General features: G+C 70.5%; 101 protein-coding genes, 2 tRNA genes and 2 pseudogenes (2 of these 105 only partly in view). 38 read left to right on the plus strand and 67 right to left on the minus strand.

Annotated features, from left to right (window positions below; all coding sequences use genetic code 11):
* Positions 1-2,287 carry the 5' portion of a leucine--tRNA ligase gene (gene leuS, locus AW274_RS05610; RefSeq protein ID WP_062429928.1) on the minus strand. The gene continues 167 nt to the left of window position 1, outside the view, so 2,287 of the gene's 2,454 nt are visible here — the first part of the coding sequence; the start codon lies at positions 2,285-2,287; its stop codon lies beyond the left edge, outside the window.
* A gap of 512 nt (positions 2,288-2,799) precedes the next feature.
* Between leuS and AW274_RS05615 the strand changes: the two genes are divergently transcribed.
* Entirely contained in the window at positions 2,800-4,560 is a 1,761-nt protein-coding gene (locus tag AW274_RS05615; protein WP_157519792.1) for a hypothetical protein, read from the plus strand.
* Here the strand turns inward: AW274_RS05615 and AW274_RS05620 are convergent.
* Together AW274_RS05620 and AW274_RS05625 are read right to left on the minus strand one after the other, a co-directional pair.
* Complete coding sequence (locus AW274_RS05620; RefSeq protein ID WP_439648744.1) at positions 4,557-5,813, minus strand: cytochrome P450; 1,257 nt, start codon at positions 5,811-5,813, stop codon at positions 4,557-4,559. The two genes, AW274_RS05615 and AW274_RS05620, sit on opposite strands and share 4 nt — an antisense overlap.
* Positions 5,814-5,856: 43 nt before the next feature.
* Positions 5,857-7,398, minus strand: coding sequence for a GMC family oxidoreductase (locus AW274_RS05625; RefSeq protein ID WP_062429932.1), 1,542 nt, complete (start codon positions 7,396-7,398; stop codon positions 5,857-5,859).
* 106 nt (positions 7,399-7,504) lie between these two features.
* Between AW274_RS05625 and AW274_RS05630 the strand changes: the two genes are divergently transcribed.
* Together AW274_RS05630 and AW274_RS41095 are read left to right on the plus strand one after the other, a co-directional pair.
* Positions 7,505-9,028: a long-chain-fatty-acid--CoA ligase gene (locus AW274_RS05630; RefSeq protein WP_062429934.1), complete on the plus strand. Its 1,524-nt coding sequence runs from the start codon at positions 7,505-7,507 to the stop codon at positions 9,026-9,028.
* A gap of 132 nt (positions 9,029-9,160) precedes the next feature.
* Positions 9,161-11,680, plus strand: a complete 2,520-nt coding sequence (locus tag AW274_RS41095) for a PQQ-dependent sugar dehydrogenase (protein WP_198169021.1) — start codon at positions 9,161-9,163, stop codon at positions 11,678-11,680.
* A 51-nt stretch (positions 11,681-11,731) separates the two neighbouring features.
* On the opposite strand, the gene AW274_RS05645 is transcribed toward AW274_RS41095, so the two are convergent.
* The 3 genes from AW274_RS05645 to AW274_RS05655 form a co-directional block, all read right to left on the minus strand.
* Positions 11,732-12,991, minus strand: a complete 1,260-nt coding sequence (locus AW274_RS05645; RefSeq protein ID WP_062429939.1) for an SAM-dependent methyltransferase — start codon at positions 12,989-12,991, stop codon at positions 11,732-11,734.
* 7 nt (positions 12,992-12,998) lie between these two features.
* Positions 12,999-14,357 carry an FAD-binding oxidoreductase gene (locus AW274_RS05650; RefSeq protein ID WP_062430147.1) on the minus strand — a complete coding sequence of 453 codons (1,359 nt, stop codon included), beginning with the start codon at positions 14,355-14,357 and terminating at the stop codon, positions 12,999-13,001.
* 126 nt (positions 14,358-14,483) lie between these two features.
* Positions 14,484-15,467 (minus strand): 2-hydroxyacid dehydrogenase, encoded by a 984-nt coding sequence (locus tag AW274_RS05655; protein WP_062429941.1) that lies wholly within the window; start codon positions 15,465-15,467, stop codon positions 14,484-14,486.
* 85 nt (positions 15,468-15,552) lie between these two features.
* On the opposite strand from AW274_RS05655, the gene AW274_RS05660 reads away from it, so the two are divergent.
* A complete protein-coding gene (locus AW274_RS05660; protein ID WP_062430148.1) occupies positions 15,553-16,659 on the plus strand; it encodes a CaiB/BaiF CoA transferase family protein in 1,107 nt (368 codons plus the stop codon).
* Complete coding sequence (locus AW274_RS05665) at positions 16,659-17,318, plus strand: nitroreductase family protein (RefSeq protein WP_062429942.1); 660 nt, start codon at positions 16,659-16,661, stop codon at positions 17,316-17,318. The genes AW274_RS05660 and AW274_RS05665 overlap by 1 nt, the downstream gene beginning before the upstream one ends.
* Here the strand turns inward: AW274_RS05665 and AW274_RS05670 are convergent.
* Positions 17,300-17,761 (minus strand): GyrI-like domain-containing protein, encoded by a 462-nt coding sequence (locus tag AW274_RS05670; protein WP_062334974.1) that lies wholly within the window; start codon positions 17,759-17,761, stop codon positions 17,300-17,302. The two genes, AW274_RS05665 and AW274_RS05670, sit on opposite strands and share 19 nt — an antisense overlap.
* Positions 17,762-17,833: 72 nt before the next feature.
* Here AW274_RS05670 and AW274_RS05675 point away from each other — a divergent pair, with 72 nt between their 5' ends.
* The 4 genes from AW274_RS05675 (at position 17,834) to AW274_RS05690 (ending at position 22,141) form a co-directional block, all read left to right on the plus strand.
* A complete protein-coding gene (locus tag AW274_RS05675; protein ID WP_062429944.1) occupies positions 17,834-19,273 on the plus strand; it encodes a GuaB1 family IMP dehydrogenase-related protein in 1,440 nt (479 codons plus the stop codon).
* A 63-nt stretch (positions 19,274-19,336) separates the two neighbouring features.
* Positions 19,337-20,005, plus strand: coding sequence for a YflT domain-containing protein (locus tag AW274_RS05680; protein WP_063813073.1), 669 nt, complete (start codon positions 19,337-19,339; stop codon positions 20,003-20,005).
* Positions 20,006-20,163: 158 nt separating this feature from the next.
* On the plus strand, positions 20,164-20,538 hold the full coding sequence (locus AW274_RS05685) for an FKBP-type peptidyl-prolyl cis-trans isomerase (RefSeq protein WP_030454703.1): 375 nt from the start codon (positions 20,164-20,166) through the stop codon (positions 20,536-20,538).
* Between the two features lie 82 nt (positions 20,539-20,620).
* Positions 20,621-22,141 (plus strand): ATP-dependent DNA ligase, encoded by a 1,521-nt coding sequence (locus tag AW274_RS05690; RefSeq protein ID WP_062429945.1) that lies wholly within the window; start codon positions 20,621-20,623, stop codon positions 22,139-22,141.
* A gap of 319 nt (positions 22,142-22,460) precedes the next feature.
* Here AW274_RS05690 and AW274_RS05695 read toward each other — a convergent pair whose 3' ends face one another.
* Positions 22,461-23,000, minus strand: coding sequence for a DUF1707 and DUF4870 domain-containing protein (locus tag AW274_RS05695; RefSeq protein ID WP_232319984.1), 540 nt, complete (start codon positions 22,998-23,000; stop codon positions 22,461-22,463).
* A gap of 190 nt (positions 23,001-23,190) precedes the next feature.
* Between AW274_RS05695 and AW274_RS05700 the strand changes: the two genes are divergently transcribed.
* Positions 23,191-23,532 (plus strand): hypothetical protein, encoded by a 342-nt coding sequence (locus AW274_RS05700; RefSeq protein WP_062334982.1) that lies wholly within the window; start codon positions 23,191-23,193, stop codon positions 23,530-23,532.
* On the opposite strand, the gene AW274_RS05705 is transcribed toward AW274_RS05700, so the two are convergent.
* Positions 23,529-24,551, minus strand: coding sequence for a DUF4192 domain-containing protein (locus AW274_RS05705; RefSeq protein ID WP_062429947.1), 1,023 nt, complete (start codon positions 24,549-24,551; stop codon positions 23,529-23,531). The two genes, AW274_RS05700 and AW274_RS05705, sit on opposite strands and share 4 nt — an antisense overlap.
* A 150-nt stretch (positions 24,552-24,701) precedes the next feature.
* Here AW274_RS05705 and AW274_RS40035 point away from each other — a divergent pair, with 150 nt between their 5' ends.
* On the plus strand, positions 24,702-25,475 hold the full coding sequence (locus AW274_RS40035) for a DUF4326 domain-containing protein (protein ID WP_062429948.1): 774 nt from the start codon (positions 24,702-24,704) through the stop codon (positions 25,473-25,475).
* On the opposite strand, the gene AW274_RS05715 is transcribed toward AW274_RS40035, so the two are convergent.
* Together AW274_RS05715 and AW274_RS05720 are read right to left on the minus strand one after the other, a co-directional pair.
* Positions 25,422-26,228, minus strand: coding sequence for an EI24 domain-containing protein (locus AW274_RS05715; RefSeq protein WP_062429949.1), 807 nt, complete (start codon positions 26,226-26,228; stop codon positions 25,422-25,424). The genes AW274_RS40035 and AW274_RS05715 overlap by 54 nt on opposite strands.
* Before the next feature lie 37 nt (positions 26,229-26,265).
* Entirely contained in the window at positions 26,266-26,862 is a 597-nt protein-coding gene (locus AW274_RS05720) for a nucleoside triphosphate pyrophosphatase (RefSeq protein WP_232319985.1), read from the minus strand.
* A 108-nt stretch (positions 26,863-26,970) separates the two neighbouring features.
* Between AW274_RS05720 and AW274_RS05725 the strand changes: the two genes are divergently transcribed.
* Complete coding sequence (locus AW274_RS05725; RefSeq protein WP_062429951.1) at positions 26,971-28,824, plus strand: CASTOR/POLLUX-related putative ion channel; 1,854 nt, start codon at positions 26,971-26,973, stop codon at positions 28,822-28,824.
* Here the strand turns inward: AW274_RS05725 and AW274_RS05730 are convergent.
* The 3 genes from AW274_RS05730 to AW274_RS05740 all read right to left on the minus strand — a co-directional run bounded on the left by AW274_RS05730 (position 28,821) and on the right by AW274_RS05740 (position 32,036).
* Positions 28,821-29,393, minus strand: coding sequence for a DUF937 domain-containing protein (locus AW274_RS05730; RefSeq protein WP_062429952.1), 573 nt, complete (start codon positions 29,391-29,393; stop codon positions 28,821-28,823). The genes AW274_RS05725 and AW274_RS05730 overlap by 4 nt on opposite strands.
* Positions 29,394-29,505: 112 nt before the next feature.
* Positions 29,506-30,135, minus strand: coding sequence for a response regulator (locus AW274_RS05735; RefSeq protein WP_062429953.1), 630 nt, complete (start codon positions 30,133-30,135; stop codon positions 29,506-29,508).
* Positions 30,132-32,036, minus strand: coding sequence for a sensor histidine kinase (locus AW274_RS05740; RefSeq protein ID WP_062429954.1), 1,905 nt, complete (start codon positions 32,034-32,036; stop codon positions 30,132-30,134). Before AW274_RS05740 ends, AW274_RS05735 begins: the two co-directional genes overlap by 4 nt.
* Before the next feature lie 284 nt (positions 32,037-32,320).
* Here AW274_RS05740 and AW274_RS05745 point away from each other — a divergent pair, with 284 nt between their 5' ends.
* Positions 32,321-33,154: a CPBP family intramembrane glutamic endopeptidase gene (locus tag AW274_RS05745; protein WP_062429955.1), complete on the plus strand. Its 834-nt coding sequence runs from the start codon at positions 32,321-32,323 to the stop codon at positions 33,152-33,154.
* Here AW274_RS05745 and ftsH read toward each other — a convergent pair.
* The 3 genes from ftsH to AW274_RS05760 are packed head-to-tail and all read right to left on the minus strand — an operon-like array spanning position 33,124 to position 36,434.
* On the minus strand, positions 33,124-35,070 hold the full coding sequence (gene ftsH / locus AW274_RS05750) for an ATP-dependent zinc metalloprotease FtsH (protein WP_232319986.1): 1,947 nt from the start codon (positions 35,068-35,070) through the stop codon (positions 33,124-33,126). The two genes, AW274_RS05745 and ftsH, sit on opposite strands and share 31 nt — an antisense overlap.
* 27 nt (positions 35,071-35,097) lie before the next feature.
* Entirely contained in the window at positions 35,098-35,592 is a 495-nt protein-coding gene (locus AW274_RS05755; protein ID WP_062429956.1) for a DUF1269 domain-containing protein, read from the minus strand.
* A 56-nt stretch (positions 35,593-35,648) separates the two neighbouring features.
* Positions 35,649-36,434 carry a hypothetical protein gene (locus AW274_RS05760; RefSeq protein ID WP_062429957.1) on the minus strand — a complete coding sequence of 262 codons (786 nt, stop codon included), beginning with the start codon at positions 36,432-36,434 and terminating at the stop codon, positions 35,649-35,651.
* A gap of 221 nt (positions 36,435-36,655) precedes the next feature.
* On the opposite strand from AW274_RS05760, the gene AW274_RS05765 reads away from it, so the two are divergent.
* Positions 36,656-37,642 carry a DUF3616 domain-containing protein gene (locus AW274_RS05765; protein ID WP_062429958.1) on the plus strand — a complete coding sequence of 329 codons (987 nt, stop codon included), beginning with the start codon at positions 36,656-36,658 and terminating at the stop codon, positions 37,640-37,642.
* Here the strand turns inward: AW274_RS05765 and AW274_RS05770 are convergent.
* Positions 37,639-38,331, minus strand: coding sequence for an aminoacyl-tRNA hydrolase (locus AW274_RS05770; protein WP_062429959.1), 693 nt, complete (start codon positions 38,329-38,331; stop codon positions 37,639-37,641). The two genes, AW274_RS05765 and AW274_RS05770, sit on opposite strands and share 4 nt — an antisense overlap.
* Positions 38,328-39,611 (minus strand): MFS transporter, encoded by a 1,284-nt coding sequence (locus tag AW274_RS05775; RefSeq protein WP_198169022.1) that lies wholly within the window; start codon positions 39,609-39,611, stop codon positions 38,328-38,330. The genes AW274_RS05770 and AW274_RS05775 overlap by 4 nt, the downstream gene beginning before the upstream one ends.
* A gap of 63 nt (positions 39,612-39,674) precedes the next feature.
* Between AW274_RS05775 and AW274_RS05780 the strand changes: the two genes are divergently transcribed.
* Positions 39,675-40,670, plus strand: a complete 996-nt coding sequence (locus AW274_RS05780) for a GlxA family transcriptional regulator (protein ID WP_062429960.1) — start codon at positions 39,675-39,677, stop codon at positions 40,668-40,670.
* Here the strand turns inward: AW274_RS05780 and AW274_RS40040 are convergent.
* Genes AW274_RS40040 through AW274_RS05810 form a run of 6 tightly spaced genes read right to left on the minus strand, consistent with a single transcriptional unit; the run spans position 40,625 to position 46,348 of the window.
* The gene (locus AW274_RS40040; RefSeq protein WP_062429961.1) at positions 40,625-42,166 is read right to left on the minus strand and encodes a fused response regulator/phosphatase; all 1,542 of its coding nucleotides are present in this window, start codon (positions 42,164-42,166) and stop codon (positions 40,625-40,627) included. The two genes, AW274_RS05780 and AW274_RS40040, sit on opposite strands and share 46 nt — an antisense overlap.
* Positions 42,159-43,802 carry an ATP-binding protein gene (locus AW274_RS05790; RefSeq protein ID WP_062429962.1) on the minus strand — a complete coding sequence of 548 codons (1,644 nt, stop codon included), beginning with the start codon at positions 43,800-43,802 and terminating at the stop codon, positions 42,159-42,161. Before AW274_RS05790 ends, AW274_RS40040 begins: the two co-directional genes overlap by 8 nt.
* On the minus strand, positions 43,799-44,761 hold the full coding sequence (locus AW274_RS05795) for an ATP-binding protein (RefSeq protein WP_062429963.1): 963 nt from the start codon (positions 44,759-44,761) through the stop codon (positions 43,799-43,801). The genes AW274_RS05790 and AW274_RS05795 overlap by 4 nt, the downstream gene beginning before the upstream one ends.
* On the minus strand, positions 44,749-45,147 hold the full coding sequence (locus AW274_RS05800) for an anti-sigma regulatory factor (RefSeq protein ID WP_062429964.1): 399 nt from the start codon (positions 45,145-45,147) through the stop codon (positions 44,749-44,751). The genes AW274_RS05795 and AW274_RS05800 overlap by 13 nt, the downstream gene beginning before the upstream one ends.
* Entirely contained in the window at positions 45,144-45,509 is a 366-nt protein-coding gene (locus AW274_RS05805) for an STAS domain-containing protein (RefSeq protein ID WP_062429965.1), read from the minus strand. The genes AW274_RS05800 and AW274_RS05805 overlap by 4 nt, the downstream gene beginning before the upstream one ends.
* Positions 45,509-46,348, minus strand: coding sequence for an STAS domain-containing protein (locus tag AW274_RS05810; protein WP_062429966.1), 840 nt, complete (start codon positions 46,346-46,348; stop codon positions 45,509-45,511). Before AW274_RS05810 ends, AW274_RS05805 begins: the two co-directional genes overlap by 1 nt.
* 133 nt (positions 46,349-46,481) lie before the next feature.
* Here AW274_RS05810 and AW274_RS05815 point away from each other — a divergent pair, with 133 nt between their 5' ends.
* Positions 46,482-46,826 carry an STAS domain-containing protein gene (locus AW274_RS05815; RefSeq protein WP_062429967.1) on the plus strand — a complete coding sequence of 115 codons (345 nt, stop codon included), beginning with the start codon at positions 46,482-46,484 and terminating at the stop codon, positions 46,824-46,826.
* On the opposite strand, the gene AW274_RS42900 is transcribed toward AW274_RS05815, so the two are convergent.
* A complete protein-coding gene (locus AW274_RS42900) occupies positions 46,780-46,959 on the minus strand; it encodes a DUF6203 family protein (protein ID WP_369408607.1) in 180 nt (59 codons plus the stop codon). The two genes, AW274_RS05815 and AW274_RS42900, sit on opposite strands and share 47 nt — an antisense overlap.
* A 49-nt stretch (positions 46,960-47,008) precedes the next feature.
* Positions 47,009-47,944 (minus strand): annotated as a pseudogene (locus AW274_RS05820) (helix-turn-helix domain-containing protein); the annotation flags it as partial.
* A gap of 72 nt (positions 47,945-48,016) precedes the next feature.
* On the opposite strand from AW274_RS05820, the gene AW274_RS05825 reads away from it, so the two are divergent.
* The 4 genes from AW274_RS05825 to AW274_RS05840 all read left to right on the plus strand — a co-directional run bounded on the left by AW274_RS05825 (position 48,017) and on the right by AW274_RS05840 (position 50,126).
* The gene (locus AW274_RS05825) at positions 48,017-48,496 is read left to right on the plus strand and encodes a rhodanese-like domain-containing protein (protein WP_062430152.1); all 480 of its coding nucleotides are present in this window, start codon (positions 48,017-48,019) and stop codon (positions 48,494-48,496) included.
* 282 nt (positions 48,497-48,778) lie between these two features.
* Positions 48,779-48,851: transfer RNA gene (locus AW274_RS05830), tRNA-Ala, on the plus strand.
* A gap of 568 nt (positions 48,852-49,419) precedes the next feature.
* Entirely contained in the window at positions 49,420-49,707 is a 288-nt protein-coding gene (locus tag AW274_RS05835; RefSeq protein ID WP_063813158.1) for a type II toxin-antitoxin system Phd/YefM family antitoxin, read from the plus strand.
* Positions 49,708-49,745: 38 nt separating this feature from the next.
* Positions 49,746-50,126: a type II toxin-antitoxin system VapC family toxin gene (locus AW274_RS05840; RefSeq protein WP_232319988.1), complete on the plus strand. Its 381-nt coding sequence runs from the start codon at positions 49,746-49,748 to the stop codon at positions 50,124-50,126.
* Between the two features lie 500 nt (positions 50,127-50,626).
* Here AW274_RS05840 and AW274_RS05845 read toward each other — a convergent pair whose 3' ends face one another.
* The 8 genes from AW274_RS05845 to AW274_RS05875 form a co-directional block, all read right to left on the minus strand.
* Positions 50,627-51,049 (minus strand): hypothetical protein, encoded by a 423-nt coding sequence (locus AW274_RS05845; RefSeq protein ID WP_157519794.1) that lies wholly within the window; start codon positions 51,047-51,049, stop codon positions 50,627-50,629.
* Between the two features lie 421 nt (positions 51,050-51,470).
* The gene (locus tag AW274_RS05850; protein ID WP_062429971.1) at positions 51,471-52,253 is read right to left on the minus strand and encodes a TspO-related membrane protein; all 783 of its coding nucleotides are present in this window, start codon (positions 52,251-52,253) and stop codon (positions 51,471-51,473) included.
* A gap of 629 nt (positions 52,254-52,882) precedes the next feature.
* Entirely contained in the window at positions 52,883-53,113 is a 231-nt protein-coding gene (locus AW274_RS38920; protein ID WP_083973848.1) for a DUF2283 domain-containing protein, read from the minus strand.
* Between the two features lie 295 nt (positions 53,114-53,408).
* Positions 53,409-53,654, minus strand: a complete 246-nt coding sequence (locus tag AW274_RS05855; RefSeq protein WP_062429972.1) for a hypothetical protein — start codon at positions 53,652-53,654, stop codon at positions 53,409-53,411.
* Positions 53,655-53,741: 87 nt separating this feature from the next.
* The gene (locus AW274_RS05860) at positions 53,742-54,629 is read right to left on the minus strand and encodes a DUF1996 domain-containing protein (protein ID WP_062429973.1); all 888 of its coding nucleotides are present in this window, start codon (positions 54,627-54,629) and stop codon (positions 53,742-53,744) included.
* A gap of 196 nt (positions 54,630-54,825) precedes the next feature.
* Positions 54,826-55,491 carry a LuxR C-terminal-related transcriptional regulator gene (locus AW274_RS05865; RefSeq protein ID WP_062429974.1) on the minus strand — a complete coding sequence of 222 codons (666 nt, stop codon included), beginning with the start codon at positions 55,489-55,491 and terminating at the stop codon, positions 54,826-54,828.
* On the minus strand, positions 55,491-56,645 hold the full coding sequence (locus AW274_RS05870) for a sensor histidine kinase (RefSeq protein ID WP_062429975.1): 1,155 nt from the start codon (positions 56,643-56,645) through the stop codon (positions 55,491-55,493). The genes AW274_RS05865 and AW274_RS05870 overlap by 1 nt, the downstream gene beginning before the upstream one ends.
* A 1-nt stretch (position 56,646) precedes the next feature.
* Complete coding sequence (locus tag AW274_RS05875; protein WP_062429976.1) at positions 56,647-57,426, minus strand: hypothetical protein; 780 nt, start codon at positions 57,424-57,426, stop codon at positions 56,647-56,649.
* Positions 57,427-57,933: 507 nt separating this feature from the next.
* Between AW274_RS05875 and AW274_RS42565 the strand changes: the two genes are divergently transcribed.
* Positions 57,934-58,485 carry a hypothetical protein gene (locus AW274_RS42565; RefSeq protein WP_062429977.1) on the plus strand — a complete coding sequence of 184 codons (552 nt, stop codon included), beginning with the start codon at positions 57,934-57,936 and terminating at the stop codon, positions 58,483-58,485.
* Between the two features lie 557 nt (positions 58,486-59,042).
* On the opposite strand, the gene AW274_RS05885 is transcribed toward AW274_RS42565, so the two are convergent.
* Both AW274_RS05885 and AW274_RS05890 read right to left on the minus strand, forming a co-directional pair.
* A complete protein-coding gene (locus AW274_RS05885; RefSeq protein WP_232319989.1) occupies positions 59,043-59,582 on the minus strand; it encodes a neutral zinc metallopeptidase in 540 nt (179 codons plus the stop codon).
* Between the two features lie 552 nt (positions 59,583-60,134).
* Entirely contained in the window at positions 60,135-61,553 is a 1,419-nt protein-coding gene (locus tag AW274_RS05890) for a hypothetical protein (protein WP_062429979.1), read from the minus strand.
* Between the two features lie 349 nt (positions 61,554-61,902).
* Here AW274_RS05890 and AW274_RS05895 point away from each other — a divergent pair, with 349 nt between their 5' ends.
* Both AW274_RS05895 and AW274_RS42905 read left to right on the plus strand, forming a co-directional pair.
* Positions 61,903-62,559 carry a hypothetical protein gene (locus AW274_RS05895; protein ID WP_062429980.1) on the plus strand — a complete coding sequence of 219 codons (657 nt, stop codon included), beginning with the start codon at positions 61,903-61,905 and terminating at the stop codon, positions 62,557-62,559.
* 46 nt (positions 62,560-62,605) lie between these two features.
* Positions 62,606-62,941: pseudogene (locus tag AW274_RS42905) on the plus strand (hypothetical protein); the annotation flags it as partial.
* 189 nt (positions 62,942-63,130) lie between these two features.
* Here AW274_RS42905 and AW274_RS41795 read toward each other — a convergent pair.
* From AW274_RS41795 to AW274_RS05915, 3 genes are all read right to left on the minus strand, one after another.
* A complete protein-coding gene (locus tag AW274_RS41795) occupies positions 63,131-63,487 on the minus strand; it encodes a hypothetical protein (protein WP_062429982.1) in 357 nt (118 codons plus the stop codon).
* A gap of 84 nt (positions 63,488-63,571) precedes the next feature.
* The gene (locus AW274_RS05910; protein WP_157519795.1) at positions 63,572-64,162 is read right to left on the minus strand and encodes a DUF6000 family protein; all 591 of its coding nucleotides are present in this window, start codon (positions 64,160-64,162) and stop codon (positions 63,572-63,574) included.
* Positions 64,163-64,203: 41 nt separating this feature from the next.
* A complete protein-coding gene (locus AW274_RS05915) occupies positions 64,204-65,166 on the minus strand; it encodes a helix-turn-helix transcriptional regulator (protein ID WP_062429984.1) in 963 nt (320 codons plus the stop codon).
* A gap of 63 nt (positions 65,167-65,229) precedes the next feature.
* On the opposite strand from AW274_RS05915, the gene AW274_RS05920 reads away from it, so the two are divergent.
* Both AW274_RS05920 and AW274_RS05925 read left to right on the plus strand, forming a co-directional pair.
* A complete protein-coding gene (locus AW274_RS05920; RefSeq protein WP_062429985.1) occupies positions 65,230-66,345 on the plus strand; it encodes an epoxide hydrolase family protein in 1,116 nt (371 codons plus the stop codon).
* 139 nt (positions 66,346-66,484) lie between these two features.
* Entirely contained in the window at positions 66,485-69,826 is a 3,342-nt protein-coding gene (locus AW274_RS05925; protein ID WP_062430153.1) for a 3-keto-alpha-glucoside-1,2-lyase-like domain-containing protein, read from the plus strand.
* 61 nt (positions 69,827-69,887) lie between these two features.
* On the opposite strand, the gene AW274_RS41800 is transcribed toward AW274_RS05925, so the two are convergent.
* Complete coding sequence (locus AW274_RS41800; RefSeq protein WP_062429986.1) at positions 69,888-72,578, minus strand: RICIN domain-containing protein; 2,691 nt, start codon at positions 72,576-72,578, stop codon at positions 69,888-69,890.
* Positions 72,579-72,940: 362 nt separating this feature from the next.
* Between AW274_RS41800 and AW274_RS05935 the strand changes: the two genes are divergently transcribed.
* Positions 72,941-73,711, plus strand: coding sequence for a DUF817 domain-containing protein (locus tag AW274_RS05935; protein ID WP_062429987.1), 771 nt, complete (start codon positions 72,941-72,943; stop codon positions 73,709-73,711).
* Here AW274_RS05935 and AW274_RS05940 read toward each other — a convergent pair.
* Positions 73,698-74,399, minus strand: coding sequence for a tyrosine-protein phosphatase (locus AW274_RS05940; protein WP_062429988.1), 702 nt, complete (start codon positions 74,397-74,399; stop codon positions 73,698-73,700). The two genes, AW274_RS05935 and AW274_RS05940, sit on opposite strands and share 14 nt — an antisense overlap.
* A 194-nt stretch (positions 74,400-74,593) precedes the next feature.
* Between AW274_RS05940 and AW274_RS05945 the strand changes: the two genes are divergently transcribed.
* From AW274_RS05945 to AW274_RS05965, 5 genes are all read left to right on the plus strand, one after another.
* The gene (locus AW274_RS05945) at positions 74,594-75,259 is read left to right on the plus strand and encodes a class I SAM-dependent methyltransferase (protein WP_062335307.1); all 666 of its coding nucleotides are present in this window, start codon (positions 74,594-74,596) and stop codon (positions 75,257-75,259) included.
* Positions 75,260-75,266: 7 nt separating this feature from the next.
* Positions 75,267-76,733, plus strand: coding sequence for an ATP-binding SpoIIE family protein phosphatase (locus AW274_RS05950; protein ID WP_062429989.1), 1,467 nt, complete (start codon positions 75,267-75,269; stop codon positions 76,731-76,733).
* A gap of 15 nt (positions 76,734-76,748) precedes the next feature.
* Positions 76,749-77,456, plus strand: a complete 708-nt coding sequence (locus tag AW274_RS05955) for a hypothetical protein (protein ID WP_062429990.1) — start codon at positions 76,749-76,751, stop codon at positions 77,454-77,456.
* Positions 77,457-77,527: 71 nt separating this feature from the next.
* Positions 77,528-78,283: a kinetochore Spc7 family protein gene (locus tag AW274_RS05960; protein WP_062429991.1), complete on the plus strand. Its 756-nt coding sequence runs from the start codon at positions 77,528-77,530 to the stop codon at positions 78,281-78,283.
* A gap of 44 nt (positions 78,284-78,327) precedes the next feature.
* Entirely contained in the window at positions 78,328-80,229 is a 1,902-nt protein-coding gene (locus tag AW274_RS05965; RefSeq protein ID WP_232319990.1) for a HelD family protein, read from the plus strand.
* Here the strand turns inward: AW274_RS05965 and AW274_RS05970 are convergent.
* The 4 genes from AW274_RS05970 to AW274_RS42570 form a co-directional block, all read right to left on the minus strand.
* Positions 80,210-80,413, minus strand: coding sequence for a ferredoxin (locus tag AW274_RS05970; protein ID WP_062429993.1), 204 nt, complete (start codon positions 80,411-80,413; stop codon positions 80,210-80,212). The genes AW274_RS05965 and AW274_RS05970 overlap by 20 nt on opposite strands.
* Positions 80,413-81,624, minus strand: a complete 1,212-nt coding sequence (locus tag AW274_RS05975; RefSeq protein ID WP_062429994.1) for a cytochrome P450 family protein — start codon at positions 81,622-81,624, stop codon at positions 80,413-80,415. Before AW274_RS05975 ends, AW274_RS05970 begins: the two co-directional genes overlap by 1 nt.
* Positions 81,625-81,691: 67 nt before the next feature.
* The gene (locus AW274_RS05980) at positions 81,692-82,447 is read right to left on the minus strand and encodes a neutral zinc metallopeptidase (protein WP_198169026.1); all 756 of its coding nucleotides are present in this window, start codon (positions 82,445-82,447) and stop codon (positions 81,692-81,694) included.
* 85 nt (positions 82,448-82,532) lie between these two features.
* Positions 82,533-82,886: an acyl carrier protein gene (locus AW274_RS42570; RefSeq protein ID WP_083973850.1), complete on the minus strand. Its 354-nt coding sequence runs from the start codon at positions 82,884-82,886 to the stop codon at positions 82,533-82,535.
* A gap of 42 nt (positions 82,887-82,928) precedes the next feature.
* On the opposite strand from AW274_RS42570, the gene AW274_RS05985 reads away from it, so the two are divergent.
* Positions 82,929-84,683 (plus strand): hypothetical protein, encoded by a 1,755-nt coding sequence (locus AW274_RS05985; RefSeq protein WP_062429996.1) that lies wholly within the window; start codon positions 82,929-82,931, stop codon positions 84,681-84,683.
* Here AW274_RS05985 and AW274_RS05990 read toward each other — a convergent pair.
* The 7 genes from AW274_RS05990 to AW274_RS06020 all read right to left on the minus strand — a co-directional run bounded on the left by AW274_RS05990 (position 84,673) and on the right by AW274_RS06020 (position 93,926).
* On the minus strand, positions 84,673-85,599 hold the full coding sequence (locus AW274_RS05990; protein WP_062429997.1) for a hypothetical protein: 927 nt from the start codon (positions 85,597-85,599) through the stop codon (positions 84,673-84,675). The genes AW274_RS05985 and AW274_RS05990 overlap by 11 nt on opposite strands.
* Entirely contained in the window at positions 85,596-86,105 is a 510-nt protein-coding gene (locus tag AW274_RS05995; RefSeq protein WP_062429998.1) for a SigE family RNA polymerase sigma factor, read from the minus strand. Before AW274_RS05995 ends, AW274_RS05990 begins: the two co-directional genes overlap by 4 nt.
* A gap of 111 nt (positions 86,106-86,216) precedes the next feature.
* On the minus strand, positions 86,217-89,993 hold the full coding sequence (locus AW274_RS06000; protein WP_062429999.1) for a type I polyketide synthase: 3,777 nt from the start codon (positions 89,991-89,993) through the stop codon (positions 86,217-86,219).
* Between the two features lie 19 nt (positions 89,994-90,012).
* On the minus strand, positions 90,013-91,053 hold the full coding sequence (locus tag AW274_RS06005) for a ketoacyl-ACP synthase III family protein (RefSeq protein ID WP_062430000.1): 1,041 nt from the start codon (positions 91,051-91,053) through the stop codon (positions 90,013-90,015).
* Entirely contained in the window at positions 91,053-91,304 is a 252-nt protein-coding gene (locus tag AW274_RS06010) for a phosphopantetheine-binding protein (protein ID WP_062430001.1), read from the minus strand. Before AW274_RS06010 ends, AW274_RS06005 begins: the two co-directional genes overlap by 1 nt.
* Complete coding sequence (locus AW274_RS06015) at positions 91,301-92,296, minus strand: ketoacyl-ACP synthase III family protein (protein ID WP_232319992.1); 996 nt, start codon at positions 92,294-92,296, stop codon at positions 91,301-91,303. The genes AW274_RS06010 and AW274_RS06015 overlap by 4 nt, the downstream gene beginning before the upstream one ends.
* 331 nt (positions 92,297-92,627) lie before the next feature.
* Complete coding sequence (locus tag AW274_RS06020; RefSeq protein ID WP_062430003.1) at positions 92,628-93,926, minus strand: cellulose binding domain-containing protein; 1,299 nt, start codon at positions 93,924-93,926, stop codon at positions 92,628-92,630.
* Positions 93,927-94,394: 468 nt separating this feature from the next.
* On the opposite strand from AW274_RS06020, the gene AW274_RS06025 reads away from it, so the two are divergent.
* Complete coding sequence (locus AW274_RS06025; RefSeq protein ID WP_062430004.1) at positions 94,395-94,616, plus strand: hypothetical protein; 222 nt, start codon at positions 94,395-94,397, stop codon at positions 94,614-94,616.
* 153 nt (positions 94,617-94,769) lie between these two features.
* Here the strand turns inward: AW274_RS06025 and AW274_RS06030 are convergent, their stop codons facing one another.
* Positions 94,770-96,377 carry an ABC-F family ATP-binding cassette domain-containing protein gene (locus AW274_RS06030; RefSeq protein WP_062430005.1) on the minus strand — a complete coding sequence of 536 codons (1,608 nt, stop codon included), beginning with the start codon at positions 96,375-96,377 and terminating at the stop codon, positions 94,770-94,772.
* Positions 96,378-96,414: 37 nt separating this feature from the next.
* The gene (gene abc-f, locus AW274_RS06035) at positions 96,415-98,043 is read right to left on the minus strand and encodes a ribosomal protection-like ABC-F family protein (RefSeq protein WP_062430006.1); all 1,629 of its coding nucleotides are present in this window, start codon (positions 98,041-98,043) and stop codon (positions 96,415-96,417) included.
* Between the two features lie 769 nt (positions 98,044-98,812).
* On the opposite strand from abc-f, the gene AW274_RS06040 reads away from it, so the two are divergent.
* Positions 98,813-99,571 carry a neutral zinc metallopeptidase gene (locus AW274_RS06040; RefSeq protein WP_083973852.1) on the plus strand — a complete coding sequence of 253 codons (759 nt, stop codon included), beginning with the start codon at positions 98,813-98,815 and terminating at the stop codon, positions 99,569-99,571.
* Positions 99,572-100,569: 998 nt separating this feature from the next.
* Here AW274_RS06040 and AW274_RS06045 read toward each other — a convergent pair.
* Positions 100,570-100,642: transfer RNA gene (locus tag AW274_RS06045), tRNA-Ala, on the minus strand.
* Positions 100,643-101,009: 367 nt separating this feature from the next.
* On the opposite strand from AW274_RS06045, the gene AW274_RS06050 reads away from it, so the two are divergent.
* A complete protein-coding gene (locus AW274_RS06050; RefSeq protein ID WP_062430008.1) occupies positions 101,010-101,669 on the plus strand; it encodes a slipin family protein in 660 nt (219 codons plus the stop codon).
* A gap of 160 nt (positions 101,670-101,829) precedes the next feature.
* Here the strand turns inward: AW274_RS06050 and AW274_RS06055 are convergent, their stop codons facing one another.
* Positions 101,830-102,303: a DnaJ family domain-containing protein gene (locus AW274_RS06055; RefSeq protein WP_062430009.1), complete on the minus strand. Its 474-nt coding sequence runs from the start codon at positions 102,301-102,303 to the stop codon at positions 101,830-101,832.
* Positions 102,300-103,082, minus strand: a complete 783-nt coding sequence (locus AW274_RS06060) for a MarR family winged helix-turn-helix transcriptional regulator (RefSeq protein WP_198169027.1) — start codon at positions 103,080-103,082, stop codon at positions 102,300-102,302. The genes AW274_RS06055 and AW274_RS06060 overlap by 4 nt, the downstream gene beginning before the upstream one ends.
* A gap of 62 nt (positions 103,083-103,144) precedes the next feature.
* Between AW274_RS06060 and AW274_RS06065 the strand changes: the two genes are divergently transcribed.
* From AW274_RS06065 to AW274_RS06075, 3 genes are read left to right on the plus strand one after another with little or no spacing between them, the layout of a single operon-like run.
* The gene (locus AW274_RS06065; RefSeq protein ID WP_062430011.1) at positions 103,145-103,738 is read left to right on the plus strand and encodes a hemerythrin domain-containing protein; all 594 of its coding nucleotides are present in this window, start codon (positions 103,145-103,147) and stop codon (positions 103,736-103,738) included.
* Positions 103,739-103,758: 20 nt separating this feature from the next.
* Positions 103,759-104,631, plus strand: coding sequence for an RNA polymerase sigma factor SigJ (sigJ, locus tag AW274_RS06070; RefSeq protein WP_062430012.1), 873 nt, complete (start codon positions 103,759-103,761; stop codon positions 104,629-104,631).
* Between the two features lie 22 nt (positions 104,632-104,653).
* Positions 104,654-105,814, plus strand: coding sequence for an FAD-dependent oxidoreductase (locus tag AW274_RS06075; RefSeq protein ID WP_062430013.1), 1,161 nt, complete (start codon positions 104,654-104,656; stop codon positions 105,812-105,814).
* Positions 105,815-105,929: 115 nt separating this feature from the next.
* On the opposite strand, the gene AW274_RS06080 is transcribed toward AW274_RS06075, so the two are convergent.
* The 9 genes from AW274_RS06080 to AW274_RS06120 all read right to left on the minus strand — a co-directional run.
* The gene (locus tag AW274_RS06080) at positions 105,930-106,652 is read right to left on the minus strand and encodes an alanyl-tRNA editing protein (protein WP_083973853.1); all 723 of its coding nucleotides are present in this window, start codon (positions 106,650-106,652) and stop codon (positions 105,930-105,932) included.
* Positions 106,543-107,961, minus strand: a complete 1,419-nt coding sequence (locus tag AW274_RS38935) for a CynX/NimT family MFS transporter (protein WP_083973854.1) — start codon at positions 107,959-107,961, stop codon at positions 106,543-106,545. Before AW274_RS38935 ends, AW274_RS06080 begins: the two co-directional genes overlap by 110 nt.
* Positions 107,962-108,084: 123 nt before the next feature.
* Positions 108,085-108,648 carry an SRPBCC family protein gene (locus AW274_RS06090; protein WP_062430015.1) on the minus strand — a complete coding sequence of 188 codons (564 nt, stop codon included), beginning with the start codon at positions 108,646-108,648 and terminating at the stop codon, positions 108,085-108,087.
* A 30-nt stretch (positions 108,649-108,678) separates the two neighbouring features.
* Entirely contained in the window at positions 108,679-109,071 is a 393-nt protein-coding gene (locus AW274_RS06095; RefSeq protein ID WP_062430016.1) for a hypothetical protein, read from the minus strand.
* Positions 109,068-109,418, minus strand: a complete 351-nt coding sequence (locus AW274_RS06100; protein WP_062430017.1) for a hypothetical protein — start codon at positions 109,416-109,418, stop codon at positions 109,068-109,070. The genes AW274_RS06095 and AW274_RS06100 overlap by 4 nt, the downstream gene beginning before the upstream one ends.
* A gap of 21 nt (positions 109,419-109,439) precedes the next feature.
* Positions 109,440-110,075, minus strand: coding sequence for a response regulator transcription factor (locus AW274_RS06105; protein ID WP_062430018.1), 636 nt, complete (start codon positions 110,073-110,075; stop codon positions 109,440-109,442).
* A complete protein-coding gene (locus tag AW274_RS06110; RefSeq protein ID WP_062430019.1) occupies positions 110,072-111,187 on the minus strand; it encodes a sensor histidine kinase in 1,116 nt (371 codons plus the stop codon). Before AW274_RS06110 ends, AW274_RS06105 begins: the two co-directional genes overlap by 4 nt.
* A gap of 55 nt (positions 111,188-111,242) precedes the next feature.
* A complete protein-coding gene (locus tag AW274_RS06115) occupies positions 111,243-112,337 on the minus strand; it encodes a carboxylate-amine ligase (RefSeq protein WP_157519797.1) in 1,095 nt (364 codons plus the stop codon).
* A 40-nt stretch (positions 112,338-112,377) separates the two neighbouring features.
* Positions 112,378-113,920: the 3' portion of an ABC transporter ATP-binding protein gene (locus tag AW274_RS06120; protein WP_062430021.1), read on the minus strand. 242 nt of this gene lie beyond the right edge of the window; only the last 1,543 of its 1,785 coding nucleotides appear in the window; the start codon falls outside the window, past its right edge — the gene reads right to left on this strand; it ends in the stop codon at positions 112,378-112,380.

Raw genomic sequence — 113,920 nt, forward strand, 5'->3', positions numbered from 1 at the left:
CGACCGCGGTCACCGACTCCTGAACCAGCAGCGCCGGGTCGGCGACCGGCCACGTGGCGCGGGCGACCGACGGCTGGTGCCCCAGCCGCTCCCAGCCTTCCTCCGCCGTGTACGGCGCCACGATCGACAACATGACGGCCAGCGCCTCGGCCGCCTCGCGCACGGCGGGGTCGCCGGCGCCGGGGCCCGAGTCGATCGCCTTGCGGGTGGCCGAGGTCAGCTCCATCAGGCGGGCGACCGCCACGTTGAAGCGGTGGGTCTCGACCAGCTTGGTGACCTCGTCGATGGTCCGGTGCACGACCTTGCGCAGCTCCAGGTCGCCGGCGGCGAACTCGGAGCCGGCGCCGGACGCGTCGGTCATCACGCGCAGCGCGCGGGCCAGGAACTTCAGCGACGCGGCCGGCGAGACGTCGGCCCAGTCGATGTCGTCCTCCGGCGGACCGGCGAACACCATGGTCAGGCGGACGGCGTCGACGCCGAAGTTGTCGATCTGCACGCCCAGGTCGACGCCGTTGCCCAGCGTCTTCGACATGGCCTTGCCGCCGTTGATGACCTGCCCCTGGTTCAGCAGCCGCAGGAACGGCTCGTCCCAGGTGATCATGCCCATGTCGTAGAGGACCTTGGTGAAGAACCGGCTGTACAGCAGGTGCAGCACCGCGTGCTCGACGCCGCCGACGTACTGGTCGATGGGGCCCCACTTCTCGGCCTTGGCCAGGTCGAAGGGGCCGTCGTCGAACTTCGGGTCCAGGTAGCGCAGGAAGTACCACGAGCTGTCGACGAAGGTGTCCATCGTGTCGGTGTCGCGCTTGGCGGGGCCGCCGCACGTCGGGCACGCCACGTTGACCCAGTCGGTGGCCGAGGCCAGCGGCGAGACGCCCTTGGGCGCCAGGGCCTCGCCGCGCAGGTCGGGCAGCACGACCGGCAGGTCCTCGTCCGGTACGGGCACCTCGCCGCACGCCCCGCAGTGGATGATCGGGATCGGGGTGCCCCAGAACCGCTGGCGGGACAGCAGCCAGTCGCGCAGCCGGAAGTTCACGGTGGCCTTGCCGGTGCCGCGCTCGGCCAGGATCTCGATGATCTTCGCGATGCCCTCGGCCTTGCTCAGGCCGTCGAGCGGGCCGGAGTTGACCAGCTTGCCCTCGCCGGGCGTCGCCTTGCCGGTCTCGCCGGGGTCGGCCATGCCGGTGTGCACGACGACCTTCACCGGCAGGTCGAACTTCATCGCGAAGTCGAGGTCGCGCTGGTCGTGGGCCGGCACGGCCATGATCGCGCCGTGGCCGTAGTCGGCCAGCACGTAGTCGGCCGCCCAGACCGGGATGCGCTCGCCGTTGACCGGGTTGATCGCGTGCACGCCCAGGAAGACGCCCGTCTTCTCCTTCTCGGTCGACATGCGCTCGATGTCCGACAGCTTGGCGACCTCGGCGCGGTAGGCCTCCAGGGCCGCCCGCCGCTCCTCGGTGACGATCTCGGCGGCCAGCGGGGCGTCGGCGGCCACGACGAAGAAGGTCGCGCCGTACAGCGTGTCGGGGCGGGTCGTGTAGACGGTGACCGGGTCCTTGCGGCCCTCGATCTCGAAATCGACGTCGGCGCCGGTGCTGCGGCCGATCCAGTTGCGCTGCATGGTCAGCACGCGGTCGGGCCAGCCGCCCTCCAGGCGGGCCATGTCGTCGACCAGGCGGTCGGCGTAGTCAGTGATCTTGAAGTACCACTGGGTCAGCTCGCGGCGCACGACGTCGGCGCCGCAGCGCTCGCACTTGCCCGCGACGACCTGCTCGTTGGCCAGCACCGTCTGGTCGTTGGGGCACCAGTTGACCAGGCCGCCCTTGCGGTAGGCCAGGCCGCGCTCGAAGAAGCGCGTGAACAGCCACTGGTTCCACTTGTAGTACTCGGCGTCGCTGGTGTGCAGCCGGCGGGTCCAGTCGAAGGAGATCGCGTAGCGCTGGAAGCTGGCGGCCTGCGTGTCGATGTTGCTGTACGTCCACTCGGCCGGGTGGGCGTTGCGCTTGATGGCCGCGTTCTCGGCGGGCAGGCCGAAGGAGTCCCACCCGATCGGGTGCAGGACGTTGTAGCCCTTCAGGAACCAGTAGCGCGCCACCACGTCGCCGATGGCGAACACCTCGGCGTGGCCCATGTGCAGGTCACCGGAGGGGTAGGGGAACATGTCGAGCATGTAGCGCCGCGGCCGGGGGTCGGCGTCGTCCTCCACGACGGCGAAGGGCTTGAGCTCCTCCCAGCGGGGCTGCCACTTGGCCTGGATCGCCTGGGGGTCGTATACCTGCTCGTCCACGTATGATCTCCTGATTCATCGACACCTGCCCATAAAGAAACCCCCCGGCGCTGAAGCACGAGGGGCGGCCGCGTCGAAGGCTGCTGTCAGCTCGCTCGACGCGGCCCGGTAAGAAGCAGGTTCGCGGCACGCATAGGCCAAGCGTAGCGCAGGAAGCAAGCGGGTTGCGGTCGGCCGCAGACCGACCGCGACCCGCGCATCGAATCTGCCCGATCGGACCTGGTCCGACGAATGAGAACGGATCTTACACCGAGAGTAAAGTGGTGATATCGGATGGTGATAGATCCATTGTGACCTCGGTTGTCCCTTTCGTTTACCCTCATCTCGTGAACCCTGTCGACCCGAGGCATGGCCCGGACTTCCCGCAGGCGGACCTTCCGATGCAGGATCCGCCGACCGACCCCACGGGCGAATCGTTCAGGGGGCTCTTCTCCAGTTTGGCTGCGCCGCCCCCCAGCCCGCATGAGATCATGCCAAGCACGTCTAATTCGGGCATGATCTCGGGAGGTTCCATGCCCTCGGAGCACAGCGATCCACGGCGCGGCCCGGCCTGGCCGGAAGTCCCGCCAGCCTGGCCCGAGGTGCCGCCGTCCGCCGCCTCGTACCCGCCGAATCCGGTCGCCCCACCCAACGGCCGGCCTGATCCGGGCCCCTTCGGCGGCCCCGGCCCCTCGCCCGGCGGCTCGTTCCCGCCCAGCCCGGTCGCCGCGCGGTACGAGCAGCGCCCCGACCACCAGACCGGCCCGCAGAGCCCGCCGATCCCCCAGGCGCAGTTCCAGGAGCACCCGCCGTTCCCGGTGCCGCCTCCGCCGCCGCCCCCGGTGAGCCCGTTCGGCCCGGCCGACGACTACCCCGCCTTCGGCGCCGCGCAGGCGCAGGATTTCCCGCCCGTCAGGGCCGGCAGCGGGCCGGTGTTCCCCCCTCCGATGACCCCGCCGGGCTTCCCCGAGCAGCAGCAGCCCGCGCGGCAGCCCGCTCGCGCGAACACGGGCCCCGGTTTCCCCGAGCTTCCTCCGGAGGAGGGGCCCTGGGCCTCGGCGCCCAACGTCTTCCCGCGTGCCGACGACCGCAACCCGTCGTTCCCGCCGCGCCCGGTCGAGCCCGGCCCGCCGCCGCAGCAACAGCAACAGCAGCAGCAGCAGCAGCCGTTCTCCTACCAGGAGCCGGCCACCACGTTCGGCACCCCGCGCGGCCCGTTCGACCCGCGTGTGCCCCAGCCGCCGATGGACCAGCAGCCGTTCCCGCCGGTCCAGGCGCAGGCCCAGGCCGCGCCCCCGCAGCCGGCTCCCCCGCTGAACCCGCCCGTGACCCCGCCGATGAACGCCCCGATGAACCAGCCCGCGCAGCAGCAGCAGCAGCCGCAGCACGGCTACGGCGGGCCCACCACGGGCGAGCACCTGGTGCAGCAGCTTCCCGGCGACGACCCTTACAAGCCGTTCGTCACGGCGGGCCAGATCAGCGGCCCGAAGACGCCCCCGGCGGCCCGGCAGCAGGAGCTGTGGGAGACCGTGTGGGGCGACGGTCAGCACACGACCGACGATGACGACGACGACGAGAAGGGCAAGCCGGTCTGGCTGTTCGCGCTCGTCGGCTCGGTGCTGGTCGCGCTGATCGTGGCGCTGCTGTGGGCGTTCCTGGCCGGGCCGCTCAGCTCGGCCGCCGAGACCACCGCGGTGCCGTCGGGCAAGCCCTCGGCCAAGCCGACGTCCACCAAGCCGGCGGCGGCCGCCTCCGGCGGCATCCCTGAGTACGACGGCGAGAAGTCGGCCGTCAAGGGGACCGTCACCGACGAGACGGCCGGGATCTCGGTCTCGCAGCTCGGCGGCCAGTGGAAGACCGACGCCGACACCCAGACGGTGATGTCGACCTACGGCTACTCCACCCGCCAGTTCGTCAGCGCCGGGCTCACCTCCAAGGGCAAGCCGTGGTTCGCCACGGTCATGACCGGCAAGCTGCCGGACGACCTGGCCTCGCAGTACAAGTCGCCGACCGACATGCGGCCGGTGCTGAACAGCGTGGTGTTCAAGGCCCGGCAGAACATCTTCCCGAAGCCCAACAAGGTCGCCAGGGTCGGCGCGCAGAAGCTGCCCGGCGGCCTGGGCCAGGCCGCCGCCTACAAGGTGACCGACGACGGCGGCGGGACCCTGGTCGTGGTGGCCGCGGTGAACACCGGCGCCGAGGTCCCGTCGATCGTCTACATGCAGGTTCCCGATCTGCGCGACGACCTGCTGCCCGACGTCAACACGATCATCGACTCGATCAAGAAGTCCTAGAACTCGCAGGTCATGTGCTTCGTCCCGTTGATGAAGCTGGAGAACAGCCGCTCGGGTGAGCCGCCCTCGATGGTGGGCACCCGGGTGAGCAGTTCGCGGAACATGACGGTGATCTCGCGCCGGGCCAGGTGGGCCCCGAGGCAGAAGTGCGGCCCGGGGCCGCCGAACCCGACGTGCGGGTTGGGGTTGCGGCCGATGTCGAAGCGCAGCGGGTCGTCGAAGACGGCGGCGTCGCGGTTGGCCGACCAGTAGTAGAGGACGACCTTCTCGCCCTTCTTGTACTCGTTGCCGTTCATGACGTGGTCGCGGGTGACCTTGCGGCGCATGTAGTTGACCGGGCTGGCCAGCCGCACGATCTCCTCGACCGCGCCGGGCGCGAGGCCGTCGACGTCGGTGAGCCAGCGCGCCTTCTGGTCGGGGTTGGTCGTCAGCAGGCGCAGGCCGTACGAGATGGCGTTCCGCGTGGTCTCGTTGCCGGCCACCACGAGCAGGATGAAGAACGAGCCGAGCTCCTGCAGCGTGAGGCGCTCACCGTCGATGTTGGCGTTGACCAGCGACGAGATGAGGTCGTTGGTGGGGTTCTGCTCGCGGTGGGCGGCCAGTTCGCCGACCATCTGCTGCAGCTCCATGCCGGCGGTGAGCAGCGCGGTTCCGACGGCCTCGATGTCGCCGACGTATTCGGGGTCCTGCGCGCCGAGGATCATGTTCGAGCGGTCGAAGACGAACCGGTAGTCCTTCTCCGGGATGCCCATCATGTCGCAGATGATCTTCAGGGGCAGCCGGGCGGCGACCTCTTCGACGAAGTCGCAGCCGGGGCCCTTCTCCAGCAGGTCGTCGACGATCTTCGCGGCGGCGAGCGCGACGTCGTCCTCGAACTGCTTGATCATCTTGGGCGTGAAGGCCCGGGAGACGATGCGGCGCAGGCGGGCGTGCCGGGGGTCGTCCATGCTGATCATCGAGCCGAAGTACTCGACGAACTCCGGCGGCATGTCCACGATGTTGGTCGCGCCGCCGTCGCCCGAGCAGAAGATCTCGGGGGTGCGGCTGGCCTCCAGGATGTCCGCGTGCTTCACCAGCGCGTGGTAGCCCATGCCCTGGCTTGCGAAGGAGACCTGCGGCTCCTCGTAGAAGGCGGGTTTGCCGAGGTCGCGCAGCAACTGGAAGGAGTGTTCCCGGTCGGCCATCGGCCGCTTCCAGAACTCCCAGTCGGACAGGTCGACATCGGCGGCCGAGGTGATCGGCGGCATCGTCATGAGTGGAGCCTCCGGGGGAGGAAGACCAGAACGAGATTCGGTATCAATGCTGCCATACCAACTCTGCCGCGCGCTCGGCGATCATGACAACCGGGGCGTGGGTGTGCCCCCGGTTCAGCGTCGGCATCACCGACGCGTCGACCACCCGCAGCCCCTCGACGCCGCGCACCCGCAGCTCCGGGTCGACGACCGACTCGGCGTCGGCGCCCATCCGGCAGGTCCCCGCCGGGTGGTAGAGCGTCTCCGACCTGTCGCGCACCCATTGGGCCATCTCGTCGTCGGTCTTCGGATCGGTGTACGGCTCGATCGAGCCGTCGACGTAAGGGGCTAACGCCTCGGCCGTGCCGACGCGCACGCACGCCTTCAGCCCCTCGACGAGCCGGCGCAGGTCGGCGGGCGCGGTCAGGTAGCCGGGGTCGATGACCGGGTCGCGGCCGTCGAGCGTCACCCGGCCTCGCGACTCGGGCTGGAGCAGCACCGCCGCGACCGTCAGGCCGTGCCCGGCGGGCGGGGTGCGGCCGTGGTCGACGAACACGGCGGGCGCGAAGATGAGCTCGATGTCCGGGGCCGGTTCGGCCTCGGAGGTCCTGATGAACGCGACCGCCTCGGCGACGTTCGAGGTCAGGATGCCCTTGCGGCCGACCAGGTAGCTGAGCAGGTTGGGCACCGTCTCCGCGCCGCTCATCGTGATGGGCTTCGGGCAGCGGAAGTAGGCGCCGGTGGCCAGGTGGTCCATCAGGTTGGCCCCGACGTTCGGCGAGGCGTGCACCAGCTTCACGCCGTTGCGCGCCAGGACGTCGGGGTCGCCGATGCCCGACAACATGAGCAGGTGCGGCGAGCCGACCGCGCCGGCCGACACGATGACCTCCCTGCGGGCGGCCACCCGCTCCCCCGAGCCGTATTCGACCGCGACCGCGCGCCCGTCCTCGACCACGATCCGGTGGACCTGCGCGGCGGTCAGCACGGTGAGGTTGCCGCGCGACATGGCCGGGCGGAGGTAGGCGTCGGCGCAGCTCCAGCGGTGGCCCCGGTCCTGGGTGACGGGCGTCGGGCCGTAGCCCTCGGTGGAGCCGCCGTTGAGCTCGTCGAGCCGCGTCATGCCGAGTTCGGCGCACGCCTTCAGGAACGCGCCGGTCGCCTCGTTGGGCGAGCGCAGCTCCGAGACGTGGATCGGGCCGCTGGTGCCGTAGACGCCGCCGGTGTTGGAGCCGACGCGGTGCTCGGCGCGGCGGAAGTAGGGTTCGACCTCGGCGTACGACCAGCCCGGGAGGTCCCACTGGTCGTAGTCGAGCGGGTTGCCGCGCAACCACATCATGGCGTTCATCGACGAACTGCCGCCGAGCATGCGGCCTCTGGGCCAGTAGATCTCCCGGCCCGACAGGCCCGGCTGGGCCTCGGTGGTGAAGTTCCAGTCGTAGCTCGTGCCGAACAGTTTGCTGAAGGCGGCCGGCATGCGGACCTCCAGCTTGCGGTCGCTGCCGCCGGCCTCGATCAGGGCGACGGTGACCGACGCGTGCTCCGACAAACGGGCGGCCAGCACACAACCGGCCGAACCCGCTCCGACGATGACATAGTCGAACTCCATCCCTCGTACTTACTCCTCACGCTCGGGCCCGTCCAGGTTTTAGGGTGAGCTACGTACCGGTAGGTATGTCGATCCCCGAATCTGCCCCCAAGCTAGGAGCGGGCCCATGCTCAACCTGTCGATCGTGCTGGAGGACAGCGCCCGCGAGGCGCCCGACCGCACCGCCGTCGTCTTCGGTGATCTGCGGTTGTCCTACTCGTTCGTCAACACCGTGGCCAACCAGGTGGCCAACCTGCTGGTGTCGCGTGGCGTCGGACGGGGCGACAAGGTCGCCCTGGCCTGCCCGAACTCGCCCTACTTCCCCTTCGTCTACTTCGGCATCCTGAAGGCGGGCGCGACGGTCGTCCCGCTGAACGTGCTGCTGCAGGGGCGCGAGATCGCCTACCACCTCGACGACTCGCAGGCGAAGGCGTTCTTCTGCTTCGAGGGCACCCCCGAGCTGCCCCTCGGCGAACGCGGGAAGGCCGGGTTCGAGGCGTCCGGCGCCGAGATGTTCTTCGTGCTGCCGGCGACGCCGCTGGCCACCGAGTCGGAGTTCGGCGAGACGCTGTGGGCCGCCCTCGGCGGGATGAGCGGCGAGTTCGAACCGGTGCAGACCGACCCGTCGGACACCGCGGTCATCCTCTACACGAGCGGCACCACCGGCCAGCCCAAGGGCGCCGAGCTCAGCCACCAGAACATGCTGCTCAACGCCATGGTGTCCGACACGATGTTCCCCTCGGCGGGCGACGACGTCTATCTGGCGACGCTGCCGCTGTTCCACTCGTTCGGGCAGACCGTCGTCATGAACGGCGGGTTCCGGCGGCGGGCCACGCTGGTGCTGCTGCCCCGGTTCGAGCCGGTCGAGGCGCTGAAGCTGATGAACGCCGAGGGCGTCACCCTGTTCGCCGGGGTGCCCACCATGTATTGGGCGCTGCTGACGACCGTCCACGCCGGCGGCGGGCAGGTGCCCGCCTCGCTGCAGACCGCCGTCTCGGGCGGCGCGGCGCTGCCCATCGAGGTGCTGAAGGACTTCGAGACCACCTTCTCCGTGCCCATCCTCGAGGGGTACGGCCTGTCGGAGACCTCCCCCGTGTCCTCCTTCAACCAGCCGGGCAGGGTGACGAAGGCCGGCTCGATCGGCACCCCGATCTGGGGCGTGGAGATGAAGCTCGTCGACGCCGGGTGGAACACCGCCGAGGGGATCGGCGAGATCGCGATCCGCGGCCACAACATCATGAAGGGCTACTACAACCGGCCCGAGGCGACCGCCGAGGTGATGAACGACGGCTGGTTCCGCACCGGCGACATCGCCACCCGCGACGAAGACGGCTACTACTTCATCGTCGACCGCGCCAAAGACATGATCATCCGCGGCGGGTTCAACGTCTATCCGCGCGAGATCGAGGAGGTGCTGATGACCCACGAGGCCGTTTCGCTGGCCGCCGTCGTCGGCGTCGCCCACCCGTCGCACGGCGAGGAGATCAAGGCGTACGTCATCCTCAAGCCCGAGGCGAGCCTGACCGAGGAAGCCCTGGTGGAGTGGGGGAAGGAGATGATGGCGCAGTACAAGTACCCGCGCGTCGTCGAGTTCCGCGACGCGCTCCCGATGACCGCGACGGGCAAGATCCTCAAGCGCGAACTGCGCTGAGACGCAGCGGAGGCCGCGCCGGTTCCGTTCCGGCGCGGCCGTTTAATGCCGGATTTTGGATGATTCCGCTGTGGGGAAGCGGGTAGGGAGGCGCGCGTGCCGCCGTAGTCGATGTCGGGGAGAGACAACTCCATGCGCGCGCTCACCGGTTCGTTACTGCTGCTCGTGACCGGCGCACTCATCACCGGATCGGTGATGGTGCCCGTGTCCACGGCCAGCACCAGTACACCCGCCAAACGCACGACACCGTATGTGAAGGGAATCCGGTACGAAGCCGAGAAGGCCGCCATATCCCGGGGCGTCGTCCAGAAACGCCATCGGGGATACAGCGGGCGTGGTTACGTCAACGGCGCCGACCGCCGCGGCAACTTCGTCGAATGGACGGTCACCCCGCTGGCAGCGGGCACCAACCACGTCCACGTCCGTTACCTGACCGGCCGGACCCTCCAGGCCGACCTCCTCGTGAACGACGAGGTCGTCGCCGAGGACGTGAAGTTCCGGCCCTCCCGCTGGTGGCGCACCCTCGCCCTGGTGGTCGACCTGCCCGAGGGCGAGTCGTCGATCCGGATCGTCGCCGCGACGAGGCGGGGCAACCCCCACCTCGACAACATCACCCTGTACGCGGTTCCCGCGCCGCCCACGGCCACGCCGGAACCCACTCCGGAGCCGGAGCCCACGCCGACGCCGTGCGTCGGCCCGATGCCGCCCGGCGGCGAGACACCGCCGCCCGCACCGGAGGCGACCCCGCCCGACGACGGCTGCGTCGTCCCGGAACCGTGCCCGACCTGGACCCCGGAACCCACCCCCTCGGTCCCGCCGTCGGAGACGCCGACCGCCATCCCATCGGAAACGCCCTCGGCGACCCCTTCGGTGACGCCCGCTGAGACGCCCTCCGCCCTGGCGGACGTGGCCGCGCGCACGCAGACCGAGGCGACCACGGGCCCGCTGCCGCCGGCCCCGGAGCCCACGCCGACCGTGACCTGCACCCCGCCGCCGCCGTGTGACCTCGAGGTGGTCCGGCCCATCGACACGGTGCCCGGCTTCCCGGAGACCACCGCCCCGCTGCCCGCGCCGGTCCCCTCGGGCCTCCCGGAGAACACGACTCCGGTCCCGACGCCGGACATCCCGACGCCGACCCCGTCGAGCGGCCCGTCAGGCACCCCGGAGCCGACGCCGTCGAGCGGGCCCTCAGGCACGCCGGAGCCGACGCCGTCCCTGACGGTCACGCCGACCGCGACGCCGACCTGCACTCCGCCGCCGCCGTGCCCGACCGTGCCGGTCGAGCCCCCGGTGACCGAGACCGCGACGACGTTCACCACCCCGGAACCGATCCCGTCAGTGCCGCCGACCGAGACTCCCAGCGTGCCGCCGAGCGAAACTCCGACGGTGCCGCCGAGCGAGACGCCCAGCGGCATTCCGACCGTCTCCGAGACGCCGACCGTCACCCCGACGCCGACGCCGACGCCGACCTGCACGACTCCCCCGGTCGAGACGCCTCCGGCGACGCCCGAGCCGACGCCTCCGGTGGAGACCCCGCCCGTGACGCCGACGCCCGAACCCACCCCTCCGGTCGAGACCCCGCCCGTGGACCCGACCCCCACCGTGGACCCAACCCCCACCGTTGAGCCGACCCCGACCCCGACGCCCACGCCCACCGCTCCCGGTGGGGGCGCCCCCGGGACGCCCGAGGTGGTGTCGGAGCAGTGGACCGTCCCCTGGGACGTCGCCTGGTCGCCCGCGGGTGACTTCGCGCTGGTCACCGAGCGCGACAGCTTCAAGGTGTTCCGCGTGGCCAAGGACGGCGCGAAGACCGAGGCCGGCACGGTGCCGGAGTCGGTGGGGACCGGTGGTGAGGGCGGCCTGATGGGGGTGGCCTTCTCGCCGGGGTGGAACGGCGACAGCGACAAGGACGTGTTCTTCATGCACTCCGCGTCCGACGGCAACCGCGTCGCGAAGATGGAGTACGACGGGACGACCCTCTCGGCGTACACCCCGATCCTGACCGGGATCAGGAAGAGCACCTTCCACAACGGCGGCCGGTTGAAGTTCGGCCCCGACGGCTTCCTCTACGTCTCCACCGGAGACGCGCAGGAGACCAGCCTCGCCCAGGACCCCGAGTCGCTGAACGGCAAGATCCTGCGCATCACCAAGACCGGTGCGGCCGCCGAGGGCAACCCGGACGGGTCGCTGGTCTACTCGCTCGGGCACCGCAACGCGCAGGGCCTGGCCTGGGACTCCGAGGGCCGGCTGTGGTCGGCCGAACTGGGCGCGAACGCGACCGACGAGCTCAACCTGATCGAGCCGGGCAAGAACTACGGCTGGCCGACGTGCGAGGGGCCGTGTGACGAGCCGGGCATGACCAACCCGAAGAAGACCTGGTCGACGGCCGAGGCGTCGCCGAGCGGCATCGCGATCGTCGACGACGTCGTCTACATGGCGGCGCTGCGCGGCAAGCGGCTGTACGCGATCCCGCTCAGCGGCGGCGAGGCGGGCGACCCCGTCTCCTACTTCGCCGACGCCTACGGCCGCCTGCGCGCGGTCGAGCGGGTGCCCGACGAGCAGGCGATCTGGATCACCACCAGCAACGCCGACGGCAACGGCGGTCAGCCCGACGGCGCCGACCGCATCGTCAAGGTGAGCCTGAACTCGTAGGAGGAACACGGAAGACCCCCGGGAAGCCCGGGGGTCTTCTGCGTGATCCGGTCAGGGCCAGTCGAGCGAGGGCCGGAGCGCGACGCCGGACTTGCGGTCTTCGCCGAGCTTGACGCCGAGCACCTGGTGGAGCTGGACCTTGTTGCGTTCGAAGCCGACGATGCAGCCGGCCATGTAGAGACGCCACACGCGGGCGGTGCCCTGGCCGACTTCGGCCACGGCCTCGTCCCAGTGGTCGTCGAGGTTCTTGCACCAGTCGCGGAGGGTCAGCGCGTAGTGCTCGCGCAGGTTCTCCTCGTGGCGGATCTCGTAGCCGAGGTCCTCCATCTCGCGGACCAGCGTGCCGACCGATTCGAGTTCCCCGTCGGGGAAGACGTAGCGGTTGATGAAGCCGGTGCGGTTGATGGAGCGTTCTTTTCCTGACGGGCGGGTGATGCAGTGGTTGAGCAGCCTGCCGCCCGGCTTGAGTTTGTCGTACAGGAAAGAGAAGTAGCTCTTCAGCTGGTTGGCGCCGATGTGCTCCGTGAGACCGATGGAGCTGACCACATCGAAGTCGCCTTCCGGAACGTCGCGGTAGTCGGAGAATCGCACCTCAGCGAGGTCTCCGAGGCCTTCTTCCGCGATGGCCTTCTGCGCCCACTCGGCCTGCTGCTTCGACAGCGTCACGCCGAGCGCCTTCACTCCGTACTCCTTGGCCGCGTGGCGGACCATGCTGCCCCAGCCGCAGCCCACGTCGAGCAGCCGCATGCCGGGCTTCAGGTCGAGCTTCTTGGCGACCAGGTCGAACTTGGCGAACTGGGCCTCCTCCAGCGAACTGTCCTGCTCCGGGTAGACCGCGCAGGTGTACGCCATCGAAGGGCCGAGCACCCATTCGTAGAACGTGTTGGACACGTCGTAGTGGTGGTGGATGGCCTCGGCGTCGCGCTGCTTGGCGTGCCGGCTGCCGAGTTTGGCCATCGCCGACTTCCGCACCTCCTGCGGGGGCAGCGGCACCCGCATGAGCAGCGGTTTGGGCCCGAGGGCCCTGATGGCGGCGACCTTCTCCGCGAGCGGCAGGTCGTTGATCGTCAGCGACCACATCCGGTCGAGCAGGGTGTACATGTCGCCGTGCACGTCGAGGTGCCCGGAGACGTACGCCCTGGCCAGCCCCATTTCGCCGGGGGCCTGCGCGAGGTAGGCCACCGCGATGGGCGACTTCACCTCAAGCCGGATGTCGGCCATCGACGGGCCCGCCTTGCTCCCGTCGTAGGCGTGGAACTCGATGCCGGCTCCCGTGCCGACGACCTTCTCGAAGATCTCGGCGAGTGTCATGCGTGCATCACCTTCCCCGTACACACTTCTCATACAGGTCAAGCAGGCGACCGCCGGGGTCGTAGGCCCGCTTGACCGGCCAGTAGGCCTCCCCGTTGTAGAACTCCCAGAACTCCTCGCGCTCGTAGTAGGAGGACGAGTAGAGGGATTTGTGTCCTTCGAGCTGGTGGACGGCCTGCTCGATCGCGCGGTTGTAGTAGCCGTCCTGCTGGCCCCGGGGCAGGGCCACCATGCCCCAGAATCCGAAGTTCACGTAGAGGCGACCGGTCTCCAGCGGGTAGAGGGACCAGTCGCGCGTCGCCCTGAGCGGGCACATCCACACGGGGGTCATCCCGACGTGGTCGACATAGAAGTCCAGGAACTCGGCGCCGCGATCGATCGGCACCTCGATGTCCTGGATCACCGACTCCTGCGGGGGGTTGCCCCGCCAGCGGTCGATTCGGGCGGTGATGCCGTGCTTCTGGTCGAGGCCGACGAGCTTGCGGTAGACGTCGGACCGCATCCAGCGCTTGGGCATCAGGGACCGTACCAGCGGCTGCTGGACGCCGAACGCGCGGGAGCACCAGAACCAGTCGGTGTCCCAGCGCCAGAGGTAGTCGCGCACGGTCAGCCAGTCGCGGCTGCGGCTGCGCATCGACTGCCAGTAGATGCGCATGCCGGTGTAGTCGGAGGCGTAGGGCGCCCGGTCGGCGAAGGTGCCGACGGTGATGTACATCTCGTCGCGCGAGTGGTAGGTGCCGTCGACGAAGTCGACCTTCTCGCCCTCGTGCTCGCGCCGCTCGCAGATCTCCTGCATGGCCAGCATGCACTTGGCCGCGTCGGTGAAGCGCAGGTGGGTGAGTTTCACGTACGGCTTGACCGGCGCCAGCTTGATCTTGATGCGCAGGGCGTAGCCGAGCGTGCCGTAGGAGTTCGGGAAGGCGTTGAAGAGGTCCGCGTACTCGTTGTCCGCGCGGGCGACGAGGATGCGCCCGTCACCCGTGAGGATCTCCAGCTCCTCCACGGATTCGTGGGGCAGGCCGTCTTTGAAGCTCGTGGACTCGATGCCCAGACCGGTGACCGCTCCCCCGAGCGTGATCGTCTTGAGCTGCGGCACCACGTAGGGCATCAGGCCGTGGGGCAGGGTGGCGTCGACGAGGTTCTCGTACGTCGTCATGCCCTGGACCTCGGCGGTCATCGTCTCCGGATCGACGTGGATGACCTGGTCGAGGTCGCGCGCCGAGAGCTTGGCGCCGCCTCCCGGTTCGCGGAAACGGAAGAGGTTCGTGGTGGCTTTGGCCAGTCGTGGGGCCGAGCCGTCGGGAATCGCCGCGTAGGAGTCGCGAATCTGCTCGACCGCTCTCCTATGGGTGGTCATACTGGTCATGCGCTCGGGCATGACGCCACCCCCATGTGTAGTCGTGATAGAGATCTTCCCAAGCGCACCATATCCCCCTAAACCCCCGCATACCAGACTCGACACGTTAAGCGCCGGGAAACTGTCCACAGCTGGTCAACGGCGTTTTACGACCGGGTTCACCCCGTTCACGACGTTGATGACGGGCGCCCCGCCGACCGCCGCCGCGAGGTTCCCGACCACACACTGCACGAGCCTGGTCGTCGACTGCGGGGTCACCCCGCCGGCGTGCGGCGACAACAGGATCCGGGGGTCCGACCGCAGCGGGTCATCGGGCGGCAGCGGCTCGGTCGTGAACACGTCGAGCGCGATCCCGGCCAGCTGGCCCGCCTCGATCAGCGCCTTCTCGTCGACGATCCCGCCCCGGGCCGCGTTCACCAGGAACGAGCCGGGCTTCATCAGCGCCAGCCGGTTCGCGTCGAACAGGCCCCGCGTCTCATCGGCCAGCGCGACGACGATCACCACGATGTCGCTGCCGGCGACCAGCCGGTCGAGGTCCTCGTAGACCGCGCCGTACGTCTCCTTCTTGGCCGAGCGCGACCAGTAGGCCACCTCGCAGCCCATCGCCCCGAACATGCGGGCGCAGGCCGCCCCTATCGGGCCGAACCCGACCAGGCCGACCTTGCACGACGAGAGCTCCCTCGGCTGGAGGGTGAGCTGCGGCCACTCGCCCGCCCGGACCGCGGCGTCGCCCTGGCCGAGCCGCCGGACCAGCGCGAACGCCGCCGCGACGCACCATTCGGCGACCGCGATGGCGTTCACCCCGGCCGTGTTGGCGAGCGGCACCCCGGCGTCGGCGAGCGCGCCGAGGTCGTGCCCGTCGACCCCGACGGCGGGCTGCTGGACGAACGCCAGCTTCGGCGCGCGGGCCACCGCTTCGGCGTCGAGGACGAGCTGGGAACTCCAGTCGCCGACGACGATCTCGGCCTCGGGGAGCAGGTCGAGCACGGCGGCCCGATCGCGGGTCTCGGGGGTGACGACGTCGATCCGGTCGCCCAGACCGGACAGGAGCCCGCGAACCGCGTCGGCGGGCAGGGGCGGCAGCGCCAGCAACCGCCAGGGACGCCCTAAGTCGGTCATGCGCTCAGCCTGCCATGCCCGGTCCGACACGCTGCGGCCGGGTTGCGAGTCGTTGCCGAATGTTGTTCTACTGGCCCTCGTGACCATGGAGACGGGCGGCCCGCTGGCCGGGATCCGCGTGCTCGAACTGGCCGGGCTGGCCCCGGGCCCCTTCGCCGGAATGATGCTGGCCGACCACGGCGCCTCCGTGCTGCGCGTCGACCGGGTCGCGGCCGTGACCGACCAGCCCCGGCGCGACGTCATGGACCGGGGGAAACGCACGATCGGCCTCGACCTGAAGTCGCCAGAGGGAGTGGCGGCGTTCCTCGCCCTGGCCCAGAACGCCGACGCGGTGATCGAGGTCTTCCGCCCCGGCGTGGCCGAACGCCTCGGCATCGGCCCCGCCGACCTGCACGCCGTCAACGAGCGCCTGGTCTACGGACGCCTCACCGGCTGGGGGCAGGAGGGCCCGCTGGCCCCGCGCGCCGGCCACGACATCGACTACGTCGCGATCTCCGGCGTGCTCTCGCAACTCGGCCGGGCCGGCGAGCGGCCCACGCCGCCGATCAACCTCCTGGGCGACTTCGCGGGCGGCGGGCTGATGCTCGCGTACGGCATCCTGCTCGCCCTGCTCGAACGCGAGCGCACCGGCCGGGGAAGGGTGGTCGACGCCGCCATGGTCGACGGCGCGGCGGTGCTCTTCTCGATGTTCTACTCGCTGACCCACTCGGGCTTCTGGGGCCCGAGGGGCACCAACCTGCTCGACGGCGGCGCCCCGATGTACGACACCTACGAGACCGCCGACGGCAAGTACATGGCCGTCGGCGCCCTGGAACCCCAGTTCTACGCCGAGCTGGTGCGCGGCCTGGAACTGGCCGACCCGCCCGACCAGAACGACTGGCCGACGCTGCGCGCCCGGCTCACCGAGGCGTTCAAGACCCGCACCCGCGCCGAGTGGGAGGCCGTCTTCGCCGACTCCGACGCGTGCGTGGCCCCCGTGCTCGACCTGGCCGAGGCGCCCGGCCACCCCCACAACGCCGCGCGCGGCACCTTCGTCGAGGTCGGCGGCGTCGCGCAGGCGGCCCCCGCGCCGCGCCTGCTGGGCGCCGCGACCGGCGACCTGGCCCCCGCCACCCGCCTCGACGACCTGACCGCGTGGGGCCTGTCAGAAGAGACGGCGACCCGCCTGCGAGCCCAAGGAGTACTGGCCTGATGGACCTGCTGGAGGCCCTCTACACGACCCGCGCGATGCGCCGGGTCAAGCCCGACCCCATCCCCCTCGACGTCCAGAAGCAGATCATGGACGCCGCCGTGCGCGCCCCCAGCGGCGGCAACGCGCAGGGCTGGCGCTTCCTCCTGGTCGACGACCAGCAGGTCAAGGACCAGCTGGCGCCCCTCTACCAGGACGCGCTGGCCCGTCTCTACGCCGGCCACTACAAACGCCAGCGCGAGATCGCCGAGGCCAACGGCGACCAGCGCTCGCTGAACGTCATGAAGTCGTCGCAGCACCTGGCCGACCACTTCGCCGACTATCCGCTGCTGCTGTTCGCGTTCACCCGCAACGACCCCAGCGGCGGCTCGATCTTCCCGTCGGTCTGGAACGCCCAGCTCGCGGCCCGCGGCCACGGCGTCGGCACCGCCCTCACCACGGTCATGGGCCTGTTCCACGGCGCGGAGGCAATGCGGATCCTCGGCGTCCCCGAGGGGAAGGGCTGGGAACTCGCCTGTACGGTCACCTTCGGCTACCCGACGGGCAGGTGGGGCGTGGCCCCCCGGCGTCCGGTCCACGAGGTGAGCTACCGCAACCAGTGGGGCGAGCCGGTCGGCTTCGAGACCGACGAGCCGCTGTGGGGCTATCCGGCCTCGGAGTAGGTGGGCCGCGCCGCGACGTAGAGGTCGACGCCGGCCTGGTGGTGGACCTCCAGGTCGGTGGTGAACGCGCGGCGGTCGGGGTGCTGCCAGAGGAACTGCCAGGCCTCGATCAGGGTCTGCGGCAGCGGGCCGCGTACCTCCAGATGCAGGCTCGGCACCCCGGGCGCGCGCACCGCGACCATGCCCTCGGGCAGCCGCGCGGCGGTGTGGACGGCTATGCCGATAACTTGGGTATATGCCCCGGTGTGGTCGCTCTCGTAGTCGGTCAGCACGGCGTAGATGTTCTCGTCGACGCGTCCCGGCACGTGGGCGAAGGCGCCCGGGGCACCGGCGCGCTGCCACAACCCCGGAAGCGCGGCGCGCTCCGGGTCGGCCTCGGCCTCGTTGGTGGTGCGGATGGCGTAACCCACGACGAGCAGCTCAGGCCTGTCGGCAATGATCAAGATCGTTCCCCTCGACGAATGGTGATCAGCCGCAATCCTACGGAACGCCCCGAACTACTAGTCTGGACAGACGTGCGATTCCTCAACGACATGACCCCGCCGTACGACCTCACCTACAGCGACGTCTTCATGGTCCCATCGAGGTCGGACGTCGGGTCGCGCCTCGCCGTCGACCTCTCCTCGCCCGACGGCACCGGCACCACCGTCCCGCTCGTCGTGGCCAACATGACCGCCGTCGCGGGCCGCCGCATGGCCGAGACGGTCGCCCGGCGCGGCGGCATCACCGTCATCCCGCAGGACATCCCGATCGACGTCGTCTCCGACGTGATCTCGTGGGTGAAGAGCCGCGACCTCGTCCACGACACCCCGATCACCCTCACCGCCCACGACACCGTCGGCGAGGCGCTGACCCTGCTGCCCAAGCGGGCCCACGGCGCGGTCATCGTGGTCGACCTCGACAACCGGCCCGTCGGGGTCGCGACCGAGGCCGACTGCCAGGGCGTCGACATGTTCACCCAGCTCGGCGAGGTGATGACCCCCTCGCCGCAGGTGCTGCCCGAGGGCATCGACCCGCAGACCGCCTTCGACCTGCTGCACGACCGGCGGCACAAGCTCGCCCCGGTCGTCGACGAGGAGGGCCGCCTGGTCGGCGTGCTCACCCGCACCAACGCGCTGCGCGCCACCCTCTACCAGCCCGCCGTCGACGGCTCGGGCCGGTTGCGGATCGCGGCGGCGGTCGGCATCAACGGCGACGTCGCGGCCAAGGCCAAGGAACTGGTCGAGGCCGGGGCCGACGTGCTCGTCGTCGACACCGCCCACGGCCACCAGGAGAAGATGCTGGCCGCCCTGCGCGCGGTGCGCGCCCTCGACCCCGGCGTGCCCATCGCGGCGGGCAACGTGGTCACCGCCGAGGGCGTGCGCGACCTGGTCGACGCGGGCGCCGACATCGTCAAGGTCGGCGTCGGGCCGGGCGCGATGTGCACCACCCGCATGATGACCGGCGTCGGCCGCCCGCAGTTCTCCGCCGTGCTCGAATGCTCCCGCGAGGCGCGCCGCCTGGGCCGCCACGTGTGGGCCGACGGCGGCGTGCGGCACCCGCGTGACGTCGCGCTCGCGCTGGCCGCCGGGGCCGCCAACGTGATGATCGGCTCGTGGTTCGCCGGCACCTACGAGTCGCCCGGCGACACCCGCACCGCCGCCGACGGCCGCCGCTACAAGGAGAACTTCGGCATGGCCTCGGCCCGCGCCGTCAAGCTGCGCACCGCCGAGGACACCCCGTTCGACCGGGCCCGCAAGGCGCTGTTCGAAGAGGGCATCTCCACCTCGCGCATGTACCTCGACCCGGCCCGCCCGGGAGTGGAGGACCAGATCGACGCGATCGTGGCCGGCCTGCGCTCCTCCTGTACGTACGCCGGCGCGACCAGCCTCCAGGAGTTCCACGAGCGGGCGGTCGTGGGCGTGCAGAGCGCGTCGGGCTACAGCGAGGGCATGCCGCTCCACCAAAGCTGGTGATTCGGCGGGCCGTGCGGGTAGGGGCGAGGGTCTTCCACCACGATTTCTGAGGAGAAGGCCCTGATGTACGAAACGCCCACGCACGGCCCGGCCATGCCTCTGGCGGACCGGCGCCTGCTCGTCAGCTACGACCGCTACACCGCCGCGCAGAAGACCGTCGACACGCTGTCGGACGCCGGCTTCCCGGTCCAGGAACTCGCCATCGTCGGCACCGACCTGCGTACCGAGGAGAAGGTCACCGGCCGCCTCACCAACGGCCGCGCGGCCTTAACCGGGGCCGTCAGCGGCGGGGTCTTCGGCCTCGTCGTCGGCCTGTTCCTGGGCCTGTTCACGACCACGTCCACCTCGTTCGTCGCGCTGGTGTTGTGGTCGATCCTGTGGGGCGCGATCGCCGGTGCGGCGTTCGGCTTCACCAGCCACCTGTTCCAGGGCGGGGTGCGCGACTTCACCTCCCGCAACTCGATCGTGGCCGGGCGCTACGACGTCCTGGTGACGGCCGGCGTCTGGGAGCGGGCGCAGACCATCCTGCAGGGCGGCCTCGCCCCGGCCGACACGGTCGTCGTCGCCCGCCCGCCGAGCGCGGGCCCGGTGCCGTCCACGACCCCCGAACCCGACGGCGACCCGACGGCCCCCCAGCCGGCGCCCACCGACGGGATGACCGCCGAGCACGAGATCCCCGCCCAGCGCAAGGCCGAGGACGCCGACGCCGACGCGGGCACCCAGCGCCGGTGACCCGAGAGGGCGACACGCCCGGCGGGGGGATCGGGGGTGCCGGTAGGCTCTTCCGGTCCGGCCCGCAGAGCGGTCGGCGGCCGGTCGGGGGCGGCGCGTCACTCCGGCCGGCGTGTCCGGGCGAACCGAGCGGCGCGCCATGAACCAAGGAGACCCACGTGGCACTCGAGAAGCCCGAGATCGACTTTCCGGAGGGCCAGGCGCCCGCCGACCTGGAGATCGTCGACCTGGTGGTCGGCGACGGTCCTGAGGCCAAGCCGGGGCACACCGTGAGCGTGCACTACGTCGGCGTCGCGTTCTCCACCGGCGAGGAGTTCGACGCCTCGTGGAACCGCGGCGACACCTTCCAGTTCCCCCTCGGCGGCGGCCGGGTCATCGCCGGCTGGGACCAGGGCGTGGCCGGCATGAAGGTCGGCGGACGCCGCCGCCTCACCATCCCGCCGCACCTGGGCTACGGCAACCGGGGCGCCGGCCGGGCCATCAAGCCCGGCGAGACCCTGATCTTCGTCGTCGACCTGCTCGGCGTGAGCTGACGTTCGCCCGTTCGTCACGGCCCGGTTCCCGCGAGGGTGCCGGGCCGTGGCATTGGAAGGTCGGGTACGGCAGGATTACGGTGTGTTGCTGATCGATCTTGCCAGGACCTCCGCGGCCGTCGCCGCCGACTCGGCCCGGCTGGCGAAGATCCGCCACCTGGCCGAACTGCTCGCCCGGGTGGGGCCCGACGAGGCCGAGATCGCCATCGCCTACCTGTCGGGCGAGCTCCCCCAGCGTCAGATCGGGGTCGGCTGGCGCTCCCTCCAGGATCTGCCCGAACCGCGGCTGGCCGCGACCGCGACCCTCACTCAGATCGACGCCTTCCTCGAACGCATCAAGGCCCAGTCGGGCCCCGGTTCGCAGGCCGCCCGCCGCGGCCTGGTCGCCGACCTGTTCGGCGCGGCGACCCGCCAGGAGCAGACCTTCCTGGGCCGCCTGCTGACGGGCGAGCTGCGCCAGGGCGCGCTCGACGGCGTCATGATCGAGGCCATCGCCAAGGCCGCCGACGTCCCGTCCGCCGAGGTGCGCCGGGCCCTCATGCTGCGCGGCTGGTTGCCCGCCGTGGGTGCGGCCGCGCTGGCCGGCGGCGTGACGGCGCTGCGCGACTTCCACCTGGAGGTCGGCCGCCCGGTCGCGCCGATGCTGGCCCAGAGCGCGCCCACCGTGACGGCCGCCCTGGAGAAGATCGGCGGCCCGGCCGCGATCGAGTGGAAGCTCGACGGCATCCGCATCCAGGCCCACCGGTCGGGCGACGAGGTGCGCGTCTTCACCCGCACCCTCGACGACATCACCGACCAGGTCCCCGAACTGGTCGAAGCGGTCAGGGGCCTGTCGGCGACCGACATCGTGCTCGACGGCGAGGTCATCGCCCTGCGCGACGACGCCAACCCGCTGCCCTTCCAGGTGACGTCGGGCCGGGTCGCCACCCGGGTGGGGCCGCGCGAGGTGCCGCTGAGCGTCTTCTTCTTCGACGCCCTGCGCGTCGACGGCGCCGACCTGCTCGACCTGCCCGACGCCGACCGCCACGCGGCCCTCACGGCCGCCGTGCCGCCGTCGCTGATCACGCCCCGGCTGGTCACCGGCGACGCCGAGGAGGGCGAGGAGTTCTTCGCCGAAGCGGTCCGCAAGGGCCACGAGGGCGTGGTGGTCAAGGCCCCCACGACGGTCTACGCGGCCGGGCGGCGCGGGGCGGGCTGGATCAAGGTCAAGCCCCGGCACACCCTCGACCTGGTCGTCCTGGCGGCCGAATGGGGGCATGGTCGGCGCGAGGGGAAGTTGTCGAACCTGCACCTGGGGGCGTACGACCCGGAGACGGGCGGGTTCGTGATGCTCGGCAAGACCTTCAAGGGCCTGACCGACGAACTCCTGGCCTGGCAGACCCAACGTTTCCTCGAACTCGCCGACGGCCCCACCACGGAGTGGACGGTGCCGCTGAAGCCGGAACAGGTCGTCGAGATCGCCTTCGACGGTGTGCAGCGGTCGACCCGGTACGAGGGCGGCATGGCACTGAGGTTCGCCCGCGTGCTGCGCTACCGGCCGGACAAACGCGCGGAAGACGCCGACACGGTCTCGGCGGTCCGGGCACTACTCCCCCCGGGCTGACAACTCATCGTCGCGGCGCGAGGCGGGCGCGACCAGTCGGTCCGGCCTGTCTGAGCAGGTCAGGGCTGCGCGGGGCGGGACAGGCGCGAGCAGATCACGCCCGTCGTCGCGGTGCGGGCGCCGACTTGTACGGCTGCGCGGCGCGAGGCGAGCAGGTCGCGGCTGCGCGGCGCAGGACAGGCGCGAGCAGGTCAGGCTCGTCATCGCGGGTGTGCTCCGTCGTCGCGGCGTGAAGCGGGCGCGGGGGTTCGCGCCTTGGGCGGGGCTGGGCGGGCGCGGTGGGGGGTGCCGGCCCGGCGGAGCCGTAACGGAGACGGGTTTATTTGATGAGGCGGATCGTCAGCGGGTAGCGGAAGTCGCCGTCGGCCAGGGCCGATGCGCCGCCGACGATGGACAGGACGATGCCGAGGACCCAGAACAGCGGGACCAGGACGATGCCCACGACGGTGAACGGGAGCAGGATCGTGGCGCCGAAGACCGTCAGGTGGAAGTTGAGGGCTTCCATGGCGTGCCGCCGGACGTAGGGCGAGGTGCGGCCGGCGGTCAGCAGCATGATGAGCGGGCCGACGACGAACAGGCCGGTCAGCGTGATGAGGTGGGCGGCGGCGCCGGCCACGCGGTCGGTTCCGTCGGCGGCGCGGGCCGGTTGGTCGTGGGGCTTCGGGAAGGCCGTCAGGGTGCGGTGGTGGAGGTCGGCCATGACCGGCATCAGGTCGGCGTGGGTCTGCGCGGTCATCGCGTGGTCGAGGCGCAGGTCCATCTCGTCCTTGTCGAGGCGGCCCTCGGCGTAGGCGGCCTTGACGTGCTCGACCACCTGGTCGCGGTCGGCGTCGCTGACGCGGAGGTGGGTGGGTGGCACGGCCGCGCGCCCCGGCGCTGCGGGTGAGAACGACGTCGCCATGAAAACCCTGCCCTTCGCGGAAGAAAACGCGTCTGCCTCCTCCATCCTGGCCGACTCCGGCACGGCGCAGAATCGGGGATGACCCCGACGTGTCCCGGAGATCCGCCAGAGGGACGCGCTCCGCCCGATCGGACGGTATACAAGGGGTATGAGATGGCGTGACCGCTACGGGCTGCGGCGTAACCGGGGTCCGAAAGTGCAGCGTTTCGACCGGGAGGCCACCGATCAGGACATCGAGTCCCTGATCGAGTTCGCCAAGTCCCGCATCGGCGTGGAGTTCTACGTCGAACCGGAAACCTTCGCCACCGACACCACCGCCGTCGCGGTCGCCCACGACGGCGAATGGACCCGCCGCCGCGTGGGCTCCCCCGCCGTCATCAAGAAGGTCGCCCGCGACCTGCGGCTGCCCGTCTACGACGTGCAGCTCACCGGCTACCCGGCCCGGATGCGGGCCTACAACGAACGCCGCCGCCAGGCCGACGGGGTCTAGCCGCCGATCCTCCGCAGCAGCGGGGTGAACCAGCTCATCAGCGGCGGTCCCATCTCACGGTCGAGCTGTTCGGGGGTCGGCATGCGCTCGCCGACGTCGTCGGGGGTCAGCAGCCGGGCGATGGCCTCGGTGAGGATCAGCGCCATCGTGTAACGCGGCTCCGCCGCGAGCGCCCGGTCGAGCGCCATCGACGCGAGCGCGCAGTCGCCCGTCCGCCAGGCCGCGGCCGCCAGCAGCGCCGCCGCCGGGGTGACCAGATTCGGCGACAGCCGCCTGGTCAGGTCGCGCCACAACGCCAGGTGGGCGGGACTGTCGTCGATGAGGGTCCACGCTTCGTCGCGGACCCGGATCAACCACAACGCCAGGCCCAGCCGCGCGGCGTCGTCGTCGGACAACCGCCCGCCGCGTTCGTGACACTCCACAGCCGACCGCACCCGGGCGAGCCCGTCGGCCAGGTAGGCGGCCGGGTCGGCCTTCTCCACCCAGCCCCACACCTCGTGTTCGGCCCGCTCGGTCGCGCGGTCCATCGCCGCGCGGGCCGTGCCGGTGACGGGCGCGACGGTGCGCTCCAGCGCCGCGCGGTCGGGCAGCGCGACCATGCCGCGCACCACGGCCTCGGCCGCGACGGGATGGGCCGCCGCGTCGTAGTACACGCCGTCCGGCGGGCACGGGTGCAGGTGCGACCAGTAGCGGCCCTCGTGGGCGCGTAACGCGTCGTGGACGGGGAGGCCGGCCGCCGTCAGGAAACGCGCCGCGTCGTCGAGGGCGGGCGCGGTCAGCGCAGCTTCGCCGAAGGCGGCGAGCAGGGTCGCGTCGGCCTTCTCGCGGGCGAGCAGCGGGCGCAGGTCGTCGAGCGCGCCGGGGAGCAGCGGCAGGTCCCAGCGGGTCGCGACACGGACGGCGGCGCGCTCCAGGCCGATGACCACGAGACTGTCGGCGGGGTGGAAGCCGAGCAGGTAGGGGATGGCCGCCAGGATGTCGGCAGGGGACGACAGGCGGAGCCGGTGGGCGATGGGCATGGGGCGATCGTGGCGGCGTACGGGCCAGGAGAAACGGACATGGATCCGGTTGTGGAAAACCGTGTTCGCTGTGGGCATAGCTCTGGAAACCGCAAAAGGAACCGCGCGGCATGGGACGGTTGTGCGTCGAGGGGAGCAGCGTTGACGGGCATGCGAGATGTTCCGGTCACCGACGGATGGTCCGGCCACGAGCGGGCCCGGCTGGAGAGCCTGCTGGCCGGAGAGACGGTCATCGTCAGCATGAACCGCCGCCGCGGGCATCCGAACCTGATCGCGTGGGCGCGAACCGCGGGCCTGTACGTCCGCATCGACACCCGCAGCGACTGGGCCAACCCCCACGAGAAGGACGACGTGCTGCGCGGCGAGCAGCTGCGCCGTTTCGAGTCCTACCTGACCGACCGGCCCGAGCTGCTGGCCCGCGTGCCCGAGCTGCGCGGCAAGGCCCTCGGCTGCTGGTGCGTCCCGGGGCCGTGCCACGGGCAGGTGCTCAAACGGCTCGCCGGGGGCGTGGTCGCCATGCCGTCGCTCTCCCCGGTCGAACGGGCCGCGCTGGCCGAGGCCGAGGCCGAGATCGAGGCGGCCGGGCTCGGCGGCCTGGGCCGGGTCGGCCACGCTCTGACCCGCATCCGCGACCTGCGCCTCTACCGGGCCACCCACACGGGCTTCGACGACTACTGCCGGCAGCGCTGGGGCTTCACCCGCCACCACGCCAACCGCCAGATCGCCACGGCCGGGCTGATGGCCAACATGGGCCGCAAGCCCGAGCCCCGGCTGACGGCCGTCCGCGACCTGATGGGCGAGCTCGAGGGCGAGCCCACCCCCGAGGCGATCCGCCGGTGGATCGGCCTGATCGACGAGGGGATCGCGGAGCTACAGGCGGTGCGGCGGCGGCTGGAAGGCCGGCTGCCCCGGCCCCTGAACTAGCATCCGGTCGCGCACCATCATGGCCGCCCCGGCGACCGCGCACGGCATCGCCGCGATGGCCAGGAACGGGACGAGGAACGTCACGAAGACGGCGGTGCCGAACCCGAGCGACATGCCCCGGTTCGCCTTGAGCACGGCGAACCGGAACCTGCGCCGCACCCCGCGCCGCTCCATGGCGAGCGCGGTGAGCTCGACGGTCAGGAAGTATCCGGACACGAGCGCCCCGACCACCGGCACGACCGTCTGCCCCACGAACGGGACGAACCCCAGGATGAACAGCGGGATCGTGAACAGCAGCACGAACCAGAGGGTCACCAGGCTGTCCTTGATCGACCGCAGGATGCCGAGCACGAGCGGCGTGTCGTCGTGGTGCACGGGCCCGCCGAGGCTCTCCTCGACCTGCTCGGAGATCTTCTCGTAGAACGGCTCCCCGATCGCCAGCGAGACCGCCGTGAACAACACGATCGAGAGCAGCGCCCCGACGATGACCAGCAGCACCCCGACGAGCGTCCGGAAGAACTCGCGCCAGCCCCAGTTGTCGGCGAACGGCGTCATCCACGCCGCGACGTCGCCGGCGTTGGCCGCCAGCAGCACGAGCAGCCCCGCGAACAGCGCGAACGCGATCAACGCCGGGATCAGCCCGAACAACCACCAGCGGGGATGGCGGGCCATCCACGCGATGCCCCGCAGGTAGCACCCGACACCATCGAAGAACCCACCGGCCTGCCTGCGCACCGGCCCACCACCGACCATGAGGGCGAGGCTAGCGAATCCGCGGTCTGACCGCGATCTACCGGCTTGTCCAGAGCTGGGTGACCTCGACGTCGAGTTGGGCGAGCAGCTTGCGGACGAGAGGGAGCGAGATGCCCAGCACGTTGCCGTGGTCGCCGTCGATGCCCTCGACGAACCAGCCGCCCAGGCCGTCGAGGGTGAAGGCCCCCGCGACGCGGAGCGGTTCGCCGCTCGCCACGTAGGCCGCGATCTCCGCGTCCGACGGGGTGCCGAAGCGGACGGTCGTGGCGCAGGTCTCGGCGGCCTCGCGGCCGGTGGCGACGTCGATCACGGTGTGGCCGGTCAGCAGGCGGCCGGTTCGGCCGCGCATGGAGAGCCACCGTTCCGTAGCCTCCGCGGTCGACGCGGGTTTCCCGTAGGCCACCCCGTCGAGCTCCAGCACCGAGTCGCAGCCGATCACCAGGGCGGGGGCGGAAATCGTCTCGGCGACCGCTCTGGCCTTGGCCTTCGCCAGCACCAGGGCGAGGTCGGACGGGGTCGGGGCGGTGATCGCCGATTCGTCGACGCCGCTGACGATGACTTTGGGCTCCAGCCCGGCGGCGCGCAGAACGCCGAGGCGGGCCGGGGAGGCGGAGGCGAGAATGAGCTCGGTCACGTCAGCCCACCTTAGTCCCGAAGTCGTTTTCATCGTTTGTCAACCGATATGCGGGCTGATGGTCATGAGGGGTACCTTGTCCGGGTTGATGGGCGGCGGGGAGGCCACGTGGCGAAGGCGAAAGTGCGCGAGAAGGCGCGGTACTGGTTCGACAACACCATGTCCCGGGGAACCGGGGCACTGATCGGCTGGCTGGCCGCGTTCTGCGCCGCGCTGGTCGTCTCGGCCGCGATGCTCGCCGTCTGGCTGACGCCCGGCGAGGTCAAGAACGGGGTGCCGGGGGCGCTCTGGGCCTCGCTGATGCGTACGCTCAGCCCGGGGAAGATCGCCTCCGACCAGGGCACCGCGCCCTATCTGGCCATCATGCTGACCGCCTCGCTGGGCGGCCTGTTCTTCGTGTCGCTGTTCGTCGGCCTGCTCTCGGCGGGGCTGAAGACCAAGGTCGAAGACCTGCGCAAGGGCCGCTCGCGCATCATCGAGTCGCAGCACACCGTCATCCTGGGCTGGTCCGACCAGGTCTTCACGATCGTCGCCGAGCTCGTGAAGGCGCGGGAGCAGAAGTCGGTCATCGCGATCCTCGCCGACAAGGACAAGGTCTCGATGGAGGATGCCCTCCGCGACCGCATCCCCGACACGGGCCGGGTCCGCGTCGTCTGCCGCACCGGCCGGCCGACCGAGTCGGCCCACCTCGACCTGATGAACCTGGGCGCGGCCAAGTCGATCGTCGTGCTGTCGCCCTCCGGCGACGACCCCGACGCCCACGTCATCAAGACGCTGCTCGCCCTGGCCAAACGGCGGGGTGAGCATCCGCCCGTCGTGGCCGCCATCGCCGACTCGGGCAACATGGCCGCCGCGCGGCTGGCGGGCGGGCCGGGCGTGCACCTGGTCGACTCCGACGACACGGCGGCGCGGCTCATCGTGCAGTCGTCGCGGCAGTCGGGCATGTCGGTGGTCTGCATGGACCTGCTCAACTTCGACGACGGCGAGATCTATCTGCGCAAGGCGCCCTCGCTCAAGGGGAAGACCTACGGCCAGGCGCTCAGCGCGTTCGAGAACGCCACCCTCATCGGCCTGAAGCGGGCGAGCGGCGTCGAGCTGAACCCGCCGGTCGACACGGTCATCGCCGACGGCGACGACGTCATCGTCATCGCCCAGGACGACTCCACGATCGACCTGGCGGCGCGGCCGGCCGCCGTCGACGAGACGGCGATCGTGAGCGCGGGCCGTACCAGGCTGGAGCCCGAGCGCACGCTGGTGCTCGGGTGGAACGGCCGCGCGGGCACGATCGTGCGTTACCTCGACGGCTATGTCGCACCGGGGTCGGTGCTCGACGTGGCGGCCGGGCACCCCGACGCGGGCGCCGGACTCGGCGGGCTGCGCAACCTCACGCTGAACGTGAAGGAGTGCGAGACCACCGACCGCTACGCGCTCGAATCGCTCAGCGTCGGGCTCTACCAGCACGTCATCGTCCTGTCGGACGACCGCTTCGAGCCCCACCACGCCGACACGCGCACGCTGATGTCGCTGCTGCAACTGCGCGACATGCAGACCGTCATGCACGAGCGGTACTCGATCGTCAGCGAGATGCACGACGAGAACAACCGTGAACTCGCCGAGGTCACCGAGGCCGACGACATCGTCATCAGCGACACCGTCATCGGCCTGCTGCTCGCGCAGCTGGCCGAGAACCGGCACCTGTCGGAGGTGTTCGGCTACCTCTTCGACTCGCGCGGCTCGGAGATCTACCCGAGGCCGGCGAGCGACTACGTCACCGAGGGCCGTCCCGTCACGTTCGCGACGGTGATCGAGTCCGCCCGCCGCAGAGGCGAGACGGCCATCGGCTACCGGCGGGCCGATCGCGTCAGCGAAGCGCCCCACTTCGGTGTCGTGCTCAACCCCGCCAAATCAGCCGAGCTCGAGTTCGCGGCCGGTGACAAGGTGATAGTGCTGGCGGAGCGTTAGACGCGCTGGCCCCGCTGCGGCTTGTTCTTCGGCTTGGCACCACCCTGCGCCTGAGCGCCACCGAAGATCTTGCCGAGGACACCGCTGAGCATGTCGCCGAAGCTGCTCGTGCTCATCGCCGACTCCTGGCGGCGGAGCTCACGGGCCATCGCCGTGGCGTCCATGTGGTTGGCGTCGATCCGCTGGGCCATCATGGCCATCGCCATCGGCGCGACCATGGCCATCATCTTCATGATGGCGCCCGAGTTCATGCCCATGAACTGGGCGATGCCCTCGGCGGCCTGACGGCTGCCGGGGACTCCGAGGACGTGGGCCAGGATGCGCTGGCCGTCCTGGTCGTTGGCCAGGGCGGCGATGTCCCTGAAGGGGTCGGCGGACGAGTGGTCGTCCATGGCGGCACGCAGCGACTGGGCCCCCTTGGGCTCGCCGCAGTTGCGGGCCATGCCGCAGATGACGGTGGCCAGGCAGGCCTGGATGGCCGGCTTGGCCGACTCGGCGTCGGTCCCCAGGAGGGACGCCATCTGCTGGATCCCCTGCGGGCCCAGCTTGGAGATGATCTCTTCGTGCATCGACTGACTCGACTGACTCACGGTCGGTTCTCCCCCGTTTCAGAAGTGTTCCGCGAGTGATCTGCCCTGCCCGATTTAGGGCTAATGCCTGCTTTGCACCAAAAGACCTCTTTTAGCTGCCGAGGCCCGCCTGTCTCGCCCGCACCACGGCCTGCGCGCGGTCGGCGACCTGCAGCTTGGCGAAGACGCTGGTCAGGTGGTTCTTCACGGTCTTCAGGCTGAGGAACAGCGTGCGGGCGATCTCGGCGTTGGTCTTGCCGTTGGCGAGCAGGTCGAGGATCTCGCGCTCCCGCTGGGTCAGCTCGGGGAAGGGGCCGGTGCCGGGGCCGGTCGTCAGGAAGCGGCGGATGCGCCGGGCCACGGCGGGGCCGTACACCGCCTCGCCTCTGGCGACCGCGGCGACGGCGGCGAGGAAGTCCTCACCGGCCGTGCCCTTCAGCACGTAGCCGCGGGCGCCGGCGCGCAGCGCGGCGAAGACCGACGCGTCGTCCTCCGACATCGTCAGGACCAGCACGCCCAGGTCGGGGCGCTGGTCGACGAGGCGCCGGGTGGCCTCCAGGCCGCCCACGCCGGGCATGACCAGGTCCATCACGACGACGTCGGGGTTCAGCCGCAGGGCCAGTTCGACGGCCTCCTCGCCGTCGGCGGCCTCGCCGACGACCTCGGCGCCGGCCACCTGCTCCAGGAGGGCGCGCAGGCCGTGTCTGAGGAGGGGGTGGTCGTCGGCGAGGAGGACTTTCACAGCGGGAGCACCGCCTTCACTGTCGTGCCGTTCGCGGAGGTCCGGCTCAGGGTGCCGCCGAGTTCGGCCGCGCGGTCGCGCATGCTGCCGCTGCCGACTCCCTCGACGAGGGGGTCGGGCAGGCCGCGGCCGTCGTCGGCGACGGTCACCGTCAATTGTCCGGCCCCGGCGGTCGCGCTGATGTCGATACGACCGGCCTGCGCGTGCTTCAGGGAATTGGCCAGCGCTTCTTGGACGATTCGATAGGCCGCCACTTCGACAGCCGCCGAGAGTTCGGGCAGGTCGGAGACGGTGACGGTGACCTCGGGGCCGATCGCGTCCAAACCGAGGTCTTCGAGGGCGCCGGCCAGGCCGAGTTCGTCCAGAGCCGGGGGACGCAGGCCCTGGACAATTCTCCGCACGTCCGCGACCAGCGTCTGGGTCAGCTCGCGCACGTTCCTGACCTCCTCGCCGGGGGTCGCCGCCTCGATCAGGTAGAGGCCGATGCCGATCGCGGCCAGCCCCGGGCCGAGGCCGTCGTGCAGGTCGCGGCGCAGGCGGCGGCGTTCCTCCTCGCGGGCCCTGACCAGGTCGGCGCGCGACTCGCGGACCTCCCGCGCCAGCCGCGCCGCCGCCAGCGCGACCGCCAGGTGCCGGGCCAGGTCGGTGAGCACGGCCAGGTCGGCGCGCGACAGCGGCTCCCCCGGCGAGCGCGGGGCCGCTCTCAGCTCGCCCTCGTGCCGCCCGCTCGCCGTCAGGGGGAGCTGTACGGCTCCGCCCACCCTCCGGCCGGTCTCGGACACGGTCACGCCGTCGGCCGACACCACCGCCACCCACGGCAACCGCAGGGTCGAGGCGACCGTTTCGGCCGCGTCGTCGAGCAGACGGGTGGGGTCGGCGGCGGCCTCAAGGCGTACACCCAGCTGGTTGAGCGCGGTGACCGGGTCGCCGCGGTGGCCGAACAACCACCGGCCCACCGCCTTCTGCAGCGCGGCCCGCAGCGGCGCGAACGCGACCGCGACCACCGCGGTGGCGACGAGGGTCTCGGTCGAGGCCACGAGCGCGTGGGCGGTGGCGACGACCCCGAGGTAGAGCGCCAGCAGCAGGCCGGTCAGCAGCGCGTAGACGACGGTCCGGCGCAGCAGCACCTCGATGTCGAACAACCGGTAGCGGAAGATCGACACGGCCGTGGCGACCGGCACCAGCGGCAGCGCCACGGCCAGCAGCGCCACCCCGATCTGCGGCCGGGCCGCCAGCAGGGTGTCGGCGACCACCGCCGCCGCGAGCGTCACCACGGCCGCGAAGACGGGCAGCAGCCGCCGCAGGTCGCGCCGGAGCCGGGTGGCCAGCGCCGCCGCGCCGCCGACGCCCAGCACCGTCACGACAACCGCGAACGCGGTGGTGGCGTGCGGCTCGGTCGGGATGAACCCGAAGGGGTTCGGCCGCTCGGCCCCCCACACCCAGATCCGGTCGCGCAGCATCAGCACGACGTGCAGCGCCGCGAGCGCCCCGATCATGAGCCCGGCCGGGAGCCGCCAGCGGCGCGACGGGAGGCGGCCGTCGGGCAGGTAGAGCGGCAGCAGCAGCAACGACCCGAACCCGGTCAGGAAGACCCAGTTGGTGACCCAGGCGGCGGCGAGCGTGCCCGGCCACCCGTGCGGCTCCCCGAAGGCCGCGTAGCCGCCCGCCAGTGCTTGCAGGGCCATGCCCGCGCCGCCGAGGCAGAACAGCCAGCCGACGGGGTGCCGGGGCCGGGCGGCGGCGATGAGCGCGCCGGTCAGCGGGTAGGTCAGGCCGACGACGGCGTCCAGGACCAGGTAGTCGGTGTCGGCGAGCTCGACCCCGGCGGTCAGCACGACGCCGACGACGACGGCGACCGCGCACAGGACGGGCACGATCCAGGGCCATCGGACGGTCGGCATGCGGCAATTGTGCGGGTATCCGCAGGTGGAGGGAATGGGACCAGGGTCCCGAAACCCCGGGACCCGCCATGGAAACGGGGTAGCCGAAATTTCACGACCTGAGCCATTTTCGCGCCCTCCGACCCGACCTGGCGCGACTCGACCCCGGGCAGCCTGGCGGCAGATCCTGCTCACTGGGGGTCCGAAAGCGTGCCTTTGTTCGGCCCGCGACTTGCAGGTCTTCGGGACTTCGACGGGACCGTGCGTTCAGGCGCTCGGGACCGCTCGCCGAGTCTGCTTGTCCCGTGAAGACCGACACCTCCCTGCAGATCGCCACGTTCGCGCTCGTGCTGCCCGTTCTCGTGCTCCCCGCCGTGGCCTACGCCGTCTCCCGGGGGGTCGACCTCGATCGCATCGGGGAGGCGCCGATTCCGGCGCAGATCGCCCTGTACGGTCAGGCGCTCGCCCCGGCCGTCGCCGCCGCCGTCGCCTTCCGGGGGCGCGGGTTCCCGTGGGGGTTCGTGAAGGTCCCCCCGGCGATGCTGGTGAAGGCATGGGCGATCCCCGTCATCGGGGCCGCGGTGGCCTACGGGACCGGGTGGCTGACCGGGCTGGCGTCGTTCACTACGCAAGGGTTGCCTTTTCCGCCGGTGCTCACCGTGCTCGTCGGGCTGGTGCCCGGGTTGGCGCCGTATCTGGTGCTGGCGCTGGGCGAGCAGCTCGGGTGGAGTTCGTTCCTCGTCACGCGGCTCGGGGAGCGGCACTCCGCCGACGTCGTCGCGGTCGTCTTCGGGGTCGCGTGGGCGCTGTTCCACGTGCCGCTGATGCTGTTCGTGCCGGGGGCGGTCGACCCCGGCGTGCCGATGGCCTACGCGGTGTTCTGGTTCACCGTGCAGTCGGTCGTGCTGGCGTTCCCGCTGGTCTGGTTCCGGCTCCGGACCGGGTCGATCTGGCCGGTGCTGGTCGTGCACGCCACGTTCAACGCCGCGACCTATTTCGTCGGCCAGGCCATGACGCAACCGCGCTCGCCCTGGCTGCTGGGCGAGGGCGGGGTGCTGACGACCGCCGGGCTGGCCGTCGCGGTGGCGGCGACCGCCCGATGGTGGCGTCAGTCGCGGGACAACCCGGCGGCGGCGTAGGCGTCGGCCTCGTCGAGGGTCTCCTGGTCGAGCAGGGCCGCGACGATGCCCTCCAGCCGGTGACGGTTGTCGGCGATGAGGCGCTGCGCGTCGGCGTAGCACTCGTCGACGATGCGCCTGGCCTCGTCGTCGACGGAGGCCAGGGTCGCGGACGCGGCCTGCGGCGGGCCCTCGGTCGGCAGGATCGTCAGCGGGCCGATCAGGGGCGACATGCCCCACCGGCCGACCATGCCCCGGGCGATCGAGGTGACCTGTTCGAGGTCGTTCTCGGCGCCGGTGGTGACGATGCCGAACACGACCTGCTCGGCCGCCATGCCGCCGAGCGCGCCGGTGATGCGGCCCCGGAGGTAACGCTCGTCGTAGGCGTACCTGTCGTCCTCGGGGGTCGACAGGGTCACGCCCAGGGCGCGGCCCCGGGGGATGATGGAGATCTTGCGGACGGGGTCGGCGCCCGGCAGCAGCATGCCCAGGAGGGCGTGGCCCGCCTCGTGGTAGGCGGTGCGGGTGCGTTCCTCCTCCGGCATCACGATGGCGCGGGCCGTACCGAGCTGGAGTTTCTCCAGGGCGTCGGCGAAGTCGGCCGGGCTGACGGCGTTGTGGCCGCGGCGGGCGGCCAGCAGCGCGGCCTCGTTGACGAGGTTGGCGAGGTCGGCGCCGGTCATGCCGGGCGTGCTCTTCGCGATGGCCGGGATCTGCACCGCCGGCGACAGCGGCACGCCTCGGGTGTGCACGCGCAGGATCGCCATGCGGCCCTGCTGGTCGGGCGGCGCGACGACGATGTTGCGGTCGAAGCGGCCCGGCCGCAGCAGCGCCGCGTCGAGGACCTCGGGCCGGTTGGTGGCCGCGATGACGATGACGCCCTCGTTGCCGGTGAAGCCGTCCATCTCGGTGAGGACCTGGTTGAGGGTCTGCTCGCGCTCGTCGTGACCCCCTATGGTCGAGGCCCCCCGGGTACGCCCGATCGCGTCGATCTCGTCGATGAACACGATCGACGGGGCGACCTTCCTGGCCTCGTCGAACAGCTCCCGCACGCGGGAGGCGCCGACGCCGACGATCATCTCGATGAACTCCGAGGCGCTGGCCGAGAAGAACGGCACGCTCGCCTCTCCGGCGACCGCCCGCGCGAGCAGGGTCTTGCCGGTGCCGGGCGGCCCGGTCAGCAGCACGCCCTTGGGCAACTTGGCCCCCAGGCGGCGGTACTTCCCGGGCTCCTTCAGGTAGTCGACGATCTCGATGAGCTCGTTCTCGACCTCGTCGATGCCGGCGACGTCGCTGAAGTTGACGCGGACCTTGCCGCTCTCGACCGGTTTGGCGGCGCGGTTGCGGCCGATCCCGCCCAGGCCGCCGCCGCCCCCGCCCATCATGCTGCCGGCCCGCCGCATCAGCCACACCCACACGCCCGCGAGCAGCAGGATGGGCAGCAGCGAGAGCACCAGGTTCCAGAAGGTGCCGCGCTGGTCGTCGGCGGGCTCGGCCTGGATGGTCACGTTCTGCTGGGTGAGCTGCTGGTAGATCTGCTCCTGGTTCGCGAAGACCGGGATCACCGTCGCGAACTTGGTGAAGGTGTCCTTCTGCTTGTCGCCGGGGATCGGCTGCGCCTTCTTCAGGTTGCCCTGGATGGACGTGCCGGTGGCGTAGATGTCCTTCACGTTCCCGCCGTTCACCTGACGGTTGAACTCGGTGTAGGAGATCGTCTGGCGCGGCTCGCCGTCGAAGAACGAGCTGATGATGAAGAAGGCCGCGTAGGTGAGCGCCATGGTCAGCGCGAACCGCCACCAGTTGATCCTGGGGCGGTTCGGCTTGGGCGGGGGCAGTCCTTCGGACCGCCACGGCTTCGGCTCGTCCCCGTTCTTCTCGGGACGGCTGTCCGGGCGGTCGCGGTCCCCCTCCCGGAAGTCGTTCGGCGGCTCACCCACGTCGGCTCCTCGGCTCTATGGCAGGCGTCAGTGGTGCCGGGCCGCCTCGATGGCCTCCTTGAGCTGGTTCTCGGCCTCCTGCGTCAGGGACGTGTGGATGATGCGCCCGCCCATGGGCGCGACCTGCGGCAGCACCTTGTCGCGGGTGCTGTCCTCGACGAGCAGGAACAGGGCCGCGCCGCCGGGCACCAGGCCCGCGGCGACGTCCTTCATGAACTTGTCGTCGACCCCGATGTCGGTCTTGGCGCCGACCAGGGCGCCGGTCGCGGCGCCGACGGCCGCGCCGACCAGCGGCATGAAGAAGATGAGGCCGATCAGCCCGCCCCAGAGCGCGCCGCCCGCCGCGCCGGTCGCGGCCATGTTGACGGCCGGCTTCATCTTGATCTTGCCCTCGGTCGTGTGCTCGACGATGGCGGCGTCGGTGAGCGTGATGAGGCGCTCCTGCTGGAGCCGGAACAGCTTGTCCCGCACTTCTACGGCGGTGCCGAGGTCGTCATACGCGATGGCGATCAACGTAGCCATGATGGAGCTCCCCCCGAAGTCCAGATAAGGGGATATTTCCCCAGATGGGACCGGGTCTAAAGCACCTTGATCTTGCTCATCACCGTGTTGATGTCGCGGTAGCTCTTCTTCTGGCTGTCCGGGACGCTGATGAAGACCAGCGCGGGCTTGGCTCCGGGCACGTCCACGAGCGCGATGGCGGCGGCCGACTTCCGCTTGTCGCCCTTGATCGTGTAGTTGACGTCGTAGCCGAGCACCCAGGCCGGGCGGTCGTCGATCTCGGTCAGGTCGGCCGACGTCCACTTGATGGTCGCGCCGGCGGGGTGGTGGTTGAGCGTCCAGCGGGCGGCCAGGAAGGCGGTGTCCTTCAGGTCGTCCTGCACCTCGATCGGCACCGGGCAGGAGACCAGCAGGCCCCGGTAGGCCGACCCCTTGACCTTGGGCAGCAGCTGGCGGGACGCGAACGGCGAGGCCGAGGCGAGGTCCCAGGCGCCGGCGAAGCGGGGGAAGGCCACGCCCGACTTCTCGTCCTTGACCGAGCCGCGGATCTTGGCGCTCTTGCCGGCGAAGGCGCGCAGCTTCTGCTGCCCGCCGGGGAGCTCGGGCACCCGGGGGTCGTCGAGCGCGTCGGTCATCGCTGTCGAGAGCGGGCTGACCGAAGGCGACGGGGAAGGGCTCGGGAGCACCGGGGTGGGCGGGAGCGGCGCGGCGGTCGTCGCGGCGACCGTGACCGGGTCGGCTTTCGGCGCGGGCGCGGCGGCGGCCTCACCGGGGTCGTTGCGGGTGAGGACGACTCCCGCGGCCACCACGCCGAGGGCGGCGACGACCGTCACGACGGCGGCGGTCCGGTAGACGAGCCGCATGGGCAGATCGCCCAGACCTTTGGTCGACGGCGGGGGTGGCGGGTCCGGGATCGTGATCTTCGGTAACGGGCTGGTCTCCGCTTCCGCCGCAACGTACGAAGGAGTGGCCTTCGTCCCATAGTCCCCAGGTGGCACGTCGGCGAGCGTACGGCAAATCACGGCAATTCGGGTGCGATAGCCATCACACTTCGGGAACGAGGTTTGCGGCTCATAATGACTGGGTGCAGGTAGAGCTCCGGTTCGCCCCGGGATCGGCGATCCATCACGATCTTTCCGCCGTGCGACAGGACGGCCGGTGTCTCTGGGTCGCCGGAGACGAGTGGGCGGGGGTCGAACGCCTCACGTGGCGCGACGGCGCCTTCCAGGACCATCGCACCTTCCGGCTGGCCGACTTCGTCGAACTGCCCGCCGGTCCCGACGACGAGGCCGACATCGAGGGCCTGGCCCGCGCCGACGGCTGGCTCTGGGCGGTCGGCTCCCACAGCCTCAAGCGCAAGCGGGTGAAACCCGGCCAGAACGGCGACAAGGCCCGCAAACGCCTGGCCACCGTCGTGCGCGAGGAGAACCGCTTCGTCCTGGTACGTCTCCCCCTCGTCGACCGCGACGGCCTGCCGGAACCGGTGCGGGCCGACGGCGCGCGCCGGGCCGCCATCCTGAGCGGGCCGGGCCGCAACCTGGCCGACATGCTCGAACACGACCCCCACCTGGCGCCGTTCCTGCGGCTGCCGGGCAAGGACAACGGCGTCGACGTCGAGGGCATCGCGGTCATCCGCGACCGGGTGTTCGTCGGCCTGCGCGGGCCGGTGCTGCGCGGCTGGGCGGTCATCCTGGAGATCCGCCCCGAGCCCGACCCCCACGACCCGGGCCGGCTGCGCTTCGCCCCGGTCGGCGACGCCCGCTACCGCACCCACTTCGTCGACCTCGACGGCCTGGGCATCCGCGACCTGTGCCCGATCGGCGACGAGGTCCTGATCCTGGCCGGGCCGACGATGACCCACGACGGCCCGGTGAAGATCGTGCGCTGGACGCCGGGCAACGGCTTCGCCGACCCGCCGATCCACGTCGCCGACCTGGCCACGGGCGTGCGCGACGACCGTCCCGAGGGCCTGGCGGTGCTGGGCAACGGGCAGCTGATGATCGTCCACGACAGCCCGTCGCCCCTGCGGCTCACGCCCGAGGGGGTCTGGGCCGACGTGCTGACGGTCTAGACGTTGCGCAGCGGCCCCCGGGCCGCCGGGCGGAAGCCGCCCTCGCGCAACCACGGCGCGGTGGCGACGACCGTCACCGAGCCCGGCGCGATCTCGGTGAAGCCCGCGTCGCGCACGGCCGGCAGGTCGGCCTCGGCCAGCTTGGCCCAGTCGTAGGCGCTGGCGGTGCGCACCGACACGGCGAACCCGGTCTCGGCCCACGCCGCCCGGTCGGACGGCGTGGTCGCCCACCAGGCCAGCTGGGCGGCGTGCCCGGCCTGGGCCATCGCCTTGCCGGCGGTCATCTCCAGGTGGGGGTTGATCCACAACACGCAGGGCGCGCCGGCCGGGCCCGGCGGCTCGGGGTCGTCGAGGTCGGTGCCGGACACCTGCAGCCGCGCCAGGTCCTTGGGCCAGCCGTCGAGCGGGACCGGCGGGTGGACGCGGACCAGCGCGGTCCCGGCCGACACCGTCTCGCCGGGCAGCTGGAGCACGCGGGTCCATTCGGCGCCGCGGGCCCGGCGGACGACCTTGCGGATGCCGTGGCTCTCCCAGCCCCGGACCGCCTCGGCCCATTCGCCCTCGCCGCCCGAGCGGTGGTCGCTGACCATGCGCAGCACCGCCAGCGCGGCGGCTTCAAGCGCGTCGGTACGCCGTGGCGGCGTCGCCCGTTCGATCCGGACCACCAGCGGCAGCACGTATTGGCTCACCGGCCAATACTGCCAGCCCCGCGCGCGATCCGTATCGACATGATGGCGGCGAGTGCGCAGAGTCCGCCCGACACGTACCAGGCGAGGTCGTAGGTGCCGAGGTGGTCGCGGGTCACCCCGGCCAGGGTGGCCGCGAAGGCCGCGCCGATCTGGTGGGAGGCGAACACCCAGCCGAACACGATCGGCCCGTCGTCGCCGTAGATCTTTCGGCAGAGCGCGACCGTCGGCGGGACCGTGGCCACCCAGTCGAGGCCGTAGAAGACGATGAAGACGATCATGCTGGGGTGGGCGGAGTCGCCGAACAGCTGCGGCAGGATCAGCAGCGACGCGCCCCGCAGGGCGTAGTAGACGCCCAGCAGCACCCGCGCGTCGACGCGGTCGCTCAGCCAGCCGGAGAAGATCGTCCCGGCGATGTCGAAGATCCCGATGACCGCCAGCAGGCTCGCCGCGACCGGCTCGGCCATGCCGTGGTCGTGGGCGGCCGGGATGAAGTGGGTGCCGACCAGGCCGTTGGTCGACGCGCCGCAGATGGCGAACCCGCCGGACAGGTACCAGAACGACCGGGTCTTGGCGGCGTCGCGCAGGGTCCGCAGGGCACGCGCGGCCGGTCCGACCGTGGCGGGCGCGGGGGCGGGCGGGGGCTCGGTGGCGCCGTACGGGAGCAGCCCCACGTCGGCGGGGTGGTCGCGCAGCAGGAAGAAGACCAGCGGGACCACCGCCAGCGCCGCGCCCGCCACCACCAGCGAGGCGGTCCGCCAGCCGCTCGACTCGACGAGCAGCGCGAGCACCGGCAGGAAGATGAGCTGCCCGGTCGCGCCTCCGGCGGTCAGGATGCCGGTCACCAGGCCGCGGCTGCGCACGAACCACCGCTGGGTCAGCGTCGCGGCGAAGACCAGCGCCATCGAGCCGGTGCCCAGGCCGACGAGCACGCCCCAGCAGAGCACGAGCTGCCAGCTCGCGGTCATGAAGACGGTAACCCCGCTGCCGGCGGCGACCAGCGCCAGGGCGTAGGTGACGACCCTGCGCATGCCGAAGCGGTCCATCAGGGCGGCGGCGAAGGGGGCGGTCAGGCCGTAGAACATCAGGTTGATCGACACGGCGAACCCGATGGTGCCGCGCGACCAGCCGAACTCCTCCTGCAACGGCGTGATCAGCACGCCGGGCGTCGCCCGGAACCCGGCCGCGCCGATGATCGCGATCAGGGCGATGCCGCCCACGATCCAGGCCCGGTGCACACGTGCGGGCCGGGTCACCCCCCGAGTGATGGTCATGCCGGACATCCTGCCGACCAGGGCACGAACCCCACCAGTGGCCTGAAAGCCAACATATGAAAGAATCGGGCCATGCCCCACCGTGTCGCCATGCTGGTCCTCGACGACTTCGCGACCATGGACGTCGGCGTCCCCGGCCAGTTCTTCGGCATCGCCGAAGACGCCGACCGCCGGAAACTCTACGAGGTCACGACCTGCACGCCCGATGGCGGGCCGGTCCGCTGCGCCGCAGGCTACGCCATCGTGCCCGACCACGACCTGTCGCTCCTCGACGACGCCGACACGGTGATCGTCCCGGGCGTGCACGGCGGGCCGCCGTTCGAGGGCACGGTCGACCCCCGGGTGGCCGAGGCGCTGCGGCGGGCCCACCGGAGCAAGCGCATCGTGTCGATCTGCACCGGCGCGTTCGTGCTCGCGGCGGCCGGGCTGCTCGACGGGCGCGCGGCCACCACCCACTGGCGCAACGCGAACCGGTTCCGGCGGCTCTACCCCGACGTGCTGCTCAACCCCGAGGTGCTGTTCGTCGACGACGGCGACATCCTCACCTCGGCGGGCGTCGCCGCCGGCACCGACCTGGCCCTGCACATCATCCGGTCGGACTTCGGCACCGAGGTCGCCAACCGGGTGGCCCGCCGCTGCGTGACCGCGCCGTTCCGCGAGGGCGGCCAGGCCCAGTTCATCGAACGCCCGCTGCCCCCCGCCCAAGGGGCCTCGACCGAGTCGACCCGGGCCTGGATGTTGTCGCGGCTGGCCGAGCCGCTCGACCTGAACGCGCTGGCCGCCCACGCCCGCATGAGCGTGCGCACCTTCACCCGCCGGTTCCGCGAGGAGACCGGCCTGTCGCCCGCCCGCTGGCTCAACCGGCAGCGGGTCGAGCACGCCCGCCGCCTGCTGGAGACGACCGGGCTGCCGGTCGACGACGTGGCCCGCGAGGCCGGGTTCGGCACGGCGGTCTCGCTGCGCCAGCACCTGCACGCGGCGGTCGGGGTCTCCCCCATCGCCTATAGGCAGACGTTCCGGCCTCAGGCCGCCCTGCGCAGCACCACCAGCGCGACGTCGTCTTCGTGATCGGGGCGCATCATCGCGTCGATCACCCGGTCGCAGTAGGCCTCCAGGTCGTCCTCGACCGAATCCGAGAGCTCCTGGAGGCGGGCCATGCCGTCTTGCAGGGTCAGGTCGCGCCGCTCCACCAGCCCGTCGGTGACCAGCACCAGCGACTCGCCCGGTTCGAGGGTGAACCGGGCCTCGCCGGGCCGGTGCAGGCGGGCGCCGAGCAGCGGTCCGGGCATGCTCAGATAGTCGGTACGCCGCTTCGAGACCAGCAGCGGCGGCAGGTGCCCCGCGTTGCACATCACGATCTCGCCGGTCGACGGGGTGAGCAGCAGCAGCGCGACCGTGGCCAGCTCACGCGGCAGGAACCGCAACATCAGCAGGTTGACCTGCCGAAGGATCTCGTCGAGCGGATGGCCCTCGCTCGCGTAGGCGCGCACGGCGTGCCGGATCTCGGCCATCACGGTCGCGGCGTGCAGCGAGTGCCCCATGACGTCGCCGATCGCGACCATGAGCTTGCCGCCGATCTCGATGACCTCGTAGAAGTCGCCGCCGATCTCGGCCTTCGCGCTGGCCGGCACGTAGCGGGCGGCCAGCTCGACCCCCTCCACCGAGGGCAGTGACCGGGGCAGCAGGGCCCGTTGCAGGGTGAGGGCGATGCGCCGCTCCTCGTCGATCGACCGCAGCGCCTCCACCGCCAGCGCCACGCCCATCGAGAGCTGGCTGAGCACGTGGGCGTCGTCGTCGCCGTAGGCCAGGGCCGCCTCGACGAGCACCCCGACGGGCGGCCGGCCCTGCACCCGGGCCAGCGCGACCTTGACCTCCTCGCCGGCGACCGACGGGGCCAGCACCCCGGCCCAGTCGGACCCGGGGGTGGTGCGCATCGTCGGCCCGCGCGGCACCCCGCCGGGGTCGAGCAGCGGGGAGTCGCCCGCCACCATCCCGTCGGCGTCGCAGGTGACGTAGCGGCTGCCCGACTCGGTCGGCGCGAACACGGTCGCCGGGCCGCCGAACATGCGGACCGCGCCGTCGGCCGCCGCGCGCAGCAGTTCGTCGAGGGTGCCGGCCATGTTGATGGCCAGGGTGGTGTCGGAGAGCCCGGCCAGCCGCCCGGCGAGGCGTTCGGCCTGGCGGCGGGCGCGGGCGTACCGGAGGGTCGCGTTGACCGTCGCCAGCAGCACCTCGGGCTCGACCGGTTCGACGAGGTAGCCGTCGGCGCCGCGGGCGAGGCCCTGGGTCCGGTCGCCGACCCCGACCGCCGAGGCGGTCAGGTGGATCACCGGCACGGCCGCGCTGACGGGGTCGGCCTTGATCCGCTCGCACACCTCGAACCCCGACATGTCGGGCATGCGGACGTCGAGCAGCACCAGGTCGGGCAGCGACTCCTTGATGAGGCTCAGCGCCTCGCCGCCCGACGCGGCCTCGACGACCGCGTACCCCGAGTGCTGGAGCCAGGTGGCGATGACGTAGCGGTTGGCGCTGATGTCGTCGACGACGAGGATTCGTTCAGGCATCGCGTTTTCCGATCTCGCCGACCGCCCGGAGCAACTCCCCCCGGGTCAGGCGTGACTTGTCCAGGGCCACACCGTCGATCCCGCCCGTGTCGGCCGAGGTGACCACGATGACCGGCGTGTCGGCCAGGGCGGGGTCGGCGCGCAGTTCCCCGATGACCTCCTCGCCGGTCAGGCCCGGCATGCGCAGGTCGAGCAGGAGCAGGTCGGGACGGGCCCGGCGGACGGCCGCCAGGGCGGCGTAGCCGTCGGGGGCGTCCTCGATCTCCACGGCGACCCCGTGGAGCAGGCCGCGCAGCAGGGTGCGGAACGCCGCGTCGTCGTCGGCGATGACCACCCGCCCCAGGTGGATGCGGTCGAGGCGCGGCAGGCGTACCTCGAAGACCGTGCCCTCCCCCACCACGCTGCGGACCGTCATCTCGCCGCCGAGGATGGCGACCAGGCTCCGGGCGTAGGGCAGGCCCAGGCCCGTGCCCGTCACCGACGCCTGGATAGGGCCCCTGACCTGGTGGAACTCCTCGAAAATGCGCTCGATCTCCTCGGCGGGGATGCCGATGCCGGTGTCGGCCACCCGCAGCAGCACGTGGTCGCCGTCGGCGTGGGCGCCGACCCTGACCTCGCCGCGCTCGGTGAACTTCAGGCCGTTGGTGAGCAGGTTGCGCAGCACGTGGGTGAGCATCAGCTCGTCGGTCTGCAGGATCTCCACGCCGTCGGGGTCGTCGACGACCAGCGTCACGCCCTCGCGCGCCATCGGCCCGAGCGTCTCCTTGAGGCGGCGCAGCAGGCCGCGCAGCGACACGTCGACGACCTCGGGTTCGATCCGGCCCGACTCGGCCTTGGCCAGGTCGAGCAGCTCGTTGACGAGGTTGAGCAGGTCGCGGCCCGACTCGCGGATCAGCTCGGCCTGGCGGCGCTTCTCGTCGTCGAGGGGGTCGCCGAGGTCGAGCAGCATGCGGGCCAGGCCCAGGATCGAGCTGGCGGGGGCGCGCAGCTCGTGGCTGACGTTGGCCAGGAACCGGGTCTTGGCCTCGCTGGCCTCGCGCAGCCGGGCCGACTTGTCCTCCAGCTCGGCGTAGAGGGCGACCACACCCTGGTTGGTGCGTTCGAGCTCCTCCGACAGCTGGGTGTAGAGGGCCATCACGCCCCGGTTGGTCTCCTCCAGCTCGTCGCGCTGCGCCTGGACGTCCTCCAGCGCGGCCATCAGGTCTTGGTTCTGGGCCCGCAGCTCGTCGAGCGGGCTGGTCTTGGCCAGGCCGGCCAGGGTGGCGCGCAGGTCGCGCAACCATTCGCCGGCGTAGCGCCCCGGGGGCAACCCCTTGCTCAGGATGACGTCCTCCCCCTCGCGTGTGACCTCGTCGACCAGGCGGGCCGCCGCCGCGAAGCCGGGCGCGGCGGGGCTGAGCGGGCCGTAGCCGCGGACCCGGACGCGGAGCGGGCCGCCGTCGATGGAGAAGGCGATTCTCGCCCCTCCGGCCTGGTTGAGCACCTCCCGGCCGACCTCGCTGAGCGCGGTCGCCAGGCGCACCTGGTCTTGCTGGTCGAGGCCGGCCGCGTCGGCGACCACGCGGGCGCGCTGCCGCAGCGTGAACACGTCGCCCTCACCCCTGACCTCCATCGACAACAGCTCGCCCGACGTCATGACGGCATCCTGGCGACCAGCACGCCGGCGTCGTCGCGGCGGACCCCTAGATCCTTCAGGAGGGTCCCGGCGACCACCAGGGACCGGCGCGTGACCAGGCCCGGATAGTCGCGGAAGGTCCAGCGCTGCCGCAGCCCGTCGGTGTGCATGACGATCAGTGCCCCGGGAGGAAGGGGGTAGTCGTACTGTCTGATGGCCGCCGCGCGGTGCCCGGCGATGCCCGGCAGGGAGATCAGCCCGCGGTGGTCACCCTGGTGGACGACGGTCGCCGCGATGTTCCCCAGCCCGGAGAAGGTGAGGGCGCCGCCTTCCGCCTGGGCGATCGCCACCGCCACGCCCCGGGTGTGCGAGATCTCACCGTGGACGTGCTTCACGAGCTGGGCGGGCGGCCCGGCGGGGGCGTCCTCGAAGGCCCGGACCGCCGCGCTTGCCGCGAAGGCGGCCAGCGGCCCGTGCCCGAGCCCGTCGCACAACATGAGGGTGATCGTCTCTCCGTCGGTACGCCAGGCGTAGGCGTCGCCGCCCGAGTCCTCGCCCGGCATCGGCCGGGTCAGGCCCGAGACGTCGAGGGGGCCGGTCTCCCCGATCCTGACCGCGAAGACGGTGCCCCACTCCGGCTGCGTGTAGACGTCGGACCAGTCGGACAGGCGCCGGATGGCGCCCACCCCGATGCCCAGCCCGCCCCGGCTCGACAACCCCTCGACCGGCCGCGGGTCGAAGCCCGGCCCCGAGTCGGCGGCCACGATCTCGACGCTGCCGGGGCCGCGCCGGACCAGGATGCTGCCGCTGCCGGCGTGCCGCTGCACGTTGGCCGCCAGCTCGGCCGCCACGATGGCGACCTCGGCGACCCGCTGCTCCGGCAGCCCCGCCGCCGCCGCCCGGTCGGCCGCCGCGCGGCGGACCGCGCCGATCGCGCTCTCCTCGGTGACGTCGATCCAGACGTCGGTCAGCGGGCCCACTTGACCACCGTCACGGTGGTTCCGTCGCCGGGGGCCGTGTCGATGGCGAACTCGTCGACGAGCCGGCGCGCCCCGCCGAGCCCCAGCCCCATGCCCGATCCGCTGGTGAAGCCGTCGGTCAGCGCCTGCGCGACGTCGGCGATGCCCGGCCCTTTGTCGTGGAAGACCGCCTTCACGCCCTTGCGCAGCCCGTTCTGGACCTGTTCGACCAGCGCGCCGCCGCCCCCGCCGTAGGTGAGGGTGTTGCGGGCCAGTTCGCTGGCCGCCGTCACCAGCTTGGTCTGGTCGACGAGCGACAACTTCGCCTCGACGGCCGCCGCCCGCACCGCCTGGCGGACCCGGACGACGTCGGCGTCGCCGGAGATGGGGAGTTCCTGGGCGGTCATCTCGCGGTGCCGCCGGCCAGGCTCAGCAGCCGCATGCCGCGCTCCACGTCGAGCGCGGTCTTGATCCCGTCGAGGGAGAGCCCCAGCTCCACCAGGGTGATCGCGACCGCCGGGCGCATGCCCACGACGACCGTGTCGGCGTCGAGCACCCGCGACAGGGCCGCCATCGTGGCGAGCATCCGGCCGGTGAACGAGTCGACGATGTCGAGCGCGGTGATGTCGATCACGACGCCCCGCGCGCCGGTCTCGACGATCCGGTCGGCCAGGTCCTCCTGGAGCGCGACGACCATGTCGTCGCGCAGGTCGACCTGGATGGAGACGAGCAGCATCTGGCCGATCTTGAGGATCGGGAGTCGTTCCATCACAGGCCGCGCTTGGTCATCTCGGCCGTGACGTCGACCCCGATGCGGCCCAGGGCCAGCAGCAGCGCGTCGGCCAGGGTGGCCTTGGTGGCGATGTCGCCGAACTCGATGCCGAGGGCCACGATCGTCTGCGCGATCTGCGGCCGGATGCCGGAGATGATGCACTCGGCGCCCATCAGCCGGGCCGCCACGATCGTCTTCAGCAGGTGCTGCGCGACCTGGGTGTCGACCGCCGGGACGCCGGTGATGTCGATGATCGCGTACTCGCTGCCGGTGTCGACCAGGGTCTGGAGCAGCTTCTCCATGACGACCTGGGCACGCGCCGAGTCGAGGGTGCCGACCAGCGGCAGCGCGACCACGCCCTGCCAGAGCTTGACCACCGGGGTGGCCAGTTCGAGCAGCTGCTCGGCCTGGTTGGTGATCACCTCTTCGCGGGCCTTGGCGTAGGTCTCGAAGGTGAACAACCCGAGCTCGTCGATCACGTCGGAGAAGGCCACGAACTCCGGCCCCACCCCCACCGAGTCGCGCACCGCCTTCTTGAGCGCGAAGACGCTGATCGCCGTCTCACGCGGGCTGAACCCCTGGAGGGCCCGCGCCCGGGACAGGTCGACCAGCAGCGCCCGCACCTCGCCGTAGGCGCTCGAACGGGTGTCGGCCCCGTCGGACGCGCTCACCGCCGACAGCAGGGCGTCGAGGATCTCCCGGAGCTCCTTGTCGAGCTCGATCTCCGAGACCCGTCCACGCAACGAGGCCGCCACGTCGGCCCGCCAGCGGCGGACGAGATCCTCCTCCGCCGCCCGGCACCGATCGATAAGGTCACCGAAAGGTTCCGAGGTCATGTGCCCCTCCAAGTCGTACCGGATACGCATTATTCGCGACCCCCACCCTAGAGAAGTCGCCGGGACTGCGACATGTTTCTGAATAGAGGCCTCTCTGTGGTAGGTCTTATGCGGTTACGAACAGAGGGAGATCATGGACAACCTCCGGGTTCACGTGGCTCCGTCGGGGGCCTATGCCGTGATCACCGTGGCCGGGGACGTCGACGCCACCACCACAGCGCAACTGCACGAGGCGGTCATTCAGGCCCGGGAGATCTCGGCCCACCTGGTGCTCGACCTGGCCGGGATGACCTTCATGGACAGCGCCGGCATCCGCGTGCTCCTCGACGCCTTCCACCACACCCAGACCCAGGGCGGCAGCGTCGCCCTGACCGGCCCCCGGCCCTCGCCCCGGAAGGTGATGGAACTGGTCGGCCTGGCCGACCACATCCCTATCTACGACTCGCCCGCTGAGGCTGTCGCCGCCGGCCCGGCCTGAACCGGGCGTTCTCCTCGGCCTCCCTGGCCTTCCGGCGCCGCCTGCTGACGAACCAGCCCGCCCCGAGCACCGCGAGACCGAGCGGGGTCTTGGCCAGCCACCGGGTCACGAACACCTGCAGAATTCTCTTCATGTGTACGGCCCCTGCCCGGGATTTCCGCAGGTAGGCCACCTCCGGTCTGGAACGCCCGCCGATAGGTCGAGGGCGAGGTCTTCATCGCCCGGGTGAAATGGTGCCGGAAGGTGACCGGACTCTCGAACCCACAGGCGACGGCGACCTCCTCTACGGGCGTCGTGGTCCCCTCCAGCAGCGGCAGGCTCGCCGCCACCCGCTGCCCGATGACCCATTTGAGCGGGCTGGTCCCCGACTTCCGGGCGAAGTGCCGCAGGAACGACCGCTCCGACATGGCCGCCTGCCGGGCCATCTCCCGCACGGAGATCGGCCCGCCCAGCCTCGTGAGCGCCCACTCCATGGCCCGCCCGACGGCGTCCTCCTCGGTCGGGGTCACCGGCGTCTCGATGAACTGCGCCTGCCCGCCCTCCCGATGCGGCGCGACCACCAGCCGCCGGGCCACCGCGTTGGCGACCGTGGGCCCGTGGTCGGTCCTGACCAGATGGAGCAGCAGATCGAGCCCCGCCGCACTGCCCGCGCTGGTCAGCACGTCGCCGTGGTCGACGTAGAGCACGTCGGGGGTGACCTTCACTTCGGGGAAGCGGGTCTTGAGCAGGGGCGCGTACCGCCAATGAGTCGTGGCCTCCCGCCCGTCGAGCAGCCCGGCGGCGGCCAGCGCGAACGCCCCGGAACAGATCGAGACCACCCTGGCCCCTCTCTCATGAGCGGCGCGGAGGGCCTCGACGAGGGCCGGGGAAACCTCCTGGCGGACGTCCCGAACCCCCGGGACGACGACCGTTCCGGCCCCCTCGAAGGCGTCGAGGCCATGGGACGGGGTGATCGAGAACCCCCCGACGGCCCGGAGCGGCGACGTGGTCTCGGCGCAGACCTTCAGGTCGTACCAGTCGACCCCGTCGGGACGGGCGACGCTGAAAATTTCGACGACGCAACCGAGCTCGAACGGGGCCATGCCGTCGAAAGCAAGGACGGCGACACGATGGGACATGGCGGAATCTTAGCGAAAGGGGGCGATTCCGCCACTCCTGCCGTGTTGGGGTGGTGCGGCAGGCTGTGCGGCATGTCAGCGATTCTGCGTACCCCAGCCGCCTCCCCCGCCGTCGCCTTCGCCCACTTCGCCGGCCGCCTGGCCGTCGAGACCGACGTGGCCGACGTGGCCCGCGACCTGGCCGAGGGGGTGGAAGGGGTGGTCGTGGTAGACGTCCGGAGCCGCGAAAGCTGGGACCTCGGGCACGTGCCGGGGGCTCTTCATGTTCCGGTCGGCGAGATTCCCTCGACGACCTTGCCCTTCGACCAGGTGGTCGTCGTCTACTGCTGGAGCCCCGGATGCAACGGGGCCCAGCAGGGCGGGGCCGCGTTCGCGCGGCTGGGGTACCGGGTGAAGGAGATGATCGGGGGGTTCGAGTACTGGGCCAAGGAGGGGTTTCCCGTCGAGATGGGGGACGGGACGGTGCTGCGGCGGGAGGTGGATCCGCTGGTGGGGTCACCTCAGAGAGCTGAAGGTCCAGTGGAGGGCGTAGCGGTGGTCGGCGGGGCTTGAATCGGTCGGGCGGGGGTGCTCGCGGTCGCCCTTGAGGTCGGGGGTGAAGCGGGGGTTGGCGGGGATGCGCATGGGTGGTCCTTTGGTGGGTGTTCGGGGCCCGCGGGGGCGCGTCGGCCCTGCGGGGGTGGCGGGTTTCGTGCGGCGGTTGTTCGCCGCGCGGTCTCCGGCCTTGGGTAGAGGATGCGGGACGCCACTTGGTCTCCACTTGATGGCGACTGGGAGGGATGCCGGCTCGTCCCAGGCACCCTCCTCAGTCCGATAGACTCGTCTCACACCTTCGGGGCTATAGCGCAGCTGGTAGCGCACCTCCATGGCATGGAGGGGGTCAGGGGTTCGAATCCCCTTAGCTCCACTCACTCGGAACGGCCCATGGTCGTCGCCCCTTCGGGGCGGCTTTCATGGGCCGTTCTCGTTTGCGTATACGGGGGGACGACCCCCCGAACCCCCCGATACGAGAGGGCTGTCGCCCCCTCGCGCTCCCCCTGGTCCGCTGTCGCGGCCCTGGCGTCGCTGTCGCTCCGGGGTCGCTTTGCTCCCTGGCGAAAGGCTTCGCCCCTCGCACTCCCTGATAGGGCCTCGCTTCGCTCGGCTGGAGCTCGCTTCGCTCGTATTTGACTTCCGGCTACTCAAAAAGCGGCAGAAGTGCCGCGAACGCCCTGATGACGAGCCAGCATGTGTCGATTGCCGACGCGATCGACAGGGGCACGACTTAGGCCAGAAACTACTCATCACACGGAGAAAGGCGCTCACCGGCCTCCAGTGAATACTACTGCCCTACGCGTCCGTGGAGATTTGATCTTCTTGCAGGCGCGTCAGAGAGTCGGCGGGCTTGCTTGTCCGGGGTGACGCGGCCCTCGTCGGCGGCTTAACTGTTAGCGTGGTACGGAGTAGTACGGGCCGGTGCGGAGGGAGGCCGAGTGATGGGCGGCAAGTCTCAGCCCGTGGATGTCAGCGTGCGGCAGTTCGTCAGTGACTCAGGGAGTGTGACGCGAGGGCTGCGACGCGGGCAGCGGTATGTGTTGACGATCAACGGTGAGCCGCTCGCGGATGTCGTTCCCATCAAGCGTCGGCGTGCTGTGCCCATGACGGAGGTACTCGCGATCTTCGCTGGCGCGCCTGCCCTCGACGTCGACGAGCTGCGCGCGGATCTGGACGCCGGTATCGATCAAGAGTTGCCCGACGACCCGCTGGAGGGAACCGGTCTGTGAGACATGCGGAAGGTGTACTCGATACGAACATCGTGGCTGTGTTGTCTCTCTATGAGGCAGATGCACTTCCGCAGGCGGGTCTCATCACCGCTGTAACCCTCGGTGAGCTGTCAGACGCGCCACATGCAACGGTCGATCCGATCAGGCGTGCTCGGCGTATGGCGGTCCTTCAGCATGTAGAGGCCACGTTCGACGCGCTGCCCTATGACGACGAAGCCGCGCGCATGTATGGCCAGATCTGTGCGGCCGTCCGCGCGACCGGCCGGCAGCCACGCGGCAGGGCCGCTGATCTGATGATCGCCGCGATCGCCGCGAGCAACGGGCTTCCCCTGTACACCGCCAATCCGAAGGACTTCGCCGGGCTCGACGGCATGGTGGAAATCGTGGCTGTGGCGCGGCCTTCAGGAGCAACCGCGTAACTTACTCGAACTTGGATGGAGACCGCAGCCGAAGGCGGACTCGCCAAAATAATGAACTGACTGTGCGCGACGACCACAATTAGAGTTACTTCACATGCCTTCGTAGCCCTGTGGGAAGGTTTTGTGTTCGAGTTAGCGACCGCTAGATCCACGGGTAATGGGGATGGCCTGTGGTTGTTGCTCCTTCGGAGCACCTTCCACGGGCCATTTCCCGTTTGCGACACCGGGGGGACGACCCCCCGGAACCCCCCGATACGAGAGGGCTGTCGCCCCCTCGCGCTCCCCGTGGCCGCTTTGCGGCCCTGCGTCGCTTCGCTCCGGGTCGCTGTCGCTCCTGGCGAAGGGCTTCGCCCCTCGCGCTCCCTGATAGGGCCTCGCTTCGCTCGGGAGGCACTCGCTTCGCTCGGGGTGATGGACTTCAGGCCGCATCAAAGGGGCAGGTGACGTGTCGTTTCACCTTCGGAGTGACTGACTGTGTTTTGGCCGGCGGATGACGCCGGCTAGAGGGCGCCGCAGAACAAGTCCCAGATATTTCGGTAGTAGTCGTTGAACTCGACGATGAACTGACTCCCGCCGGATTCGGGGTCCTTGAAGTAGACGGACACCATCACGTCGTTTTGGAAGCCGGGGATTTGGGCCTTGCTGTAGTGGTCGCGGATTTCCTGTGGGGGAAGAGTGGTCAGCATTGTGATCCTCACCCGGTATTCACAGTAGTCTCCGCCGCCTCCTGACATATTGTGGCCGGATGTCGCGTCATGCCTGTGGTGGAAATCGCGCGTATGCGGTGGGCGCGGGTAGCTGACCGCCTTTTGGAGCAAGGCGTCGAGACGTGCGTCGTCGCGCCAGACGGGGGTCATGATCAGGAAGAATAAGCCGACCAGCGGCACAAGAACGACCGCCAGACACCCCCACCTTCGTTTCATGACGTGAAGCGTAATGCTTTTGATCAAGGGCGGCGATGGCTACCGGCGTGCGATGGGCGGAGATCGATTCCAGGCGTGGCCGAGTTCGAGTAGGCGACCGTTAGCTTCACTGGTGAATGGATGGCCCGTGGCTGTTTCCCCTTCGGGGCACTTGCCACGGGCCATTCACCATTTCTGCACACGGGGGGGACGACCCCCGAACCCCCGATACGAGAGGGCTGTCGCCCCTTCACGCTCCCTCTGGCCGCTTTGCGGCCCTGCGTCGCTTCGCTCCGGGTCACTGTCGCTCCTGGCGAAGGGCTCCGCCCTCGCGCTCCTTGGAAGGGCCTCGCTTCGCTCGGTTACTGGGCTCAACACCGATTCAGGCAGGGGAAGGGACGGCTCGCATTGTGGCTCCATGCTGGCCTGACTTGAATGCGCTTCATTGTCGTCGGCCGTGCCGTGTTCTGCTCCACCGGAGCCGTATAGCGGTGGTGGCGATGAGGAGGGAGGCCGCCGCCGCACTGACCTGCCGGGTTCGGGAGGTGCGCTGGGGGTTGGCCGCGCTGGTCGCCAGTGCCCATGTCGCGGCCAGAGCGATGGAGGTGTGACCGTGCCGACTCGCCGCGATGATCGTGCTCAGGACGACTGCGGCTCCCGCTACGGCGAGACGAGCGGTATTGCGCCCGGTTCGGGTCGTGGGCGCGAACTTGCCGTGTCGCTGGACCGCGAACGCGTTGACGACGGAGGCGACGCTCGTCCACCCCAGGAGCAGGCCGGTGCTGTGGGTGGTCAGGCGCTCGGCGCCGCGCGGCTGGTCGTGCTGGGCCTTGCGGTGTGCGGTGGCGGCGAGGCCCGCGGCCACCGGGAGGATGAAGGGTGTGTAGCGAAAGCGGTTCGACTGGGCCGCGATCGACCAGCAGGCGTTCGCCGTGTAAGCGCCGACGAGCCACCATCCGGTGCGTCGGTTGACCGCGGCGGTCGGGTGCGCGGCGTGCTGGATGGCGTTGGCGGCGATGACTGCGAAAATCGGCGCCCAGATCGCGAAGGCGTAGTCGGGAGGAGTGATCTCGGTATCGAACTCCTCGGCGCCTTCCCGGGTGTCGGCGAGAAACGGGCCGAGCGTCGGGACAAGGATCATCATGGCGGCGGTGGCCCCCACGGCGACGGTTCGCGCGCGGTCCGCCGCTTCTGTGTCGGCTTCGATATCGATCGGGAGGATCATGTCGGTTCTCCTTCCATCCAGTCGTGCGGGCTCTCGCGGGTGGTGCCGGGGTGTTCTTCCCGGCGGTCGCACGGTGAGACGGTGGCGAGTAGTCCGATCGTGAGGGAGCTACCCGTCACAGTCACCGTCACCGGCCCTCTCCCGCACCGCGCTCCCGAGGTTGCTCAACGCCTGGTTCGCGCCCGCACGCGGGTCCACTCGCCCTCGTTCCCGATGTCCATCACCACCAGCGGCGACGAACCCGAGAACACCACGCCGACCAGCTCATCAAGATCAATCACGACTCACTGTGACGCGGCCAGACGTCTGGTCGTCACCGAATCTGCGACAGATCCCCTTCGGGGTGCTTGCCACGGGCCATTCACCATTTGTGGCACACACGGGGGAAGATCCCCGAACCCCCGATACGAGAGGGCTGTCACCCCTTCGCGCTCCCCCTGGCCGCTATCGCGTCCTTGCGTCGCTGTAGCTCCGGGTCGCTTCGCTCCTGGCGAAGGGCTCCGCCCCTCGCGCTCCCTGGACAGGACTCGCTTCGCTCGGGGTCTGCTTGAGACGGAAGTCCGGCCCGCGCTGGGCGGATGGGTGGAGAGCTGCGCTTCAGTCGTGCCGGAGACTTGGACATGCATGCGTCAAATGTGTTCGGCAGAATCAAGGATTCGACGCGGCAACTTCGAGGTGGCCCCGAGGACTTCGATGCCGATCAGTTTTCCGGATTTATCGAAATCCAGAATGATCATTCCCGCGACTGCACTCGGGTCGCAAGTATACGCCTGAACGACCTCTCCTGGCAATATCCTATCGGAAATATAAATATAGGCGGCGTCGGCCAGCCGATCATAAGTTACGCGCAATTCAGCCATCCCGCTTCCTATCTATCGACGACTGTAACCGACGGATGACTCCGAGATCAATCAGGGCCTACACACATAATAGTCATTATGTCGGGGATGACGAAGCATACCGCCAGTTCAAACGCCGAAGTATCGGAGCAAATTCCGTTTGCGAGCAGGACGAAGACATCGCCGATCTATGGAAAGAGCCACGAAGGCGACCAGGGTAGAACGCAATCACCAGGAGTGCCTTCGGCGGCCAGATCGTACAAGATCATGGCAACGGGTCCGGCGAAGAAGCCGGCCGCGGTGAGAGCAAGCAGTATCACGAACTACCGGCCAGCCAGGGCGACCCGGCCAGCAGGTGGAACGACTGCGCGAAAAGCGCTGACAGTGCCGAGACGATCGGAAAGGCGACGATCCGGCTCAGGCACCAAACGGCGTTGGCCAATTTTGCGCCGGCGTCCAGGTCGCCCGCGCAGTAGATCTGCGCGCGAGCCACCAGGAGAATATCGAGGAAGGTCCCGAATGTCGCGCACCGGAACGACCGGCCGGCTGCGGAGTGCTTCAAAGCTGGTCAAATCCTCTGTACGGGCTCAAGCGAAAACGGCGTACCCCCGAAGGAGTACGCCGTTCCGAAAGAATCGAATACGGGAGCTCAGGGCTTGTGCTGGTCGATTCCGTAACCGTTGCACTGGCGCCCGCCGTTGATGCAGTGTTTCACCAGCTCGGCCTGCCGGTTACCCGCCCACGCCTCCATGAAGTCGTAGTGGAACGAGTAGCTCGCGCCGGAGGAGTAGGCGAGGCCGTCGGTCTTCCCGCCCGGGAGCTTGTAGGGGACCTTGATCTCCAGCATCGGCAGCGGCACCGGGAACGCCGCCGGGCAGACGCTCTTCACCGGGTAGGCCATGTGGCTCTTGTGGTCGGCCGAGTCGAGGTCGCGGCCGTTCCAGCAGCTCGGGGCCTTCAGGCGGACGATCAGCGAACTGCCTGACGGGCAGGACTTCGGGAAGGTGGTGAAGGTGCCGCCGCCGCACGTCCAGGTGCCCTGGAAGTCCGCGGCGGACGCCGTGCGCATGTCGCCGACGATCAGCCGGAAGCCGGCCGGGAAGGGCTGGACGGTCCGGTAGTCCTTCACACCCGACTTGTAGTACGTCGTCACGATCGTCGGATCCACCACCTTGCCGTTCTGGTACAGCGTGGGGATCCAGTACGCGGACTTGTCCATGGTGTCCTGGCAGCTCGACCCGCCTGCCAGCAGGGAGGCCCTGGTCGACTTGGCGTTCGTGGTCGGGTTCCCCGCGAAGGTGTGGTTGTGGGCGGCGCCCGGCAGGCCCGGATAGACGATCGGGTCGTCCGACAGGTGGTGGGTGACCTTGCAGTTCGCGTGGATCTCGCGGTACTGGGCGAACGGCGGCGGGCCGGAGAACGTCGGGACCGGGAGCGGCTTCGCCGTGGGGAACGGGGTGGCCACCGCCGCCGGGGCCGACCGGTGGGAGGCGTGCGGGCTCGCGGTGGCGGCCGAGGCCGGGATCAGCAGGCCCACGGCCAACAGAGTCGTCCCCGCTGCCCGGCTCCATCTGCGCCGCGGCGTGTGGTCTGACATCGATTTCCCTTCACTGTGGGACGCATGGGGGGCTGCCGCGAATCGCGCGGCGGCGGGTCGAACCTAGCCACCCGGCCGCCTGTGGATTTAGGCAGAAAGTCCCGTACGGGCTGAGCGTCATGGCCCAATTCCCGGGTCAGGCGTTCCCGGTCCAGACCAGGACGGCCTCGGTCCGGCTGCTCACGTTGAGTTTGCCGAAGACGCTGTTGAGGTGGTTCTTCACGGTCTTCTCCGTCAGGCCCAGACGGATGGCGATGGACGCGTTGCTCAGCCCCTGGGCCAGGAGGTTCAGCACCTCGCGCTCGCGCCTGGTGATGCCGAACCTCGTCTGCACGGTGTGCCGTCGCTCGGCCCGGTCGCGTTGCGCCTGGTCGCGCTCGGCCTGCCCGCGTACAAGAGAGGTCGCGACCGACGCGGCCACCGGCGAGAGCCAGCCGCGGCCCTCGGCGACGGCCAGCACGGCGCGCAGCAGTTCCGGCGGGTCGAACTGGCCGTGGACGAGGTATCCGCGCACGCCGCCGCGCAGCATCGAGGCGATCACGTCTTCGGTGTAGTCGCTGGTCAGCGCCAGCACCTTCGTGTAGAGGCCCATCTCGCCCACGACCGAGAGCCCGTCGGCGATGGGCATGCGATGGTCCAGCAGGGTCACCGTGGGACGCAGCCGGCGGGCGGCCGTGAGCCCTTCGTGCCCGTTGCTCGCCTCGCCGACCACCCGGACCCGCTCGTCGGCGTCCAGGAACGCGGACATGGCGGCGCGGACGATCGGGTTGTCGTCCACGATCAGGACGTCGATCACATCCATCACTCCAGTGGATCGAGCGGCACGCAGACCGTGACCACGGTGCCCGCCCCGGGGTAGGACCTCACCCGCAGGTGCCCGCCGACGGCCCGCGCCCGTTCCGCCATGCCGACAAGGCCGAAATGTCCCTGCGACTGTAGCCGTCCGAGCTCCTCGGGAACGACGAACCCGACGCCGTCGTCGCCGACGATCAGCTCCAGGAGGCCGCCTGACTGGATCAGGCGGATGGTGACATGGGAGGCGAAGGCGTGCCGCTGCACGTTGGTCAGCGCCTCCTGGAGAACACGGACGATCTCGTACCGGACGGCGACCCCCGGCTCGGCGCACGCCACCGTCACCCGCGTGGCGACCCCCGCGTCGTACTGCCAGGATCGCGCGACCTCGTGGACGGTGTCTTCGAAAGATCGGTCCGGTACGTCCCCCCGCAGCCCCTCCAGCAGTTGTCTGGCCTCCCTCGCCGCCACCTCGGCGCCCCGGGAGACGGTCTCGGCGAGCTGCTCGGCCAGCGCGGGGTGACGGCGCAGCGACGACGGGAGCGCCAGGGCGGCGAACGACACCCCGCGCAGGGTCTTGGTGACGGAGTCGTGCAGCTCGCGGGCGAGCCGGGCCCGTTCGTCGGCCGCCGCGGACCGTTGCGCGGAGGCCGTCACCTCCACCGTCAGGTCGACGTAGCGCAGCAGCGCGGCGGTCGCCACCGCCCCGCCCATGCCCGCGAGCACGCTGAGCATTGGAAACGCCATGACGAACGCGGCGACGTCCGGCGAATAGGGCGCCGCCCGCAGCGCCCACGCCGCGGCGGCGAACCCGAAGGCGGCCTGGACGGCCCAGATCCCCAGGGCGCGCATGCCGAGCAGCGCCCCGGCCAGCGCGGCTGATCCGGCGGCGAAGCAGAAGTACGCCATGCCGCCCTTGCTCAGCAGCAGAACGGCCGTGGCCGCCAGCCAGTCGACGCCGATGACGGGCAGCGCGCGGCGGACCACGGCCGGGTGCCTGGTCAGCACCGTCACCTCGGCGACCGTGGCGAGCACGGTCACGGCGATCACCGACAGCACCCGCCAGAGGTCGGCCACCAGCAGCAGCCCGGCCCCGGCGGAGGTGAGCACGACCGCGGCCCTGCCCAGCATCACCGCACGGCAGATGGCGGCCGACGCGACCATCTCACTTCCCCAGTGCGATGTCGTCGAGGTAGAACTCGTACGCCTGCGGGAGTTGCTCGCTGGCGATGGCGAGGTCGATCCGGCGCAGGCGGCCGGGCGACAGGGTGCCCACGTGCACCACGAAGGAGGTCCAGCGCTCCGGGGGCGCGTGAAGCGTCACGGTCGCGGCGCCCGCCCGTCCCGCCGAGGGCGAGGCGGCCAACCGGAGGATGGTGCCGTACTGCCGGCCGCCGTACACGCGCAGGCGCAGCCGGGTGTTCGCGCCGATCAGCACAGGTGAGCCCGCCAGCAGCGTCACGGTCGCGGGCTGATCGCGGGTCTTCACCCGTCGCTGGATCCTGACGGCCGCCTCTTCACCGTCGGGCACCGGGCGGCCGGGGTCGACGTTCGTCCCGCTTCCGGACGCCTGCCAGCCCGTCCCGAGCGCCGACGCGTAGATCGAGCAGGCCGGGACGGGCGTGACCTCCACGACCCCCGAGCCCCTCGGCGCGGCGCAGGGGGGCACGCGCGGGCGTCCGGGCGTGGGGGTCGGCCGCGGGGCGCTCACGCTCTCGACGACCTGCGGGGTGCTCGTGCTTTTGACGACCTTGGGTGTCGGGGTGGGGGGCGCGGTGGTCGGGGCCTGGCTGGACGCCGGTCTTTCCCGCGCGCCCGACGCCTCCGCGCGGTCGTCCTGCCGGGGGATCAGCAGGGGCGGGACGGCGACGGCGACACAGATCACCACGGTGACGAGCAAGGCGTACCGTGTCCGCTGGCCGAGACGGCGCGGAGGGCCGCTCATCGCCGACCTCCTGCACCGATATCAGGAGTCACATCACTTCCTTGCCGCACAAAACAGAGTAGAGACATCTTCTGCCACAAACCGCTCATCGTGCGCAGACACCGGTCCCGATTCGGCAGGTGAGCGCGCCCGTCCCGGAAACTGGGCCCAACCGCCCCCGGCTTCTGGGACTTTCGACCCAGCCTCCTGCCAGAAGAGCCGAGTTCGGTCCTTCAGGCCCGGGAAGCTGCTGAGAAGTTCTTCGCCGTCCCCACCTTCGCGACGTGACGCGGCATGTTTGATCACCATGTAGACCACGGCGTGGCGCGACCGTCTTCGGGGACGCGAAAGTTCTGGTCCCCGACGGCGCCCGCCTCATGCCGCTCGGTCGTCCGTGCGCCGTCGCCCTCGGGTGAATTCCGTGTGAGCTCCCGCTTTCCACGTTCGGTAATACGACGTACTCCGTCGGTGCAGACCCCGCTGTACTCCTGGCGTGACAACCGTCGCATTCACCAGGAAGGGCAAATCGTGACTCTCAAGAACGGTCTCCGCGCGCTGGCGATGGGCGCCCTGCTCGCCGTCCCTCTCACGGCCGTCGGCGCCACACCCGCGATGGCGGCCACCAATGTGGTGGCGTCCGGCGGGCAGTTGTCCGTCAGCGCGGGCTTCGCCGGCGACGACATCTCCATCAACGTCGAAAACGGATTCCTCGTCGTCAGGAACTTCAACGACACCATCTTCGCGGGCAGCGTCACCTGTACGAACGTCGACGCCCGCACGGTCCGGTGCGCCAGCGCGGGCATCACCAAGATGCTGGTGCGCACCAACACGGGGGCCGACACGGTGCGGAACAACACCGCCCTCCCGGCCCAGGCCTTTCTCGGGCCGGACGGCGACCTCTACTACGGCGGCTCGGCCCGCGACCTCGTCTCGGGTGAGGGCGGCAACGACCTCCTGGACGGCAACGGAGGCGACGACGTCCTGATAGGCGACGAGGGCGGGTTCGACCAGGTCTTCGGCGGACCGGGCACCGACCTGTGCACGGCCGAGCAGGAGACCACCTGCGAGGGCGACGCGTAGCACCGAAGGACCTCAGACCCGGGTGGGGCTCGGCCGGCTCCCCCGGGTTCCGGAGAGTGGCCGGACTTCCAGCCTCCGTTGCGGCAGGTGTTCGCGCGGCTCAACCCTGGAGGCCCTGGTCGCTCCGCAGCAGTCACGAGCCAGGTCCAGCACTGCGTGGTTGTCCGTGAACTGCTGTGCGGCGGCAAAGGTCGGCGTCATCAGGTGGAGTCGTGCACGTCGGTCACTGGTTCGATCCCGGCAAGGTCGCCTGCCACCGCAGTGGCGTCCACTCTCTCCGGTCAGTGCCGGCAGAGAACGCCGGCGATATGACGCGGACAACCAAGGCGGCTGCCCTATCCCGTCGCGACCCGCCTGACTCCTGCCAACCCGGCGGCGTCAGGCACGACTTCGACGTTGGAACTCTGGCTCGCGCCCGACCGGAGAAGCGGCGGGGCGATGCTTCAACAGTCACCAGCGCCAGCCTGGTCGAGACCTTCGCTGTCCCCTCCTCCTATTGGTCGGCAGCGAAGGTCTCAACGTCCCCTAGATCGGTGCAGCCGGTCACGCCCCGCGGTCTACCTCGACGGCCGGGGCGCCGTCGGCAGGCAGGCGCGGACGCCTCCCTCGGCGCCGCGGGTGAAGAAGGAGATCCGTTGCTCGGCGGAGCCGTGGTCGCCGACGTCGGTCCAGGGTGTGCGGTCTCCCATACGGCGCAGGGCGGCGCGGAGTTCGGCCACGTCTCCGTCCTCGAAGAGCAGCGTCTTCTGGGCCGCCGCGCCGAACAGCACCGCGCCGGCGAAGCAGTCGGCCTGCAACTCCTGGGCGCGGAGCACCAGGGAACGCTGGATCCTGGCCTGGACGGCGTGCCCCCACTCGTGGGCGATGACGAGGTAGACCCAGGCGTCACCGGATCGGTAGCCGCTGGCCATGAGGTCGAAGTCCCAGGCGATGAAGTCGCCGGGCACGCAGTAGAAGGCGTTGCCGAAGCCGGTGCGGCTCCCGCCGCAGGCCGGCGGCTGTCGCTGGCCCCGCTGGAAGGAACCGAACACTCTGGGGGGCTGATAGGTGCCGGTGAAGAATCTGGTCCAGTTGCGGGCCCAGTAGGCGTTCGTCACCTTGGTCGCGGTAGCTATGTCGGCGTTGATGTCGTCGGGAACACGCGGCGCCGCGTTCGCTGGAGCGGCTATGAGCAGGGACGATGTCAGGAGTGCGGCAAGGGCCGCCGATCGGATGCGCATGGAGGTCCCGGTCTTCGTGGGGGATGGGACTCCATTGGAAAGGACCTCCCGCAGACGCGAGTATGGCATTTTTCATAGATGCGGGAACGATGACGGATGCGCATCAATGGTTTCAACGCCCTGTTTGACGTGGGGAACTTCCTGCATGGGCCGGGTTAGCGCAGTCGAAGTGGTTGAGCTCCCAGAGGCTGGGGGCTCCGTTCGAGTGGACGACCATTAGCTACCCGACTTCCCATGAGCCCGATCGCTTTCAGGCGCATTCCAGAGTCAGCATCCGAACACCACATCGTCGAGTTCGCAGGAGCGACGGAGAGGACCAAATTCCCAACGGCCAGGGTGTCGTCGTTCAATTTCAGAAGACGACCGCGCGAGGACAGTTTCCGGCAGTTGCGTCGCTCTCTCACGACGGCTGAGCCCAAGTCCGTCTCCTCAGGGAGAAAGCTCTCGGCGACCTGGAACCGCTGCCCAAACCCCGGCGATCATTGCGGCGAGCACGGGAAGTGCCACGACAAAAGCGGCGATCAGCAGCCATGGGGTCTCGAACGGTACCCGTGGGGGCACGTCCCAGCCGATCGGGGCGGTCATGGGCCAGGCCAGGAGCAGGCCGATGACGCAGCCGGCGACAGCACCGATCCCCGCGCCGAGGGCCGCCCCGAACGCTGCTCGGCAGGCGACGAAGTACCGCAGGGCTGCGGTGGAACCACCGCCGACCCGGCGCAGGATGCGCCTCGATGCGGCGGAGCGGGTTGTGGTCAGGGCGCCGGCCAGGGCGATGAGAAGCACTACCGCGACGAAGTCCTGCCAGCCGGTCGGAGCGTGGTAGCCCCGCTCCACCTGGACGCGTGCCGTTGCGCCCAGTCGGCGGCTGAGTCTTTCCTCCTCGATCGCCGAGGTCCGGTGCAGCGAAGGGTCGATGATCAGCTGGTTCGACTCCAGGTGGAAGCCGAAATCTTCCATGATCTTCGCAGGGATGAAGACCGAACCCACCCGGGGCTCCGCGGGTCTGACGGTGACGGCCGGAACGGTTTTGACGGAAGTCGAGGGGTCGGACAGGGAGCGTTCGTACCGGATCACCATCGAGTCTTGTGTTTCTCCGCCTGCCGCCAGCACCACGACTGTTTTCTGGTCGTAGGGGGTCGACGGGTCTCCGGTGAGGTAATGGAGCAGCGCCTGATCACCTATGTGGATTTCCTGCAGGAACGAATGGTCGGCGGTTTCCACAGTGAAGTAGCCGCGCTCGCGCCTGCTGTTGTTCTGTACGACGGGCGCTCCGGAGAATTCCTGTACGACGGCCTCCCGAACGGCCGCCGCCCGCTCCGGCGAGAACCCTTCCACGACGAGTGCCCCCAGCCGGGCCACGGGCCGATAGTCCGCCCTGGCCTTCGCCGTCACCGCGACCGAGAGGATCACTACGGCGACCGCGACGGCGGTGGCTGCCATGGTCGTCGTCACGCCGGCCGCGATCCGAGCGGGTTTGTCAGCCATTGGACGGACCGCCGGCCGGATTGCGGGCGGCAACGGTGAGGCGCTGCGCCCGAGCACTCCCAGCAGCCAGGCGATGACGGGACCCAAGCCCAAGATCAGCAGCGCGCCGGCGATCACGCCCGCCAGTACGGTCACCGCCGTCCCGAAGTCGTCATAAGGCTGATCTTCGTGGGTGGACCACGCGAAGAACGCCATGACCGCGAGGCCGAACGACGCCAGGACGACCCCTCTGACCAGGCGACTCCTGGGCACCTCGTCATATCGGGCGCGTGGGGCCGACCTGGCCGCGAAGAATACGGAGCCGCACACCAGGGTTGCGGGGATGCTCAGAATCACTATCCAAAACAGGATCATCTCGATCACCGGCAAATAGTAGGGAAGCAGCGGCCCACCTTGCCTCGGTCACAACCGAAACCCGCTGGGTGAAGGTGACCCATTCACTTCCACACGAGGTCCATCCACGCGCACTTGTCGAGCGGCGCCGAGTAACGTCGCTCGGCTTACCCCGGACATGGGGGCCGATCTCCTGAACCACTGCGGTCCGGGCGAAGACCTCCGCCATTGGGCAAGGACTCTCACTGCACCGGCATCAAGGAGTCGCGATCCGGTGCGGCGATAATCCCGGCGGACTTCTGCGAGGTGAAATCCGGACTGGTTTCCGGAGGCCCTCCATTCGAATTCGACAGACATGCGGCCGATAGCCTTGAGCACCATGCACGACGATCCCGGCTGGCCAGGTCTCGACCCGGCCCGCCACCCCTTCACGTGGAACCCCGGCGACGAAACCGACATCGCGCGGCTCGTCCCGGCCGCCGGGGCGAGTTGGGAAGACACGTGGCGTTTCGTCGACGAGGTCACCGACCTGCTGGTGTCGCGGTACGGGCCGTGGGTGTTCGCCTGGAGCTGGTCCGTGACCGGGGTCGGGGGTGGCGGGATCGTCACCGAATGGTGCTGCGTGAATCATTCCGTGGGCGAACCGGATGAGACCGCCGCCAAGGTGGTGGCGGCGCTGCACGAATGGCGCGACTGGCTTGAGGAACTGGCCGAGCGGTTCGGCCGGCTGGCCCCTCCGTCCCATGCGACGGCCGAGGAGCGGAGCTGGCACCTCGAACGCGCGGCGGTCCGTCTGGTCACGCTGGTCGTCGACCGGACGGGCGCGGAAGCCGGCTGGCACGGGCAGTGCAGGCGGGTGCTGAAGTGGTTCCTGGCCTCGGCGGGCGTCGATCGGCGCGAAGCCGAAACGGTCGTCGAATCAGCGGTCGGGGGCAGGTTCGAGAGCTGGGTCGAACCCCGGCGCACCGTGGTCGACGCGGTCGGCGAAGACCTGGCCGTCGAGGTCACCGGCCACCGGCCCTACCGTGATCACTGACGCGCTCGCCACCTGGTGCCGGGTACGCCGCGAGGCCGACTGGTCGATGCCCGGCGCCGACCTCGAAACTCCGCCCGTCGTGGCGCGGGCCGACGGTTTCGCGCAGGTGGCGTCGTTGCGAACCGCTCTACCGCGCGTGTACGCGGACGCCGCGGCACAACAGCCGCTCACGTTCGAGCTGCTGGCCGACTGGCAGCGATCGGTTCTCGGTGTCTCCGCCGTCTCCTTCCGGGACGGCGACGCCTACGCCAAGCAGGGTCGGGAACGGTACGCGCTGACGCCGCACACCCGACGCGACTTCGCGGCCTGCCTGCGGGAGAGCGCCGACCTCGCGGTGCCACTGCCGGCTCGCGCGGCGCGTGTCCATCTGGACGTGGCCTTCTTCCACCCGTTCGCCGACGGCAACGCCCGGTCCGCCCTCCTGGCTCTGGCGTTCGTACTGAGAAGAGAAGGCGTCATGCTCGACCAGGCAGGACCTCTCCGGACCACGCGATATGCCGATGATCCTGAAGGCGCGGCGGATCTGGCGGACCTGGTGAACGTCCTGATCCATGCGACGAAGCGGCGAACGTCAGTCGCTGCCGCGCATGAATCCGAATTTCGACGGACTGTAGGCGTCGCCGTCGTCTTCGTGCCAGTCGCAGAACAGCGCCTGAACGAAATCCGGACCGCCGTTGACGAGGATCAGCCTGCTGTCGGGGGACTCCGGAAGGTCGAATCGAGCGATTCTCTCGTCACCGGGACCGATCTCCCGCAGCGCGAGGCTCTCGTATTCGTGCCTGATCCGGGTATATCTGACGTGCTCGAACATCAGGTCGACCCGTCGGCCGCCTTCCTTCTCGGGAAGGCTTCGAAACAACATCCTCGAATAGCTGACCGAGTAAGCCCAGAGCCTGAACTCCCGCTCCCACGCCACGGCGATCGTCATCCGCACCTATTCCCAAAGCCAGAAGAGCGACCAGAGTAAAACACAATCGCCCATAGTGCCCTCGTACTCCGAGGACGCGGATCCTCACCGCTCGCGTTGTGCCGCCCATTGAGGCAGCGTGCCGTTCATGGCGTTCGCGGCGAACGCGACTCTCTCCCCCATAGCCCGCCTGCACGTCTCGGCACTGATCCCGTCCATCGCGAAGGTCTCCCACAGACCTCCAGGATTCAGGAACCGGTCGGCGTGACTCGTTCCGAGCTTCTCGTCCATGACCATGAGAGCGCCGAGGGCATAGTGCTTCTGCCGCAGGTATCGATCGAGATAAGCGCACGGGATGTCCGCGTCTTCGGCCTCGCCGAACCGGGCCAGCGCCACGCAGTATCCCGCCCCCGCGTGCACCACCTCGCTTTCGAGCAGCAGCCCCGCCAACCGGCCCCGGAAGTGAATCCGCCGGTCCAGCGCGATGAGCCAGGCGGCCGTGAGCCGGGCGCGCCATTCGCCGTCGAGCAGTACGCCGAGTTCGTGGTCGGTGATCCGGCGGGCGTCCTTCGCGAGGCCGCGCCCGAACCTGATCGCCTCGTAGTCGGGAAAGCGCAGGAAGGCGCCCAGCAGTTTCATGTAGCGCCGGTATCCGCACCATTCCGGAACAACGAAGCGTCGCACCAGATCGATCATCTCGTCATCCGGTGGAGTGGGCATGCGCATGGGATTCGGCCTCAGGCTTCCCCGCGGCCATCGGCCGCCCTCATGAACCGCTCCGCCACCAACCGCAGATGCTCGATCAGTTCCGGCGGCTCCGACACGTCGAACTCCAAGTCCAGCAGCCCGAGATGCACCGCCAGGCTCGAAATGCTCTCCGCCCCGGTGTCCAGCACGCACGTCCCCTCGTCGACCGCCTCCACCACCCCCACCGCCGGATTGACACGTTCGGTCACCACGTCAGCCCGCGCGTGCACGACCACCCGCGCCCGCCACCGCCAGGCCGCCGAGGAGACCCCGCGCGCCACGTAGGCGGCCGCGCCCCCTTCGGGCGGATCGCGCGGCGGAAACCGGGGCCCGGTCGGAACCCGGGGAGCGACGCGGTCAACCCGGAAGGTGCGCCAGTCGTCTCGGTCCACGTCCCAGGCCACCAGGTACCACCGCCGTCCCCACGACACGATTCGATAAGGCTCCACCACGCGCAGGGTGCTCGACCCGTCGTGGGCGCGGTAGTCGAACCGTAGTCTCTCCCGGTTCCGGCAGGCGGTCGCGAGTGCCGACAGCACCGTCGCGTCGACGGCCGGGCCGGGGCGGTCGGCGGGCACCGGTTCGGTCGAGGTTCGGAGCGCGTCGACCCGTGCCCGCAGGCGGGACGGCAGCACCTGTTCCAGTTTGGTCAGCGCGCGGGCGGAGGTCTCCTCGATGCCGGGGGCGCCGGTGCGCAGGCCGATCGCGACGGCCACGGCCTCCTCGTCGTCGAGGAGCAGGGGAGGCATGGCGGTGCCCGCGCCGAGGCGGTAGCCGCCGTCGGTGCCCCGGCTCGCGTGGACGGGGTAGCCCAGGTCGCGCAGGCGTTCGACGTCGCGGCGTACGGTGCGGTCGCTGACGCCGAGGCGGTCGGCGAGGTCGCGGCCGGGCCAGTCGCGGCGGGCCTGCAACAGTGACAGCAGGCGCAGGAGGCGGGCCGAGGTTTCCAGCATGGACGTCACATTGCCACCACTTCCGGACAGAGGCTGACCGGAAGTCCCCGTAGCGTTGCGGTCATGAGCGAAGAGATCACCCCCTTCCTGATCGACGTCCCCCAGGCCGTTCTCGACGATCTCCACCGTCGGCTCGACGCCACCCGCTGGCCCGACCAGATCCCGGGCACCGACGGGGACTACGGGGTGCCGGTGGCCTACGTGAAGCGGCTGGCCGACTACTGGCGCGACGGCTACGACTGGCGGGCGCAGGAGGCGCGGCTGAACGCCCATCCGCAGTTCACGACCGAGATCGACGGGCAGAACGTGCACTTCCTGCACGTCCGCTCGGCCCGGGAGGACGCGCTGCCGCTGATGCTCACCCACGGCTGGCCGGGGTCCGTCGTCGAGTATCTCGACGTGATCGGGTTGCTCACCGACCCGCCGGCCGGGGAGCAGGCGTTCCACGTGGTGGTCCCGTCGTTGCCGGGGTTCGGGTTCTCCGGGCCGACGAAGGAGCGGGGATGGAACCGGTTCCGGACCGCGAAGGCGTGGGCCGAGCTGATGCGGCGGCTGGGTTACGACCGCTACGGCACCGCCGGGAACGACGCCGGGTCGCTCGTCGCACCGGAGCAGGGGCGGATCGACCCCGAGCACGTCGTCGGCGTGCACGTCACGCAGATCTACTCGTTCCCGTCGGGTGACCCCGCGGAGTTCGCGAAGATCACCCCGGAGGACCAGGAGGCGCTGAAGGTGCTCTCGTGGTTCCGTGACAACAAGATGGCGTTCAGCACCCTGCACGCGCAGCAGCCGCAGACGCTCTCCTACGCCATCACCGACTCCCCCGCCGGGCTGCTCGGCTGGCACGCGCAGCTCCTGGGCGAGGATCTCGACCCCGACTTCGTGCTGACCAACGTCATGCTCTACTGGCTGACCGGCACCGCCACCTCCGCCACCCGCTTCTACTACGAGGACGCCAAGGCCGAGGCGCCGGCGGGGCCGACCACGGCGCCGATCGGGGTGGCGATGTTCAGGGGCGACTTCGTCTCGATGCGCACCTTCGCCGAGCGCGACCACACGAACATCACGTCGTGGCACGCCTTCGACGAACCCGCAGGTCACTACGCGGCGCACCTGGCGCCGGAGGTGCTCGTCCAGGACCTTCGGGACTTCTTTCGAGGAGATCACAACTTTCGCTGATTCCCACAAAAGGCCCTGGGCAAGTTGACGATCTAGCTCTATATTACGGCGCAGAGCAGCATTGATACGGCTGTGTTACAGCCGTTACTCCCCCCTGCGCCGCCCTGACCGCGGCTCCCTCATCGAGATGGGACTGGCCATGCGGAAAATACCCCTGTTATCCGTCTCACTGCTCACCGCGCTGAGTTGTCTCGCCGTGCCCGCCCAGGCCCAGGCGGCGGTGCCGGCGCAGCAGCCGGGCGTCACCCTGCGCACCTATGACGTCCAGGTCGAGCTGAACAAGCTCTGCACGCTCAAGCCCGGTCAGACGCCCAACGTCGACAAGCTGATGCCCACGATCGACTGGACGTCCGACGCCGACTTCGGCCTGGTCGACATGTTCGTCACCGAGGTGATCGGCAACATCTCCATCGCCACTGCCGGGGCCTACGAGTTCCGGCTGACCAGCGACGACGGCTCGCGGCTGCGCATCGACGACACCACCGTGATCACCAACGACGGGCGGCACGGCGCGATCTCGGTCGACGGCGCGATCAACCTCACCACCGGCTACCACGCGCTGCGTGTCGACCACTTCGAGCACCTCTACGGCCAGCAGCTCAAGCTGGAGTGGAAGCCCCCGGGCTCCTCGCAGTTCACCCTCGTGCCGAACTCGGTGCTGAGCACCGACGCCGACGTGGTGCGGGTCACCGGCCCCGGTCGCAAGGAATGTGAGAGCGGCGCCGACTCCCCCGGCGACGGGCTGCCGCTGACCTCCGTCCACCCCGACTTCGCGCTCACCGACCTGCGGCCGAACGGGTTCGAGCCGCAGGTGACGGCCATGGACTGGCTGCCCGACGGCCGGCTGGCCCTCGCCACCTGGGGCGGCTCGGAGAAGACGCTCGGCGAGGTCTACCTGCTCGACAACGTCACCGGCGCCACCTCCGCCGCGCAGGTGACCACCAAGAAGATCGCCAGCGGGCTCCAGGAGCCCATGGGCCTCAAGTACGTCGACGGCAAGATCTACGTGTCGGAGAAGTCGCGCCTGGTCGAGCTCAACGACACCAACGGCGACGAGGTCGCCGACAACCTGCGCACCGTCGCGACCTGGCCGTTCGGCGGCAACTTCCACGAGTTCGCGTTCGGGCTGCTCTACCGCGACGGGTACTTCTACCTGAACCTGTCGGTCGCCATCAACTACGGCGGCGCGACCACCGACCCGCAGCCCGCGGCCGACCGGGGCACCACCATCAAGGTGAACAAGGAGACCGGCGCGGTCGAGTACGTCGCCGGAGGTCTGCGTACACCGAACGGACTCGCCTTCGGGCAGGGCGACGACCTGTTCGTCATGGACAACCAGGGCGGCTGGCTCCCGGCTTCGAAGCTGGTGCACGTCAAGCCGGGCCGGTTCTTCAACCACTACACCAACCCCGACGGCCGGTTCGACGACAACGTCGTGACCAAGCCGGTGTTGTGGCTGCCGCACAACGAGATCGCCAACTCCCCGAGCACGCCGCTGATGCTGAAGCAGGGCCGGTTCGCCGGGCAGCTGCTGTTCGGCGACGTCACCTACGGCGGCATCCAGCGCGGCTACCTGGAGAAGGTCAACGGCGAGTACCAGGGCGCGGTCTTCCGCCTCACCCAGGGCCTTGAGGCCGGCGTCAACCGCATCAGCCTCGGCCCCGACGGCGCCATCTACGCGGGCGGCCTCGGCGCGGGCGGCAACTGGGGCCAGCCGGGCAAGCTCAACCACGGCCTGCAGAAGCTGACGCCGGTCGACGACAAGGCGTTCGACATGCTGCGCATGCGCGCCATCGCGGGCGGCTTCGAGCTGGAGTACACCCAGCCCCTCTCCGAGGCGACCGCCACGGCGCTGGCGTCCAAGTACGAGATCACCCAGTGGCGCTACGCCGCGGCCTCCACCTACGGCGGCCCCAAGGTCGACGAGGAGCGGCTCGCCGTCACCTCCGCCGACCTGTCGGAGGACGGCAAGAAGGTCACCCTGAAGATCACGGGCCTCAAGGCCGACCGCGTCGTGCACCTGCGCTCGCCGCGCCCGTTCGCCTCCGCCTCGGGCCGGCCGCTGTGGAGCACCGAAGCCTGGTACACCCTGAACACGCTGGTCGACGGCCCGCAGACCGACACCGTGTATGAGGCCGAGAGCGCCTCGCACAGCGGCGGCGCGAACCTGGCCACCGACCACCTGAGCTACACGGGCAGCGGCTTCGTCGCCGGCTACGGGAACCAGGGCGCGGCCACGCAGTTCGCCGTGCAGGTCCCCCGGGACGGCACCTACCACGTCGGCCTGCGCTACTCCAACGGCCCGAACCCCGCCCCCGGCAACAAGTCGGTGAGCGTGTACGTCAACGGCACGAAGATCCGCCAGGTGCCGCTGCCCAGCACGGTGACGTGGGAGCAGTGGGCCACCCGGGTCGAGCCGCTGCCGCTGACCGAGGGAAAGAACCTCATCACGTACAAGGTCGACGCCGGTGACACCGGCCACGTCAACCTCGACTCCCTCACCGTCGCCGCGCAGCGTGTGTTCGAGGCCGAGAACGCCACCCTCGCGGGCGGCGCGAAGGCGAACAAGGACCACCCGGGCTACACCTACAAGGGCTTCGTCGACGGCTACTGGACGCAGGGCGCGAGCACCTCGTTCTCGGTGTGGTCGGACACCTCGGGCCCGCACAACGTCGGCCTCCGCTACGCCGCCGACACGGTCAGGTCCCTGAGCGTGTACGTCAACGGCGTCAAGGTCCGGCAGACGCGGCTGGCCTCCAGCGGCGGCTGGAACACCTGGGCCGTCCAGACCGAACGCCTCGACCTGAACCGCGGCACCAACGAGATCACCTACCGCTACGACGCCGGCGACGGCGGCAACGTCAACCTCGACCACCTCTCGGTCTCGCTCGCCGAACGCGTCACGCTGTTCGACGGCACGAGCCTGGCGGCGTGGGAGAAGCGCGCCGGCGGCGCGGCCACCTGGCCGGTCTCGAACGGCTCGGTCGAGTCGCTCGGCGGCGACATCCGCACCCGCCAGACGTTCGGCGACTTCAAGCTGCACGTCGAGTGGCTGGTGCCGGACTACCCGGCCAACGTGACCGGCCAGCAGCGCGGCAACAGCGGCATCTTCCTGCAGGAACGCTACGAGGTGCAGGTGCTGGAGTCGTCGGGTGACCCGGCGCCCCTGATCAACGGCGCGGGCTCCATCTACAACAAGCGCGCCGCCGACGCCAACAGGGCGACGGCCCCCGGCACGTGGCAGACGTACGACATCACCTACCGCGCCCCGCGCTACACCAGCACGGGAGCGAAGGTCGACAACGCCCGCGTGACGGTCGTCTGGAACGGCGAGGTCGTGCACAACGACGTGTCGATCGACGGCGGCACGGGCGACAACATCGCGGAAAGCGTGGCCTCGGCGGGCATCCGCCTCCAGGACCACGGCGACGCCGGTGAGAACCCCCGTTTCCGCAACGTGTGGATCGAACCGGTCGGGTAACACGCGAAAGGCCGCGGACGGTCCGGGAGTGACCGTCCGCGGCCTCAGTGGAGGCGCCGCGTCAGTTGCGCAGGCTCCACTGCTGGTTGGGTCCGCCGTTGCAGGACCACAGGATGATCCGGGTGCCGTTGGCCGTGCCGCCGCCGAAGGCGTCCAGGCACAGGCCCGACTGCACGCCGGTGATCGTCCCGTTGGAGTTGACGTTCCACTGCTGGTTCGTCTGGCCGTTGCAGTCCCAGATGATCACCTGGGTGCCGTTGGCAGTGCCCTGGCCGGAGGCGTCGAGGCACTTGTTGCCGTACACCTGGAGCTGCTTGCCCGAGGTGTGGGTGAACCGCTGGTTGGTGCCGCTGCCGCAGTCGTACAGCTGTGCCTGGGCGTTGTTGGCGGTCGAGCCGCCGGCGATGTCGACGCAGCGGTTCGACTGGGCGCCGACGATCTGCTGGCCGCCGCCGCTGCTGCCGCCGCTGCCCTGGCGGACCAGCGAGACCGAGGCCGCCGAGCGGTTGCCCTGGGCGTCCACGACGAAGAGACGGTATTCGCCGTTGGTGGTCGGGACCGCGATGGACGTCGCGGTGCCGCCCGCCCTGGTCATCGTGGCGCCGGCGGTGAAGCTCGTGGTGCCCGCCGGGGCCAGCCAGACGCTCTTGGACGAGTCGCCGGTGCTGCGGATCGGGATCGAGGTCTGGCCGCTGCTGGTGTAGGTGCTGGCGGGCAGCACGTAGTCGGGCAGCGACATGTTGCTCTGCGGGATGACGTTCCGGTAGGCGTCCTCAAGGCCGGAGTTCACCGCGATGGTGTACGCCGCGGCCGGCCAGACGTAGTCGGACGACACGATGATGTCGTGGACCGTGCTGTTCGGCAGGACCTTGTTGGAGACCTTGTTGATCGGCCCGTACGTCTGCGTGATGCTCAGGTCGTGCTTGCGGCCCCAGTCGTCGGAGTTGACGAGCCAGGTGATGTTCTTGTCGACGCTGAGGACGTTGTCGCGGAACACCATGTTGCCCGAGCCCTCGTCGGGGTGGAGCCCGTACTTGTGGCCCGACGGCACGCCCTGCATGTAGTTGTTGGTGATCGTGGTGCCGGGCTGGTTGCCCAGCGTGTAGACGGGCGCGGTGTCGCTGAGGCGCTGGACCGTGTCGACGAAGTGGTTGTAGCTGATGGTGTTGTTCTTCGCCACGGTCGTCGGCTGGTTGGGCCGGATCGAGCCGGACGATCCGTCGAAGTTCCACCAGCCCCAGCCGAGCGTGACGCCCGACCATGGAGCCTTCTCGATGCGGTTGCGCTGGATCGACAGCGTGTCGGCGAAGTAGGCCGAGATGGGGCTGTGGCCCCAGAACAGCACCGCGCTGTCGTAGATGTAGTTGTTCTTGATCTCGATGTTCTTCGGCGCGCCCTCGACCGCGACCGGGTACTTCTCGCGGTTGGACGAGGTGTAGTCGCCGATGTAGACGTGCTGCGGGTGGCCCACGACGATGGCCGAACCGGCGACGTCGTTGGTGAAGTTGCCGATGAGCTGTGAGTTCACCACGTCGTTGACCATGCTGATGCCGTCGACGCCGGTGTGCTGGATGCGGTTGCCCTGCAGGAGCAGACCGTCGGCGTTGTCGATCTGGATGATGCCGGGCGCGGTGTCCACGTTGCGGTAGGTGTAGGCGTGGAAGTTCTGCTTCGCGTACGCGAGCGCCCCGAGGTTGCCCTGCTGGGCCTGCTTGAGCACCGAACCGGCCACGTTGAACAGGTTCCAGTCGGAGTGCTGCACCGTCAGGCCGGTGAGGGTGATGTTGCGGGCGCGGGAGCTGGTCGAGCTGCCGGCGATCTTGATGAGGGTCGTCACGTTGTTCGGCGCGAAGACCGACGCGGTCGACATGTTCTCGGAACCGGCCTTGTAGTAGTAGAGCGTCTTCGTCGTCTTGTCGAAGAAGAACTCACCGGCCGTGTCGAGGAACTCGTAGGCGTTCATCAGCTTGTGGGTGCCGCCGACCTGGGCGTTGCCGTTGAAGGCGCCCTGGGCGATGGCCGCGCCCGGCTGCTGGAACGTCGCGATGCGGTTCGAGCCGTCGGAGGTGACCGTGCGGACGCCGACGATGGCGGTGGTCCAGGTCGTGCCGGTCTCGATCTCGATGTCGTCCTGGTTGCTCGCGACGGCCGGGAAGTCGCTCAGGCTGTAGCGGGAACCGGCGCACTGCGAACCCGACTCCCACGCCCACGACGCCTGACCGGCCGTGATGTTGTAGGTGCCGGTGCACCCGCCGGAGCTGACGGTCTTGGTGGCCATGACCGCGCGCTTGTCGTTGACGTAGAGCGCGCGGAGCTTGTTGCTGCGGTTCAGCGACGCCTTCCAGATGTTGCCGCTGTGCTGCGACCACCCCGTCACCTGTACGCCGCCGGTCAGGATCGGCGTCTCGTTCTGGTAGGCGGAGTAGATCACCCGGTAGCCGTTCGTGCCGGAGTCGGCCGAGGTGAACTCGATGGTGCTGCTGACCGAGTACGTCCCGCCGCGGAGGTAGACGTAGATGTCGCCGGTCATGTTGGTGTTCACCGTGCGGACGACGTCCCTGGCCTTCTGCACGGTCTTGAACGGTGACGCGAGCGTTCCCGGGTTGGAGTCGTTGCCGTCGGGGGCGACGTAGTAGGTGGCCTGGGTCGCCGCCGAGGCCACCCCGCCCGCCAGGCTCGGGAGCACCACGGCGGCGACGAACACCGCGAGCGCTGCCAACACCTTCCCGGTGGTGGATAAGACTGCCTTCACGCTCTTTCCTTTCGCTGGTTCATCACCTGTCGCGAGGTCGTCCGCCCCGTGCCACGCCGACGAAGAATCCGCAGCAGATGGAAATCGGTCATGAGACATCCCAAACGTATGACGTATGCCGACTGACGTCTGAGGTAATGTTGCACCAACAGGGGTGTCTGGCAACAGTGGCCAATTCGGGGGCAGGCACCCCTGCATCCCCTCCCGCGAGGGAACAGCCGTGTTCACGGGCGGTATACGGCCGAGTCCGGCGCCGCCGATGTAACTTTCACGAAGTGCGGCTGACCGATGTGCGCTGATTTCGCACATGATCTCCCCAGCTTCCCCGCCACCTCGCCACGGGCGGCGGATGCAATTGCCGGGTGAGGTTCTTCGTCGCGCAGCTGGTCCGGTTCGGGTGGGCCGAGGCGAAGGCGTGCGGGTTCGCGGCCGGCTTGTTCGCGGGGCTGGCGCTCTCCTCGGTGCTGCCGCTGCCCGTGCCGCGCTATGACGCGCTGTTCCTGTACGCCGTCGCGCTGACCCTCCTGTTCCGGGTGATGCGGTGGGAGACCACCGGGGAGATCGCCGTGATCGCCTGTTTCCATCTGGTCGGGCTGGCGTTCGAACTGGTCAAGGTGCGGCTCGGGTCGTGGAGTTATCCCGAGGACGCCTACACGAAGTTCTTCGGCGTGCCCCTCTACAGCGGGTTCCTGTACGCCGCCGTCGGGAGCTACGTGTGCGCGGCCTGGCGGATCCTGTCGATCGGCCTGGTCGGCTACCGGGCGGTGCCGGTGACGCTGCTCGCGGTGGCGATCTACGTCAACTTCGTGGCCCACCACTGGTGGGTCGACCTGCGGATCCCGCTGGCGGCGCTGCTCGTGGTCGTCACCTGGGGGACGGCGGTGCGGTTCACCGTGGGCGGGCACCGCTACCGGCTGCCGCTGGCTCCGGCGCTGCTGCTGACCGGGTTCTTCCTCTGGGTGGCGGAGAACGTCGCCACCTACTTCGGCGCGTGGCAGTACCCCCACCAGCGGGACGGCTGGCGGCTCGTCCACACCGGCAAGATCGGGGCGTGGGCGCTGCTGGTCACCGTCAGCTTCGTCATCGTCGCCTCGTGGCGTTCGGCGCGGGAGCGGCGGCTCACGGCCGGGTGAGGCGGGTCTTCAGCGCCGCCACGTCGGCCGGGTCCATGCCCGCCGCCAGGAGGTACTTCTCGGCGTCGAAGCCGTCGAGGGCGTCGTACACGGCGGCCTGGAGGGTCGTCTTCTTGCTGCGCAGGATCTGCTCGATCTCCGCCGTCTGGTCGGTGATGCCCCACGCCGCATACAACGGCACCAGTCGCATGGCGCTCAGTTCGTAGTCGTCGGCGATGGCCTGCGGAGTCACCCCCGCCAGCGAGAGCAGCAACATGACGATCAGGCCGGTCCGGTCGCGACCCAGTTCGCAGTGGACCAGCACGCCGCCCTCCGGCGCGCGGGCCACCGCTGTCGCCACGGCCACGCACTGCGCCGGCTTGGACTCCAGGAAGTAGCGGTAGTAGAGCGGGGTGCCGTCGAGTCCGTTGTCGAAGATGTGGTTCCAGACCACCTCGTCGGCCATGTCGTCGAGGTCGATCCGGACAGTCGTCAGGTCGGCAGGCCGGAGGTCGGGGCGGCGCACCTCGCGGAGGTCGACGACGGTGCGCACTCCGTGGGCGAGCGCGGCCGCCCAGCCGGCGGCCGTCAGGCGTTCGGGATTGTCCGAGCGGACCAGCGCGCCGAACGGTGTTTGGCCGCCGCCGTGGAGTGGGAGACCTCCCAGGTCTCGGGTGTTGTGGCAACCTTCCCAGGACAGATGGGACACGGCGGGTCCTTTCGCAACCATAAACCGACATTTATCTGACTCTCGGCATTGACCTGGCCGACACGTCCGGTCAACGTCGTTGTCGCAGGTCGCTTGCGTGAAATGTCAATTTAACGCAGATATATCTTGACTTGTGAGCCCGGAGGGCCTATCTCTTGGTGGGCAGAAGTCGGCGATCTCCATATGGCGGCATGATGACAACTGAATCCGGTTCGGCTCAAAGTCGCGACGAATACCGGGCTATGCAGGCCGAGGCGTTCAACCGTATCGGGTCACGGTACGACGACGCCTTTCCCCACAAGGAGGGGCAGATCGCGGCCGGTGAGTGGCTGATAAAGCAGCTCCAGCCGGGCGCCCGGGTGCTCGACGTCGGATGCGGGACCGGAGAGCCGACCGCCAAGCAGTTCGCCGACGCGGGCTGCGAGGTCACCGGGATCGACATCTCGCCCGTCATGCTCGACCTGGCGCGCAAGAACGTGCCCGAGGGCACCTTCCTGGAGCGCGACGTCACCGAGATCGACTCCTCTCTCGGGCGGTTCGACGCGGTGGTGGCGTTCTTCTCGCTGCTGATGCTGCCGAGGGCCGACATCGCCACGGCGCTGCAGAAGATCCACGACGTGATCGTGCCCGGCGGGCTGCTGGCGCTCAGCATGGTCGAGATCGACCTCGACGACGTGCCGTTCCAGTTCCTCGGGGCGCCCGTCCGCGTCACCGGTTACCTGCGCGAAGACCTGCGGGCCCTGGTCGAGGAGACCGGGTTCACCGTGGTCGTCGAGACCGACATCTCCTACGCGCCGGCCACCACGCAGGCGCCGCCGGAGATCCAGCTGTTCCTCAACTGCCGACGGAACCAGTTCTGACGGCGCAGTGATCGACACCGAGGGTCTGGCGTTTCTCGGTGACACGGCACGGGCGATCGGCGAGTGCCTCGACCCGGAGCAGGCCGCACGCCTGCTCTGCGAGGCGGCCGTGCCCCGGCTGGCCGACGCCGCCGCCGTCTACCTCGACGGGGGTGCCGTGCACCGGCTCGACCCGCGGGGGCGGTTGCCCTCGCGCTGGTCGGGCGATCCGGCGGCCACGGTTCCCGAGCTCGTGGGCGGGCGGCTGCTGACCGTGCCGCTGCGGGCCTACGGCGAGGCCATCGGGTGCGCGGTGCTGGCGCGGGACCGTGAACGCGACGCCTTCGACCACGACGACGTGCTGGTCATCGGGCAGCTGGCGGTCCCGGTGGCGCTGACGATCTTCCACGGGCGATTACACCGCCAGCAACTCGAGACGCTGGAGATCCTGCAACGCGGGATCCGGCCCGGTCAGCCTCCCTCTCTGCCCGGTCTGGAGATCGCGTTCCGCTACCAGCCCGCCGCCGCGCGCGTGGGCGGCGACTGGTTCGACGTCATCCCGCTGCCCGGATCCCGGGTGGCGCTGGTCGTGGGCGACGTCATGGGCCACGGCCTCGACGCGGCGGCGATCATGGGGCAGTTGCGCATCGCCGTACAGACACTGGCTTCTCTGGACCTCCCGGCCGAGCAGGTGCTGCAGTCGCTCGACGAGATGGCGCAACGGCTGGCCGCCCAGACGATCACGACCTGTGTCTACTGTGTGTACGACCCGGTCCTGCGCCGCTGCACCATCGCCAGCGCCGGCCACCTGCCCCCGGTCCTGGTGAGCGCCGACGGCAAGGCCGAGGTGCTCCAGCCGCCCGCGGGCACCCCGATCGGGCTCGGGCGCAACGCGTTCGAGACGGTGGAGATCGCGGCCGACGACGACAGCGTGCTGGTCCTCTACACCGACGGCCTGGTCGAGGAGCGCGGCGAGGACATCGGCGTCGGGGTCGAGCGCCTGCGGCGCGGCCTGGCCGGAGTGCGCCCACTCGAGGAGGTCTGCGCGAGCGTGGTCCCGGCCGCGCCGATGCGCGACGACGTGACGATGCTGGCCATCAGGTTCACCGGCATCCCCAGTGACGACGTCGCCCAGTGGCTGCTGGAACCGCAGGCCCAGACCCCGTCGCGGGTGCGCGGGCTGGTGCGGCGCACGCTGGCCGCTTGGGGCCTGCACACCCTCATCCCGACGGCCGAACTGCTCGCCTCCGAACTGGTCACCAACGCGGTGCGCGCGACCGCCCGGCCGATCACGGTCCGGCTGCTGCGCACCGACCACCTCCTGTGCGAGGTCAGCGACGACGACCACCGCATGCCCAGGCTGCGCGAACCGGGCCGCTTCGACGACGAGGGCCGCGGCCTGTTCGTGGTCAACCAGCTCGCCGACCGGTGGGGCACCAGCCGGGTGGCGGGCGGGAAGACCGTCTGGTTCAGCCTCCCCGTGAAGGGCGCCTGAACGAGGATGGGGACCATGAGACGCCTCGCCGACCTCGTCCGCGACGACAACTTCGACCTCTACGTGCTGGGCCTGGTCGCGCTGGTCTTCACGGTGCTCGGCGTGGTCGGCCTGGCCGAGACCTCGGTGCTCATCTCGGCGACCCTGGCCCTGCTGGCGTTGTTGGCGTTCTCGCAGATCAAGTCGCGCCGCCAGGTGGCCCAGCTGGTCGCCGACCGGTCGCTCCTCCGCGAGGACTTCCCGCCCGACCTGACGGCCCGCCGGGCGCGGGCGGGCGACTACCTGTTCATCGGCCGGTCGATGGCCCGGACGGCCAACACGATGCGCGCCGACCTGAAGACGATGCTGGAACGGGGTGCGCGCATCCGGGTGATGATGGTCGACCCCGAGAGCGAGTCGGTCATCGCGGCGGCGGCCCTGATCGGCTACAGCGGCTCCGACCCGGCGCTGCTGGCCGGGCGCATCCGGGGCGTGCTGGCCGAACTCGACCATCTGCGCTCCCTCACCGGCGGGAACCTGGAGATCCGGCTCACCCGGTTCGTCCCCACGGTGGGCCTCCAGGTCGTCGACGGCGTCTACGTCTGCGCGCAGCGCTTCGAGCACCGCCCCCTGGGCGAGAGCGGCCCGATCCTGGCCCTGGAGCCGCGCGACGGCGTCTGGTTCCACCGCTTCAAGGCCGAGGCCGAGCGCATGTGGGACGACGGCATCCCCTGGCCCGAGTAGCGCGTATACCCACGCCGGTCTGAGTACGAGAGCGGTGCCGTCCGACGTCCACCTGGAAGATCCTTTGGGGCATGAAATGGTGGATTTTCCTGGTTTCTCTGACTTTCGCGATATTCGCCGCCTGGTTGACCTTCTCGACCGGCGTGGCGCCGAGCACCGTGCTGGCGATCGGCGTCGGGGCGGTCAGCCTGATCTGGTTGCTGGTCCTGCTGACCGTGCCGTGGAACCTGTACTTCTCGGCCCGCCGGGTCGTCCACGAGACCGCGTTGTCGCGCGAGCGGGGCATCGAGGTGCCGCAGGCGCGTGAGGACGAGGCCCGGGGCATCGCGAAGCGGATGTTGCGGCTGGCGGTGCTCGGGCATGTGGTCTCGGCGGCGGTGATCGCGGTGGTCACGTACTTCTCCGGGGAGTACGTCGGCTACTACTTCGCCGGTTTCTACCTGCTGGCGACCCTGTTCCGGCCGACCGGGGCCTACCTGGCCCATCTGAAGGACCGGGTCGGGACGTTGATGGAGGAGCTGCACTACCCGCGGCAGGACGTGGCGACGCTGCGTACCGACGTCAAGAACCTGGTCGAGGCCCGGACCACCCTGGAGGCGTCGGTCGAGTCGCTGACCGAGGACCTCGCGCGGGTCCGCGGGGAGCTCGCGGCGGCGCGGTCGGTGCTGGAGGACGCCGACCACGACCTGAACCGGCGCATCACGCTGATGACGCGGCGTTTCGACGAGACGGTCGACGGGCTGAGCGACAACCAGGAGCTGATCACCGGGCTGAAGGCGTTCCTCCGCCTGGTCCGGTCCGACACGACGATGGGCTCCGGAAAGTAAGTCAAGCCTTACTTTAGGTATCCCTCGTCTCCATACTTGGGCGGGTGGAAACCGAACAGCAGATCGTTGACGGCCTGTACGACCGCCTCGACGCCGCCGTCTCCGAGACGCTGGCCGCCCGCGACCGGGCGCTGACCACCTCCGACGACCTGCACAGCCGCGACGTCGAGTTGTCGCGGCTGACCCGCAGGCTCGGCGAGCTCCGGGCCGCCGAGCGTTCGTTGTGCTTCGGCCGCATCGACAGCACCGCCGGGGACTTCCTGCACATCGGCCGGGTCGGCCTGCGCTCCCCCGACGGCGAGGTCGTCCTGGTCGACTGGCGCGCCGACGCCGCCCGGCCGTTCTACGCCGCCACCCCGGCGACCCCGCTGGGCCTGCGCCGGCGCCGCCATCTGCGGCTGCAGAACCGCCGGGTCGTGGACGTCAGCGACGAGATCCTCGACGGCTCGGCTCCCCGACCCGGCGACGTGGTCGGCGACGGCCCGCTCACCGCCGCCCTCAGCCGGGCCAGGACCGGCCGCATGCGCGAGGCCGTCTCGACCCTCCAGGCCGAGCAGGACACGATCGTGCGCTCCCCGCACCGGGGCGTCACCGTCGTCGACGGCGGCCCCGGCACCGGCAAGACCCTGGTCGCGCTGCACCGCGCCGCCTACGTGCTCTACGCCTTCCCCGCCCTCGCCGGGCGCGGGGTTCTCGTGTACGGCCCCAACAGCCGCTTCCTCGACTACATCTCCGACGTGCTGCCGTCGCTGGGGGAGAACGACGTGCGGATGGCCACGCTGGCCGACCTCGTGGGGCTGGCCCCGACCGCCGCCGAACCGGAGGAGGCGGCGCGGGCGAAGGGCGTCGCGGGCACCGCCGCGACGCTGGCCGGACGGGTGCGCGCCAGGCAGCCGCGCGGGGTGCCGCTGGAGGTCAAGGTCGGCCAGGAGACGCTGGTCCTGTCCGCCGCCGAGGTCGACACGGCCCGCCGCCACGCGGTCCGCGACGGCCTGGCCCACAACCCGGCGCGGGCGATGTTCCGCGAATACGTGGTCGACGCCCTGGTCGACCTGCTGGAGCGGCGCACCGCCGACGCGCTGGCCCGGCTCGACGCCGAGGTGGCGTCCATGCTCGGAGTGGACCTCGACGAGGCGGTCGCCGGCGACCTGCGCTCCCTCGGCCTGGACGACGCCCCGGCGGCCGGGCCGGGGTTCGACTGGGACGCCGTGCGAGAGCAGCTCCTCGACGACCCGGCCGTCGACCGGGCGGTCGAGGCGGTGTGGCCGAGGCTGCGCCCCGAGGACGCGCTCGGCCGGACCGCCCGCACCCGCGCCGACCTCGCGCTGCTCGACGAGGCCCGCGCGCTGGTCGACGGCCCGCCCGAGGAGGTGTACGGCCACATCGTCGTCGACGAGGCCCAGGAGCTCACCGAGATGGAGTGGCGGATGCTGCTGCGCCGCTGCCCGTCGCGCTCGATGACGGTCGTGGGCGACTTCGCCCAGTCGGGCTCGGCCACCACGATCCGCTCGTGGACCGAGGCGGTCGGCGAGCGGTTCGTGCACCACACGCTGACGGTCAACTACCGCACCACCGCCGAGATCCTCGGCCACGCCACCCCGCTGCTGGCCCGCATCGCCCCAGGTCAGCGCCCGTCACGTTCGGTACGCCACGGCGAACCCCCGCGCACCGTGACCGGAGACCTGGAGACCGTGAGGGCCCTGGCCCGGGAGGAGGGGCACGGCCTCGTCGGCGTCATCGCCCCGCCCGGCGCGGCCGAGGCGCTCGAAGGGAGCGGCGTGACCGTCGTCGCCGCTCCCGACGCCCGGGGGCTGGAGTTCGACACCGTGCTCGTCGTCGACCCCGCCGCCATCGAGTCCTACCGCGAGTCGGGCCCCAGGGACCTGTACGTCGCCCTCACCCGCGCCACCCGGCGGCTGATCGTCGTCACGCCGGCCGCAGGCTGATCGCCTCGCGCGGGCAGCACTCCGCGACCTCCTCCGCCAGCGCGAGGTCGGCCGGATCGGTGAGCTCGTCGGAGCGCGCGACCGCGACCCGGTCGGCGCCCAGGGTGAACAGGCCGGGCGCGGTCGCCGAGCACAGGCCGGTGCCGAAGCAGAGCGACCGGTCGACCTCCAGCCGCCGCGCCATCAGAGGATCACCGGCAGGGCCCGGTAGTCGTTCAACGCCCAGACCTCGTGGCGGCGCACCTCCGCGCGCGGGATCGCCAGCCGGATCCCGGGGAAGCGCCCGATGAGCGCGGCCAGGGTCATCTCGCTGATGAGCCGGGCCGCCGCCGCGCCGAGGCAGTTGTGGATGCCGTGGCCGAGCCCGAGATGCCGCGCCCCGGCCCGGGTGAGGTCGAGCCGGTGCGGGTCGGCGAAGACGGCGGGGTCGCGGTTGGCCGCCGCGACCATCACCATGACCGGCTCCCCCGCCCCGATGACCTGGTCGCGGACGCGGACGTCCTCGCTCGGGAACCGCCAGGGGGTCGAGGCCACCGGCGACTCGTACCGGAGCAGTTCCTCGACCCCGGTTCCGGCCAGGACGCCGGGGTCGTCGGCGACCAGCTTGAGCTGGTCGGGATGGTCGAACAGGGCCAGCACGGCGTTGGTGAGGAACATCTTCGTCGTGCCGACCCCCGCGATGATCATGATGATGACCAGCGCGTCGAGCTCGTCGGCGCTGATGCGCCCCTCCTCGTCGGCGGCCCGGATGAACGCCGAGGTGAGGTCGTCGCCCGGCTCGGCCCGCTTCTGCTCGACGAGCTCCCGCCCGTAGGCGATGATGCGCTCGCGCGCGCCGGGGATACGCGGGAAGTCGGCCGGGTCGGTCGAGATGAGCAGGTCGACGTCGCCCGCGAGCTGCTCGCGCCGCTCCAGCGTGAACCCGAGCCGCGTCGAGACGACCCGCGAGGGGATCAGCGCGGCGAACTCGGCGACGAGCTCCCTCTCCTGGCCCGGCGCCCAATCGCGCATGGTGTCGTCGACGATCTCGCGGATGTCCTCGCGCCACCGCTCGACGCTCCGCGGCGTGAACCCGCTCATGGCGCAGCGGCGTACTTTGGTGTGCTGGGGCGGGTCGAGCCCGGGCACGGTCTGCGAAAGCACGGTGCCCGCGCTGACGGAAAGGCCGGACGCCTGGAATTCGGCGCTGCCGCGCCACTCGGCCGTGCTGAACCGGGTGTCGCCGAGGATTTCCATCGCGTCGTCATACCTGGTCACGACCCACATGGGCACGTTTCCGACCGGGAAGACGTAACGGTGGACGGGCGAGTTCTCCCGCAGCCAGTCGAGGGCTTTATAGGGGTCGCGGAAATAGTCGGGACTGAACAACTCGAATGGGACGACCGTATTCGACATGCGGTTTCCTTACGTTGATCAGGTCGCCCGCATCGTACATTCGCGAAAACCCCGGCGGAATGACCCGCTACTCCACCTTCGACTCCGAGTAGGTCCAGGTCGAGCAGGCCGCGACATTACGCTTGGTGAAGCCGCGGTTCATCCAGAAGGCGATGTTCTCCCGGTTCCCGCTGAAGATCCCGGCCTCCTGGTGCTGGTACCGGCTCACGACGAACCGCCAGTCGCGCGCGTCCCGGTGCCGCATCGACCGGTGGACGCTCCCGACGAACGCGCCCGCCAGGCACATGTGCTGCAGGGCGAGACGACGGCTGTACTGGAGACCGGCGAGGTCCCCGGCGGCCTCGGAGATGCCGGTGATCCTCGTGATGTGCCAGGCGTACGCCTCGGCCAGCATCGTGAAGACGTACAGGTCGCCGACCTGGCGGCCGAGGAGCGTCCGGTCGAGGACGACGACGATCCTCCCCTCCTCGGGGCAGTACCTGCGGAACTGGTCCGGACTCCACGGGTGCCCGCAGGCCTTCTTCGGATCCTTGGTCAGCAGGACCATCTGGGGTTTCTCGAACGTGAGCCCGGCCTTGGCGAACTGGGCCGTCCAGACCCGGTTGAGGCACTTCACCACGGCGGCGACGTACTTCTTGGCCGCCGCGGCGTCGCCACGCCGGCTGATGGGTCTCTCCACGCAGGCCGAGCGGGCGATGACCCCGCTGTCGTAGAGCGGGTTGTCGACCAGGACGGGGTCGAGGGCGGGAGCGGCGTGGGCGGGGACGGGCGCGGCGGTCAGGACCAGCGCCACGAGTAACCCGGTGATCGAGGAACGTCTCATGAGGTCCATATGGTGACCTTCCCCTCAATGCTGCGCAATCCCCCGCCCCCCACAGCCGCGTCACTCTCGCGAACGGCCCGGGGGATCACCCCGGGCCGCTTGGGCTGATGAGCTCAGCCGACGAGGAGGGCGCCTGCTCTTTCTCCGGTACGGCCATGGTCGGCTGCTGCCACAACAACGTCGTGGGCAGGCGGCGGCCGAAGCGCTTCTCCAACCGGCGGCGGACCATGATGGTCATCACCGAGTCGAGCCCCTGCTCGACCAGGGGCCGCCGGATCGACAGGTCCTCCGGTCCCCGCCTGGATCTCCATCGCGTCGTCGTAACGGTGGACGGGCGAGTTCTCGCGCAGCAGGTCGAGGGCTTAATAGGGGTCGCGGAAGGACGACCGTATTCGACATGCGGTTTCCCTGCATTCATCAGGTGGCCCGCGTCGTACATTCGGAATTTCGTTGTCGTAGCCCCCGTCTAAGATCGCGTTCCATGTCCTCGGATGGGTTATGGCGGATCGTCAAGATCGGCGTCGTCGGTCTGCTTCTCGCGGCTGCGGCCGTGGGTCTCGTGCTCGGCGACACGTGGCTCTGGGCGGCCGTCCAGTGGTCGCCGCCGCCCTTCATGGGGTTCTACGCGACCGACGAGTTCGACCCCGAGACGATCGCCGCGCTGCTCGGGGCGGCGGTGCTGAAGGCCGCCTTCGTGTGGTCGATCCTGCGCGCGCCCGTGCCGGGGCCGGTGACCGGCAGGGAGAAGGCGCTGCGCCTGCTGCTGTACGTCGTGGTGGCGTACGGCCTCGTGTTGTGGCTCCCGATCGATCTGCTGCCCAGTCCGGTCGTGACGGTCGTGGTGCTGGCGTTGTGGACCACGATCGACGTCCTCCTCCTGCTCGTCGTCCGCTGGCGGTCCCGCGTGCTGCGCGCGGCGGCCGGGGTGGCGTTCGCCGTCGAGGTGATCGGGCTCGCCGACGAACTGCTCGACGCGCTCAACCTCCCGCAACTCGGCCCCCGCCCCTACATCGACATGGTCTGGCTGGTGTCCGGCCTGGCGGTGACCCTCGTCACCCTCGCCGGGCAGCGGCGCGACGGCCGCTGGAGCACCGGCACCATGCTCGCCGGATGGGCGTCGCTGGGCGTCCACGTGCTGTCGGTCGTGGTCCAGTTCGTCTCCGGCGGCCGCGTCCCCGGCGGCCCCCTGTCAGTGACGGTCCTGCTCGACGCGGCGGGCTTCGTCGGCCTCGTGTGGTACGCGGGCATGGCCCGCGAGATGTCCGCCGACGCCCTCCCGGTGATCCCGTCACCCGCGCGCCGCCGCCTGACCCGGGCCGCGGCGGCGCTGGCGGCCGTCGTGCCGCTCGCGGTGCTGATCCACCCGGAGCAGACCCCGCACCTCACCTTCAGCGGCTGGTCGACCGACTGCTACGGCGGCGCCGGCTTCGGCGACCTCGACCCCGCGGAACGCGAGGCCATGTTCCTGTGCTGGGCCCGGAGCGCGGAGGGCGGAGTCGCGCCCCTGTTCCCCGACACCCTGTCCGACCAGGGCGTGCTCGCCTACGGGCGCACCCTGTGCCACGCCCGCGACCACGCCGAGCAGGAGGCGATCCTGCGGCGCGCCGGAAGCGAGCGGCCGGGCGGCGGCGCCGACCCCTATGACCTCCTGTACGTCTGCCCGGAGGTCGTCGGCGCGGCCAACCCCGAAATGCTGTACACGGCCGAGGAGGCCGAGGCCGCCGACGCCGCCGCCCTCGCCGCCGAGAACGCCCGCTGCCGCGACCCGTGGCCCCGGACGAAGGGCGTCGTCCAGGCGTCGGCGAAGTACTTCCTGTTCGCCGATGGCGACCCCGGCTACATGGTGTACGACCCCGACGACGAGACGCCCGGCTTCACGATGGACGAGGCGATGGACGAACTCTTCTCCTCCGACGACAGAATCGTGGCCGCCGACGGCAGCGCCGCCCTCATCGGCCACGTGGCCGACGTCATCGACCTCTGCCTCACGGTGAAGGCCTTCCGCAGCCCGCCGCCGAGGCGCGCGGCCGGCTGGGACCAGGTCGCCGAGGTGCCGATCCTCAGCCGCACCGGCCGGCTGACCCTGCCGGAGATGAGCGACGACGGCGTCGGCCCGGGCGCCCCGATGCCGAACCTGGCCATCGAGGGCAAGGGCCGCTACCGCCTCCGCGTGCACGTCCGGGTGCGCGGCGGGGAGGAGGAACACCTGGTCGTCGTGTTCCCGGTCAGGGCGTGACGACCTGCGTGGTCCATCGGCGTTCGTCGGCGCCGAGCAGGGTGATGCGCCGGAGGAGGTCGTCCGGGTCGACGCCCTTGGCGTCCACGCACACGTGCAGCCCGGCGGCCGAGCGGCACGGGTTTCCCGGCATCTTCAGCGGGCTGACCTGGATGGTGACCGACGCGCCGCCGGGTCCGGCGTAGAACATCGCCAGCTCCCAGGTCGTGTCGTCGGTGAACCCCGGCCGCCAGAAGTGCACCTCGGTGACGTCGAGGCTCTCCGGCAGCCCGTCGATGCGCAGGGGCAGCGGCACGGGCCGGGTGCCGATCGTGACGCCCGCCGCGATGCGCAGCAGGACGGCCGCCGGGTCGGCCTCCTTCAGGTAGTAGCCGTGCAGTTCGGCCCACCGGCCGCCGGTCACCTGCCACCGTAGGAAGGCCTCGCCCCCGTTGAGCGGGTCGCCCGCGTCCTTGGTGATCCAGTACGCCCGCCGCCCGTTCACCGGGGGCGCGGGCAGGGCGGTCCGTCCGTCTTCGACCGGCGGGTCGTCGGCGGCCTCGTGCATCGCCAGCCACAGGCGCATGCCCCACTCACCGCCCGACCTGGCCATCACCTGGTCGCCGTGGGCGCCGACGACGTGGCTGACGCCGAGCACCGACTCGGGCAACCAGCCGAACGCGGCGTGCGCCACGAGGGGATCGTCGCCCTGGGAGACGGAGGCGACCGTCACCTCGTCGCCGCCGTTGACGACCGCCACCCCGGCGAGCAGCACCCCGCAGGCCAGGATCCCGCCGACCACCTTGGCGGCGGTGCGCCGCCGCAGCCGCCGTCGCGCCTTCGCCCGCACGGCCGCCACGTCGAGCCGCATCGGCGGCGCGTCCGTACGGGCCAGTTCCCGCATTCCGGCGGCGAGGTCATCAGCGTCCAGGGTCATGACGAGACCTCCTCCGCGCGGGGATGGAGCATTCGGCGCAGCCGGTCGATGCCGCGGGCGGACTGGCTCTTCACGTTCCCCTGCGAGCACCGCAAGGTGACCGCGGTCTCCTCGACCGACAGGTCGCAGTAGTACCGAAGCACCAAAACGGCCCGCTGCCGGGGCGGCAGGTCCGCCAGCGCCCGGCGCAGGTCGAGCACCCCGTCGAGGTCGCCGTCGGCGGCGGGCCGCTCCTCGTCGCCGGTGAAGGGGATCACCCGGCGCACCCACGACGACCGGCGCTCGGCCAGGTAGGCGTTGACCAGCACGGTCCGGGCGTAGCCGTCGGGGTTCTCCACCGCACGCACCCGGGACCAGTTCAGGTAGAGCCGGGTGACGGCGACCTGCAGCAGTTCGTCGGCGCCGTGCCAGTCGCCGCACAGCAGGAAGGCGACCTGGCGCAACCAGGCCGACCGGGCGGACACGTAGTCGGTGAACTCGTCGTCACGCGCCGACGATCCCGCCATCCGTCCCCGCCTCCTCCCGCGCACGCCGTCATGGATCTAATGCGCCGGAACGGGTCGGGGTTGCATGCCCGGGGGGATCGAAATCCCCCCGGGCCGCTTGGGCTGATGAGATCAGCCGACCAGGAGGGGGGCGCTCTGCGGCGCCTGCTCCTTCTCCGGTACGGCCGCCAGCAGGAGTTCCACCAGGTGGTCGGCGATGGCCGAGATGGTCGGCTGCTGCCACAACAGCGTCGTGGGCAGGCGGCGGCCGAAGCGCTTCTCCAACCGGCGGCGGACCATGATGGTCATCACCGAGTCGAGGCCCTGCTCGACCAGGGGCCGCCGGATCGACAGGTCCTCCGGTCCCAGGCGCATCACGGTCGCGATCTCCGCCTGGATCTCCGGCAGCACACGCTCCCGCAGGGCCTCCGGGGCCACGCCGGCGTACGACTCCGCCGGGCCCGCGAGGTCCTCCTCGTTCTGGAGGGGGGCGTCGATGACGGGGTATCGCAGGCCGGTCAGGTGGCCGACGACCCTCCCGTCGAGGTCGGCGATGACCGCACGGGCGGTGTCCTCGGCGGCCGGGTCGACGGCCGCGTCGATGATCACTGTCGTGGGGGGCGTGCCGGTCAGCACCATCTCGTCGATGTGGACGACCATGCGCAGCACCGGGTCGCCCGGGAACACGCAGGGGGCCACCGACATGACCGCGTCGAGGGCGGGTGCCCAGCCGGTCGCGCCGTCGGTGCGGACGGTGGCGCGCAGGGCGCCGTCGCCGCCGAGCAGCGTCTCGATCGTCCAGTCGAAGCCGGTCGACGGGACGCCGACCGTGGCCAGGCGCTGGTGGACGAAGCCCGCGTCCATCGGGGTCAGCCCGCCGGCGTCCGGGAGGACGTCGGGTTTGACCTGGCCCGGGGCGGCGACGTTCGCGGTCACGTGGACCAGCCACGCCGGGTCGGGCTCGTCGGGGCCCGCGGGGGTGCGGGCGGCGAGCCTGACCGCCGGGGGTTCGTGCACGACCTGGATCTGGCGGCGCTCGGCCGTCATCAGGGGGTGCATCATCTCCACGTCGGTGAGGGTGACGTCCTCGTCCTCGGCGGCCATCAGGAACGTGTTGACCAGCACGGCGGCCGGCACGATCTCGACGCCGTTGAGGGCGTGGCTGCCCGGGTAGGGGCGGTTGGCGTCCTGGACGCTGGTCTTCCAGACCCGGGTGCGGCTGCCCGCCAGCGTGGTGACCGCGCCGAGCAGGGTGTGGGAGTGCACGTCGTGGCCGCGGTTGTCGGTCTCGGTGTACGACTCGCGCCAGTGGCGGCGGTGCTGCCACGCGTACGGCGGCAGGTCGGCCAGGCCGCCCGTCGGCTGGAGCCGGGTCCAGTCGACGTCGACGCCGTGGCAGTGCGCGGTGCCGACCGAGGCGAGGAACGTCGGCAGTTCGGGCTGGTTGCGGCGCAGCGACGTGCCGACGAAGACGTCCTCGTAGCCGTGCTCCGAGAGCGTCTCGGTCACCGAGTGGGCGACCACCGGGTGGGGGGAGATCTCCAGGAACACGCGGTAGCCGTCCTGCGCGGCGGCCGCGGTCGCGGCGGCGAGCCTGACGGGGTCGCGGAGGTTGGCGGCCCAGTACGTGCCGTCGAGGACGGGCGTCGAGCGGGGGTCGGCCAGCGCGGTCGTGTACATCGGGATCTTCGCCGGGCCGAACGACAGGTCGGCGACCCCGGCGGCCAGCGCGACGGCGAGCGGCGTCATCTGCGGGCTGTGGAAGGCGACGTCGGAGGCCACCCGCCGGGTCACGATGCCCTCGGCCGGCCAGTCGTTGAGCACCTCCTCGACCGCGTCGACGTCGCCCGACAACACGGTGGAGCCGGGCGCCGAGGAGATCGCGGCGACCAGGTCGGTGCGGTCGGCCAGCCGGTCGGCGGCCTCCTCGAACGACAGGTCGACCATGACCATGGCGCCCTTGCCCTCGGCCTGGCGCAGCAGCGCCGAGCGGCGGCAGATGAGGCGGGCGCCGTCGGCGACGCTCATCGCGCCGGCGGTCACCGCGGCGGCGAGCTCGCCGACGGAGTGCCCGATGACGGCGGTCGGGGTGACGCCGTGGGCGGTCCAGAGCCGGGCCAGGCCCAGCTGCATCACGAAGATCATGGTCTGGACGCGGTCGATGCTGTCGAGGTCGCCGTCGGTCAGCACCTGGCGGGGCGAGTAGCCGATCTCCTCGACGAAGATCGGGTCGATCTCGTCGACCACGGACGCGAACTCCGGCACGGCGAGCAGCTCGCGGCCCATGCCGCGCCACTGGCACCCCTGGCCGGAGAACACCCAGACCGGCCCGGGGCCGAGGTCGGGCAGCACGTCGCCGGTGATGACCGACTCGGCCGGCACGTCGTCGGCCAGGCGGCGCAGCGCGGCGGCCAGGTCGGCGCGGTCGGCGCCGAGGACCACGGCGCGCCGGGGCAGGTGGGTGCGGCGCAGCGCCAGCGTGTGCCCGGCCGAGGCCAGGTCGGCGCCCTTGTCGAGGTGGTCGGCGAAGACGCCGGCGTACTGCCGCAGCGCCTTCTCGGAGGCGGCCGACAGCGGGAACAGCCGCTCCCCCGCCGTCTCCTCCGCCTCGATGACCGGGGCGGGCGGGGCCTGCTCCAGCACGATGTGGGCGACGGTGCCGCCGTAGCCGAAGCTGGAGACGCCGGCCCGGCGGGGGTGGTCACGGGTCGGCCAGGCCGACTGCTCGGTGACCACGCGCAGGCCCGAGGTCTCCCACGGGATCGCCGGGTTCAGGCTGGTCAGCACGTTGGGCGGGATCGAGCCCCGGTGCAGGGCGAGCACGGCCTTGATGACGCCGGCGATGCCGGCCGCGCCTTCGAGGTGGCCGATGTTCGACTTGACCGAGCCGATGAGGCACGGGTCGTCGGCCGGCCGCCCGGTTCCGTACACCGAGGAGAGCGCGCCCGCCTCCAGGGGGTCGCCGAGGCGGGTGCCGGTGCCGTGGGCCTCGATGTAGTCGACCGTGGACGGCGCGACGCCGGCCTGCTTGCAGGCCCGGTTCATCACGTGCTCCTGGGCCTCGCCGCAGGGGGCCATGATGCCCTGGGTGTGGCCGTCCTGGTTCACGGCGCTGCCGATGACCAGGGCGAGGACGCGGTCGCCGTCGCGCTGGGCGTCGGCCAGGCGCTTGAGCACGACCACGCCGACGCCCTCGCCGCGGCCGTAGCCGTCGGCCGAGGCGTCGAACGATTTCGACCGGCCGTCGGGGGCCAGCGCGCCGGCGGTGCCGAGCGTGAGGGTCTGGCCCGGGGTGACGACCAGGTTGACGCCGCCCGCGAGGGCGACGTCGTTCTCGCCCAGCCGCAGGCTCTGGGCGGCCAGGTGCAGCGCGACCAGCGACGCCGAGCAGGCGGTGTCGATCGCCATGCTGGGGCCGCGCAGGTCGAGGGAGTAGGAGATGCGGTTGGCGACCGCGCAGGTGGCCGCGCCGATGCCGGTCCACGCCTCGATCTGGGGCAGGTCCTCCAGCAGGCGGGCGCCGTAGTCGCCGGTGCAGACGCCGACGAACACGCCGGTGTCGGTGCCGCGCAGGTCGTGGGGCGGCAGGCCGGCGTGCTCCAGGGCCTCCCAGGCGGTCTCCATCAGGATCCGCTGCTGCGGGTCCATCAGTTCGGCCTCGCGGGGCGACAGGCCGAAGAACTCGGCGTCGAAGCCCTCGACGTCGTCCAGGAAGCTGCCGTGACGCACGGCGTCGCGCAGCGCGGCGGCGTTCTCGGGGCTGCGGTCCTCGTCCCGGCGCCAGCGGTCGGCGGGGATCGGCCGGGTGGTGTTCCGGCCCGCGCACAGCAGGTCCCAGAACTCGTCAGGTGAGTGGACGTCACCGGGAAGGCGGCAGCCGATCCCGATCACCGCGACTGGTTCGACCATCTGCGTTGTTCCCTTCGGTTCAAACCCACGGAGGAGTGTCGACGATCTTGATCACGGCGCTGGAGACGGTCACTCCGGGACCGGTCCCGAGCATCAGCAGGTGGTCGCCGGGCCCCAGCTGGCCCGTCAGCAGCAGGTGGTCGAGGGACAGGACCTGGTCGCTGGCCCCGCAGTGGCCGATGGTGCGGCCGTAGTCCCAGGTGGAACGGGCCATCGGCAGGTCGAGCATGGTCATGCAGCGCTGCTCGACGATCTCTTCCGAGTAGTTCATGAACGCCACCCGGGTGAGGTCGGCGGGCTTGATCCCGCTCTCGTCCAGGGCGCGCTCGACGACCTCCATGAGCGCCCGCTGGATCTTGAACAAGGCCGCGGTGGCCTCGCCCTTGGGCAGGACCTGCTGGCGGAACTGCTCGTTCCTGGCGGCGAAGCTCATCTTGCGGCCGACGGTGACGCCCGGCGGGAACAGCGGCTCGCTGCCCCGGTGCAGCTCCTCGGCCTCGGTCACCGTCGTCGTGCAGACCGACGTCAGCTGGGCGAAGCCCGGCTCCCGGGTGAGCACGAGCGCGCTGGCGGCGTCGCCGCCGATGTACCCGGGGCCCATGCGCCAGCGGTCCATCAGCGGGGTGCCGTAGTTGTCGGCGGCGACGAGCAGCGCGGCCCGCCGCCCGGGGACGGCCAGGTGACCGGCCGCCAGCTCCAGGGCGAGGAACATCCCGTTGCAGCCCTGCCGGATCTCGGTCGCCAGCACGTCCCCGCCGACGAGCTGACGCTGCAGGTAGGAGTGCGGCGGCCAGCCGTCGGGGCCCTGGTGCCAGGTGGAGGCGTACAGGAGGAGGTCGAGGTCGGCGGGCGCGCGCCCGCTGCGCTTCAGCGCGCTCCGCGCGGCGTGCAGCGCCATCTCGGGCGCCGGCACGTCACCGGCCACCACCGTCCCGGCGAGGTTGTGCAGCTCGGCCTCTTCGGCCGGATACCAGCCCTTGGCCACGGCCTTCTCGACGCTGACGACGGTCCGCGGGACGAAGGCGCCCACTCCGCCGATGTACGTGTCCGGGTAGCGCATCAGACGGTTTCGAGCTCTCTGACCATGGCCGCGATGGTCACGACGTCCTGGAAGTTCTCGGAGTCGAGCTTGGCGGCGGGGATCGGGACGCCGACGTCCTTGCGCAGGAAGTTCAGCAGCCGCGCGGTGCGCAGCGAGTCGAGCAGGCCCGACGTGAGGAGCGGGGTGGTCTCGTCGACGACGAGGTCGTCGCCCTCCTGGACCAGGTTCTCCTGGATGAAGTCGACCAGTCTCCGGTTGAGCTCGGTCATGTGCGCGGTCCTTCCTCGATGACCTTGAACACGGCGGCGGCGCATGACGTGCCGGAGCCGAAGCCGACCATGAGCAGGTGGTCGCCGGGCTTGAGGCCGCCGGTCGCGAGCAGGTGCTCGAAGGCGATGAACTGGTCGACGGCGCCGCAGTGGCCGACGCGGCGGCCGTAGTCCCAGGTGGTCTGGTCCTCGTCGATGCCGAGCCAGGACATCTGGCCGTCGAGGTCCTCGCGGCGGCCGTGCGGCAGCGCCACCTTCGTGATGTCCGACAGGCCGATGCCAGCTTCGTCGAGGGTCTGCTCGACCTGCTGCATCATCGTCTTCTGGATGGTCAGGTGGATGCCGGTGCCCTGCTTCTTGAGCAGCCGCTGGCGGAACTCCTCGTGCCGGTCGCCGAAGCTCAGCCCGATGCCGATGGTGGCGTCCGGGGGGAAGAGCGGGTAGGCGCCGTCGTTGACCGCGTCGGCCTCGGGGATCACGGTGGCGTTCACCGACAGGAGCTGGGCCATGCCGCGGTCCTTGCCGAGCAGCAGCGCGGCGGCGGCGTCGCCGATCAGCGCGCCGGGCGTCATCCGCCAGCGGTCGACCAGCGGGGTGCCGTGGTTGTCGGAGGAGACGACCATGGCCGTCTGCCGTTCCGGCAGGGCCATCAGGTAGCTCGCCGCGAGTTCGAGCGAGCTGATCATGCCGACGCAGCCGCTGCGGATCTCGAACGCCGGCACCGGGCCGCCGAGCAGGTGCTTCTGCAGGTAGTGCTGCGGCTGCCAGCCGTTCGGGCCCTGGTGCCACACCGACGGGTAGAGCAGCAGGTCGAGTTCCTTCGGGGACGACTCGCCGTAGCGCTCGTAGGCGTCCAGGACCGCGAGCCGCGCCATCTCGGGGGCCGGCATGTCACCGGCCACCGCGGCGCCGATCTGCCGGAACTTCTCGGCCTCGTCGGCCGGGTACCAGCCCTCGCGGACCGCGTGCTCGACGCTCACGCTTTCCGGCACGTGAACGCCGAGGCTCCTGACGAACATGTTGGGTGTACGCACACGTCCCCTAACTCATGAAAGGAAGCGTCCGAATAATCGCGGACCCGGGATATCAAGCACCTCGGCCGTTCAACGAAAACGGCGGGAAATGGGCCGGCGGGCCGCCAGGGGCAACACTAGGGGCGCGCCGTCGGATAAATCAATGTTTCTGGTCAGCGACATTCCGTTAGCCGAACCCAACAGTACGTGTTGAGTTTCGGAAATGCGTCGCCGACCTCACCGCGTGCTTTACGCGAAATCAAACGGTGCCGGGCCGTCGCTTTTGGGTCGGGCCCGGCGGTGGTCGTGACTAGGGCACCCGCGTGCAGACGATGTTGTTCATCTTGAACTGGGCCGGAATGGCGTTCGTCCCGGTGGCGGTGGCCGAGAAGCCGAAACTCTGGCTGGAGCCGGGGCCGATGTAGGAGTTGTGGCCGGCGTCCTTCGCGGTCACCGCGGCGCCGGTCTGGGTCACGGTGGCGTTCCAGGCACTCGTGATCGCCTGGTTGCCCGACCACGTCCAGGTGACGGTCCAGTTCTGGACGGGGGTCGCGCCGGTGTTCCTGATGACCACGCCGCCGTTGAAGGCGCCGGTCCAGGTGCCGGTGGAGTAGGTGACCTCGCAGCCGTTGCCCATCTTGAGGCCGCTGCGGATCCAGGTCGTGAAGTTCGGCCAGCTGGGGTTCAGCGTGCCGGTGCTCACGGTCTCACCGCAGTTGGCGGTGGTGCGGACGGTCTCGTTGCCGTACTGCGCGGGGTCCATGATCTGGACCATCATGTGGTCGGCGGCGGGCACCGAGATGAAGGTGGCGTTGCCGCACTGCGCCTTGATCCGGTTGAACAGCAGCACGCTCTGGCCGTGCGGCACCAGGAAGTCGGCCTGGCCGTGCAGGAACAGCAGCGGCGGGTCGGCCGAGTCGACGTAGGTCATCGGGTTGGCGGCGGCCACCGCGGCCGGGCAGGTCTGGATCGGGCAGCCGACCAGCAGCGACTCCGGCGAGGCGGGCGAGTTGTGGTCGAGGCCGCCGGTCGGCAGGTTCTGCGAGTTCATCTGCAGGAAGTCGGTCGGGCTGTAGAAGGCGAGCCCCACGTTGACCGCGCTGGAGACGCCGGTCGTGCCGACCGTGCCCTCCAGCGCCGCGACGCCGCCCGAGAAGACGGCCATCTGGGTCAGCCAGGCGCCCGACGAGTCGCCCGCGATCGCGATGCGGTTGGGGTCGATCTGGTAGGTCGCGGCGTTCGCGCGCAACCAGCGGATGGCGGCCTTGATGTCGTGCACCTGGGCCGGGAAGATCGCCTGCGCGCTGGACCGGACATTGACCCCGGCCACCGCGAAGCCCAGCGGGTTGAAGATCGCGGCGATGTCGGCCGCGCCGGGCTTGCTGTCGTCGCTCGTCCACGCCGAGCCGCTGTGCCAGATGAGCAGCGGCCTGGGCGTGATGCCCGTGGACGGCAGGTGGAGATCCAGCAGATGCCCCCTGCTACCGGCCGGCTGTGCGGGCGCGTAGGCGATGTCGGAGATCACCTGCGCGTGCGCCGGCGGCGCCAGGGCCACCGACACGCCGAGTGTGGCCAGCATGGTCAGCGCCATGCCGACGACCGCGGCCATATGTATTCGAACTTGCATAGTGCGACTCCGGTCGGTCGGATGATCGCCGCTCCCCCGGCAGCGACGTCCTGCACGAAGGCCGCGGCTTCCATCGATATGGGCGGGGCGACGATATGACACATAAGTCGGGATGGTCAAAAAATTCTTAACCCGTTTTTCAGAGCGGCATAAACCGGACAACCACCCTCGACCCGGTGTTAAGAAGCACAGAAGACGCGTGCGCCGCACGGGCCGTCGGATACGCACCGGCAAGGCTCTTCAAGGCCGCCGTGTACGGAATGGGACAGCCCCCCGGAAAGTAATTTCCGTTTCACCGAGGGTGAATGCGCGCGAACAAAGGCCACTTCAACGCGCCGTTCCATGAAAGTTTCACGGCCGGTCGCCCCCGGATTCAGGCGTGACAATTCTCCTAACGGGCGGTGAGTGATAATGTCCGCCGTCATGATCTCCACGTTCCCAGGAGGACGAATGCGAAAGGCACGCGCAGTTCTCGTCTCGGCCGTCGTGGTTCTCGGCGCCTCCTTGATGATCGGCGCCACCCCAGCCCAGGCCGACGCGCGGCTCTCCGGCGTCTTCAAGACGTCGTCCGAGTGCGAGCGGATCGGCGCCCACGGCGTCAACCAGGGCTGGTGGAACGACTATTCGTGCGTGTGGGAGGGCCGCTACCGCTACTACTTCCTCTACGCGTGACCCCTCAGGACGACCAGTAGCGGCGGTGTCGGTCGGGACACCGCCGTGTCACCCTGTTCTCCTGTTTTCGCAGGTCACTCCGGAAACCTCGTGCCGACGTCTATAAAGGACCGTTCCCATCGTCTCCGGTGAGACAATCGGCGGGCCGGCGTTTCACACCCGGATTTCGTCGCCCGGCCAGCGGGTGCGCAGCCAGCGGTCGTGGCTGGCGAGCACGATCGCGCCGGGCCCCGCGCCGAGGGCGTCCTCCAGTTCGTCGCAGAGCCGGGGAGACAGGTGGTTGGTCGGCTCGTCGAGCAGCAGCAGCTCGGGCGGGTCGGCGACGAGCAGCGCCAGGGCGAGCCGGCGGCACTGGCCGACCGACAACTCCCCCACCCGACGGTCGAGATCACGCGGCCCGAGCAGGCCGAGCGACTCCAGCGGGACCGCCTCCGCGCGTTCGGTTCCGAGTGCACGTTCATAGGTCTCGCGTGCGGTGCGACCCGGCCGGTCGAAGACGGTGTCCTGAGCCAGCAGGCCCACCCTCAGCCCCTCCCGCCGCCGCACTTCACCGGCGGCGTCCAGCCGCCCGGCCAGCACCGCGAGCAGGGTCGACTTACCCGCTCCGTTGGCCCCCGTGACCAGCAGCCGCACCGTGGCCGGCACGTCGAGGCGGCCGATCGTGAGCCGGCCCGGCACCCGCACGTCGCGCAGCGACACCAACGTCCCGTCGGCCGATTCTGAGGCGAGCGCGGCGGCGCGGAACCGCAGCGGCTCCGGCGGTTCGGGCACCTGCTCGCGTTCCAGCTCCTCCAGCCGACGCGTGGCGCTGCGCACCCGCCGGGAGACCTGGTTCTGCACCCGGCCGGCGGTGTGGCCGTACCCCATCTTCTCGTTGTCGCGCTTCACCCGGCCGGGCGCGACGAGATGCGCGGTGACGGCCGCGGCGCGGCGCAGCTCGGCGAGTTCCTCCTGCTCCTCGGCGTACCGCCGCTGCCACCGCCGGAGCTCCGCCCGCTTCTCGGCCTGGTAGGCGCTGTAGTTCCCGCCATACCTGACGGGCCCGCCCACCGCGGGATCGAGGTCGATCAGGTCGGTGCAGACGGCGTCCAGGAACGCCCGATCGTGACTGGCCAGCACGACGACCCCCGGCAGCCCGCGCAACTGCTCTTCGAGGAAGGCGGTCGCCGCGTCGTCGAGATGGTTGGTGGGCTCGTCGAGCAGCAGCGCCGTGGGCCGCCGCACCAGCAGCGCGGCCAGCGCCAGCCGCCCCCGCTGCCCGCCCGACAACGCCCCGAGCGCCCGATCGGGCCGCACCTCGCCGAGGCCGAGCCCGGCCAGCACGATCCCGGCCCGCCGGTCGGCGTCCCACACCTCGTGGTCCTGGGCGTGGTCGAGCGTCGCACCGTACCGGCCGAGCAGCTCGCCGTACCCGGGCGAGTCGGGCGGGACGTCGGCGAGCTCCCGGGCCAGCCGGTCGAGCTCCGCGAGGGTGCGGCGGGCCTCACGCAGCGCGTCGTCGAGTACGTCGCCGACGGTCGACGCGGCGTCGAAGGGCATCTGCTGGTGCAGAAACCCCAGGTCGGCGGGGCGGACGACGCTGCCGGCGTCGGGCTCGTCCACCCCGGCGAGCAGCCGGAGCAGGGTGGACTTCCCGGCGCCGTTCTCCCCGATCAGCCCGATCCGGTGACCGGGCGCGGCGGTGAGGGAGACGCCGTCGAGCACCCGCCGGCCGTCGAAGGTGCGGACGAGATCATGGGCGAGCAAGGGGAAAGAGGACATGCGGCACCTCAGGGGGTCGGCGATTGGCAGAAACGGGCTACGGCGCGGCCGTGCCCAGCTCCGTCAGCCGTCCTTCGGCCAGCCGCAACCGGCGGTCGACCCCGATCTCGGTGAGGAACCGCTCGTCGTGGCTGACCACCACGAACGCCCCTTCGTAGGCGGTGAGCGCGCTCTCCAGCTGGGCGACGCTGACCAGGTCGAGGTTGTTGGTCGGTTCGTCGAGCAGGAGGAGTTGGGGCGCGGGTTCGGCGTACAGGACGCAGGCAAGGGTCGCCCGCAACCGCTCACCACCCGACAACACCCCGACCGGCAGGTGGATCCGGCTCCCCCGGAACAGGAAGCGCGCGAGCAGGTTCATACGCTGCGCCTGCGGCATGCCGGGCGCGAACGCGGCCAGGTTCTCCGCCACGGTCCGATCGAGGTCGAGCAGGTCGAGCCGCTGCGACAGGTAGGCGACCCGCCCGTCGGCCCGCCGGGTCTGCCCGCCGTCGAGCTCACCGTTGATCACCCGCAGCAGGGTGGACTTCCCGGCCCCGTTGGGCCCGGTCAGCGCGATGCGCTCCGGCCCCCGGATCGTCAGGTCGGCCCCCTCACCGGTGAACAGGGCCCGCCCGCCGTAGTGGACCTGCATGTTCGTGCCGAGGAACACCGTGCGCCCGGCCGGAACATTGGTCCCCGGCAGCTCAAGCGTGATCTTCTGCTCGTCCCGCAGCGCCCGCCCGGCTTCGTCGAGCCGCGCCTTGGCCTGGCTCACCCGCGCGGTGTGCGTCTCGTTGGCCTTCCCGGCGGACTCCTGCGCGTTCCGCTTCATCGTCCCGGCGAAGATCTTCGGCAGCCCCGCGTTCTTGAGATTGCGCGAGGCGTTGCTCGCCCTGCGCTCGGCCCGCTCGCGGGCCTGCTGCAACTCCCGCTTCTCCCGCTTGACCTCCTGCTCCGCGTTGCGCACGTTCTTCTCGGCGACCTCCCGCGCGACCTTCACGGCCTCCTCGTACGCGGTGAAGTTCCCGCCGTAGAACTGAAGATCGCCCTGGTGCAACTCGGCGATCCGGTCCATCCGATCGAGCAGCGCCCGATCGTGGCTGACCAGCAGCAGGCACCCGCCCCACCCTTCGAGCACCTCGTAGAGCTGGTGGCGGGCGTCCAGATCGAGATTGTTGGTCGGCTCGTCGAGCAGCAGCACGTCAGGCCGCTTCAGCAACTGAGCGGCCAGCCCAAGGGACACGACCTGCCCCCCGCTGAACGTGTGCAGCGCCCGGTCGAAGGAGACGTCACCCAGCCCCAGCCGATCGAGCTGCGCCCGGGTGCGCTCCTCGATGTCCCAGTCATTGCCGATCGTGGTGAAATGCTCTTCACTGGCGTCGCCGGACTCGATGGCGTCCAGCGCCCTGATGACCGGAGCGATGCCGAGCACCTCGGCGACGGTGAGCCCCCCGGCCAGCGGCAACGTCTGAGGCAGATACCCCAGCACTCCCCCGACCGTGACCGACCCGGCGGCCGGCGCGAGCTCCCCGGCGATCAGCCGGAGCAACGTGCTCTTCCCAGCACCGTTGGGCGCGACGAGCCCGGTCCGCCCGGCCGGGACGCTGAAGGAGAGATCCTGGAACACCGGAGTGTCGTCGGGCCAGGAGAAGGACAGGTTGGAACAGACGACGAACGCGTCGGACATGCGAGAAACCTCATGGGTGATCCGGGCACACGAAGGGGCGCCCGGCAGGAAACAGGGGGACGACGAGATGGCCACGGCGGCTGCGCAAATGCGCGCCTGCCAGCGGCCGATCGGGTCCGGTCTCAGCCGGAGATGTCGTCGTCTACCACCATGTCTGGTCTCCTGGTTCCTGATCACGCAGAGCTCTCGGGAGAGACGCACCGAGAGAACCTGGTCCTGCCAGCCTAAGGGCGGCTGAGGGATGAACGGCGACGAGTGTGCCAAAGAGCGGGAGCCCGGTCAACCACGACCCCGCCCGACGCCGGGGCTCTGACACCACCGAAATCGTGATCATGGACGCGCGCAGGGCGCCAGCAACCAGAAGGCCGCCGAGTTCGACGCTCGCACAGACTCTCCCGATGACGGGCCAAGCGACCAGCAGATCCGCCTGATGCCGAGATCGAAAGATCGGCGCAGCGGAGGGCTCTTACTGCGCGTAGATGAAAGTCATCACCCGTCTATGCGCAGTGTCGTGCGACTCGGAATCGAATCCAGAGCCAAGGGTGGCGCGTCGACAAGCTCGCTCTAACGAGGGCTCCGGAGCCGGCCGCGATCGACGCAGCGACCTTGCGGCCCACCCGAAGCTCGCCCCCGGCCAGAGCGTCGAAGCCCGAGCAGCGTGTATCTCTGGCGGTCGAATCCGCACATCAGTAAGCCGATCACCACATCGGCGAGGACATTCCTCCCGCGATCTCGTGGCCGGGATGCTTGATCGCTAAGATCCGCCACCATGACCTTGATCCTTAATGTCGCGACGGCCGTCTCGCTAATGGCCTCGGCGCCGGCCGGTCCGGCGGCTCTCACCAAGAATCCGCTTTACCAAGCCGGGGCCCTGCCCACGGTCACCTGCACCGAAGAGACCTACTTCGCCGAATTCGAGGCCGCGCAACGACAGGCCGAGAACGTCATGACCTGCCTGGAAAAAGCCTGGCAGCCCTTACTGGCCAAGGCGAAGATCCCCTTCAAACGCCCCAAACTCGTCATCAAGGACGGCGACCGCGTCAAAGCGTGCGGAGTTTCCGGCACGACCTACGAGACGATGGGCATGTACTGCACGACGAACAACACGGTCTACATCTGGTCGCCGAAGAAGTCCCGGAAAGACGAACTCGACCGGCCGACCCTCCTGCTGAGCGTCGCGCGCGCCTATGCCTACCACATCCAGGAGATCACCGGAATCCGTCCCGCCGCGCAAAAGATCTTCGACAAATCATCGAAGCGCGGCAAGAAGGACCTGCGCCTCCGCCTGGAGATGCAGACCACATGCTTCACCGCAGCCTTCCTCAGCAGCGTCTGGGATTCCCTCGGATACACCGCCGAAGACCGCACCTCAGACGATTTGGTGTGGGTGCTGGTCAACATGAACCATGCGACAGCCTTCAACAACGGCAAGGCCGACAACGCCAACTACTGGGCGAAGCGGGCGCTCAAGACCCGCTCCCCCGGATCATGCAAGACGTTCTCAGCCCCGGCCAAGCGGGTCAGCTAGCCACCGTTCGCGAAGCCGCCAAGCCGCAACAACCCGGCGCACTCGTCCGCGCCGCACCCAGGTGTAAGAAGTCCAGAAAAGGACCAGAGCCCGGAAGGCAATCACCAGGCAGCACTCCTCGGAACGTCGAAAGCTTCCACGCCGTGAGAGCCGCGGCTCGAATGCCGCCGCCGCCGTTATGGTTCGAGGTCATGAAACGTGCCTTATTCGTGGCGGCGGCTGTTCTGGTGCCGGGCTGTCCACCTTGATCATGATTCCCGTCCAACAATACCTGTCTCGACGCCCTGCACGAACGGGTGATCGCCCACCCCGTTCCCACCCGGGCGTGCGTCACCTAAACCAAAGGGCGAATACCGCGACAATGACCGGGAACCTGCGGGGAGAGTGGAAAACAATGTGAGTACTCAGTGAGAATTACGTTTCTAACCTATTCGACACCGCAGGAATCTCACCGCCACTTCCGCCAGGCAAAAATCCACCGAGCAGAGGGAGAAGTGACCACCTCTCTTTCCTTCAAAGACCCTGTCGATGGCGAGAGCCAGGTCATCCTTGAGGTTTACGATTCCCACGGAAGCGATTGGGACTGGCGCTGCACCTAGCACACAAGGCCAGCTCGAATAAGGTGCCCCTTCGGCCATAACGACACCCAGCACTCAACCAGAACCATCCGAGACAGCAACCGGTAGAAAACGCACAAACGCCAACGACTCAAAGCGCACAATCAAAACTTGCCTTTAAAAAGACGACCGAGCGAAGCGAGCTCGACCCGAGCGAAGCGAGGCCCTGTCAGGGAGCGCGAGGGGCGAAGCCCTTCGCCTGGAGCGCAGCGACCCGGAGCGAATGCGACGCCAGGACGCGATAGCGGCCAGGGGAGCGCGAGGGGGCGACAGCCCTCTCGTATCGGAGGGTTCGGGGGGTCGTCCCCCCGTATACGGAAACGAGAACGGCCCGTGAAAGCCGCCCCGAAGGGGCGTCGACCACGGGCCGTTCCGAGTGAGTGGAGCTATGGGGATTCGAACCCCAGACCCCTTCCATGCCATGGAAGTGCGCTACCAGCTGCGCTATAGCCCCGCCGCACTCGCCGTTGCCGTCTGAGTGCTGTGCCAGCATAGCGGATTCCGGAAGGAGGGGTGAACGCGTCCACTCCCCCCGGAAATCCCATCGCATACCGGCCCATCCCACCCCTACCGTTGATGGTGGTGCCGGCAGGTCAGGGGCGCCCCGGGTATCGCCGGGTCGTGTTCCCCGCATCGCGTCGGCATCTTCTTCTCTGGCAGGTCGCCAAGACCTTGGGTTCGATTCCCTGCGGCGACCTCCGGCGGGTCGTGTTCGATGCGGTCGCCTGGGCCCTGCGGGCTCCCGTCTCCGGACGGGGTCGCCCCCGCCCTCGGCTCCGTGACGGCCCGCCGGGGGCCGTCCCCGGCAAAGGCGGATGAAAATGGCGAAGATCACGGTCATGGAGTGGGAGCGCGTGCTGGCGTTCCGCGACGGTCGGTTCGAGCGGCTTCTCGGGCCGGGCCGGCACACCTTCAATGCTCGCCGCACGTCCCACGTCACCGTCGACGTCAGGCCGCAGTTGATGCAGGTCCCCGGTCAGGAGGTGCTGACGCGCGACGGCGTTTCCGTCCGGGTGTCGGCGACGGCGTCGTGGCTGGTGAGCGACCCGGTGGCGTACACCAACGGGGCTTCGAAGCCGGTGCAGGTCCTCTACGCGGCGCTCCAGGAGGGGCTGCGCGCGAAGGTCGGCCAGATCGATCTGGAGTCGCTGATCGGCGAGCGGGCGGTGCTCGACGTCGACGCGGTACGCGCCGAGGTGGCCGCCCTCGGCATCGAGGTCGCCGATTTCCGCATGCGTGATCTGATGCTGCCGGGTGAGCTGCGCCGGGCGGCGATGGACGCCGTCGTGGCGCGGGAGCGCGGCAAGGCGGTGCTGGAGGAGGCGCGGGCGGAGGCGGCGGCGCTGCGGTCGCTGGCGAACACGGCCCGGCTCCTGGAGGAGCACCCGGCGCTGCTGCAGCTGCGCACGCTACAGGTCGCGGCGGAGCGCTCGACGACGCTGGTCATCGACCCGCGCGCGCAGCGGCCGACGGCCGAGTAGCCGCCGCCGCGGACGGAGCGCCCGCTGGTCATCGACCCGCGCATGCAACGACCGACGGCCGAGTAGCCGCCGCCGCGGACGGAGCGCCCGCTGGTCATCGACCCGCGCATGCAACGACCGACGGCCGAGTAGCCGCCGCCTCAGGCGGAGCGCTCGCTGGTCATCGACCCGCGAAGCGGTCGAGTAGCCGCCGCCACCACGGACGCGTCACCGGCGGCGGCGGCTCGAAGGACACCGCAGGCGGGTGGGCCGCGCGCCAGGCGGCGATCACGTCGTCCTCGTCGATGAGGGGGACGACGACGGGCGGTCCGGCCATGGGGTGGCGGAGCGCGTCTCTGATGCGGTCGTTCATCTCGGTGACCAGGGTTCTCGCCTGGTCTTCGGTCCGGGCCGCCGCGGCGGCCTCCCTGACCTTCTCGGCTTCCCGGCGCAGGCCCAGCCCGCCGGGCAGCGGGAACTCCAGGCCCTCTTCGTCGAGTTTGCGTTTGATCCAGCCCATTTCGTCGTCGCGCCCGCGCGGCAGCGGTTTGCCCGTGCCGGGCAGGTCGTCGAATTCGCCGCGGGCGGCGGCTTCGCGGATCTGGCGGTCGATCCAGGTCTCGAAATCCATCCCGCCGGGCTTGCGGTCGGTCACACCAGCCTCCGGAGCAGCTCCCTGAACTCCTCGCCCTCGGCGGGGCCCCCGAGGGCGGCGATCACCTCTTCCTGCAGCGTATCGGCCGACGTCTGGGCCGTTTCGAGGCGCTCCATGCCGAGCGGGGTGAGTTCGAGGGCGTAGCGCCGCCGGTCGAGCGGGTCTTGGCCGCGGGCCACCAGGCCGGCTTCGGCGAGTTCGTCGACGACCTGGGCGGCGGCGGCCTCGGTGTAGCCCATCGTCTCGGCGAGCTGCTGCTGGGGGCAGGGGCCGAGGCGGCCGATGGTCATGAGGGGGCCGACGAAGCGCATCTTCATGCCGGTGGAGGCGAGCAGGGCGTCGCCTCTCCGCCGCAGTTCGAAGTGGGCGCGGGAGATCAGGTGTTCGGTGCTGCCGGCCGAGCCGGCCAGGCGGCCGAGCAGCTCGGTGAAGCGGTCGCGTTCGGCGGGGGTCAGCGGGGCGGTGAGGCGGTCGTCGCGGGCGGCGGTGGTGGCGCGCAGCCCTTCGAGCGCCTCGCGGCCCTTGGGCGTGACGGAGATGACGTGGGAGCGCCGGTTGGCGGGGTTCACGGTGCGGACGACGAGGCCGTCCTCCGAGAGGCGGTCGATCAGCCTGACCATGATCGTCCGGTTGATGCCCAGGCGTTCGGCCAGTTCCTGCTGCGACCCGGCGGCCTGGTCGGCCAGCGTGTCGAGGATCACGTAGTCGCGGGGGCCGGAGCCGTCGGACGCCAGGCGGGCGTACAGGGTCCGCAACAGATAGCCGATGTACTCCCGCACGCCGCCAGCATAAGACACTTAAGTCATTGACGGTTAAGCATGTTGATAATAAAGTCCGCGACATGAGCATCGATCTGACGATGATGTACGCCTTCCACGACGCCCTCCGACGCGAGCTCGACCGCATCGCCCGCCTGACCGAGACCCCCGGCGGCCTGCTCAAGGCCACCGTGACCTGGGATCTGTTCACCACCTACCTGCACATCCACCACACCTCCGAGGACGACGCCCTGTGGCCGGCCTTGCGGGAGGTGGTGCCCGAGACCGACCTGGCCCTGCTCGACGCCATGGAAGCCGAGCACGGCGTCATCGACCCCGCCCTGGCGGCCGTCGAGGCGAGCACCCCGGCCGACGTGGCCGAGAACGTGGCCGTCCTGCGCGACCGGCTGACCGCCCATCTCCGGCACGAGGAGCGCGAGACCCTCCCCCTGATCGCCGCCACGCTCCCGCCGCAGGAGTGGGCCAGGTTCGGCGCGCTGCACCGAGGCCGGGTGGGCGACGACACCGGCCGCTACCTGCCCTGGCTGCTCGACTCGGCCGTCGACGACCTGGCCGACCGCATCCTGGCCGCCATGCCCGAGTCGATCAGGACCGCCTACCGGGACGAATGGCTCCCGGGCTACCTCGCGACCCGGGCCGTGTCACATTCCCGGTGACGTGATACGTCTGTTCCGTCATGACCGCAGAGTCGTTCAGTGAGCACCGGAAGGTCCTGCTGGGGGTCGCCTACCGCATCCTCGGCAGCGTCACCGACGCCGAAGACGTCGTCCAGGAGGCCTGGCTGCGCTGGTCGCAGCTGCCCGAGGGGCACGCCGACGACGAGCGCGCCTATCTGGTCCGGGTCGCCACGAACCTGGCGATCGACCGGCTCCGGCACGTCAAGACGCGCCGCGAGTCCTACGTCGGCCCGTGGTTGCCCGAGCTCGTGAGCACGCCCGACGTCGCCGAGGAGGCCGAGCTCGCCGACACGGTCGAGCTGGCGCTCCTGGTCGTCCTGGAGACGCTCTCGCCGCTGGAGCGGGCCGTCTTCGTGCTGAGGGAGGCGTTCGGCTACAGCCACGCCGAGATCGGCGCGGTCCTCGGCCGCGACGAGGCGGCGGTGCGGCAGCTCGCCAAACGCGCCCGCGACCACGTCAGGGACCGGCGGCCGCGCTACGACGTCGACCGGGGCGAGCGCCGCGCGATCACCGAGCGGTTCGTCAGCGCCGCCGCCGGGGGCGACCTCGACGGGCTGACCGCCCTGCTGGCCCGCGACGTCACGCTGGTCGGAGACGGGGGCGGCAAGGCCAAGGCGCCGCGCAACATCCTGGCGGGGGCCGCGAACGTGGCCAGGTTCCTGGTCGCCATCGCCTCCGAGCGCGGCGTCAGCCGCTTCCTCGGCGACGCCGAAGTCGAGCTCGCCGTCGAGATCGCGAGCGTGAACGGCGGGCCGGCGGTCGTCGTGCACGCCGACGGGCGGGTCGCGGCGGTCTTCTCGCTGGTCGTGGCCGACGGCCTGGTGCAGACGGTGTACGTCGTCGCCAACCCCGAGAAGATGTCACATCTGTGAGCCCGTGCCCGTCCACGGGTGCATGACGCAGATCACCATCATCGGCGGCGGGCTCGCCGGGCTGACCGCGGCCATCGCCTGCGCCGAGGAGGGCGCGGACGTCCTCCTCCACGAGGCCCACCAGACCCTGGGCGGCCGGGCCCGCTCGACCGCCGGGCCCTACGTCGCCAACGACGGCACCCACGTCCTCTACTCCGACGGCGCCCCGTTCCGCTGGCTCCACCGGCGCGGCCTGGCCACGCCCTGCCGTGCGCTGGGCCTGAAGGAGGTCAGGAAGATCCGGGTCCGGTACGACTCCCGTCTGCTCCCCCGCCCGCCCCGCCCGCTGGTCACGGCTCTCCTCAATCGGGGCCGCGAGGCTCCCGTACACGAGAGTTTCGAGAGCTGGGGACAGCGCCACCTGGGCGAGGAGGCGACGAGCGCCGTGGCCGGCCTGCTGGGCGTGGTCACCTACGAGGCCGACCCGGGCCGCCTGTCGGCGCGGTTCGTCTGGGACCGCTTCCGGCGGGTCACGCGGCCGGGCTTCCCGGCTCCCCGCTACGTCGTCGGCGGCTGGGGCCGGATGATCGAGCGCATGGCCGCGCGGGCCCGCGACCTCGGCGTCGCCATCGAGACCGGCTCGCGGGTCACCGAGCTACCCTCGGGCCCGGTCATCGTCGCCACCGGCCTCGACTCCGCCCGCGCCCTCCTCGGCGACCCGGCGCTGACGTGGGAGAGCGGCCGGGCGGCCCTGCTCGACGTGGGCGTGACGCGTGACCCCGCCGACGTCTTCCTGATCTCGGATCTCGACGAGGGCGGCTTCTTGGAACGGTACTCCTCGCCCGACCCGTCTCTCGCGCCCGAGAACGAGGCCCTGATTCAGCTCCAGATGCCGTTGCGTCCCGAAGAGGCGAAGGTCACAGGGATCGCCCGGTTGGAGCGGCTCGCCGACCTCGGGCTCCCCCGGTGGCGCGAGCGCCTCACCTGGCGGCGCGAGGCCCTCGCCTCGGGCCGCACCGGCGCCCTTGACCTGCCCGGATTCACCTGGAGGGACCGTCCGGCCATCGACCGGGGCGACGGGGTTCGGCTCGCCGGAGACAGCGTCGCGGCCCCCGGTCTGCTGGGTGAGGTGGCGGTCAACAGCGGCCTCGAGGCGGCCCGTCAGACGGTCGGATCGATCAGGAAAGCACGACTGATGACGTAAAGGATGGGGGCAGATTGGCCCGATCCACCTCCCATGGCCTAGGCTTAATGAGTGGTCGCCCGAGGCGAGGTCAGGTCGCCTCGGGCGGCCACCCTTATTTCCCGCCCGAAGCCCGCTATCTGCGGGCGACCCGCGTCGTCATGGCCAGTTCGTCGCCGTCGAGGGCGAACTCCACCGCGACCGCGTTGAGCTCCCCGGTGCTGGTCAGATGGGTGCCCCCGCACGGGATCGACGCCTCGGCCCCGGGCAGCAGGCAGCGCCACGTGCGGCGGGCGGTCAGCTCCTCGTCGGGACAGTCGACCCACACGGGCGCGTCGGCCGCGATCCACTCCTTGAGACGCTCGCCCACCTGCTCGGTCGTCGCGGCGAGGTCGAGCCCGGCCGGATCGAAGCCCTTGCGCCGCAGCGACTTGCCCAGCCGGTAGACGTCGCGGCTGCCGTGGTTCAGGATCCGCGACGAGGTGATCGCCAGCTGGTCGAAGTCGGGGTGGCCGAGACTGTCGGTCCTGGCCTCCTTGCGCCACAACGGCGCCAGCGCCTCGTTGAGCGCCAGCGCCGTCAGATGGCAGGCGGTGTGGCCGGCCGAGAGGCCGTGCCGGCGGTCGGGGTCGACCCACAACTCGACCTGGCCCTCGATGGGCTCCTCCATGATGTGGACGACCAGCCAGTGCCACCCCTCGGCGCCCCGCTTCACGGGGATCTCGTCGCCGATGTAGAGGGTCTGGCCGTCAGTCGCACCGGTCTGGCAGTCGACCACCCGGGCCCCGGCGAGCAGTCCGGTGTCGGCCGGCTGGTCGGGCCAGGCGTGGTCGAGTGGGTGGAACGGGGTCCGGGCCACGATCACTCCGTGACCGCCCCCCAGCGGCACCCGCGCGACCACTTCCGACGACCCGGTCAGCCCGCCCTTGGGATAGGTGACCTGGGTCGATGCGCGAAGGTCCATGACTGTCATTATCGGGCACGGCGTCCAGGACCCGATCGCCGCCCACGTACCATCCGGTGACCGCCTGGGCCGCCACGACCACGAAGAGCAGGGCGAACGGCAACGTCCAGCCGCCGGAGACCTGGTAGAGCAGGCCGACCACCAGCGGCCCGGCCCCGGCGATGAGGTATCCGGCGCTCTGCCCGAACGCCGACAGGGCGGCGGTGGCCTCGGCGGTCCGGGTGCGCAGCCCCAGCAGCGCCAGGGCCAGCGGGAACGAGCCCATGGCGAGCGACAGCACCAGCGTCCACACGATGATCGCCTGGCCGGTCATCAGCCCGGCGAAGCCGATCACGTAGATCGCGACGAAGCCGAGGACCAGGGCCCGCTGGTCGCGCATGCGGGTCGCCAGGGCGGGCACCACGAGCGAGACGGGGATGCCGACCGCCGCGAAGATCGCCATGACGGTCCCGGTCTGCTCGCCGGTGAACCCGTGGTCGAGCAGGAACTGCGGGAACCAGCCGAAGATGACGTACGCGATCAGGCTCTGCGAGCCGAAGTAGCCGGCCATGGCCCAGGCGAGCCGGTTGCGGAGCAGGTCACCCGGCCTGATCGCGGCGGCGGTGCCGCGCTCGGGCTCGGTGCGCAGCAGCGCGAGCCACGGGATGACCGCCACGGCCGCCAGCGCCGCCCACACCCCGAGGGCGACGTGCCAGTCGCCGTCGGCGGCCTTCTGGATCGGCACGGTCGCGGCCGCCGAGATCATCGTGCCGAACGCCAGCCCGACCGAGTACAGCGTGGTCAGCGGCCCCGGCCGGGCCGGGAAGTGCCGCTTGATCAGCGTCGGGATCAGCACGTTGCCGATCGCGCCGCCCGAGAGCGCGACGGCGCTGGCCAGCAGGAACACCGCGGTGTGGTCGACCATCGACCGGATCAGCAGGCCCACGCCGGTGAGCACCAGCGCGGCCACCAGCAGCCGGTGTTCCCCGGCCCGTCGGGACAGGGCCGGGGTCACCGCGCCGAAGGCGGCGAAACAGAGGACCGGCAGCGTGGTGAGCACCCCCGCGGTCACCGCCGACATGCCGAGAGAGTCTCTGATCTGGTCCAGGACGGGGCCGACGCTGCTGACCGCGGTACGCAGGTTCAGCGCGGCCAGCACGATCCCCAGCGCCACCAGCCAGGCGATCGATCCGGTACGACTTCGGCGGGCGGCGATCGCTGCCATGCCTAACTCAATCCCCCACTCATCGAATCATCCTATGATTCGACAAAGCTTAGGACCTTTTTGTCCTGTTAGGCAAACGAGATGTAACAAACGTGGGCGGCCCGGAGGCCGCCCACGGGTGAGTCAGGCCACCGGAGGCGGGCCCTCACCAGGACGGGGAGTCCCATAGGGCCGGGGCGTCGGCCCGGGCGGGGGCAGGGTTGCGTCGCCCGGCAGGACGCCGCCCGGCTCGTGCCGGTCGCCGACGTCGCCGCGCCAGCCGCCGGTCTCGTCGCCGCGCGACTCGATGAACTCCTTGAACCGGTCGAGGTCGCCGTTGACCCGCATGCGGACGATCTGCAGCGCGTCTCCCACGGTCTCGGTGAAGCCCTCGGGGTCGTACTCCATGCGCAGCGTGACCCGGCAGGCGGCGGCTCCGAGGGTCTCGAAGGTCACCGTCCCCGACTGGCGGGGACGCTCCATCGACCGCCACGCGATGCGGTGGTCGGGGGTCTGCTCGGTGATCTCGGCCTCGAACTCGCGCCGGATCCCGGCGATCTCGACGACCCAGTGCGTCCGCCGGTCGTCGAGCTGCTTGACCGACTCCACGCCTTCCATGAATTCGGGGAAGGACTCGAACTGCGTCCACTGGTTGTAGGCGGTACGGATCGGCACATCAACGTCCACTGTGTGTTCGATCGTGCTCACTGCCGTTCCTCCTGAAATGTAGGGGAACGGTCACCCCTGCCCGCGTCTGCGGTTTCCGAACAACCAGACGAGCCCGATCACCGGCAGCACGAGTGGGATGAACAGATAGCCGCTGCCGTAACCCGACCAGACGGTCGCGTGCGGGAACGCCTGGGAGTCGACGATCGACAGGGTGCCGACGACCAGCACCCCGGCCAGCTCGATCAGGCACGCCGCCACCGCCAGCCGCTCGTTCCCCCTGGCCAGCGCCACGGTGAGGACGATGTAGACGGCCGCCGCGAACGCCGAGAGCGAGTAGGCCAGCGGCGCCTCGGAGAACTTCGCGGCGATCTGCACCCCGGCCCGCGCCGAGGCGGCCAGCGCGAAGATCCCGTAGACCGCGACGAGCACCCGCCCCGGCCCGGTGTTCACCCCGGTGGTCACGCCATGTCCCACAGCTGGAGCAGCCGCCCCGTCATGACCCCGGCTGTGAAGGCGGCCACCGCGATCACCGCGGGACCCCACCGGGTGCGTTCGGCCCGACCCCACCACAACGCCGCCGGCGGAATGACGATCGTGCCGATGAGGTAGCCGACGAAGGTGGCCTGCTCGGTCACCTGACCGGCCTTCGGGAACGCGATCACGGCCTGCACGACGAGGGCGAGCTCGACCAGGACCAGCCCGGCCAGGATGAGCGCCCCCATGGGCCGGTTCCGGATCGCCGTGACCAGGGAGACGACGGCCAGCAGCAGGGCCGCGCCGATCACCCATCCGGAATAGGCGGAGAACATGCCCAGCAGGGTACCGGTGGCCTATGCCAGTCCGTGCTCCACCGCCAGCACCGCCAGCCTGATCCGGTTGGCGCACCCGGTCTTGGCCATCACGCTGGCCACGTGGGTCTTCACGGTCGTGACGCCCAAGCTGAGCCGCTCGGCGATCTCGGGGTTCGACAGGCCCGCGCCGACCAGCGCGAGCACCTCGCGCTCGCGCCGGGTGATCGGCAGCGGCGGCGGCTCCCCCGCCGGGACGTGGGTGACCGCGCGCTCGACGATCCGGGCCAGCGCCGACCGGGAGAAGGCCCGGTCGCCGTCGGCGGCCTTCCGCACGGCGTCGAGCAGCTCGGCGGGCGGGGTGTCCTTGACGAGGAAGCCGCAGGCCCCGGCGGTCAGCACGGCGTAGAGGTTCTTGTCGTCGTCGAAGGTGGTCAGGGCCAGCACCCGCGTCGCCGGGCGGGCGGCGGTGATCCGCCGGGTGGCCGCGACCCCGTCGAGGCCGGGCATGCGCAGGTCCATCAGCACGACGTCGGGGACCAGGTCGTCGACGAGCCTGACCGCGTCGGCGCCGCCGCCGGCCTCCCCCACCACCTCGACGTCGGCGGCCGAGTCGAACAGCATGCGCAGGCCCATGCGGACCAGCTGCTGGTCGTCGACGAGGAGCACGCGGATCATGTCAGCACCTCCGGAAAGGTCGCCCGCACCCGCCAGCCGGGCCGCCCCGGTCCGGCCGGTCCGGCGGTCAGGCTGCCGCCGAGCAGTTCGACGCGCTCGCGCATGCCGAGCAGGCCGTGCCCGGTGCGCGCGGCCGGGGGTTCGCGCCCGGCCCCGTCGTCGTCGATCTCCACCCGGACCGTACCGGCGAGGCGGGTCACCCGCAGGGAGGCGCGAGCCGAGGGGCCCGCGTGCGTGGCGGCGTTGGCCAGGCCCTCCTGGGCGACGCGGAGGACCGCGAGGCCGCGTACCGGATCGAGGTCGGCGACCCCCGGGTCGACGGCCGACTCGACCACCAGCCCGGTGCCCTTGGCCCGGTCGACCACCGCGCCGAGCGCGTCGGGCAGCCCGCCGGGGTCGACGAACGAGGCGTCGAGCGGCGCCCGCAGCACCCCGACGAGCCGCCGCAGGTCGTCGAGGGCGGCCGAACCGGCGGAGTGCAGGTCGTCGAGCACCTCGGTCACCCGGGGGTCGGCGCCGGGCCCCAGCACGTGGCGGGCCACCCCGACGCGCAGCACCATCGAGGAGACGTGGTGGGCGACCAGGTCGTGCAGCTCGCGGGCGATGGCCGCGCGTTCGGCCGCCCGCGCCGCCTCGACCCGCGCGGCCGCGCCGTCGCGTTCCCGCCGCGCGGTCTCCCCGGCCAGCCGCACGTAGCCGCCGAGCAGCAGCGGCACGCCCTGGAGGATCACCACGCGGAACCCGACCTCGCCGGGCGACCCGGCGTGCCAGCAGACGGCGAGCCCGCAGGCCGCCGCCGCGCCGAGCACCTGCCGGAGCGGCGAGCGCACCGCCGTCTCGAACAGCAGCACGCAGGTCAGCACCTTGAGCGCGGGGGTGACCGCGAACGCGTTCAGCTCGCCGAACAGCAGCAGCCCGGCCGCGATCAGCGTGGCCGCCGCCGGCGACCACCGGCAGACCCCGGCCAGCGCCAGCGCGAGCAGGGCCAGCGCCCAGTCGCGACCCTGCACGCCCGGGATGATCCACACCAGGTCACCCACCAGTGCGGCCAGCAGGATCGCCAGCCGCACCAGGATGTAGTCAGGCTCGAAGACACGCTCGATCCACACCACGCGAGGAGCGTAACCGGCCGGATCGCCGGAAACCTCCTCCCGCGGCAGGACCCGGTCAGCCCTCGGCGGTCTCCCGGACCAGCAGGTCCACCACATCGGTGGCCTGCCCCTTCTTCCGGTACGCCGCCCGCTGCCGCGCCGCCGACCCGCCGAGCCGCACCGTTTCGAGGGCGAGCGCCGAGACGGTCTCCCAGTCGCCGAGCGCCTCCAGGGTCGGCCGCAGCTCCTCCAGCAGCGTCTCCACCAGCAGGCCCGCCGGGACCGGTTTCCCGGTGAGCGGCGAGATGAGGTCGCCGCTCAGCCCGGAGCGGGCCGCCCGCCAGGTCGCCGCGCGCAGCAGCGGAGGCCGATGGTCGAGCCGGGGCGGGGTCCCGGCCTCGACCGCGTCGGTCTCCCTGACGACCAGGGCCCGGAACAGCCCGGCCAGCAGGATCATGTCGTCGACCCGGGGGACCGCGTCGCACACCCGCAGCTCCATCGTCGGCACGTGGGCCGACAGGCGGATGTCGAAGTAGACCATCCCGGGGTCGTCGATGACCCCCGACGTGACCAGGTCGGCGACGGCCTGGTCGTACTCGGCCGCCGAGGCGAACGGCCCGAGCGGCCCGGCGGTCGGCCAGCGCTGCCAGGCCAGGGCCCGGCTGCTGGCGTAGCCGCTGTCGGCCTCGAACCAGTAGGGCGAACTCGCCGAGACGGCCAGTAAGACGGGCAACCACGGCTGCACCCGCTGCGCCACCAGCACGGCCAGGTCGCGGTCGGTGATCTCCACGTGGACCTGGCCGCCGCAGATGAACTGCTCGCGGGCGATGAACTGGTAGCTGTCGAGCAGGTATTCGTACCGTTCGTCGGCGGTGAGCTCGAACCCCTCCGTGCCGTGCAGGGGGGCGGTGCCGGAGCCGACGATGGCCAGGCCGTGGGGTTCGGCGCTGGTGATCAGGCGACGGCGCAGGCCGACCAGGTCGGCGCGCAGGGCCGCCAGGTCGGGGGTCGGGGTGCTGTTGGTCTCGACGACGGCCCGCTGGAGCTCGGCCGAGAAACTGCTGTCGGGAAGCCCGTCGAGGACGACATGGGCCTGAGGGGTCAGCCGGCGGCTGACGAGATCGACGACGTGGAATTCCTCTTCCACGCCCAGCGCCACCAAGCGAGTCATAAGACGTGATCTACCCATCATCCGGTGAATGAGTGACGAACTAGGTCAAGCTCTGGATCCAGGCCCGATGGAGGCCCGCGAACCGTCCCGCCGCGGCGATCAGCTCGCCGGGCGGGCCGTCTTCCACCACCCGGCCGCCGTCGATCACGAGAACGCGGTCGGCGATCTCCACGGTCGACAGCCGGTGGGCGATGATCAGGGCGGTCCGGCCCGCCAGCACGGTCCGCAGAGCGCGCTGGACGAGCCGTTCGCCGGGGACGTCGAGGCTGGAGGTGGCCTCGTCGAGGATGAGCACGGCCGGGTCGGCCAGGAACACCCGGGCGAACGCGACGAGCTGCCGCTGCCCGGCCGACATGCGGGCGCCCCGCTTGCCGGCCTCGCCGTCGAGCGAGGAGACGAACCCGGATACCCCGACCGCGGCGGCGGCCGCCTCGACCTCGGCCGTGGACGCCGACGGCCGCCCGAACCTGATGTTGTCGGCCACGCTGCCGCCGAACAGGTAGTTCTCCTGCGTGACCATGACCACCGCGCGGCGCAGCCGCTCTTCGGCCAGGTCGCGCAGGTCGACGCCGTCGAGGGTGATCGCGCCGGTGACGGGGTCGTAGAACCGGGCGATCAGCTTGGCCAGCGTCGTCTTCCCGGCCCCCGTCGCCCCGACGACCGCGACGGTCTGCCCGGCGGGCACGGTCAGGTCGAGCCGGTGCAGCACCGGGACGTCGGGGTGGTAGTGGAAGCGCACGTCCCGGAAGACGACCTCGCCCCGCGCGGCGGGCAGGGCGACCGGCACGAGCGGCTCCGGCACGCCGGGGCGCTCCTCCAGCACCCCGGACAACTTCTCCAGCGCCGCCCCCGCCGACTGGAGCGTGTTGTAGAACTGCGAGATCTCCTGCATCGGCTCGTAGAACTGCCGCAGATACAGCAGGAACGCGGCCAGCACCCCGACGGTGACCTCGCCGTGGATCGCCAGCCAGCCGCCGTAGACCAGCACCGCCGCGATGGTGACGTTGCCGAGCAGCTTCACGCCGGGCTGGAACAGCGCGATGAGCCGCATGCCGGCCAGGTTGGCGGCCCGGTAGCGCTCGTCGAGCTCCTCGAAGATCTCCTGGTTCCTGTCCTCCCTGCGGAAGGTCTGCGCCGCCCGGATGCCGGTCATCGATTCCACGAAGTGGACGATCACCCCGGCGACCGCCTCGCGGCTGCGCCGGTAGGTCACCAGGGAGGCCCGCCGGAACCAGCGCGCCATCAGGAACAGCACCGGGAACGGCGCCAGCGCGACCAGCCCGAGCCGCACGTCGAGCACGAGCAGCATCACGGCCGTGCCGAACAGGGTCAGCACGGCCGTGATCAGCCCGTCGAAGCCGCCCGCGACCAGTTCGGCGATGGCCTCCACGTCGGAGGTCAGCCGCGAGATCACCCGCCCCGAGGTGTACTTCTCGTGGAAGGCCGGAGACAGCCGCTGGAACTGCTCGAACACCCGCCGCCGCAGCTCCAGCAGCGTCTCCTGGCCGATCTGGCCGGAGAACCGGAGGAACGCCTGCCGCGTCAGCGCCTGCGTGACCGCGCAGCCGAGGATGGCCGCGACG

The organism is Herbidospora daliensis (assembly GCF_001570585.1).
GTDB lineage: Bacteria > Actinomycetota > Actinomycetes > Streptosporangiales > Streptosporangiaceae > Herbidospora > Herbidospora daliensis.

Excerpts from the sequence above, each read along its gene's own strand:
- AW274_RS05925 (WP_062430153.1), top strand. The coding sequence starts at position 66,485 with ATGCGGAAAATACCCCTGTTATCCGTCTCACTGCTCACCGCGCTGAGT.
- AW274_RS06105 (WP_062430018.1), bottom strand. The coding sequence starts at position 110,075 with ATGATCCGCGTGCTCCTCGTCGACGACCAGCAGCTGGTCCGCATGGGC.
- AW274_RS05920 (WP_062429985.1), top strand. The coding sequence starts at position 65,230 with ATGAGCGAAGAGATCACCCCCTTCCTGATCGACGTCCCCCAGGCCGTT.
- AW274_RS06025 (WP_062430004.1), top strand. The coding sequence starts at position 94,395 with ATGCGAAAGGCACGCGCAGTTCTCGTCTCGGCCGTCGTGGTTCTCGGC.
- AW274_RS05805 (WP_062429965.1), bottom strand. The coding sequence starts at position 45,509 with ATGGAACGACTCCCGATCCTCAAGATCGGCCAGATGCTGCTCGTCTCC.
- AW274_RS05655 (WP_062429941.1), bottom strand. The coding sequence starts at position 15,467 with ATGACCGACTTAGGGCGTCCCTGGCGGTTGCTGGCGCTGCCGCCCCTG.
- AW274_RS05975 (WP_062429994.1), bottom strand. The coding sequence starts at position 81,624 with ATGTCGAATACGGTCGTCCCATTCGAGTTGTTCAGTCCCGACTATTTC.
- AW274_RS05810 (WP_062429966.1), bottom strand. The coding sequence starts at position 46,348 with ATGACCTCGGAACCTTTCGGTGACCTTATCGATCGGTGCCGGGCGGCG.
- AW274_RS05960 (WP_062429991.1), top strand. The coding sequence starts at position 77,528 with ATGAAATGGTGGATTTTCCTGGTTTCTCTGACTTTCGCGATATTCGCC.
- AW274_RS06050 (WP_062430008.1), top strand. The coding sequence starts at position 101,010 with ATGGCGAAGATCACGGTCATGGAGTGGGAGCGCGTGCTGGCGTTCCGC.
- AW274_RS05980 (WP_198169026.1), bottom strand. The coding sequence starts at position 82,447 with ATGAGACGTTCCTCGATCACCGGGTTACTCGTGGCGCTGGTCCTGACC.
- AW274_RS05970 (WP_062429993.1), bottom strand. The coding sequence starts at position 80,413 with ATGGCGCGGCGGCTGGAGGTCGACCGGTCGCTCTGCTTCGGCACCGGC.
- AW274_RS05680 (WP_063813073.1), top strand. The coding sequence starts at position 19,337 with ATGTACGAAACGCCCACGCACGGCCCGGCCATGCCTCTGGCGGACCGG.
- AW274_RS05760 (WP_062429957.1), bottom strand. The coding sequence starts at position 36,434 with ATGCGGCTCGTCTACCGGACCGCCGCCGTCGTGACGGTCGTCGCCGCC.
- AW274_RS06075 (WP_062430013.1), top strand. The coding sequence starts at position 104,654 with ATGACGCAGATCACCATCATCGGCGGCGGGCTCGCCGGGCTGACCGCG.
- AW274_RS05660 (WP_062430148.1), top strand. The coding sequence starts at position 15,553 with ATGGAGACGGGCGGCCCGCTGGCCGGGATCCGCGTGCTCGAACTGGCC.
- AW274_RS05730 (WP_062429952.1), bottom strand. The coding sequence starts at position 29,393 with ATGCACGAAGAGATCATCTCCAAGCTGGGCCCGCAGGGGATCCAGCAG.
- AW274_RS05665 (WP_062429942.1), top strand. The coding sequence starts at position 16,659 with ATGGACCTGCTGGAGGCCCTCTACACGACCCGCGCGATGCGCCGGGTC.
- AW274_RS40035 (WP_062429948.1), top strand. The coding sequence starts at position 24,702 with ATGCGAGATGTTCCGGTCACCGACGGATGGTCCGGCCACGAGCGGGCC.
- AW274_RS05630 (WP_062429934.1), top strand. The coding sequence starts at position 7,505 with ATGCTCAACCTGTCGATCGTGCTGGAGGACAGCGCCCGCGAGGCGCCC.
- AW274_RS06020 (WP_062430003.1), bottom strand. The coding sequence starts at position 93,926 with ATGGCCGCGGTCGTCGGCATGGCGCTGACCATGCTGGCCACACTCGGC.
- AW274_RS38920 (WP_083973848.1), bottom strand. The coding sequence starts at position 53,113 with ATGGCTGAATTGCGCGTAACTTATGATCGGCTGGCCGACGCCGCCTAT.
- AW274_RS05985 (WP_062429996.1), top strand. The coding sequence starts at position 82,929 with ATGTCCTCGGATGGGTTATGGCGGATCGTCAAGATCGGCGTCGTCGGT.
- AW274_RS06000 (WP_062429999.1), bottom strand. The coding sequence starts at position 89,993 with ATGGTCGAACCAGTCGCGGTGATCGGGATCGGCTGCCGCCTTCCCGGT.
- AW274_RS05620 (WP_439648744.1), bottom strand. The coding sequence starts at position 5,813 with ATGACGATGCCGCCGATCACCTCGGCCGCCGATGTCGACCTGTCCGAC.
- AW274_RS06005 (WP_062430000.1), bottom strand. The coding sequence starts at position 91,053 with ATGCGCTACCCGGACACGTACATCGGCGGAGTGGGCGCCTTCGTCCCG.
- AW274_RS05775 (WP_198169022.1), bottom strand. The coding sequence starts at position 39,611 with ATGTCCGGCATGACCATCACTCGGGGGGTGACCCGGCCCGCACGTGTG.
- AW274_RS05740 (WP_062429954.1), bottom strand. The coding sequence starts at position 32,036 with ATGCCGACCGTCCGATGGCCCTGGATCGTGCCCGTCCTGTGCGCGGTC.
- AW274_RS41795 (WP_062429982.1), bottom strand. The coding sequence starts at position 63,487 with ATGACGATCGCCGTGGCGTGGGAGCGGGAGTTCAGGCTCTGGGCTTAC.
- AW274_RS05945 (WP_062335307.1), top strand. The coding sequence starts at position 74,594 with ATGACAACTGAATCCGGTTCGGCTCAAAGTCGCGACGAATACCGGGCT.
- AW274_RS06040 (WP_083973852.1), top strand. The coding sequence starts at position 98,813 with ATGACCTTGATCCTTAATGTCGCGACGGCCGTCTCGCTAATGGCCTCG.
- AW274_RS05850 (WP_062429971.1), bottom strand. The coding sequence starts at position 52,253 with ATGATCCTCCCGATCGATATCGAAGCCGACACAGAAGCGGCGGACCGC.
- AW274_RS05865 (WP_062429974.1), bottom strand. The coding sequence starts at position 55,491 with ATGGATGTGATCGACGTCCTGATCGTGGACGACAACCCGATCGTCCGC.
- AW274_RS05910 (WP_157519795.1), bottom strand. The coding sequence starts at position 64,162 with ATGATCGATCTGGTGCGACGCTTCGTTGTTCCGGAATGGTGCGGATAC.
- AW274_RS05790 (WP_062429962.1), bottom strand. The coding sequence starts at position 43,802 with ATGACGTCGGGCGAGCTGTTGTCGATGGAGGTCAGGGGTGAGGGCGAC.
- AW274_RS05700 (WP_062334982.1), top strand. The coding sequence starts at position 23,191 with ATGAGATGGCGTGACCGCTACGGGCTGCGGCGTAACCGGGGTCCGAAA.
- AW274_RS41095 (WP_198169021.1), top strand. The coding sequence starts at position 9,161 with ATGCGCGCGCTCACCGGTTCGTTACTGCTGCTCGTGACCGGCGCACTC.
- AW274_RS05995 (WP_062429998.1), bottom strand. The coding sequence starts at position 86,105 with ATGGCGGGATCGTCGGCGCGTGACGACGAGTTCACCGACTACGTGTCC.
- AW274_RS40040 (WP_062429961.1), bottom strand. The coding sequence starts at position 42,166 with ATGCCTGAACGAATCCTCGTCGTCGACGACATCAGCGCCAACCGCTAC.
- AW274_RS05825 (WP_062430152.1), top strand. The coding sequence starts at position 48,017 with ATGTCAGCGATTCTGCGTACCCCAGCCGCCTCCCCCGCCGTCGCCTTC.
- AW274_RS06100 (WP_062430017.1), bottom strand. The coding sequence starts at position 109,418 with ATGTTCTCCGCCTATTCCGGATGGGTGATCGGCGCGGCCCTGCTGCTG.
- sigJ (WP_062430012.1), top strand. The coding sequence starts at position 103,759 with ATGACCGCAGAGTCGTTCAGTGAGCACCGGAAGGTCCTGCTGGGGGTC.
- AW274_RS05955 (WP_062429990.1), top strand. The coding sequence starts at position 76,749 with ATGAGACGCCTCGCCGACCTCGTCCGCGACGACAACTTCGACCTCTAC.
- AW274_RS05990 (WP_062429997.1), bottom strand. The coding sequence starts at position 85,599 with ATGACCCTGGACGCTGATGACCTCGCCGCCGGAATGCGGGAACTGGCC.
- AW274_RS05645 (WP_062429939.1), bottom strand. The coding sequence starts at position 12,991 with ATGACACTCGCCGAGATCTTCGAGAAGGTCGTCGGCACGGGAGCCGGC.
- AW274_RS05615 (WP_157519792.1), top strand. The coding sequence starts at position 2,800 with ATGCCCTCGGAGCACAGCGATCCACGGCGCGGCCCGGCCTGGCCGGAA.
- AW274_RS05835 (WP_063813158.1), top strand. The coding sequence starts at position 49,420 with ATGGGCGGCAAGTCTCAGCCCGTGGATGTCAGCGTGCGGCAGTTCGTC.
- AW274_RS05625 (WP_062429932.1), bottom strand. The coding sequence starts at position 7,398 with ATGGAGTTCGACTATGTCATCGTCGGAGCGGGTTCGGCCGGTTGTGTG.
- AW274_RS05755 (WP_062429956.1), bottom strand. The coding sequence starts at position 35,592 with ATGGCTACGTTGATCGCCATCGCGTATGACGACCTCGGCACCGCCGTA.
- AW274_RS42570 (WP_083973850.1), bottom strand. The coding sequence starts at position 82,886 with ATGTACGACGCGGGCCACCTGATGAATGCAGGGAAACCGCATGTCGAA.
- AW274_RS05815 (WP_062429967.1), top strand. The coding sequence starts at position 46,482 with ATGGACAACCTCCGGGTTCACGTGGCTCCGTCGGGGGCCTATGCCGTG.
- AW274_RS05650 (WP_062430147.1), bottom strand. The coding sequence starts at position 14,357 with ATGACCAGTATGACCACCCATAGGAGAGCGGTCGAGCAGATTCGCGAC.
- AW274_RS05895 (WP_062429980.1), top strand. The coding sequence starts at position 61,903 with ATGCACGACGATCCCGGCTGGCCAGGTCTCGACCCGGCCCGCCACCCC.
- AW274_RS05800 (WP_062429964.1), bottom strand. The coding sequence starts at position 45,147 with ATGACCGCCCAGGAACTCCCCATCTCCGGCGACGCCGACGTCGTCCGG.
- AW274_RS06010 (WP_062430001.1), bottom strand. The coding sequence starts at position 91,304 with ATGACCGAGCTCAACCGGAGACTGGTCGACTTCATCCAGGAGAACCTG.
- AW274_RS05875 (WP_062429976.1), bottom strand. The coding sequence starts at position 57,426 with ATGAGCGGCCCTCCGCGCCGTCTCGGCCAGCGGACACGGTACGCCTTG.
- AW274_RS05715 (WP_062429949.1), bottom strand. The coding sequence starts at position 26,228 with ATGGTCGGTGGTGGGCCGGTGCGCAGGCAGGCCGGTGGGTTCTTCGAT.
- AW274_RS05870 (WP_062429975.1), bottom strand. The coding sequence starts at position 56,645 with ATGGTCGCGTCGGCCGCCATCTGCCGTGCGGTGATGCTGGGCAGGGCC.
- AW274_RS05845 (WP_157519794.1), bottom strand. The coding sequence starts at position 51,049 with ATGAAACGAAGGTGGGGGTGTCTGGCGGTCGTTCTTGTGCCGCTGGTC.
- AW274_RS05915 (WP_062429984.1), bottom strand. The coding sequence starts at position 65,166 with ATGCTGGAAACCTCGGCCCGCCTCCTGCGCCTGCTGTCACTGTTGCAG.
- AW274_RS06030 (WP_062430005.1), bottom strand. The coding sequence starts at position 96,377 with ATGTCCTCTTTCCCCTTGCTCGCCCATGATCTCGTCCGCACCTTCGAC.
- AW274_RS38935 (WP_083973854.1), bottom strand. The coding sequence starts at position 107,961 with ATGGCAGCGATCGCCGCCCGCCGAAGTCGTACCGGATCGATCGCCTGG.
- AW274_RS42900 (WP_369408607.1), bottom strand. The coding sequence starts at position 46,959 with ATGAAGAGAATTCTGCAGGTGTTCGTGACCCGGTGGCTGGCCAAGACC.
- AW274_RS06065 (WP_062430011.1), top strand. The coding sequence starts at position 103,145 with ATGAGCATCGATCTGACGATGATGTACGCCTTCCACGACGCCCTCCGA.
- AW274_RS06115 (WP_157519797.1), bottom strand. The coding sequence starts at position 112,337 with ATGACTCGCTTGGTGGCGCTGGGCGTGGAAGAGGAATTCCACGTCGTC.
- AW274_RS05780 (WP_062429960.1), top strand. The coding sequence starts at position 39,675 with ATGCCCCACCGTGTCGCCATGCTGGTCCTCGACGACTTCGCGACCATG.
- abc-f (WP_062430006.1), bottom strand. The coding sequence starts at position 98,043 with ATGTCCGACGCGTTCGTCGTCTGTTCCAACCTGTCCTTCTCCTGGCCC.
- AW274_RS05705 (WP_062429947.1), bottom strand. The coding sequence starts at position 24,551 with ATGCCCATCGCCCACCGGCTCCGCCTGTCGTCCCCTGCCGACATCCTG.